A 112,058-nucleotide genomic window follows, 5' to 3' on the forward strand; every position below is an offset into this window, starting at 1 on the left:
TTCCACGCCGCGCAAGTGCCTCGGCTACCGAACGCCCGCTGAGGTGTTTCAAAGCGAGCTGATGGAGTTACAGAACCGGCTGGAGTAAAACGACATATCAGGAACTGCACTTCACCGTGAGCTCACATCTTGGGGGCCGACGATGGCGCCCTGCGAGACCCGTTTCCGGATCCCGCACAGCCGTGATGGCTGTCAGATGTCCTGGCCCTTCAGAACGCGCAACCGCTGGATCAGGCTCGACGTGTCCCAGCGACCGCCGCCCAGCGATTGCACATCGCCGTAGAACTGGTCCACCAGCGCCGCAACCGGCAGGCTGACGCCCATGTCCTTGGCCTGTGCCAAAGCAATCCCTAGATCCTTGCGCATCCAGTCCACCGCGAAGCCGAAGTCGAACGCTCCGTCGACCATGGTGTCCGCGCGGTTGGCCAACTGCCACGAGCCACCGGCGCCTTGCGCCACCAGCTTGGCGACTTTCTTGGCATCCAGACCGGCCTCGCTCGCCATGAACAGCCCCTCCGAGATGCCCTGGACGATCCCGGCGATGCAGACCTGGTTGACCATCTTTGTCAGTTGACCGGCGCCGACCTCGCCAAACAGTTCGGTGGCTTTCGCGTAGGCCGACATCACGACCTGCGCGCGGTCGAAATCCGATTGGCTGCCGCCGCACATGATCGCCAGTTGGCCGCCTTCGGCACCAGCCTGGCCACCCGACACCGGCGCGTCGACAAAGCCGATGCCCTTGTCCGCGCCAACGGCTGCCAGTTCGCGGGCGACGGCGGCCGACGCCGTGGTGTGATCCACGAACAGGCTGCCTTCGCGCATCCCCGCATAGGCGCCGTCGTCGCCCAGAACCACCGATCTGAGATCGTCGTCGTTGCCCACGCAACAGAACACGATTTCGGCTTCCGCGGCGGCAGCCCGGGGTGTGTCGGCAGCGGTGCCTCCGTACTGCTCTGCCCAGGCTGCGGCCTTGGCGGCGGTGCGGTTATAGACGGTGACCTGATGGCCTGCTTGCTGAAGATGTCCGGCCATGGGAAACCCCATGACTCCAAGACCTAGAAACGCGACGCGTGACATGCTGGTTCTCCTTGCCTGACTGATCCCTGACATCGCGCCAGCCCATGGAAAGGTCAAAATGTTTTTTCCGGGTGAGACCGGGATACATCTTTTTCAAGGGAAATCGTACGGGGTCCAAGTCGGCGGTTTACAGCCCTACGAATCCACTTCACTAACGGGGGAATACCGCCTGTTGACCAAGGAATTGTCATGCGCCGACTTGTTGTGAACACCTTGACAATGGCCATTGTGGCCGTCCCTGCCCTTGCGTTCGACAGTGTCACGGTGACCGTCAGCGGAATTGCCGACGAGGACAAGCGCGAGGCCATCGAAGAGCGGCTCAAGTCGGTGGCATTGACCTCGCAGGCGCTGGAACAGGAAGAAAGCGACGCCGCGGTGATTTTCGGCAGCGCGCGGTCGGATTACTCCCGCATGGTCAGTGTCATGTACGGCGAAGGCTACTTTGGGCCTTCGGTGTCGGTGAAGATCGACGGACGCGAAGCGGCGGATATCGATCCTTTCACGCTGCCCCAGTCCATCGATAATGTGACCATCGCGGTCGAGGCCGGTCCGCAGTTCACCTTCGGCAAGACCAAGGTCGGACCCCGCCCTTCCACCGCAACCGCCAATCCGATCGTCGAGGGCTTTGTGCCGGGGGCTGTCGCTCAGGCCGATCTGGTGGTGTCTGCCGCCCGGGCCGGGGTTCAGGAATGGAAGGTGGATGGCCACGCCAAGGCCACCGTCAAGGATCAGACGATCATCGCCAATCACCCCAAGCGCCAGTTGAATGCCGAGGTCGTTCTGGCCCCCGGCCCGCTTCTTCACTTCGGCACGCTGAGCATCACCGGCGAACGGAACGTCAGCAACAAGCGCGTGCGCCAGATCATGGGCTTTCCAGAGGGCGAAGTTTACAACCCGGACGAATTGCGCGACGCGGTCAACCGTGTCCGCCGCACCGGCACCTTCAGCACGGTGTCGGTCCGCGAGGCCGAAACGCCCAATCCCGATGGCACGCTGGACTACCAGATGACGCTGATCGAGGAAAAACCACGCAGGTTCGGGCTGTTGGCCGAATACGATACACTTGATGGGTTCACGGTCGGCGGCTACTGGATCCACCGCAATCTGTTCGGCGGGGCCGAACGTCTGCGGATCGATGCCGAGGCGGCCAATATCGGCAGTGACAAGCTCAGCGACGCGGGGGGGATCGACTACACCGCGTCGTTCCGCCTGACACGGCCCGGCTCTTTCGGTCACGACAACGACGCCTTCGCCTTTGCGACCTATGAAGACACCAACGATCCGGATTACTCCGAAAAAGCCTTCAGCTTCGGCGTCGGTGTCACGCGTTATTTCAACGAAGATCTCTTTGGCCAGGTTGCCGGCGGTCTGCGCTATTCGCATTCGGTGGATGTGTTCGGGGATCGCGAATTCTACCACGCGATCCTGCCCGCGCGCCTTGAATGGGACAAACGCGATGATCCCGGCGATGCGACAAGGGGCTTCTATCTGGATACGCTGGCCACACCGTACCTGGGCCTGAGTGACAGCCAAAGCGGCATGGTCGCTTCGCTTGACGCGCGCACCTACCATGGCTTCGGAGAATCCAATTCGTTCGTCATGGCCGGGCGGCTGTTGCTAGGCACGGTCGTTGGCTCGGACCTGGATCAGACGCCGCCGGATTTCCTGTTCTTCTCGGGCGGCGCCGATACGGTGCGCGGTCAGAAATACAAAAGCCTCGGGGTCGATGTGGGCGCCAGCGAACAATCGGGTGGCCGCAGCTTCGTGGGTCTCTCGGCCGAGGCGCGCGTCAAGGTCACCGCGTCCATCGGCGTTGTGGGCTTCATCGACTATGGCTTTGTCGGACCGGACAGCTACCCCACCGACGCCGGGGACAGCCAGTCGGGTGTGGGCATCGGCGTGCGCTATGCCACGCCGATCGGTCCGTTGCGGGTCGATCTGGCCACGCCCTATACTGGTCAGGTGAAGGAATTCTCTTCGGTCGCTCTTTATATCGGCGTGGGACAGGCATTCTGATGACAACTCGGCGCATACTTCCCCCGATCATTCTGGCAGCCGTAGCGTCCACCGCGCCCATGGCGCTGGCACAGGACGACGGCACCAACGACGATGCCAGCTTTCTGGAAAACCTGATCCAGAACGCGCTTGGCGGCGAAGGCCGCACGGTGCAGGTGCGCGGGCTTGAGGGGCTGCTCAGTTCCGAAGCCCGCATCGGCCTGATCGAGATGTCCGACGATGACGGCGTGTTCCTGACCGTGCGCGACATCGTGCTGGACTGGCGCCGCCTGGCGCTGGTGCGGCGGCGGCTTGAAGTCAACGCGCTGACCATCGGCACCGTCGATTTCGTGCGTCCGCCCCTGCCTGGCCCCGAACAGCCGCCCGAACTGGCCGCCGATCCCGATGCCCAGCCCGAGCCGTTCGCTCTGCCCGAGCTGCCGGTGTCGGTCGATGTGAAACAACTGTCGGTCGGCGGTGTGCGCATCGGCGAGCCGGTGCTGGGCCAGCAGGTCGATCTGTCGGTCACCGGCAATGCCCGGTTGCAGGAAGGCGAAGGCGCGCTTGAACTGGCGATCTTCCGGATCGACGGGCAAGAGGCCTCGATCCGCGTCGCCGGCGGTTTCGAGAACGAATCCCGGCGTCTCTATGTCGATCTCGACGTGTCCGAGGCTGACGACGGTCTGATCACCACGCTGGCCGGTATTCCCGGCACGCCGCCGTTGGAACTGACGCTGAAGGGCGATGCCCCGATCAGCGACTTTCAGGCGGTACTGGAATTGCGCACCGATGACATCGTGCGCCTGGCCGGCGACATCGGTCTGCGCGAAGTTGCAGGCGACAGCCCCACGCCCGACCGGCTGATCACGGCGGATGTGGGCGGTGATGTCGCCGACTTGTTCCTGCCCGAATATCGCGACTTCTTTGGCGATGAGATCACGCTGAAACTCTCCGCCCGTCAGGGCGAAGCCGTCGGGCTGGATATCGAGGATCTGGACCTGAACACGCGCGGCCTGCGCCTGACCGGCGAGGTTGACCTGTCGCCCGAATACCTGCCGGTGACCGCCGATCTGAAGGCCAATCTGGGCACCGAGATCGGCCTGCCGGTGGTGCTGCCCCTGCCCGGCCCGCCGGTTCTGGTCGACAACGCCGATCTTGAGATCACCTATGACGAGGCCGCTGGCGATACCTTTTCGCTGGATCTGGTCGGCACTGGCTTCATGCAGGCGCAGGGCTATCTGCTGGATCGCGTGGCGCTGCAGGCCGCGGGCCAGTTGACGAAATCCGCGCCGACCACAGTGGACGAGGTGCAGGCGCGGGTTGACGCGGAAGTGTCGGGGTTCTCGACCACCGATCATGCGCTGTGGCAGGCGACGGGCGATGACTTCACCCTCGGCGCGCTGATCGACTGGGATATCGACGGGCTTCTGACGCTGCGCGACTTCCTTGTCTCCGCCGGCGACATCACCGCGCAGGGTCAGGCCGATGTGGCCGGTCTGTCGGAAAGCCGCCCGCAAATTTCGGCACAGCTCGACGCCGCGGTCGGCGATCTGGACCGGTTCTCGGCCCTTGTGGGCGAGGATCTGTCCGGTGCCATCGACACCGGGCTGACGGCCGAGTTCAACACCGTGACCGGCGAAGGCACTGTCACGCTGGACGGCCAGACCCGCGATATCGTTGTGGGCACCTATGACAGCAACGATCTGCTGGCCGGACTGGTGGATCTGAAGGTGGAGGCCGCGCGCGGTGCCGACGGCATCTCGCTGGACAACCTGTCGATCAGCGGCGAGCGTCTGGATCTGGCCGGCACCGCCCATATCGCGCCGGATTTCTGGCCGCAGCATGTGAAATTGACCGGCCGGGTCGGCTCGGGCAACGGCGTTCCGGTGGACCTGCCGGTGCCGGGGCAGGAAATCTCGCTGGGCCGGGCCGATCTGGATGTCAGCTATGACGCGGACACCGGTGACCAGTATGCCGTGACCCTCGCGGTCGAGGACTTCGCCCAGGCCGGTGTCATGGAATTGCAGGATCTGTCCCTGACCGCCGATGGCGCCCTGTCGCGCGACGGCAGCACGGTGACCGGCGCGACCTCGGATCTGGTGGCGGCCCTGAAGGGGGTCAGCGCGCAGGATCCCGAAATCTCGAAAGTTCTGGCCGACGGCGCGGATCTGAAAGCCAAGGTCGACTGGGTCGCCGACGGCGGCCTGCTGAACCTGTCGGGCTTCGCGTTGCGCTCGGGCGAGGTCAATGCCACGGCCGAGGTCAAGGTCACCGATCTGGCCGGCGAGGCGATGACGGTGGACAGCACCTTCGATCTGGTCTCGGGCCCGCTCAGCCGCTTCGCGGCCCTGTCGGGGCAGGACCTGACCGGCAGCGTCTCTGCACGCGGCACCGCGGCCTATGCGCTGGACACCGGGTTCTTCAACGTCGACGCCAATGCGCGCGCGCAGAACCTGGGCATCGGACAGCCGCAGGTCGACCAACTGGTTGCCGGTGAAACCACCCTGATTGCCCGCGCCCGCCGCGACGAGGACGGGCTGGTACTGGACACGGTCAAGCTGGACGCGGCGCAACTGAACCTGAATGCCGACGGCAACATGGTGAACGATATCACCACCATCAACCTGACCGCCGGATTGAAGGACGTGGGTGTTCTGACGCCCAGCTTCAACGGTCCGCTCAACATCGTGGCCACCGCAACCGGGGCTGGCGGCGGCTGGGGCGTGGACGGCAAGATGGATGGTCCGGGCGGATCGACCGCGACGGTCACGGGCGATGTGATCCGCGCCGATGGCACCATGGATCTGGAAGCCGTGGGTGCGATCCCGCTGGGGCTGGCCAACGTGTTCCTGCTGCCGCGCACCATCGACGGGCTGGCCCGCTTTGACCTGAAGGTCCAAGGCCAACCCGGACTGGATGCGGTCAACGGGACCGTCACGGTGGCCGGCGCACGTCTGACCGATCCGGCCACGCGCCTGACGCTGAACGACATTGCCGTCCAGCTTGGTCTGGCCAACAGCACCGCCAATCTGGATGTGGGCACCAACCTGTCGTCGGGGGGCCGCATCACGGTGACCGGGCCCATCGGGCTGGGCGATGGCCTGCCCGCCGAGATCACCGCGCGGCTCAGCCAGATCCATCTGGAAGATCCGACGCTGTATGATCTCAACCTGAACGGCGAGATCGACGTCAACGGTCCGCTGGCCGGGGGCGCGGCGATCAGCGGCGTGATCAATGTCGGGCGCAGCGTGCTGCGCATTCCGGGCGGTCTGAGCGGCGCCGGGTCGATCCCGGACATCCAGCACGTCGGCGAAGGCGCCAAGTCGCTGCAAACCCGCATCCGGGCCGGTCTGGTCGAGGAAGAGGACGACGGCAATGGCGGCGGTGGCGTCGCCTACCCGCTCGATATCCGCATCTCGGCGCCGAACCAGATCTTCGTGCGCGGGCGCGGTATCGATGCCGAAGTGGGCGGAGAGATTCAGATCGGCGGCACCACTGCGTCGGTCGAACCCAACGGCAGCCTGAAACTGATCCGCGGGCGCATGTCGCTTCTGGCCCAGCAACTGGATTTTGAAGCGGTCGATATCTCGCTGCAAGGCGATCTCGACCCAGACATCCGCATGATCGCAACTTCGGACAACGGCGACATCAACGCCAAGATCCAGATCGTGGGGCCGGCTTCGGATCCCGAACTGTCCTTCACCTCCGAGCCGGAACTGCCCGAGGACGAGGTGCTGGCGCAACTGTTCTTCGGCAAGCCGGTGCAGGACCTGACACCGCTGGAACTGGCCCAGCTGATCGGCGCCATCAATACGCTGACAGGTGGCAGCGGCGGCGTCTTTGGCCGCATTCGCGATGGCATCGGGGTCGATGATCTGAACGTGTCGACGGACGAAGAAGGCAGGACCGAGGTGACGGCGGGCAAGTACCTTACCGACAAGATCTACACCGACGTCACCGTCGGCTCAGATGGCAATACCGAGCTGGAGTTGAACTATGAAATCAACGACAAGCTGACGGCCCGCGGCGGCTTTGACCGCAAGGGCAACACCGCCCTGGGCTTCCGCTTCGAGCTTGACTACTAAGGTCACCCCCTTCGGGGCTATCCCATCAAAAAGCCCTCCGGCGCGTTGTGCGCCGGAGGGCTTTTTCCTGTCGCGGTGTGGGGCGTCTCAGCCCAGGGCGTAGCCCGCGCCGCGCACCGTGCGCACCGGATCGCCGCCGCCGAACTGGCACAGCGCCTTACGCAGGCGGCCGATGTGTACATCCACCGTGCGGGTGTCGACATAGATATCCCGCCCCCAGACACGATCCAGAAGCTGTTCGCGGCTCCAGACCCGGCCAGGTTTTTCCATGAAGGTGGATAGCAGGCGAAATTCGGTCGGTCCCAGCTTCAGCGGATGGCCATCGCGAAACACCTTGTGGCTTTCCGCGTCCAGCGTGATGTCCTCGAACTCCAGCACCTCGCCAACGGTCGCGGGCCGGGTGCGCCGCAGTTGCGAACGGACGCGCGCCATCAACTCGATCACCGAATAGGGTTTGACCACATAGTCATCGGCCCCGGTTTCCAGACCGCGCACGCGATCCACCTCTTCGGACCGCGCCGACAGCATGATGATCGGCACGCCTCGGGTTTCGGGCCGGGTCTTGAGCTGGCGGCAGACCTCGATGCCCGAGACATTGGGCAGCATCCAGTCCAGCACGATCAGATCCGGCGCCTGCTCTTTCACCAGCATCAGCGCCTCTTCCCCGTTCTCGGCCCGTGCCACGGCATAGCCTTCGGATTCGAGATTGTAGGCGAGGATTTCCCGCTGCGCCGGTTCGTCCTCGACGATCAGCACCATGGGTTTGACAGAGGCAACCACCTATCCCTCCGTCGGCGTAGTGATAAAGGCGGTGTGATCGGCCTTGGGGCGCACCTCTGTCGGCACTTCGCCGGACACAAGATAGATGACCTGATCGGCGATCGAGGTCACATGGTCACCCATGCGTTCGATGTTCTTGGCGATGAAATGCAGATGCATGCAGCCGGTGATGTGGCGCGGATCTTCCATCATGTAAGTCAGGAACTGGCGGAACATGGCATTGTACATCTGATCCACGTCGCCGTCGCGCACGCGCACGTCCTGCGCCAGATCCACATCACGATGGATATAGCTGTCCAGCGCATCCTTCAGCATCAGTTCCACCGCCTGTGCCATGCGCCGCAGGTCCGAGGTCGCGCCCTCGATCGGCGTCATCTGCGCCAGCACCGAGGTCCGCTTGGCGATGTTCTTGGCATAGTCGCCCATGCGTTCCAGATTGCCGCTGATCTTCATCACGGTCAGCACCGTGCGCAGATCGCCCGCCGCCGGGGCGCGCAGGGCGATCAGCCGGGCCGCTTCGGTGTTGATGCGCTGTTCCAACTCGTCAATCTGCAGGTCCTGCCGGCGCACCGCGGCGGCCAGCTCCTCGTCGCGATTTTCCAGCGAGGTGGCGGCGTCCAGGATGGCGGTTTCCACCAGTCCGCCCATTTTCATGATATGGGCCTGAACGGCTTCGAGTTCCCGGTCATAGACCGAGCTGATATGTTCTTCGATCACGACAGTTGTCCTTATCCGATACGGCCGGTGATGTAGCTTTCGGTGCGCGGGTCTTTCGGGTTGGTGAAAATGTCCCCTGTCTTGCCGAATTCCACAAGTTCGCCCAAGTGGAAAAACGCGGTGCGCTGGCTGACACGCGCGGCCTGTTGCATCGAGTGGGTAACGATGATCACCGAGAAATTGGTGCGCAACTCTTCGATCAGTTCCTCCACCTGTGCGGTGGCAATCGGGTCCAGTGCCGAGCAGGGTTCGTCCATCAACAGAACCTCGGGCTCGGTCGCCACGGCGCGCGCGATGCACAGGCGCTGCTGCTGGCCGCCCGACAGGCCGGTGCCCGGCGCATGCAGACGATCCTTGACCTCGTCCCAGATGGCGCCTCGTCGCAGGGATCTCTCGACCACCATGTCCAGATCGGCCTTGCTGTCCACCAGGCCGTGGATGCGCGGGCCATAGGCGATGTTGTCATAGATCGACTTGGGGAACGGGTTGGGTTTCTGAAACACCATGCCGACCTTGGCGCGCAGTTGCACCGGGTCGACCTTGCGGTCGTAGATGTTCTCGCCATCCAGCGACAGCTTGCCCTCGACCCGGCAGATGTCGATGGTGTCGTTCATCCGGTTCAGGCAGCGCAGGAAGGTGGATTTGCCACAGCCCGACGGGCCGATGAAGGCAGTGACCGTGTTGGATTCGATCCGCACGTTCACATCCTTGATCGCGTGATTGTCGCCGTAATAGACCTGCACGTTCTCGCAGTCGAACTTGATCGCTTTCGTGTCCACGTCGCGCTCCACAATTCTCATGTCGTTCATTTGTCGGTACTCCAATTACCAGCGGCGTTCAAACCGGCGGCGCAGGATGATGGCCAATGTGTTCATGAGCACGAGGAACACCAGCAGCACGATGATGGCGCCAGACGCGCGTTCAAAGAAGGCGGGGTCGGACCTTTGGGTCCAGTTGTACACCTGGACCGGCAGGGCCGTGGCGGGATCGAACAGACCTTCGGGCGGGGCCGCGGGATATTCGCGCACGAAAGCCACCATGCCGATCAGCAGCAGCGGCGCGGTTTCGCCCAGGGCCTGCGCCAGCCCGATGATGGCGCCGGTCAGGATGCCCGGCATCGCCAGCGGCAGGATGTGGTGAAACACCGTCTGCATTTTCGAGGCACCCAGGCCAAGGGCGGCATCGGCAATCGACGGCGGCACCGATTTCAGTGCGGCGCGGGTCGAGATGATGATCGTCGGCAGGGTCATCAGCGTCAGCACCAGTCCGCCCACGATGGGCGCCGATTGCGGCAGATGTGCGAAGTTGATGAAGATCGCCAGCCCGAGGATGCCGAAGACGATGGACGGCACGGCAGCCAGGTTCGAGATGTTGACCTCGATGATGTCGGTCAGCCAGTTCTGTGGCGCGAATTCTTCAAGATAGATCGACGACGCCACGCCGATGGGCAAGGCCAGGCACAGCACCACCATCATCATGTAGAGCGAGCCGAGGATCGCAACGCCCAGCCCCGCCGCTTCGGGCCGCTGGTCCGAGGCATCCGGCGCGGTCAGGAAGGCCCAGTTGAAGCGGGTTTCCATCATGCCTTCGGCCACCATGGCGTCGGCCAGATCCAGCTGCTGAACCGAAATGTTGTTGTCCATTTCGGCAGATTCGTGGGTGACGCGGCCCTTGAAATAGCCGTCGATGCGGCCATTGGCGAGAAACTCGAAGCTTTGGGTGGTGCCGATCAGCTCGGGGTTGGCGCGCACGAAGCGCAGAAGCTGTCCCGGCGCCTCTTTCGAGATCATCGCGCCGACCATCTTGTCGGTCAGCCCTTCAATGTCGCTTCCCAGTTCGGTGGCGACGGTCTGGGTGGCCTGCTTGATCAGCGGTGCCACGGCAAAGGTGGTCAATTTGGCCATATCTGCCGGATCGCGGTTGCCGTTCTTGTCCAGCTTGTCGGCGCGCAATTCCACATCCATGACCACATAGGTCTGGCGGAAGGCCGGCATCCCCTGGCTGAGGATCGAACTTAGCAGCACGATCAGCGCCATCAGCCCCAGAAGCACGGCGCTGAGACCGTAGAAGCGAAAGCGTTTCTCGGCGGCATTGCGGCGGCGGGTGCGGGCGCTGACCTCATACAGCGAGGTCGTCTTGCGCGCCGGAGATGCGGGCGCTGCGGTCACATCGGTCATTCGTACTGTTCCCGATAGGTGCGGACGATAATGAGCGCGAGCACGTTCAGCCCGAGCGTGATGACGAAAAGCGTGATCCCCAGGGCAAAGGCCACCAGCGTTTCGGGCGAAGCGAAATCGGTATCCCCGGTCAACTGGCTGACGATCTTTACGGTGACCGTGGTCATGGCCTCGAACGGGTTCAGCGACAGCCGGGCGGCGGCCCCTGCCCCCATCACCACGATCATGGTCTCTCCGATGGCGCGCGAGGCTGCCAGCAGGATCGCCCCGACGATGCCCGGCAGGGCCGCCGGAATCACCACCTTCTTGATGGTTTCCGACTTGGTGGCGCCCAGCCCGAACGAGCCGTCGCGCATCGCCTGCGGCACCGCGTTGATGATGTCGTCGGACAGCGATGATACGAAGGGGATCAACATGATGCCCATGACAAGCCCGGCGGTGGCCACCGACGAGGCGCTTTCGCCCAGTCCCATCGGGATCGCGAAAACATCGCGCAGGATCGGGCCGACGGTGATCAGGGCAAACAGTCCGTAGACGATGGTCGGGATGCCGGCCAGAACCTCCAGCAGCGGCTTGGCCACGGCGCGCAGTTTCGGTCCGGCGTATTCCGCCAGGTAGATGGCCGCGAACAAGCCCACGGGTACTGCCACCATCAGCGCGATGAACGAGACATAGAGCGTGCCCCAGAGCAGCGGCAGCATCCCCAGATCGCTGTCACCGCGAAAATTCGGGGCCCAGTTGGTACCGAAGAAGAACCGTGTCCAGGGGTACTGACCAAAGAAATTGCGGGCCTCGAACAGCATCGACAACACCAGGCCGATGGTGGTCAGGATGGCGATGGAAGAAGCCAGGATCAGGATGACGCGGATCATCTTTTCGACCCCGTCGCGGGCGCGGTAGCCGCGCTCGATCCGGGCATGGGTCACATAGAAGGCAGCGCAGGCGCCGGCCAGGGTCAGCACCGACAGCGCGATGTTGTTGCCATCCGCGACGCCCATCAGCGCGCGGCCCAGGGCGGCGACGACCATGACGAACAGCCCGGCCAGAAAGGTCGCAAGCCCGACGTTCCAGCCATGATAGGGCAGCAGCGAATGCATCACCCGGTTGCTGCCACCTGAGACGGAAACCGCCTTTCGGTGACCCATGATGTATCCCAGCACCGACAGGGTGACGAGGATCAGAAAAAGCCAGGTTCCGGGCATTCATTCCACCAAAACTGTCAGGATCAACAAGGGGAGCGGCGCTGGCGCGAACCGATCCCCCCGGTGTTCGGGTTTGCGTCCGGTTACGAGCCGGTTGCGATGGTCTCTTCCGCAGCGATGGCGGTCTGGGTGTCGGCCAGGTCCGGATCGGACACCAGACCGTATTCCGCCAGCGGGCCATCGGGGCCGGCCACGTCGTCCATCAGGAAGAATTCGGCATATTCCATCAGGCCGGGGATCGTGCCGATGTGCTGTTTCTTCACGTAGAAATACAGCGGGCGCGACACCGGGTAGTCGCCCGAGGCGATGGATTCGGTCGAGGGGACGACGCCGGACATGGTGGCAACCTGCAGCTTGGCGGTGTTGTTCTCGTAGAACGACAGGCCGAACACGCCGATGCCTTCGGGGTTCGAATCGATGCGCGCCAGCGTCTCGGTGTAGTCGCCGTCGATATCGACCGACACGCCGTCGGTGCGGATCGCGATGCAGGATTTCTCGGCGGCTTTCTTGTCGCCGCCGGCGGCCGCCTTGAACGCCTCGAAGTCGCCGGTTTCCTCGCAGCCCGCCAGGATCACCTTGTCTTCAAAGACTTCGCGGGTCCCGTGCTTGGTGCCGGGAATGAAGGCCGCGATCTTCTGGGCCGGCAGATCCGGGTTCACCTCGTTCCACATGGTGTAGGGGTTGGCGACGACCGCGCCGTCAACCACGATCTCGGCAGACAGCGCCTTGTACCAGTCTTCAGGGGTGAACGCGAAGGCATTGCCGTCGATGGCCGAGGCAAAGACAATGCCGTCATAGCCGAAACGGATTTCCATGATCTCGGTCACACCGGCATCGGCGCAGGCCTTGACTTCGTTTTCACGGATCTTGCGCGACGAATTGGCGATGTCGATGGTGTTGTCGCCGATGCCTTCGCAGAATTTCTTCAGACCGGCCGAGGAGCCGCCCGATTCCACGACCGGGGTCGGGAAGTCGAAGTTTTCACCAAAGGCTTCTGCCACGATCGAGGCATAGGGCAGAACGGTGGACGACCCGGCAACCTGGATCTGGTCACGGGCGGCTGCGGCAGTGGCGGAAACGGCAGCGATCGCCAGCGCCGAGGCGGTCAGTTTCACGAAGGTCATGGATTGCTCCTGATTGAATATTCGCCAGGCGACCCTTCCACAAGGATCTCCCTGACGCGGGGCGTATGCCATCCGGGTCGAGCTTTTGTGACGGTTCGGTAACTGTTTTATGACAAACGCCGGGGCTTATCCGTGACCTTGGGTCATTTGCCCCGAACCGGCAGGCTGATCCGAAACCGGCTGCCCTTGCCCGGGGTGCTGTCGATCTTCAGGTGACCGCGATGGCGGTTCATGATGTGCTTGACGATGGCCAGCCCCAACCCGGTGCCGCCCGCCGATTGCGCCCGGTGATCGTCGGCGCGGTAGAACCGCTCGGTCAACCGGTGCAGGTGGATGGTGTCGATCCCCGGCCCCTCGTCGGCCACGGTCACAGCCACCGCGGCAGAGCCGAGATTCGGATCGCGGGCCACCAGTTCGTACTGGATATGAATCACCCCGCCCGCGCCGCCGTACTTGATGGCGTTCTCGATCAGGTTGGTGAACACCTGCCGCAACTGGTCCGCATCGCCGCGCACCTGTGGCAGGTCTGGTGCCGCACCGATATCGAAGACCACCCCGGCGGCTTCGGCCAGGGGGCGCAGGCTCAGGCAAACCGAATCCACAATGTCCGGCAGAGACTGCAACTCGGTGGGCCGCACCCGTTCCTCGGATTCGACCCGCGACAGCGACAGCAGGTCGTCCACCAGCCGGTTCATGCGCTCCGCCTCGCGCGCCATGATTTCCAGAAACCGGTCGCGTGCGGCCGCATCGTCCCGGGCCGGACCGCGCAGGGTTTCGATGAACCCCACAAGGGCGGTCAGCGGCGTGCGCAATTCATGGCTGACATTGGCAACGAAGTCGCGGCGCATCTGGCTGGCGGTTTCGATCGAGGTCACGTCCTCAAGGCTGGTCAGCACTGCCGACACCGGGGTGCTTTCGATCGGCGTGCAGGTGACGCGATAGACCGTTTCGGTGGCCAGATCCTTGTGCACGAAGCGCGCGTGATGTGGGCGGGCCTCCTGAAACGTGCCGGCGATGGCGTCGGTCACATCCGGATGCCGCAGCACCGTCAGAAAGTGCCGCCCGACCATGTTGCGTCCCAGCAGCTTTTCGGCGCGCGGGTTCAGGGCGACGATGCGTTCGTCCTGCCCCACAAGGATCAGCGGCAGCGGCACGCCGTTGAGCAGCGCCGATACATCGGTCACCGCAAGGTTGCCGGCCTGTATGGGCCGAAACGTCTCTGCATCCTGCGGGGATCGCGCCATGGCCGTCTCCTGCGTGGTGTTGCCTGCCGTCAGGGGCGGGTCACTGGGCCAGCGGGTCCAGCCCGTCGCGGAAGCGGCGCATGTTGGCTTGATAGCCTTCGGCCGAGCGGGTCAGTCCGGCAATGGCGTCCTCCGTCAGGTCGCGCACGACCTTGGCCGGCACCCCCATTACCAGCGATCCGTCGGGAATCTCCTTGCCCTCGGTCACCAGTGCCCCGGCGCCGATCAGGCAGTTGCGCCCGATTTTCGCACCATTCAGCACCGTGGCGCCCATGCCGATCAGGCTGTTGTCGCCGATGGTGCAGCCATGCAGCATCGCCTTGTGGCCCACCGTGCAATTGCGCCCGATGGTCAGGGGATAGCCCATGTCGGTGTGCAGCACGCAGTTTTCCTGGATGTTGCTGCCCGGTCCGACGTGGATCAACTCGTTGTCGCCGCGCAGGGTGCAGCCGAACCAGACCGAACTGCCGCTGTCCAGCCGCACCTTTCCGATCACATTGGCCGTCGGGGCGACCCAGACATCGCCATCCTCGGGCAGCACCGGGGTTTCACCGTTCAATGCATACAGGGTCATAGCCGCTCCTCGAATTCCGTGTTGAGCCCGCGCACGAAGGCTGTCAGGCCAGGCCGCCGGATGCGCTTCAGCCGTTCGGCCGTCACGATGGCCTGCACTTCGGCTTCGGCGATGTCGATATCCTCGTTCACCAGCACATAGTCGTATTCGGCCCAATGGCTGATTTCGTCACGCGACCGCTTCATGCGGCCCGCGATCACCTCGTCACTGTCCTGACCGCGGCTGTTCAACCGGCGCTCCAGCTCGGCGATGGAGGGCGGCAGCACGAAGATCGACACCACGTCCTCGGCCCGCAGCGAATTGCGCACCTGCTGTCCGCCCTGCCAGTCGATGTCGAGAAGGATGTCCCGGCCCGTTTCCAGCGCGGCCACAACCGGCGATTTCGGGGTGCCATAGAAATTTCCGAACACCTCGGCATGTTCCAGAAGCTCGCCCTCGGCCACCATGCCGCGGAACTGGTCGTGGCTGTGGAAGAAATATTCCCGCCCGTGTGCCTCGCCCGGACGTGGGGCGCGGGTGGTGGCCGAGACCGAAAAGCCGATCTCGGGATCCCAGGCGCGCAGGCGCTTTGCCAGGGTGGATTTCCCCGCGCCCGAAGGCGATGACAGGATGATCAGCAAACCGCGACGCTGGGACATGGGAACCCTTCTGGCTGGACAAGTCGTGCGGCAAATGACGCGGAATAGCCTGTGGGGTCAAGCCCGCGCAAGCGCCCTGCACGTCCCGGTGCCGGGTGACACAGGCAAACGGAGTTGGCCCCCGCGCCGGACGGTAATCCCAATAAATTAACCAGCGCGTCAAATTGAACAACACATTGAGTGAAATCTGTGTCAAATATCCCCCGCCCCCGGCAGGAAATCGACCTCGCAGCGGGGTGGGCAAAACGAGTCTGCAAGGTCAGGGGACTGTGATATGCATGGGGAAAGCGACTTCGGCACAAACATGACAAATGTCGTGCCGTTTGGAATAGGCACCGCTGACATGAAACATCCGGCGCTGGCACAGATCGAAGCCTATTGGGAAGCCCTTCGCGGTGATCGTCTGACCCCGTTGCGGTCCGAGGTTGACCCGCGCGGCATTGATCGCGCGCTGGAACATGCCTTCATCCTTGAGCGTATTGCCCCCGGCGTGGCCCGGTTCCGGCTGGCCGGGATGCATCTGAACGATCTGATGGGCATGGAAGTGCGCGGCATGCCCGTCACCGCCTTCATCGCCCCGAAAGCCCGCGACCAGATCAGCGATGCGCTGGAGCATGTGTTCGAAGCCCCGGCCCGCGCCCGTATCCGGCTGACCGGCAGCGCCCCTGTCGGCGCCTCGAAGGCCGAGGCCGAGATGGTGCTTCTGCCCCTGCGCAGTGATCTGGGCGACATCAGTCGTGCGCTGGGATGTCTGGTGTCACAGAGGATTACCGGAAAACCGCCACATCGGTTCGGCATCGCCTCGGTCGACCTGGAGCGTCTGTCGGACAGCGATGTTGAGGTGCCGGAATACCGCCAGGCTGCCAGCGACGAACCAGCCCCGGCGATGCAGGAACGTCAGGCGCCCTTCGCATCACCGCACCCCGCGAAAAACGACGCGGCAAAGGACACGGCGGGCGACGGACCGGACGGCGCCCGGCATCTGCGGCTTGTGCACAATCGGGACGATTGATCCGATCTGACCACGCCCGACACCGAAAAAAGGCGGACCCGAGGGGCCCGCCTTTCTTGTGTCACGATGGCTAAGGGTCAGAGCGCGGCAGCCGCTCCGGACCCGCCAGAGGTCGAGAGTTCTTCGGCCACAAGGAACGCCAGTTCCAGCGATTGCGAGGCATTCAGGCGCGGATCGCAAGCGGTGTGATAGCGCGAGGACAGGTCATCCTCGGTCACGTCGCGCACGCCGCCGGTGCATTCGGTCACGTCCTTGCCGGTCATTTCGAAATGCACGCCGCCGGGATGGGTGCCCTCGGCCTTGTGGATGGCGAAGAATTCGCGCACTTCGCGCAGCACGCTGTCGAAGGGCCGGGTCTTGTAACCGGTCGCCGACTTGATGGTGTTGCCGTGCATCGGGTCGCACGACCAGACCACGTTGGCGCCTTCCTCCTGCACGGTCTTGATCAGTCGCGGCAGATGCTCGCCCACGCTGCCCGCGCCGAAGCGGGCGATCAGGGTCAGACGTCCGGCTTCGTTATTGGGGTTCAGCTTCTCCATCAGCACCTTGAGATCTTCAACGGTGGTGGTGGGCCCGCATTTCAGACCGATGGGGTTTTGTACGCCGCGGCAGAATTCCACATGCGCGCCATCGGGCTGACGGGTGCGGTCGCCGATCCACAGCAGATGTCCCGAACCCGCCACCGGCTTGCCGGAGGTGGAATCGATCCGGCACAAGGCTTCTTCGTATTCCAGCAGCAGCGCTTCATGGCTGGTGTAGAAATCCACCGTGTGCAGGGTCGGCGCCACTTCCGATGACACGCCGGCGGCGTTGATGAAGTCCAGCGCATCCGAGATGCCGTTGGCCATCTCGCTGTAGCGGTCGATCTCGGCCTTGTCGGTGAAACCCAGCGTCCAGGCGTGCACCTGGTGCATGTCCGCATAGCCGCCCTGGCTGAAGGCGCGCAGCAGGTTCAGCGAGGCCGCGGCCTGGGTGTAGGCCTGCAACATCCGCCGCGGATCGGGAATGCGTGCTTCCGGGGTGAAGTCGATGTCGTTGATGATGTCGCCACGGTAGGATGGCAGTTCCACACCACCGATGGTTTCCGTCGCCGCCGAGCGCGGCTTGGCGAACTGCCCGGCCATACGGCCGATCTTGACCACCGGCACCTTGGCGCCCCAGGTCAGCACCATCGCCATCTGCAGCATCACCTTGAAGGTGTCACGGATCGAATCCGCGCTGAACTCGCCAAAGCTTTCGGCGCAGTCGCCGCCCTGCAACAGGAAGGCCTCGCCGCGTGCGACCTTGGCCAGTTCGGACTTCAGCGTGCGCACTTCGCCGGCAAAGACCAGCGGCGGATAGCTTGAAAGCTGGCTTTCAACGGCTGCAAGCGCATCTGCGTCGGTATAATCCGGCATCTGCACCCGGGGCTTCGTTCTCCAGTCTGATTTCATCCATGAGTTGGTCATGGGAGCCTCCGCTATATCTGGCCCGCGTTGTTTGAGCCGGCCTTGCCTATAGCCGCTCACATTGGAAATGAAAACATGCTTGCAGCGACTGATTGCGGCTGTCACGGGGCGCCGGGGCGGAATATTCAAGCTTCCTCTGGACCCGGCCTTCCAAACCGGGCTTCTATACGACACCACGACCGCCCAGGACCGCCCGATGACATCAGCCCTACCGCCCACCGAGACGCGGCGCTTCGTCTTTGTTCTTTTGCCGAAATTCAGTCTGCTGGCTTTTGCCGCGGCGATCGAAGCCCTGCGTCTGGCCAATCGGACGGCGGGGCGTGCGGTGTTCTCCTGGTCGCTTGTCGGCGAGGATGCGCAGACCGCCACCTGTTCGGCGGGCACCAGCTTTTCCCTGGATGGCGGGTTGGAGGAGTTGCGGCGGGAAGATGTCATCCTGCTCTGCGGCGGGCTGGACATCCAGGAGGCCACCACCAAACGCCTGCTGAACTGGTTGCGGCGCGAGTCGCGACGTGGATGCACCGTGGCCGGCCTGTGTACCGGCGCCCACGCCATGGCCAAGGCTGGCTTGCTGGACGGGCGCAAGGCCACGATCCACTGGGAAAACCACGACAGTTTCGCCGAGGATTTTCTGGACGTGGATCTGACCAAGTCGGTCTTCGTGATGGATGGCAACCGCTACACCTGTGCCGGGGGCACTGCCGCCATCGACCTGATGCTAAAGCTGGTGGCCAACACCGCCGGCAACGATATTGCATCGAACGTGGCGGACATGCTGATCTATTCCTCGATCCGCACCGATCAGGACACCCAGCGGTTGTCGATCCCGACCCGGATCGGCGTGCGTCATCCCAAGCTGGCGGCGGTGATACAGGAGATGGAGCAGAACATCGAGGAACCGATCAGCCCGTCGATCCTGGCCCGTGACGTGGGCCTGTCGACGCGGCAGCTGGAACGGCTGTTCCGGCGGTATCTGAACCGCTCGCCCAAGCGGTACTACATGGAGTTGCGGCTTCAGAAGGCGCGCAACCTGCTGATGCAGACCGACATGAGTGTCATCAATGTGGCGCTGGCCTGCGGATTCACCTCGCCCTCGCATTTTTCCAAATGCTACCGCGCGCAATATGAGACAACGCCCTACCGCGAACGCGGGGCACAGGCGGCGCAGGAAGACTGATCCGCCTCCGGCGGGAGTATTTGTGACAAGAAAAAGCGGAGATCACCGCGCAGGGGTTACGCGGTAGGCGGTGCCGTCGTTTTCCGACAGGAACCAGAGGCTGCCGTCCGGCGCTTCGCGAATGTCGCGGACTCGGCCAGTCTGCGGCGCCGATAGGCGTTCGGCCTCGGTCTGCGTCTCGCCGTCGATACGGCTGATCATGTCGAATTTCAGCGAGCCCGCGAAGATGTCGCCACGCCATTGCGGCCAGAGCTTGCCGGAATAGATCACCAGCCCGGACGGCGCGATGGAGGGATCCCAGTAGTGGGCGGGCTGCGCCATCCCCGGTTTCGCGGTGCCTTCGCCGATCTTTGCGCCCGAGTAGTGGCGGCCATAGGCGATCACCGGCCAGCCATAGTTGGCGCCCTTGCGAATGCGGTTCAGCTCATCCCCGCCGCGGGCGCCATGTTCGGTGATCCAAAGCTGGCCGCGCGCATCCAGGGCCGCGCCCTGCGGGTTGCGATGGCCATAGGACCAGATTTCAGGCCGGGCGCCGGGGGTGGCGGTGAATGGATTGTCCGCCGGGGCCTGCCCGTCGCGGGTCAGGCGCAGGACGGTGCCGTTGTGGCGCGACAGATCCTGTGCGGCGGCGCGGTCGCCGCGATCGCCAATGGTCATGAAAAGGGTGCCATCGGGGGCCTCGACCAGACGCGCGCCGAAATGGCGGCCGCCGGAGCTTCCCTTCGCGATCTGGAACAGCTGCTGCACTTCTGTCAGGCGCGTGCCGTCCTTCGTCAGACGCCCACGTCCCAGGGCCGTGCCACTGCCGCCCGGCTGGGGCTTGGCATAGGTGAAGAAGACCTCGCGTCGGGTGGCGAAATCGCGCGGCACGAGGATGTCCAGAAGGCCGCCCTGCCCCGGGGTCGCGATCTTTGGAAGGCCCGTCACCGACGTCGCGCGGCCCTCGCGAACGTGCAACAAGCGCCCGTCGCGTTCGGTGATCAGCAGGCCGCCTCCGGGCAGGAACCCAAGCGCCCAGGGCGTGTCGAGACCAGTGACCATCGGTGTGATCGTCAGGCGACCGGCGGAACTGTCCACCGTTTGGGCGGTCGCAGAGAGGGACAACCCGAGACCCAAAGTCACTATGGCGAGAAGGCGGAAGGAATGTCGAAGCGCGATCATACCCGGAATCTAGCCCCCCTGGCGGTGCATGACCGCAAACATTCCCGTGAGGACCCAACGGAAGCTTCCGTTGCGGAGACTTCCCATTTCCGCAAGGTCGGACTAGCGTCTGAGTCGTAGGCTTCACGTTCGAAGACTCCAACACGGGAGAAAAACATGAAAAAACTGCTGACGGCCACCGCCGTAACGGCATTGACTGCCGGGTCCGCTTTTGCAGCCGGCGAAGAAATCAAGATCGGTGTTCTTCTGGGCTTCTCGGGTCCGCTGGAATCGCTTGCCGGGCCGATGGCCGGTGGCGCGGAACTGGCGATTGCCGAAGTGAGCGAGAGCGGCATGCTGATGGATGGCGCCAAGGTCACGCCGGTGCGCGGCGATTCCACCTGCGTGGACGCGGCTGCGGCCACGGCGGCTGGCGAACGGCTGATCACCTCGGATGGGGTGGCTGCGATCATGGGCGCGATGTGTTCGGGCGCGACCGGCGCAGTGCTCAGCAACGTGGCCATGCCCAATGGCACGGTGATGATCTCGCCCTCCGCGTCTTCGCCCGGCCTGAGTGCCGCAGAGGACAACGGATTGTTCTTCCGCACCGCGCCCTCCGATGCCCGCCAGGGTGTGGTGATGGCCGACATCATCACTGAACGCGGCATTTCGGAAGTCGCCGTGACCTATACCAACAACGACTATGGCAAGGGGCTGGCCGACAGCTTTGCCCAGGCCTTTGAAGCCGCAGGCGGCACCGTGACCATCGTCGCACCGCATGACGACGGCAAGCCGGACTATTCGGCCGAGGTTGCCACGCTGGCCTCCGCCGGCGGTGAAGCGCTGGTCGTGGCCGGCTATGTGGACGAGGGCGGATCGGGCATGATCCAGGCCTCGCTCGACACCGGTGCCTTTGACCTCTTCGTGCTGCCCGACGGCATGGTCAGCGACAAGCTGGAAGAGAACTTCGGCGATGCCATCGAAGGATCCTTCGGCCAGGCGCCGGGATCGAACTCGGACGGCGGCGCGCTTTACGAAGAGATGGCGACAGCCGCCGGTGTCGACGGTGCCTCGGTTTATTCCAAGGAAGCCTATGATGCGGCGGCCTTGATCTTGTTGTCCATGCAGGCCGCGGGCTCGACCGCGGGCGCGGACTTCAAGTCCAAGATCATGGAAGTTGCCAACGCTCCGGGCGAGCCGATCCTGCCGGGTGAACTGGCCAAGGGTCTGGAAATCCTGAAGAATGGCGGCGACATCGACTATGTCGGCGCCTCTGCCGTGGAACTGATCGAACCGGGCGAAGCCGCTGGCGTCTACCGTGAAATCGAGATCAAGGACGGCAAGGTCACGGAGGTCGGCTTCCGCTGAGGGAAATTTGGCATGGCGTCCGACGCGACGCCATGCCATACGCCGCCCCCAAAGAGCTAGAACCAACAAGGGCGCGCCATGATAGCAGTCGAAAATCTGCACAGGCATTTCGGAGGGTTTCGGGCCGTTGACGGCGCGTCCCTGCGTATCCAGGACAAGTCGATCACCGGATTGATCGGGCCAAACGGCGCCGGTAAATCCACGCTTTTCAATGTGATCGCCGGTGTTCTTCCACCGACGTCGGGCCGTGTGACCATGGCGGGCGAGGATATCACCGGCCTGCCGCCGCACGAATTGTTTCACAAGGGGGTGCTGCGCACCTTCCAGATCGCGCATGAGTTCAGTTCGATGACCGTGCGTGAAAACCTGATGGTGGTGCCCGGCGCCCAAGCCGGTGAGACCCTTTGGAACGCCTGGTTCCGGCGCGCCGCAATCGCGCAGGAAGAAGCCACGCTGCGCAAGCAGGCCGACGAGGTGCTGGAGTTCCTGACCATCGACCATCTGGCCGAGGAAAAGGCCGGCAACCTGTCGGGCGGGCAGAAAAAGCTGCTGGAGCTGGGCCGCACCATGATGGTGGATGCGCGCATCGTCTTTCTGGACGAAGTTGGCGCCGGGGTGAACCGCACCCTGCTGAACACCATCGGCGACGCCATCATTCGCCTGAACAAGGAACGCGGCTATACCTTCTGCGTGATCGAGCACGACATGGACTTCATCGGCCGCCTTTGCGACCCGGTGATCTGCATGGCCGAGGGCAAGGTGCTGGCCGAGGGGACGCTGGATGAGATCAAGGCCAACGAACAGGTTATCGAGGCCTATCTGGGCACCGGCCTGAAGAACAAGGTTCAGGCGGAGGCCAGCACATGAGCACACCTTTCCTGAATGCCGACAGCATGACCGGCGGCTATGGGGCCGCCGATATTCTGCATGGGTGCACGTTGTCCGTGGACAAGGGCCAGATCGCGGTGATCGTCGGGCCCAACGGCGCGGGCAAGTCGACTGCCATGAAGGCCGTGTTCGGGATGCTGAACCTGCGCGAGGGCAAGGTAACCCTTGGTGGACAGGATATCACCCATCTCAGCCCGCAGCAGCGGGTGCATCTAGGCATGGGGTTCGTGCCGCAGACCCACAACATCTTCACGTCGATGACGGTGCAGGAAAACCTGGAAATGGGGGCGTTCATCCGCACCGATGATTTCCGCGGCACCATGGACCAGGTGTTCGAACTGTTTCCGATCCTGCACGAAAAACGCAATCAGGCCGCCGGGGAATTGTCCGGCGGGCAGCGTCAGCAGGTGGCGGTCGGTCGCGCGCTGATGACCAAACCCACCGTACTGATGCTGGACGAACCCACGGCCGGGGTCAGCCCGATCGTGATGGATGAATTGTTCGACCGGATCATCGAAGTGGCGCGCACCGGCATTTCGATCCTGATGGTCGAACAGAACGCGCGCCAGGCGCTGGAGATTGCCGACAAGGGCTATGTTCTGGTGCAGGGGCGCAACCGCTACACCGATACCGGGGCCGCCTTGCTGGCTGACCCGGATGTCCGCAAGAGCTTTCTGGGCGGATGACCGGCATGGGAGTTGTCATTGCAGCAGGCGCGCTTGCGGGCACGCCATCGGTGTCGGGGGCGGAGTTTCCGCCTGTCGGCACCCGCATGACCTGCACCTTCACCGAGGCCTGCATCGACCGCCGCCCTTGTTTCGACAGCCGGGCGCAGGTTGCGATTCAGGTGGTGGACGACGCGCTGGCCCTGCTGGATCTGGGCGAAGGTCAGCTGCGGCCGGCCCGCATCCTGCGCGAAGGTGTCTGGACCAGCTATCAAACCGAACCGGATCGCGACCACGGGTTGCGCACCCAGATCCTGGACATGGCCGAAGACGGGCGTGCATCGCTGGTCGTCTCCAGCCCCGGCGAGGCCGTGGGTATGCTGAGCCGCACCGGCACCTGCATCCGCCTGCCCGCGTCAGAGGAGACCACCCCATGACAGTCTTTCCTTTCCGCCCTGCCCTTGTCGCTGCAAGCCTTGCCCTGGCTCCCGGTCTGGCCGCCGCACAAAGCGTCGAGGTCGAATGTGTCTTTACCCTGGAGTGCTATGAGGCCGAGGCCTGCAACGAGGCCAACTTCAACCTGCGCGTCGGCAAGGGCGACAGCCCAACCGAAGCCGTGGTGCGCACGCCGGCGGAAACCTTTTCGGGCAATGTCGAGGGGCATGACAGCACCTCGCTGGTCTGGACCACCCGGACCGCCACCACCGCCCAGATCCTCAGTTGGGGCGCAGACGGCAGCGCCCGCTATACCCTGCATCTGACAGACGGCCCGGCCGTGGTCTCTTATCACGGGCATTGCGAGGCAAAATGACCGACTTCCTCAACGCCTTTATCGTTCTGGCCAACTTCGTGCTGGTGCCGGGCATCGCCTATGGCAGCCAGCTGGCGCTTGGAGCGCTTGGCGTGACGCTGATCTTCGCGATACTGCGGTTCACCAATATCGCCCATGGTGACACCATGGCTTTCGGGGCGATGATCACCATCTTCGTGACCTGGGCGCTCCAGGCTGCCGGGGTGTCGATCGATCCGCTGCCGACGGCCTTGCTGGCCCTGCCCGTGGGCATTGCCGCCACCGCCGTGCTGGTGCTTGCCACCGATCGGTTTGTTTACCAGTTCTACCGCAAGCAAAAGGTGGAACCGGTGATGCTGCTGATCGTATCGGTCGGCGTGATGTTCGTGATGAACGGGCTGGTGCGCTTCATCATCGGCCCCGACGATCAGCGTTTCACCGATGGCGAACGCTTCATCATCTCGTCCCGCACCTTCAAGGAAATGACCGGCCTGGCCGAAGGGCTGGCGATCAAGACCACGCAGGGCATCACCGTGGTCACGGCGATCCTGACCGTGGCGGCGCTGTTCTGGTTCCTGAACCGCACCCGCATGGGCAAATCCATGCGCGCCTATTCCGACAATGAGGATCTGGCGCTGCTGTCCGGCATCAACCCCGAACGGGTGGTGGCGGTAACCTGGGTGATCGTGGCGGCGCTGGCGACCATCGCGGGCGTGCTTTACGGCCTTGATAAAAGCTTCAAGCCCTTCACCTATTTCCACCTGCTGCTGCCGGTCTTCGCCGCGGCCATCGTCGGTGGTCTGGGCAATCCGCTGGGCGCGATCGCCGGCGGCTTCGTCATCGCCTTTTCCGAGGTGACGCTGACCTATGCCTTCAAGCGGGTGATCGGATACCTGGTGCCGGAAGGGATGGAGCCCTCGGGTCTCGTCCAGCTTCTGGCCACCGATTACAAATTCGCGGTCAGCTTCGCGATCCTTGTGATCGTGCTGTTGTTCAAGCCCACGGGGCTGTTTGCGGGGAAAAACACATGAGCCAGACAATGCGTGGCACGCTCCTGTTCCTGCTGGTGGCAGGCCTCATCCTGGCCACCGGGTTTTTGCAAAGCTGGAACTCGGCCCTTCTGATCCTGAACATGGGGCTGATTTCGGCGATCATGGCGCTGGGGGTGAACCTGCAATGGGGGTTCGCCGGTCTCTTCAACGTCGGCATCATGGGCTTTGTTGCCCTGGGCGGTCTGGCCGTGGTGCTGACCTCGATGCCACCTGTGAGTGCTGCCTGGGCGGCGGGCGGGGCGCGGATGCTGCTGGCGCTGGCCGTGGGCGCGGGGGCCATCGTCGCGGCCATCTTCGCTTGGAAGACCGTCACGCCCGGCCGCAAGCGGGCGCTGGTCATGACGGCGGTTCTGGTCGTTGGCTACATCGTGTACCGGCAGTTGTTCGATCCGGCCCGCGCCGCGATCGAGGCAGTGAACCCGACCCTTGAAGGTTACCTTGGCGGCGCCGGTCTGCCGGTGGTGTTCTCCTGGCCCGTGGGCATGGCGCTGGCGGCCGGGGCGGCCTGGCTGATCGGCAAGACGGCGCTGGGGCTGCGCTCTGACTATCTCGCCATTGCCACGCTGGGGATCTCGGAAATCATCATCGCTGTGATGAAGAACGAGGACTGGCTGAGCCGCGGCGTCAAGAACGTCAATGGCCTGCCCCGCCCGATGCCCTATGAAGTCGATCTGCAAAACGATCCCGGCTTTGTCGAGGCCGCCACGGGCTATGGTCTGGATCCGGTGACCGCCTCGACCCTGTACGTCAAGGCGGGCTACAGCCTGTATTTCACCGTCGTCCTGATCCTGCTGCTGGTGCTGGCGCAATTGGCCCTGCGGTCGCCCTGGGGCCGGATGATGCGCGCCATCCGCGACAACGAGGTGGCGGCGGCGGCCATGGGCAAGAACATCAAGAAGCGGCACCTGCAGATCTTCGTTCTGGGTTCGGCGGTTTGCGGTCTGGCGGGGGCGATGATGACCACGCTGGACGGCCAGTTGACCCCGGCCACCTATCAGCCGCTGCGCTATACCTTCCTGATCTGGGTGATGGTGATCATCGGCGGCTCGGGCAACAATTTCGGCGCAGTTCTGGGCGGGTTCCTTGTCTGGTTCCTGTGGGTGCAGGTCGAGCCGCTGGGACAGGTGTTCCTGCAGGTGGTCACCAGCCCGCTGACCGATGGCAGCCCGCTGAAAGAGCATCTGCTTGATGGCGCGGCCTACATGCGGCTTCTGACCATGGGGCTGCTGCTGCTGGTGGTGCTGCGGTTCAGCCCGCGCGGGTTGCTGCCGGAACGCTGAGCCTGCCCCGGCCATCTGCAGGCCTGCCTTTGCCTTTGCCTTGCCGGGCGGTGGGGTGCTGGGACGCTATTTGGTCACGCGCCCGGTGCCCAGCAACGCCCGGTCAAGGCATTGCGCGTAGACCCATGCCGTCTCCTCGACCCCCAGCCGGTTGCAGAGGCGCTTTGATGACGCGTTATCGGCGCGTACCCCGGTGATGAACCCGCGCGCGCCCTCGACTTCCCACATGTGGCATAGGGCCATCGCCCCCAGCAGCAAGGCGATCTTCTGGCCGCGCCGGTCTGGCCGTGTGGCCAACATCCCCCAGAACACGTCCCCCGCGTGCAGCGCGTCGGGATGATGCAGGCCGAAAGCCGAAGCCGTGGCCACCGGCGCGCCCGTCGGGTCCAGTGCGGCCAGCGTCAAGCCGCGCCGTGCTACCCCGCGCATCACGCTGCCCGGAACCGGCATGAGACCGCAGTCTTGGCAAAGTGCCGCGACATCCGCCACCACCTTCGTGTCGCTTGCCCGGTCCAGCCGGCACAGGCTCAGATCGGCAGGCATCTCGTGCTTGGCCAGTACGGCACGGCTGGCCGCATAGGCCCTCTTGCCACCGCGGAAATGCTCGTGACGGTCGGTGCCGAAACCCAGGGCTTGCACCTGGGAAAACAACGCATCGCACTCCGTCTTGGGTAAGTAGTAGCACACCCCGGCGCCCTGCAACCGTGCCAGGCTGATCAGCAATTCGGCCGTGTCCGCGACAGGCTTACTTAACGCCACCAGTCGGCCATAGCTTGCAAAGCGGGGATCCGATGACAACAGACGCCAAAGATCGGCACTGCGCCGCATCAAACCGACCTGCGCGGGGGTGCCGAAGTATTCCTCTTCATAGACCATGCGTCATCCCCTCCCCGTCGCGCCGTGGTCCCAGACTAGGCCAAAGCCGCGCCAAAACGAAAGGGCCGGCATTGTGTGAAATGCCGGCCCCTCCGCAAACCCATTTCGTGTTGATCAGAGCTTTTTCACGGTCCGTTCCCAACGTCCGTAAACATAGAACAGGAACGCCAGGGCACTGGAGCCTGCCATCAGGTACAGTCCGGTAAATCCGGCCAGACCCATGAGCGTGGGCCGGGTAAACAGGCTCCACCACACGGTCAGGAAGGTCATGCAGGCAAAGCCCGTGAACAGCAGCAGCACCGACCAGCGATTGCGGCGATAGAGCAGCCAGGCACCGGCAAGGCCGCTCCAGACCGTGACGGCCCAAAGCACGCTCAGCCACAGGGGCAAATCGCGAACGAATTGCAGCAACTCGGCGCTGTAGAAGTTGAGATAAGCCGCGATCCCAAGCTTGACCGCGACATAGTCGAGGACGGCAAGACCATAGAAAATCAGGGCCGCGATGGCGACAGGCCAATGGTGCCAGGGGGCTTTGCTGTTGGTCATAGAACACTCCACGAAGACTTGCGCGAGGTTCCCCCGCACAGGCGTCAAAGTCCAGCCCTTTGCCCGCGTCATGGCGCCTCTTGTGCGCCCGTTTCTGTCTCAATGGTGAGATGGACCTGTCCGCGACGCATTGCAATTCGATACCGTCAACCGTCGGCCCCAGGGGGAAGTGGTACATGGACAACAGATTGCACGTCTTGGTGGTGCAGGTCCGTTTCCAGACCCGCCAGTCTGCAACTTCAAGAAGATTGTCCCGGACCGTACTGGCCAGCCAGACAGAAGGCCGCCCCCCGATCCGCGACACCGCTTGCCAAGCAACACCGACATTGGCGGCATGATGGAACCGGCAGCCGATGCGCGAGACCGCGCTTTGTCTTGAATTCAACCGAAGTCATCCCGGTGCTTGGGCATTGGCAATCGGCAGCGCGAACGTCAGGCTAGCGCCGGTCTGCGACGGATTGATGCCCAGCGTTCCACCGTGGCGAACAGCAATAGACAATGCGATTGCCAGTCCCAAGCCGCTGCCGTTCGAAGGCTCGATCTGCGAAAAGCGGTCAAAGACGGATTGTGCCGCTTCCGGCGACAGGCCACGACCATCGTCCTCAACCTTGACGGTTGCCAATGCGCCTTCACGCCCTGTCTGGACGGCAATCCGGGAAAGGCTGACCCCGCCGTGTTTCTGGGCGTTGTCGATCAGGTTCTTCAATGCTTCCGACACAAAGAACCGGTCGGCACAAACCGGAAGCGGCGTGCCGGCCGGTTTCAATTCGAACTCGAGACCCGAACCGAGAATCGCCGGCGCCAGATCCGCGCAGGTCTGTTCAACAAGGGCGCCGAGGTCGAAATTTTCCAAGGCATCTTCCCCATCGCCGTTCTGCAACCGGTCCAGCGAGAGGAGCTGTTCGGTCACCCGCGCCGCGGAATGCGCAGCAAGCACAAGCTCATCCAGCCGTTGCCGCCGCTCGTCATCACTCATCGCATCGCGGGCGGCCTCGGCCATCGACTGCACTGCGGCGGTCGGGTTTCGCAACTGATGCGCTGCATTGGAAATGAAGACCTGGTGTTCCGAGATGTTTGCCTCGACCTTCTGAAACAATCGGTTCAGCGTCTCCACGATTCCACGGGTTTCGTCAGGAACAGCGCGCTTGATCGTGCTGAGATCGTTTGGAGAGCGGGCGGCAATGGCATCCTCAAGATCGACCAGAGGCCGCAACCCGACCCTGACCCCGAACCAGACCACAAGCGCAAGCGTCGCCAGAAGCGCGACAATCAGCGCAACGGCCCGCAGTGCCAGTTGGTAGGCAAAAGCATTGCGATCGGCAATGCGCTGCCAGACCGTCACTGTGGCATCACCTTCAAGATTGCCTATTGTCTGGCGCTCGCTCAGACGAAGGACGCGAACGGGCTCGCCGCGATAGGTCGCCGCAAAGAAGACCGGGCGATAGTTGTTCCCGTCCACGGACCCGCCGGTTGGCGGATAGGCGTACCCCGCGACGTAGATTCCGTCCGGGCCAGTGGCGTGATAGAAGACCTCTCCGCCCGAAACATCCGTGATCAGATCCCGGGTCGAGGGCAGCAACGCGTCGCCCTGGGAGATCGCTACATCGCGGGAAATCGCAAGGCCGGTCGACAGCAGCGTCCGGTCGAACAGTTCCGAGGCAGTGTCATGGGCTACCGTGTAGCGCCAAAACACCAGCAGCACGGCCATGAGCACGAGCGGCGTCAGGATCAGCGCAAAAAGCCGTTGCCGCAAGGAGAGCGTGCCGCGCATCAGCCTTCAACGTCAAGCATGTAGCCCAACCCGCGCGCGGTCTTGATGGACACGCCGTGCCCGGCCAGCCGACGGCGCAGGCGGGAAACATGCGGTTCGATTGCCCGGTCGTCCACGTCGGCGCCAACCCCGTAGACATGGTCTGTCAAATGCGCCTTCGAAACCAGACGGCCACGGCGCTCCAGCAGGCATTCGAATGTCGCCAGTTCCCGGCGCGGGATCTCCAGGACCTCGCTATCTGCCATCACTTGCCGGGCCGTGCGGTCAAACTCCAACCCGCCAATGCTTTCACGGGCGCCATAGTCCAGGTTCCGGCGTCGCGACAGGGCGCGGATCCGGGCCTCCAGTTCGTCCATTTCGAACGGTTTCACCAGGTAGTCGTCAGCGCCCAGGTCAAGCCCGGCCACCCGGTCGGAGGTTTCGGTGCGGGCGGTCAGCAGGATCACCGGAACCCCTTCGCCCCGCGCGCGCAGGCCCCTGAGAACCTCCAGCCCACTCCGGCCCGGCAAATTGATGTCAAGCACGACAAGGTCGGCCCCTTGTTGTGCCAGAAATGTGTCTGCGTCGTTTCCATTGTGGATCACGTCCGCGGAATGGCCGCGGTCGCGCAGCCGGTAGGCGATGGCATTCGCCAACGCCTCGTTGTCTTCCACGATCACGATACGCATTTTCCCTCCCACAAGCTTCGCGCAAGCTTGGCCCCTCATTTTGACCCCATTGAAGCGGGAATCAAATCCCGAATCTCTAATGAGCCCGGTGGTGAGAGGAACACCACCGCGGTTGACTGGTCACATCGGAGGACACCAATGACCCAATTTGCTTTCACTCGCCGCGTCGTTCTTGGAATGGTTGCAGCCGCTGCACTCTCCGCTCCGGCTGCCGCCGAAGTGGACTTTTCCGGCAAGACCATCGAATGGGTCATCCCCTTCTCGGAAACCGGCGGATCGGCCAAATGGGCGAATTTCTTCGGCCCGCTCCTCTCCGAGGCGCTGCCGGGCAACCCGACCGTTGTGGTGAAATTCATGCCCGGCGCAGGGTCCACCAAGGGCGCCAACTGGTTTCAGAACGAAAAGCACAAGGACGGAACGCTGCTCTTTGGCACGTCCGGTTCAACCCAGTTTCCCTACCTGCTGAACGATCCGCGCGTGCGTTATGAATACAAGGACTGGATCCCGGTCATGGCCTCGGGCACGGGCGGCGTGGCCTACCTGAATCCGGAAGATGGCGCCAATTTCGATGGATCCGCAAACGCCCTGAAGGACACCAACTTCATCTTCGGATCGCAGGGGGCGACACGCCTGGATATCGTGCCGCTGCTGGCCTGGAAGATGCTTGGCATGAACGTCGAACCTGTGTTCGGCATCAAGGGGCGCGGCGACGGCCGGCTGATGTTCGAACGTGGCGAAGCCAACATCGACTACCAGACCTCGTCAAGCTATATCGGCGGATCGATGGCGATGGTCAACGATGGCAAGGCCGTCCCGATGATGACCTGGGGCGCGCTGGATGCAGATGGCAATATCGTCCGCGACCCGACTTTCCCGGACATCGCCACTTTCAAGGAAGTCTGTGAGGCGACCGACGGATGCGAAACGTCCGGCGAGACATGGGACGCCTGGAAGGCCTTCTTCATCTCGGGCTTCCCCGTCCAGAAGCTTGCCTTCCTGCCCGGTGACACGCCGCAGGATGTCGTTGACACGTACACCGCCGCCTTCAACGAGGTCATCGCGCGCGCCGACTTCGCCGAAATCTCGGCCAAGCGGGTCGGCGAATACCCCGTCTTCGTGGGCCCTGATGCACAAAAGGCGTTGGAAACCGCGATTTCGGTATCCGACGATGCGAAGGCCTACATCGTCAACTGGCTCGCCGAAGACTACGGCGTGACGCTCAAGTAAGACCCTCTGCTGCGCGACGCCGGCCGGACCTGTCCGACCGGCGTCGGCTTCCCCATTTCCATTCCACATACAGAAAGCGGCTCCATGGAGATTTTCGCGAACGCCCTACCTGCGCTCGGTGAAGCGTGGGGGCTCATCCTGCAACCCATGGTCCTGGGCTATCTTGTGCTTGGTGTCGTCATGGGCCTTGCGGTTGGCGTATTCCCCGGTCTTGGTGGCATTGCCGGGCTCTCGCTGCTGCTGCCTTTCATGTTCGGCATGGACCCCATCCTGGGGCTGGCGCTGATGATTGGAATGGTGGCCGTTGTTCCCACCTCCGACACCTTTGCCTCGGTGCTCATGGGAATCCCGGGCTCTTCAGCCTCACAAGCCACGGTGCTTGACGGATTCCCGATGGCCAAGAACGGCCAGGCCGCCCGTGCGCTGTCGGCCGCTTTCGCATCCTCGCTGTTCGGTGGCCTCGTCGGGGCGGCGTTCCTGACGGTCTTCATTCTGGTTGCGCGGCCCATCGTGCTTGAGTTCGGTCTGCCGGAAATGCTGATGGTCACCATCCTTGGCCTGTCCATGGTCGCGGTGCTTGCAGGGCGTTTCGCGCTCAAGGGGCTTGCGGCCGCAGGGCTTGGCCTGATGATCGGCACAATCGGCGAGGCTGACGCCGGTGGCAGCCTGCGCATGGCAAGCTACGACATTCCGTATCTGACGGACGGCCTGAAGCTTGTGATCGTCGGCCTGGGCATCTTTGCCATCCCCGAAATCGTTTCCTTGCTGCGTCAGGACCGTTCCATCGCCAAGGGTGCGGAACTGGGCGGGGGCTGGCTGGACGGTGTGCGCGACTGGTTCGCCAACATCTGGCTCTCGGTCCGCTGTTCCATCATCGGTGTCGTCGTCGGCATCATCCCCGGTCTCGGAGGGTCCGTGGTCGACTGGATCGCCTATGGCCACTCCGTCCAGACCACGAAAGACAAATCCAATTTCGGCAAGGGCGAAGTGCGCGGCGTGATCGGGCCGGAAAGCTCGAACAACGCCAAGGAAGGCGGCGGTCTTGTTCCGACGCTGCTTTTCGGCATTCCCGGATCCGGGTCCATGGCGATCTTCATTGGCGCCGTCGCCCTGCTTGGATCGGGCGAGATCGAGGTTGGTCCGGCGATGCTCAAGGACAACCTTGACATCACCTATTCCATCGTCTGGCTGCTGGCTCTGGCAAATGTGGTGGGGACGATCCTCTGCATCGCGCTTTCGGGTGGGATCGCCCGGATGACGACAATCCGCTTCACCTACCTCGCGCCGTTCCTGTTCATGCTGATCAGCTTCGCGGCATTCCAGTCCGGTCAGAATTTCGAGGATTTGCTCGCCCTGTTCGTCATTGGTCTGATCGGGATTTTCCTGCGCCGGTTCGACTGGTCGCGCCCGGCCTTCCTGATCGGCTTCGTGCTGTCGAACCCGGTGGAACAGTTTACCAACCAGGCGTTCCAGATCGCATCCTTCCGGTTCCGTAAAAGCTTTGAAGAGGGCATCGACTATATCTTCAGCCCGATCGTGATCATCCTGATCATCATCACCGTGGTGTCGGTCGTTCTGGGCCTGCGTCAGGCGAAAAACATCATGGCGGAAGGCGATGTTCAGTCTGGAACCAAGCGAGCTCCGATGGTCTTCCTTCTGATCATTGCAGGCTACCTGCTGGTGGCGTTGATCAACGCCAACATGATCCCGGACTACAACATGACCGACAAGATCATCCCGATGGTCATCGGATCCTTCGCGCTGGGTTGCTGCCTGATCCTGTTGGTCCAGATGATCCGCCGCCCGGAAAGAGACGCCATCTTTGCGGATAAGGAAGTGGCCGGAGAAGATGCGGACGCACCCTATGGCCTGTGGTCCACGCTGGCCTGGTTTGGTTCGCTGATCGTCGGCACCTTCTTCGTTGGCTTCATCATCGCGCTGCTTGGGTTCCTGATCACCTTTTTGCGGGTCCGCGCGGGTGCCGGTTGGGGCAAGACCCTGATCCTGACCGCCTGTGGCATTGCCTTCATGTGCCTGATGGCCGGCGTCCTGAACCGCGATTTCCCGCCGGGGCTGTTGCAGCACTATGTCCCGCTTCCCTGGCCGCTGGGAGGGGAGTGACCCATGACCCAGACAGGTATACCCTATATCTTCATGCGTGGTGGCACGTCCCGTGGACCCTACTTCCGCCGCGAGGATCTTCCCGAAGATCGCGAGATGCTCGCAAAGGTGCTGATTGCTGCGGTCGGTTCGGGTCATGCGCTCAACATCGACGGAATCGGGGGCGGTGCGGCGGTGACCACCAAGGTCGCCATGCTGTCGCAATCCAAGGATGACTGGGCCGATATCGACTATTTCTTTGCTCAGGTGTCGGTCGAGGATCAGATGGTCGATTTCAAACCCACCTGCGGCAATATCCTCTCGGGGGTAGGTCCGGCCGCCATCGAGATGGGACTTGTCGATCCGGCCGAGGACGTGACCGAGATCCGCATTCGCGCAACCAACACGGGCGCGCGCGTGGTGGCAAGGGTGCGCACGCCGGGTGGGCGCCTCTCCTATGAAGGCGATACCGAGATTGCGGGCGTGCCCGGTGTCTCCTCCCCTGTGCAACTGACCTTCATGGGCGTCGTCGGCTCGGCGACCGGGGCCTTTCTGCCGACCGGAAACCTGCGCGACGCATTTGACGGTCTCACGGTGACTTGCATGGATGTCGCCATGCCCGTGGTCCTGGCCCGTGCGGCCGATTTCGGGCTGACGGGATACGAGAGCGCCGAGGAGCTTGACGAAAACCGCGCGTTCTTTGACCGGATGGAGGCAATCCGGCGGAAGGCCGGCTCTGCGATGGGCATGGGCGACGTGTCGCAATCCGTCACGCCGAAATTCGCCATTCTGGCCCCGGCCCGTAAAGGCGGCACCATTGCAGCCCGGTATTTCATGCCCTGGAAGACCCACCCGACCATGGCGGTGACCGGGGCGCAATGTATCGCCTCAAGCGCGCTGACGCCCGGTACCGTGGCTGACGGGATGCTGGACCGCCCCACCGACGGCCCTGCAGATGTGGTCATCGAACATCCTTCCGGCACGATCGAGGTACTGGTCGATTTTTCAAGCGACGGCGGGTTCACCCTGAACGCGGCCGGTCTTGTCCGGACCGCCCGCAAGCTGGCCGACGGCCAGGTCTATGTTCCCCGCGCGGTCTGGGCGGGACCGGAGGTTGACGCATGAACACCCGGAATATCCTCTTTGCCTTCAATGGCTTGTCCAGTGCCGAGACCGCGTTGCGCTATTCCGCTCACACTACCAGGGCCAAAGGCGCGCATATGACCGCCCTTGTCGCCCATTCCGGCCATGAAACAGACGACAGCCATGCCGCCTGGATGCCGGCAAAAGCGTGCGAGATCATTGCGGCGGCCAAGGCCGAGATCATTGACGACATTCGTGGGAAGTTCGATGTGCTGTCTGGCGACCTCGGGCTGGACGATCGGCTGCACTATACCGATGTCACCGGCGCGCTTTCGTCGCTGCATTGAAGGGCAAGGGATCGATGAAAGTTCATATTCTCGACGATTGGTTCGATACGCTGCGGGCCCTGCCCTGTTTCCGCAAACTGGATGGCCATGATGTCACCGTCTGGACAGATCATGTCGAGGATATCGACACCTTGGCTTCAAGGCTGTCCGGGGCCGAGGCTTTGGTGCTGTTTCGCGAGCGTACCAAGATCACCCGCGCGCTGTTGGAGCGCCTGCCCCATCTGCGGCTGATCAGCCAGCGCAGCGTCTACCCGCACGTGGATGTCCCGGCCTGCACCGACAACAACGTGCTGCTCTGTTCCAACATGCATGCGGGCACACCCTCTTATGCAGCTGCTGAGTTGACCTGGGCCTTGATCCTGGCGGCGATGCGTCAAATCCCGGCACAGGTGGCTTCGGTCAAGGCCGGGACATGGCAGATGGGCGTGGGGAAGACGCTGCGCGGGCGGCGGATCGGGCTCTATGGTTACGGTCGTATCGCGCGGGCGGTGGCAGGATATGCGCGGGCCTTCGGGATGGATGTTGTCTGGTGGTCTTCGGACGCGGGGCGTGCCAGGGCGCGCGCCGATGGCGAGATGATTGCAGACAGCCGCGAGGCCTTTTTTGGGTCCTGCGACGTGGTCTCGGTGCATGTCCGGCTGAAGCCCGAAACACGGGGGATCCTCACGGCTGCGGATTTCGCGGCAATGCGTTCCGATGCGGTCTTCGTCAACAGCTCGCGCGCCGGGCTGATCGCACCGGGTGCGCTGAAGGCGGCGCTCGACAAGGGGCGCCCGGGCACGGCTGCGATCGATGTGTTCGACAGCGAACCGCTGACCGATCCCAAGGATCCGCTCCTTGCCCATCCCCGCCTGATTGCGACGCCGCATATCGGCTTTGTGACCGAGGACGAATTCGATCTGCAGTTTGCCGACATCTTCGACCAGATCAACGCCTATGCTGAAAAAACGCCGATCCACATGGTCAACCCCGAGGTCTGGGATGCTCAGCGCGGCTGATCCAGACCCTCGGCAATTCGCACCGCATGTCGGAATGCAACCACGGCCGGCCTGTCGGCCTGCCCGATGCGGGTCAGCAGCCCGACCGGCCGTACGATCCCCGGCGCCGGCAAATGACGAATGACGATGCGATCCACGTATCCTTCGGTCATGGCCGATTGCGGAAGGATGCCGATCCCGCTCCCGGCCGAGACCAGTTCCAGCATCGTGCTGGTGCGCTGGACCTCATAGGTCCAGAAGTGGCCCAACCGTGCCCGTGCCATGGCGTCGTCAATGAGCATCCGGTTGCCGGTACCCCGCGCCGGCACGATCAGCGACTGGTGCGCAAGATCCTTCCAGCCGATCTTTTCGGCTTCCCCCAGGATGTGTCCCGCCGGAAGGGCCAGCACCATCGGTTCGTCGAACAGCGGCTCGAAGGCGGAACCCGGCTCTCCGACCGGAACCGAGCAGATCCCGAAATCCGCGTCCCCCTGCGCAACCGCCTGGGCGACTTCGGTGGCGGCCATGTCGAGAAACCGGATCCGGGCGGCATTCCCCGCGTCCCGAAAACAGCGCAGTGCTTTGGGCAACAATCTCTCAACGACCGTGGGAATGATGGCGACGGTCACGACCGCATTGCGCTGGTATTCCAGCACCACGCTTTCATCGCGCAACGCCAGCGTGGTCTCGCGCGCGTCGTCGAGGATGGCTTGCGCCCGCGCCTTCAGCCGCTTGGCCGCCAGCGTCGGTTTGACCGCCCGGGTTGTCCTTTCGAACAACTCGGACCCGAGCGCTGTCTCAAGCTTCTGGATCCGTCGCGTGATGGCCGACTGGGACAGGCCAAGGTCGGTGCTCGCGGTATGGAAAGAGCCGCTCTCCAGAACCGCGAGAAAAGCCTCCAGATCGCCAAAATCGAAATTGATGTGCATAACGCAATAATCAACCGAAAACCGTCATTGGTCAAATTAAAACGCGCCTGCTAGGCAGATCGCAGCAAGGGAAAAGACCATGACCAGCCAATATGACATCGCGGTGATCGGCGGCGGCAACGCAGCGCTTTGCGCCGCCATGACAGCGGCAGAGGCCGGCGCGCGGGTGCTGATCCTTGAAACCGCGCCCAAGGCCTACCGGGGCGGCAACTCGCGCCACACGCGCAACTTCCGCTGCATGCATTCCGGACCCCTCGGGCCCTTGGTGGAGGACTACAGCGAGGAAGAGTATTTCGCCGATCTGCTCAAGGTGACCGGGGGCAAGACCGATGAACACCTCGCGCGCCTCGCCATCCAAACGTCCCAGGAATGCCTTCCATGGATGGAGGCGCACGGAGTGCGGTTCCAGCCGTCGCTTTCCGGCACGCTGTCCCTGGCGCGCACCAATGCCTTCTTCATGGGCGGCGGAAAAGGCCTTGTGAATGCCTACTACCGCACCGCGGAAGGCCTCGGCGTCGACGTGATCTACGAGGCCCATGTCACCCATCTGGAACTTAAAGGGGACCGGGTCACACGCGTCGAATACACCCATGACGGGCAGGATCACCGGATCGAGCCCAAGGCGGTGATCGTGGCATCTGGCGGGTTCCAGGCTGACACCGATTGGCTCACCCGGGCATGGGGCAAACCGGCCAAAAATTTCCTGATCCGCGGGACGCCCTACAACCGGGGCGTCGTATTGGCAGACCTGCTGGCCCAGGGGGTAAGCCAGGTCGGTGATCCGACCCAGTGCCACGCCGTCGCCATCGACGGCCGGGCGCCGAAATTCGACGGCGGCATCGTCACCCGGATTGACTGCGTGCCCTTCTCCATCGTCGTCAACAAGCACGCCGAACGGTTCTATGACGAGGGCGAGGATGTCTGGCCGAAGCGCTATGCGATCTGGGGTCGGTTGGTCGCCAATCAGCCCGACCAGGTGGGATATGTGATCATCGACGCGAAGTCGCTGGAACTCTTCATGCCTTCGGTGTTTCCGCCGCTCAAGGCGGACACGCTGGAAGACCTGGCCGTCCAGATGGGCCTGCCGCCGGACAAGCTGCGTGCGACGGTCGAGGACTTCAACAGCGCCTGCGGCGATACCTCGTCTTTCCATCCGACGGAGTTGGACGGCGTGGCGACGCACGGCATTGCGCCGCCGAAAACCAACTGGGCCCGTCCGATCACCGAGCCACCCTTCTATGGTTATTCGCTGCGGACCGGCGTGACCTTCACCTATCTCGGGCTGAAGGTCGACGAAAATGCCCAGTGCTCTACTGCCAATGGCCCGATCCGAAATCTTTGGGCGGCTGGAGAGACAATGGCCGGTTCGATCCTGGGCCAAGGCTATCTTGCAGGATTCGGCATGACCATCGGAACCGTCTTCGGACGCATCGCAGGACGGGAAGCTTCGAACCATGTCGCTTGATCTTATTCAGGAAGCCCGCCGCCAGGCGGAAATCTGCAACGCGTGTCGCTATTGCGAGGGCTATTGCTCGGTTTTCCCGGCGTTGCATCAGGAGCGTTTCTTTTCCGACGGGAACCTTACCCAGCTCGCCAATCTCTGCCACAATTGCCGCGGCTGCTATTACGCCTGCCAATACACCGCGCCGCACGAATTTGACCTGAACCTCCCCAAGGCCCTGGCCGAGGTCCGTCGGGAAAGCTGGGAAAACCATGCCTGGCCCGCCCCGGTCGCGCGCGTGTTCCAGGCCAACGGCACATTGATTGCCGCCGCTTGCGTTCTTGGCTTTGCGCTGCTGTTCCTGGCGATGCGGGCGATCGGCTCGGCCGGGGGCGACGGCTTCTACGCCGCGCTCTCGCACAATGCGATGGTGGCCATCTTTGCCCCGGCCTTCCTGTTTCCGCTGGTTAGCCTTGTCCTGAGCCTGCGCCGCTACTGGAACACGGTCGGCGGCGAACCTGTCCGCCTGTCGCATGTGACCGCTGCAGTCGGCATGGTCGCAAAGATGAAAGACCTTGCCGCTGGACATGGCGACGGCTGCAATTTCGAGGAAGAGGACCGTTTCTCTCAGTCTCGACGCTATGCCCACCAGTTGGTGATGTACGGATTCCTGCTCTGTTTCGCGGCCACGAGTGCGGGCACTGCCCTGCACTATGTCTTCGACCTGCCTGCACCCTACGGCATCTTTTCACTGCCGAAGCTCCTTGGGATTCCCGGTGGCCTGATGCTGGCCTGGGGCACCGCCTGGATGGCAAGGCTCAAGCTTGCGGCCGACCGCGATGTAGGGGACCCATCCGCATGGGGTGGAGAGATGGGTTTCGTCCTGCTGCTGTTCGTGGTCGCGGTCAGCGGGCTTGCGCTCTACGTCCTGGGCGGTACCGGAATGATGCCACTCCTGCTTGCCCTTCACCTTGGTGCTGTGCTGACCTTCTTCCTGCTGACGCCTTTTACCAAGATGGCCCACGGCTTCTATCGCCTCGCCGCTCTGGTCCGGGATGCACAGCGGGTGCAGGCGCGTGGCGCAACTGCCCCGACGCGGGCCCAGCAGGCCAGCGCGCGGTCATGACGAGGGTGGAACCGGATCGCGGCCGAGTGGTGCGTGCTGCAACGTGCGGCGGTCCAAGTTGAAGGTTGGGGGGGCGCGCCTTCGCCCGCTGGTGGCGACGCTCGCGATTGCGGGCCTGGGCGTCACTGTCTTTTCCCTGGCCGGCCTGCCGCTGCCCTTCCTGCTTGGTCCGATGTTCGCGTGCCTTGGCTTCGCCCTGCTCGGCGCCCGGTTGCAGGGGCCCGGTGTCATCGGCACCATGTTCCGGACAGTGCTGGGGGTCGCCGCCGGATCGGCGATTTCACCCGATGTCGTGTCTCAGGTTCCGGACATGTTGCGGTCGCTTGCGCTGGTTCCGTTCTTCGTCGGAATCATCGCGCTGACCGCCTACCCATTGCTGCATTCCGTCTTCGGCTACGACCGGGTGACGAGCTACTACGGCGCCATGCCCGGCGGCTTTCAGGATATGGTGGTCTACGGTGAAGAGGCCGGGGCCAACATGCGGGTGCTTTCACTTATTCACGCGACGCGGGTTCTGCTGCTGGTAAGTCTTGCGCCGTTTGCGCTCAGCCAGATCTGGGGCGTGGACCTGTCCGCCCTCCCCGGCGTGCCGGCCAGTGACATCCCGGCCCGGGAAATTGCCTTGATGGTCGCTGCGGGACTTGGTGGTTGGCTGATCGCAAAACGCCTCGGCATCTTCGGTGCCTCGATCATCGGCCCGCTTGTTGTTACGGCGTGCCTGTCTCTTCTGGGGCTCATCACGCATCGCCCGCCAGCCGAGATGGTCTGGGCGGCGCAGTTCTTCATCGGGCTTGGTGTGGGCGCGCGCTATGCGGGTGTGTCGCTACTGGAACTGCGCCATACGCTCCTTGCCGCTGTCACAAACGGTTTGCTTCTGGCCGCCGTCAGCGGCGTCTTCATCGCTGGCGTCGCAATACTTGGCATCGCCCCGGGACTGGATGCCTTTCTGGCATTCCTGCCGGGCGGCCAGGGCGAAATGGTCGTGCTGTCAATCATCGCCGGTGCCGACCTGACCTATGTCGTCCTCCACCATGTCTTCCGCCTCGTGCTTGTGATCACCTGCGCGCCGGTCGCGATCAAGCTGTTTCGGCAACCATAGAACCCTCTGGCCCGATCCTTCGGCGTCTCTTCCACGATCCACAGCGGCGCCCCGCAAGGGCCTGCATCACCGGCAAAGCGTGGTGCCGCGATGCAGCATCCGACTCGGCGTGCGGACCCCCGAAATTTCGAACAATGCGCGCCAATAGTCGATCAAACCGAAGATTGCGAGCTTTCGAGAAATCCCACGACACAAGGAATGTAGGCGTCTGGAGGCGATAACTTCAAAGGATTTGCCAATAGGGAAAGATACCTTTGGTACCCGAGGCCGGACTCGAACCGGCACGCCTTGCGGCGGGGGATTTTGAATCCCCTGCGTCTACCATTCCGCCACTCGGGCCCGGACCGCGTAAGGGGTGCGGTCTGTGCCTCCCCGGTCTGGCAGGTTCAAGCGCGATGCTCAACCGGCCAGGGCCGTGGAAAATGGTCGGGACGGCAAGATTCGAACTTGCGACCTACGGTACCCAAAACCGTCGCGCTACCAGGCTGCGCTACGCCCCGACACCGGCAGTGCTTATCGCCGGTTGTCAGAAATGAAAAGACCAAATCACGGGCAAGGCCAGGCCGCCGTGGCAGGATCGAAGGCGGGATGGCGCATCTCGGTTCCGGGGGCCAGCCCAAGGACGCCGCTCAGACCGCCGTTGATTTCAAGCACGGCAAAAATGTCGTCGCCGCCGGGAATACCGGTTTCATCCAGCGGGATGGCGTTTTGGTGGATGCGGCGTACCCGGCCATCGTCCCCCACAAAGATCATGTCCAGCGGGATCAGGGTGTTGCGCATCCAGAAAGACACTCGCTGGGGGTGTTCATAGACAAACAGCATCCCGGCCGACCGCGGCAGGGATTCGCGATGCATCAGCCCTGTTGCGCGTTCCTGACGGTCGTCGGCAACCTCGACGGAAAAGCTGGCTTGCCCCCAGGGTCCGCGCAGGTCGACCCGGTCCGGCGCGCAGCCCGGATCGGCCAGAGCCGGGGCCGCAGCAACACTGGCCAGAAGCAGGCCAAGCAGCAGGCGCATCGGCTTCATTCCTCGCCGGGTTGCAGGGCGAATTCCCACGAAGTGACCAGAACCGCCATCAGCCCCCGCCGGCCTTCGACCACGCGCACGCAAACCGCCTCGCCCGGTTGCAGATCGGCCAGACCGGATCGGCGCAGAACCTCGATATGAATGAAAATGTCGCCGGCCTTGCCGAAGGCATTGGCAAAGCCGAATCCCTTGGACTTGTCGAACCATTTCACGCGCGCCGGTTCCAGTGGTCCGGCCTCGGCATCGTCGAATTCCTCGGCATGGAAGGTGCCATGCGCCTCGATCTCGGTGGTCAGCGGCGGATCGATCCGCAGAACCTCCACCGCCTGCCGCCCGCGCGGCGTTTCATGCACGGCGATTTCGACCACGGCCCCGTCGGCAACAGAGCTTTGCCCGAAGTTCCGCAGCACATTTGCATGCAACAGGATGTCGGCCCCACCCGCATCCGCGACGACAAAACCAAACCCCTTGGCCGGGTCAAACCACTTGACCTGGCCAATCAGGATTTCGGTTTCGTCTTCGGAACTCATATCACTAAATGGCATACTGTTCTTTTTCTATCAGATTGGGCCAGGCTATTGTTTTTAGTCTATAAAGCTGCGTCGTCCAATAACCTATCCCGGTACGTGTTCAAGGTGAACAGTCTAGGGGCTTAACCGATTGACCGTCCAACTGCTTCCCTCCTTCTCGCGCCGCCATTGAAAGCGGTTGTGCAATCTGAACTCTCCATCGGCCCAGAACTCGATCTCGACAGGGGTGATCCTGTAGCCGCCCCAATGGGGCGGACGTTCGGGATGTGGGCCAAGCTTCAACCCCAGACGCGCCACGTCGGCCATCAGGCTGGCCCGACTTTTCAGCGGCTGCGACTGTTGCGACGCCCAGGCGCCGATCCGGCTTTGCAGCGCGCGCGAGGCGAAATAGGCATCCGACTGTTCCGGCGACACCTGTTCCACCGGTCCCCGAACGCGGATCTGCCGCTTCAGCGTCTTCCAGTGAATGACAAAGGCCGCCTTGCCCGTCGCCGCAATCTCCTGGCCCTTGGCGCTGTGATAATTGGTGTAGAAGACAAAGCCGTTGTCTTCGATCCCGCGCATCAGCACCACCCGGACGTTGGGCAGGCCCTCGGCATCGACCGTCGCCAAGGCCGCGGCATCGGGATCGGCGACCTCGTGCTTGCGGGCCTCATCCAGCCACTGACGCGAAATCGCGAACGGATCCTCACCGGAAAAAATGCCGGACCTTTCACTCATCGGCTGCCCCCCCCACGGAACATACACGAAACCTTTCGCCGAAACTTCGACGATACTAGCACACTTGCCTAGGCAATACCTTGCCGCTTCACAGCCTTGAAGCCCCGCCTTTGATCGCCTAAACGACCTTAACCTCTATCGTGCGCGGAGAATAAAGAATGTCAACTAAACTCATGCAAGGAAAGCGTGGCCTGATCATGGGTCTGGCCAATGACAAATCGATTGCATGGGGTATCGCCAAGACCTGTGCCGAGCACGGGGCGGAGCTGGCGTTCTCCTATCAGGGCGGTCCGCTGAAGAAACGGGTCGAGCCGCTGGCGGCTGAGCTTGGCTCGGATCTGGTGCTGGAATGCGACGTGGCCGACCCGGCCTCGCTGGATGCGCTGTTCGCGACGCTGGAAGAGAAATGGGGCAAGCTGGACTTCGTGGTCCACGCCATCGGCTTTTCGGACAAGAGCGAGCTTCGGGGCCGCTATGTCGACACCAGCCCGCAGAACTTCCAGACCACGATGGATATCTCGGTCTACTCCTTCACCGCCGTGTGCCAGCGGGCTGAAAAGCTGATGACCGATGGCGGATCCTGCCTGACCATGACCTATTACGGCGCCGAAAAGGTCATGCCGCATTACAACGTCATGGGCGTGGCCAAGGCGGCGCTTGAAGCCTCGGTGCGCTACCTGGCCGAGGATCTGGGCAAGGACGGCATTCGCGTCAACGCGATCTCGGCCGGCACCATCAAGACCCTTGCTGCCAGCGGGATCGGCGATTTCCGCTACATCATGAAGTGGAACGAATACAACGCGCCGCTGCGCCGGACCGTGACCCAGGAGGAGGTCGGGAAATCGGCGCTGTACCTGCTGTCCGACCTGGGCTCGGCCACCACTGGCGAGGTGCTTCATGTAGACGCGGGCTATCACGTGGTCGGCATGAAGGCCGTTGACGCGCCGGATATCACCAAGGGATGACGCTGGTCGCCTTCCTGACCGTTGCCACGCTGCATTTGCTGGCGGCCATCAGTCCGGGGCCGGCCTTCGTGATGTGCCTGCGGGTCTCGGTCGCCGAAGGGTTCCGCCCGGCGGTGGCCCTGTCGCTGGGCATGGGTCTGGGCGCGACCCTCTGGGCCTTCGCGGCACTGGCCGGACTGGCGGTGCTGTTCGAGGTTCTGCCCATGGCCCTGACCGTCCTGCGCTTTGCCGGGGCGGCCTTCCTGATCTGGCTGGCGGTGATGATGTGGACCCACGCCCGCACGCCCCTGCCGCAGGCCACGCGCGACGTTCCGGTGCGCGGAAGTGCCTCGGCCTTCCGGCTGGGGATCATGACGCAACTGGCCAATCCCAAGCCCGCCGTCTTCTTCGGCGCGGTTTTTGTCGGGCTGGTGCCGGGGGATACCGCGCTGTGGGTCAAGGCCCTGCTGTTGGCGGTGGTCTTCCTGAACGAGGCGCTGTGGTACATCGCGGTGTCGCGCCTGATGTCTGGGCGCCCGGCCCAGACGATTTATCGCAAGGCCAAGGCCCATCTGGACCGCCTGTTCGGCGGACTGATGGCGGCGCTGGCCGTGAAACTCGCAGCCGGGTAGGAACCCCGGACAAGGGAGGTCGAAGATGACGGATCGTCTGCCACATGAGAAAGGGTTCCACATCAGCTGGGACCAGATCCACCGCGACAGCCGGGCTTTGGCCTGGCGGCTGGACAAGCGCGGCCCCGGCCCGGACGGCGGCTGGAAGGCCATCGTGGCGATCACCCGCGGCGGCATGGCCCCGGCGATGATCATCGCGCGGGAACTGGATATCCGCACCGTGGATACGATTTCGATCAAGAGCTACGACAACCAGACCCAAAGCGACACGCAGGTGCTGAACACCCCCGATGCCGACCTGATGGGCGACGGCACCGGTATTCTGGTCATCGATGACCTGGTGGACAGCGGCAAGACGCTGGAGGTCGTGCGCGCCATGTACCCCAAGGCGCATTTCGCTACCGTCTATGCCAAACCCAAGGGCGAGCCGATGGTGGACACCTTCATCACCGGGGTCAGCCAGGACACCTGGATCTTCTTTCCGTGGGACATGGCCCTGCAATATGTCGAGCCGTATCGCGGCACCTGACGCCGCCCCCACCCGCGCGGGATTGCACGGCGCCGCGACTTGGTTGCTGGCCCCCCAGAAAGGGCCTACACCCGGCTGAACACTAGAGACAGGGCAGATCTCATGGCTAAAAAAGGCAAGGCCTCGCAACTCGTGGTCTGGGTGCTGATGGCGATGCTAATCGTCGGGCTTGCAGGCTTCGGCGTGGGCAACTTCGGCGGCACCATCACCAATGTGGCGACGGTTGGCGAAACCGAGGTGGACATCGACACCTATGGCCGTGCATTGCAGCGCGACATGCAGGCGTTGGAGGCCGCCACGGGACAGACCGCCTCGATGGCCGACCTTCAGGCACAGGGCCGCGACGTGGCTGTGCTGCAAGGGCTTCTTGGCACCGCCGCGCTGGATGAGGCCACCCGGTTGGCCGGCCTGTCCGTGGGTGACGCGCGCGTCGGCGCCCAGATCCAGGACATCGCGGCGTTTCAGGGGCTCGACGGCAAGTTTGACCGCGAAGCCTATGAATTTGCTCTGGATCGCAACCAGATGTCGGTGGAGCAGTTCGAGGATTCGGTGCGCCAGGACCTGTCCCGCAACTTGTTTCAGGCGGCACTGGTCTCGGGTCTTGCGCCGCAGCCTGCCTATGCCGACGCGATCTATCGCTTTATTGCCGAACGCCGGACACTCAGCCTGATCCGCCTGACAGAGGACGATCTGGACGCCCCGGTGCCTGCCCCCGATGCAGCCGCGATCCAGGCGCATTACGAGGCCAACATCGACGCCTACACCCTGCCCGAGCGCAAGGCGATCACCTATGCTTGGCTGACCCCCGAGATGCTGGCCGAAACCATCGAGATCGACGAGGCCGAGCTGCGGGCCGCCTATGACGCCCGCGCCGAGGAGTTCAACATCCCCGAGCGTCGTCTGGTGGAACGTCTGGCCTTCTCCGACGACGCCGCCGCACAGAAAGCCATGGCCGCGATCGATGCCGGCACCGCCGATTTCGACAGTTTTCTGGCCGAGCGCGATCTGACCGTGGATGACGTGGATCTGGGCGCCGTCTCCCGTGACGATCTGGGTGCGGCTGCCGAAGGGGTGTTCGCCCTCTCGGAAGCCGGTGTCGTCGGCCCCCTGCCCACCAACCTTGGTCCGGCGCTGTTCCGCGTCTCGGCCATCCTGTCGCCGCAGAACACGACCTTCGACGAAGCCCGCGACATGCTTGCAACCGAATTGCAGGTCGAAGCCGCGCTCAGCCAGTTGGACAACGAACTGGAGCCGCTGGAAGATCTGCTGGCGGGTGGTGCCACGCTGGAAGAACTGGCGTCGGAAACCGCGATGGACCTGGGCACAGTGGAATGGTTCGGACCCGCATCGGAGGGGATCGCCGCCTATGCGACCTTCAACGAGTTGGCCGCGCAGGCGACCCCCGACGACTTCCCCGAAGTGCGGCAGTTGGACGACGGCGCGCTGTTCGCGATCCGCGTCGACGAGATCATACCGCCGACGGTACAGCCACTGGACGAGGTGATCGACGCGGCCACATTGGCGGCCCGCGATGCCGCCGTGCGCGATGCCCTGCGCGCCCGTGAAACCGAGTTGGAAGAGGCCTTGGCCTCGGGCCTGTCTGCCACCGATCTGGGGCTGGAGCCGGTGGTGGTGGACAACATCACCCGCACCTCGGTCCCCGAAGGGGTTCCGCTGGAAGCCTCAGAACGCATCTTCACGCTGGAAGAAGGCGAGATCGAGGTGATCGAGGATGGTGCCGCACTGGTCCTGATCCGCATCGACGAGATCCTGCCGCCCTCGGCGGATGATCCCAATGCCGCCATGCTGCGCCAGGCCCTGGGCCAGCAAGCCAGCGAACAGATGGCACAGGACGTTCTGAACGAGATCGCGCGGGCCATGGAAACCCGTGTCGGGATCACCATCAACCAGGCCGCCCTGAACGCGGTGCATGCGCAACTGCCATGAGCCTGACCCCGTCTTTCGAGGCTTTCGCCGAAGGCCATGCTGCCGGGCACAACCAGCTGGTCTATACCCGGCTGGCCGCCGATCTGGATACGCCGGTGTCGCTGATGCTGAAGCTGGGCGACGCGGGCACAGACACCTTCATGCTGGAATCCGTCACCGGCGGCGAGGTTCGGGGACGCTATTCGATCATCGGTCTGAAGCCCGACCTGATCTGGGAATGCCGCGGCACCCAAGCCCGGCTGAACCGCGCCGCCCGCTATGACCGCGACGGCTTCGTGCCCGAGACGGCCGCGCCGCTTGAGTCCCTGCGCGCGCTGATTGCCGAAAGCCGGATCGAGATGCCCGACGATCTTCCGGCCTCGGCCGCCGGGCTGTTCGGCTATCTGGGCTATGACATGATCCGGCTGGTAGAACACCTGCCGGGCGTCAATCCCGACCCTTTGGGCTTGCCCGACGCGATGCTGATGCGGCCCTCGGTCGTTGTGGTGCTGGATGGCGTGAAGGGCGAGGTCACGGTGGTCTCGCCGGTCTGGACCCGTGACGGGCTGTCGGCCCGCGCCGCCTATGCCCAGGCCGCCGAACGCGTCATGGACGCGGTGCGCGACCTGTCCCGCCCGGTCGCTGGCGAAAGCCGCAACCTGGGGGCATCCGTCCCCAGCGCCGAGCCGGTGTCGAATTTCACCAAGGACGGCTATCTGGCCGCGGTCGAGAAGGCCAAGGATTACATCCGCGCGGGCGATATCTTCCAGGTGGTCCCGGCTCAGCGCTGGACCCAGAAATTCGACCTGCCGCCCTTCGCGCTGTATCGGTCCTTGCGGCGCACCAACCCGTCGCCGTTCATGTTCTTCTTCAACTTCGGCGGCTTCCAGGTGATCGGCGCCAGCCCCGAGATCCTGGTGCGGGTCTTCGGGCGCGAGGTCACCATCCGCCCCATCGCCGGCACCCGCCCGCGCGGCGCCACGCCCGCCGAGGACAAGGCACTGGAGCGCGATCTTCTGTCGGATCCCAAGGAGTTGGCCGAGCACCTGATGCTGCTGGACCTGGGCCGCAACGACACCGGACGGGTCTCGAAGATCGGCACCGTGCGGCCGACCGAGGAATTCATCATCGAACGCTACAGCCACGTCATGCACATCGTGTCGAACGTGGTGGGCGAGTTGAGCGAAGATCATGACGCCCTGTCGGCGCTGCTGGCCGGGCTGCCGGCGGGCACCGTGTCGGGCGCGCCCAAGGTCCGCGCGATGGAGATCATCGACGAGCTGGAACCGGAAAAGCGCGGCATCTATGGCGGCGGCGTCGGTTACTTCGCGGCCAATGGCGATATGGACATGTGCATCGCCCTGCGCACCGCCGTTCTGAAGGATCAGAACCTGTACATCCAGGCCGGTGGCGGCGTGGTCTACGACAGCGATCCCGAGGCCGAATGGCAGGAAACCGTCAACAAGTCCAAGGCCATCCGCATGGCGGCCGAGGATGCCGCGCGGTTCGACGGCTCCAACAGCTAGACTAACGCGTCAGCCAGGACAGGGGCACCGGGGTCATCCCGGCGCCCTCTTCCGCCAGCCAGTCGCCAACGGCTTGCAAGACGGCGGGATCCTCGCCCAGCAGCACCGCCACCCGGCCATCACGTTGGGCGCGCAGGCGCAGGGCTTGCAGGGTCTCGGGCGTCACCGCGTCTGCGTCGGTGAACCGGCGATAAAGCGGCACCAGCGTGGACGGATAATTCGGAACCGAGGCTTGCGTGGTGCCATCAAGGCGGACCTGTTCCAGCCCCGCGGGGGGTCCGATTGCATCGCTTTGCGCGACGCTCATCACCCAGTCCGGCAAATCCGACGCGGTACCTTGCACAATGAACGCCACCAGCGGACCATCGGGCCGCCGCCAGATCGGGGCCGGCGCAGGAAGGTCCACAATCGGTGGGGTTGCCAGGGACACACGGCGCATTTGCGACAGGCCCGATGTGGGAACCTCCGCGACCGAAGAGGCGACCATCACCGCCCTGACAGGGTCCGGTGCCTGCGCGATCACCGCAAGCTGAGACAGCCCGCGCGCAGGCAGCCCCTTTTGGGGTGTGACGACGTCAAGTGATGGGGATGCATGGGGCCTGGGTTCCAGAACCGGGCCGGCGGGCTGTATCAGGTCGGGCCGGGACGGTTCGGCAACATCCAGGGTGACCGGTGCCGGGTCCGCAGGGGGAAATGCGGCGGGCAGCGCCTCGGTAATGGCCCCGACGCCATCTTCCAAGACGCGCGGGTCTTGGGGGCGTTCCGGCACCTGATCAGAAAGTGTCACGGCCTGGACGACCGATCCGACAGGCACCGCAACCTCGGCCAGCGGCCCCCGTTCCACGGCGATCGCAGGCGTGCCAGTCACAGCCACAGACAGCACATCCAGCGGAGGCTCAAGTTCCCCGAAGGCCACGGCAACGGGATCGGACGGTTCAATGGCCGCGACAGGATCATCGCCGCGCTGCGATTCCAGCACCAGGGCGGCCGTGAACAGGATGATCCCGCCCACGATGACGCCCCAGAAAGCTCCTGTCAGAAATCCGCGTCCCACGCCTGCCCGTGCTCCGATCCTGCTTTGTCCCCACTGGTAGCGCCTTGTTCCCCCCTTGACCACCCGCGCCTTAACTGGGCAGATGTGCCAACCTTTGAAGGACCGGGGACATGCTGCTTCTCATCGATAACTACGACAGTTTCACCTATAACCTCGTTCATTATCTGGGCGAACTGGGTGCCGATGTGACAGTGCATCGCAACGACAAGATCACGGTCGAGGATGCCCTGGCCCTGAACCCGTCGTCCATCGTGCTGTCGCCCGGCCCCTGCGACCCGGCGCAGGCAGGCATCTGTCTGGATCTGACCCGTGCCGCCGCCAAGGCCGGGGTGCCTTTGTTGGGGGTCTGCCTTGGTCATCAGACCATTGGCGAGGCGTTCGGCGGCAAGGTCGTGCGCTGCCACGAGATCGTGCACGGCAAGGCCGGCACCATCCTGCACGCGGGCAAGGGCGTGTTCGCCGGCCTGCCCTCGCCGCTGTCCGGCACCCGCTATCATTCGCTGATCGTCGACCGCGACAGCCTGCCCGAGTGTCTGGAAGTCACCGCATGGCTTGAGGATGGCACCATCATGGGGGTGCGCCACCGCGATCTGCCGGTCGAAGGCGTGCAGTTCCATCCCGAGAGCATCCGCTCCGAGCATGGGCACGCCATGCTGAAAACCTTTCTCGACAGTGCCAAGGTACCCGTATGAGTGACATTCTGAGACCGCTGATCGGCCAAGCGGCCGATCGCCCGCTGACCGCTGACGAGGCTCTGGCCGCCTTCGAGACCCTGTTCGACGGCACCGCCACGCCCAGCCAGATCGGCGGCTTCCTGATGGCGCTGCGCACACGCGGCGAAACCGTGGACGAAATCGCCGCTGCCGCCGCGGTGATGCGCGCCCGCTGCGCCAAGGTGGCCGCACCCGAGGGGGCAATGGACATCGTCGGCACCGGCGGCGATGGCATGGGCACGCTGAATATTTCCACCGCGACGGCTTTCGTCGTGGCGGGTGCCGGTGTGGCGGTGGCCAAGCACGGCAACCGCAACCTCAGTTCAAAGTCCGGCGCGGCGGATGCGTTGGGCCAGTTGGGCATCAACGTGATGATCGACGCGCAAGCCACGGAAAAGGCTCTGGAACAGGTTGGTATCTGCTTCATGATGGCGCCCATGCATCACCCGGCGATCAAGCACGTCATGCCCACCCGGCAGGAACTTGGCACCCGCACGGTATTCAATCTGCTCGGCCCGCTGACCAATCCCGCAGGCGTCAAACGGCAGTTGACCGGCGCCTTTTCCCGCGACTGGATCCGGCCGATGGCGGAAACGCTGGCAGCGCTTGGATCAGAGCGCGCCTGGCTGGTGCACGGCAGCGACGGCACCGACGAGTTGTCGATCTGCGGCGAAAGCTATGTTGCCGCGCTGGAAGACGGCCGCATCGAAGATCGAACGGTGCACCCCGAAGACGCCGGCCTGCCCGTGCATCCGTTCGAGTCGATCCTCGGCGGTTCGCCCGAGGAAAACGGCGTGGCGTTCCGGGCGTTGCTGGACGGCGCGCCGGGGGCCTACCGCGATGCGGTCTGCCTGAATGCCGCCGCGGCCCTGGTCATCGCCGAAAAGGCCGCCGACCTGAAAGACGGCGCACGGCTGGCTCAAGAGAGTATCGACAGCGGCAAGGCCCTGAAGAAAATACAGGATCTGGCGCGCGTCACCACGGAGCTTGCCGCATGACCACCACCATTCTGGACAAGATCAAGGCCTACAAGCTGGAACATGTGGCCGCCTGCAAGCGCGACCTGTCGATGGCCGAGCAGGAGGCCCGCGCCCGCGCCGCCAACCCCACGCGCGGCTTCGCCAAGGCGCTGACAGAGGCACAGAACAACGGCTATGGCCTGATTGCCGAGATCAAGAAAGCCAGCCCCTCCAAAGGGTTGATCCGCGCCGACTTTGATCCTCCCGCGCTGGCCCGCGCCTATGAGGCCGGCGGCGCAACCTGCCTGTCGGTGCTGACCGACGGCCCGTCCTTTCAAGGCGCCGACGGGTTCCTGACCGCCGCCCGCGATGCGGTCTCCCTGCCCGCGCTGCGCAAGGACTTCATGTATGATCCCTATCAGGTCGCCGAAGCCCGGGGTCTGGGCGCCGATTGTATCCTGATCATCATGGCCAGTGTCACCGACGCCCAGGCCGCAGAACTGGAAAACGCGGCATTTGGCTGGGGCATGGATGTGCTGATCGAAGTCCATGATGCCGAGGAACTGGAGCGCGCGCTGGCGCTGAAATCTCCGCTGATCGGCATCAACAACCGCAATCTCAAGACCTTCGAAACCTCGCTGGGTACCACCCGCGATCTGGCGCCACGCGTGCCGCGTGACCGGTTGGTCATCGGGGAATCGGGTCTGTTCACGCAGGCGGATCTGGCATCCATGGCCGAGGTCGGCGTGCGCACCTTCCTGATCGGCGAAAGCCTGATGCGGCAGGACGATGTCACCGCCGCCACGCGCGCGCTGTTGTCGGACCCGGTGAGCGCATGAGCGGGCTGACCCATTTCGATGCGCAGGGACAGGCGCATATGGTGGATGTTTCTGAAAAGCCGGTCACGTCGCGCACAGCCGTGGCGTCCGGTTGCGTGAAGATGACGCCGGAAACCCTTGCAATAATTACGGAAGGCCGAGCGAAAAAGGGCGATGTTCTGTCGGTGGCGCGGCTGGCTGGAATCATGGGCGCGAAAAAAACCGCCGAGTTGATCCCTCTGTGCCATCCACTGCCCATCACCAAGGTCGCTGTTGAACTGACCCCGGACGACAGCCTGCCCGGCGTGCGGATCGAGGCCACCGTCAAGACCTCGGGCCAGACAGGGGTGGAGATGGAAGCGCTGACGGCGGTCTCTACCGCCGCGCTAACCCTGTATGACATGGTCAAGGCGGTCGAGAAATCCATGGAAATCCGCGATATCCGGCTTGAAATGAAGGACGGCGGCAAGTCCGGACGCTACGAGGCGGGCTGAACATGATCTCTGTTTCCGAGGCGCTGACCGGCATCTTCGATCTGCTGACCCCCTTGCCGGCGGAAACCGTGTCGCTGCGCGCGGCTTCGGGCCGGGTTCTGGCCGAAGACGCCGTGGCCGGGCGGGACCAGCCGCCCTTCGATGCCGCGGTGATGGATGGCTACGCCGTGGCGGAGGCAGGATCGCTCGTCGGGAAAACGCTGCGCGTGGTGGGCGAAGCCGCCGCCGGGCACGCGCTGGACCTTCGGATCGGTCCGGGCGAAGCCGCGCGGATCTTCACCGGGGCCCCCATGCCGCCCGGCGCCTGCCGCGTCATCATGCAGGAAGACACGCGCGCCGAAGGTGGAACCGTCGCGATTGTTGAAGACGACCCGGAAAACATCTTCGTCCGTCCGTTGGGCAGCGATTTCCGGTCCGGGGATCACCTGAAGGCCGGGCGCCGCCTGACGCCGATGGACGTGGTGCTGCTGGCCGCGATGAACCTGGCCGAGGTGCGCGTGACCCGCCCCCCCACCGTCGCGATCCTGTCGACCGGGGATGAGCTGGTCCTGCCCGGCGACACGCCGCGCGCCGATCAGATCATCGCGTCGAACGGCTTTGGGCTGGCCGCGCTGGCCGAACAGGCCGGGGCCGAGGCGCGGCTTCTGCCGGTGGTGCGGGATCGGATGGAGGCGCTGGAGGCGGCGTTTGACCTTTGTTCCGGCGCCGACCTGATCGTCACCAGCGGCGGTGCCTCGGTCGGCGATCATGACCTGCTGGGGCGGGACCTTTCGGCCCTCGGGCTGACCCGGAACTTCTATAAGGTCGCCATGCGGCCGGGCAAGCCGCTGATGGCTGGCAAGTTGCGCGGCACACCAATGATCGGACTGCCGGGTAATCCGGTGTCCTCAATGGTTTGCGGGATGATTTTCATGCAGCCTGCACTTCATGCGCTGGCCGGACTGCCGCCGCAACCTTCACGGAGGGATCGCTTGCAGTTGGCCGTCGATCTGCCCGAAAACGGCGGACGCGAACACTACATGCGGTCACGGCTTGGCCCCGAGGGCGTCACGCCCTTCACCAGCCAGGACAGCAGCCTGCAAAAGGTCATGTCCGAAGCCGACGCGCTGATCGTGCGCCCGCCGCATGATCCGGCCCGCAAAGCCGGGGAATATATCGAGACCGTTCCGCTGCGCCCGTGATTGACACAAAACGTGAACACCTGTAGAACGTATCTCAGAAAGAAACGTTTCCTCAAGGCGTTAGGCGGAGCAGCCCCATGTTGACCCAGAAACAGCTGGATCTTCTGCAATTCATACACACGCGATTGCAGCGGGAGGGCGTTCCGCCCTCCTTCGACGAGATGAAAGAGGCGCTGGATCTGCGCTCGAAATCCGGGATCCATCGGTTGATCACCGCGCTGGAAGAACGTGGGTTCATCCGGCGACTGGCCCATAAGGCGCGCGCGATCGAGATCGTGAAACTGCCTGAAAGCCTGGAGAACAAATCGTTCCGGCCCAAGGTCATCGACGGCGACAGGCCGGACGGGCCACGACCGCGCGGTTCCGTATCGGTCGAGGGCGGCGCGGGGAACCTCGTGCCACTGCTCGGCAAGGTGGCGGCCGGGGGGCCGATCCACGCGATTTCCGAAGCCAGGGCGGAAATCACCGTGCCGCCCAACCTGCTGGCCGGAAATGGACCGCATTATGCGCTGGAGGTTGACGGGGATTCGATGATCGAGGCCGGCATCAATCCCGGCGATGTGGTTATCATCCGCGAAGGCACCATGGCCGAGAACGGCGATATCGTCGTGGCGGCGTTCCAGGATCACGACGAATACGTGGTGACGCTGAAAAAGTTCTTCCTGCGCGACAGCCGGGTGGCGCTGAAAGCCGCCAATCCGCGCTATGAGGATCGCATCCTGCCACGCGATCAGGTCGAGGTGCAGGGCCGCCTTGTCGGCTTGATCCGCAGCTACTGACCGGGCGGCGCGTTCAGCGCCAGCCGCACGGATTCGACAATTCTCAAGGCCTGCGCCGGATCCTTCTGACCGGCACGGGTCCACAGGCGGTTGCCAGCCCGCACCTTGGCGGCTTCGACGCGCCAGGCGTCTTGCTGTCCCCAGATGGCCAGCGCGCCGCTTTTTCGCAGTGCATCGGGATCGAGGATCAGGCACGGGCCGGAAATCTCCCGTGTCGGGGTGACAAGCATCTGCGCGCTCGCACACGCGGCCGAGCGCCCTGAGGCCCATCGCATCTGGGCGCTGTTCACCGGCACGACCATCGCCTTGCCGTCCAGGTCCGCCTGCGCACGGTCATAGGCTGCGATCCGATCCCGATCCTGACCATCGTTTTCCAACCACGCCAAGGCAGCATATCCGTCGCCGCGCGGCTTGTTGAGCGCGCGTCCCGCTTGCGTCATCACCCCCACCAATCCCCCGGTTTCGGCGATCAGCAGAAAGGGCCTTTCGACCCGGCTCCACACCCCGAAGGCCAGCGCGATCACCGCCAGACCCAGCACCGCCGACCAAGTGCGCCACAGCATCAGCCACAAGGCCCCAAGGGCAAAAACGGGCAGGAACATCGCGGGCGGGCTGGGCACGAACTTCAGGGCGTTCTGCAGACCCGCCACATGCCCGGCCACCGTCAGTATCCAGGTGATGCCCTGCCCCATGATCCACAATGCGGGCTGGGCCATCCCCACCAGCCCCAGCACCCCGGCCAGCACTGCCGCCGGCGCCACGACACTGCCCATCACCGGCACCGCCAGCAAGTTTGCGATCAACCCGTACGAGGCAATCTGGTTGAAATGCGCCGCCGCAAAGGGCGCAGTCGCCAGCCCGGCCACGGCGGAAGACAGCACCAGCGTGCCCACCACCCGCAAGGGCCGCCAGACCCGCGGAAGATCGACCGCGCGCAGCCACCCGAAGGTCCAGACCAGCGCGGTCGTGGCGGCAAAGGACATCTGGAACCCCGGCCCCATCAGGGCCTCTGGCCTGAGCACCAGCACAAGTGTTGCCGCCAGCGCCACGGCGCGCAGGGTGATGGCCCGCCTGTCCGCCAGCACGGCGGCCAGCATCACCGCCACCATGATGAAGGCCCGCTGGGTCGACACAGACCCCCCCGACAGGGCCAGGTATCCGGCGGCGGCCAGCAGCGCACAAATCGCCGCGATCTTCTTGCCGGGCCATCGCAGGGCCAGCGGCGGGACCAGCGCGATTGCCGCCCGCACCGCGCCAAAAACCACGCCGGTCAACAACCCCACGTGCAGCCCCGAGATCGCCAGAAGATGCGCCAGGTTGCTGTTGCGCATGGCATCCATCGTCTCGCGCGACAGGGCGGAACGGTCGCCGGTCACGATGGCGGCGGCCATGGCCCCGGCCTGTCCGGGGATGCGCGCCTGCAGGCGCGCCGACAGGGAAAGCCGCACCTGCCCCAGCCAGACCGCCGGGCTGCGGGCATCGGGCCGCGCGACGACCAGAACCGGGTTGCGGGTATAGCCCACCGCGCCGATCTGCTGAAACCACGCGTGGCGGCGGAAGTCGAAGCCCCCCGGCTCGACCGGTGCCGAGGGCGGGCCGAGGTGGCCGGTGGTCATCACCCGCAATCCCGTCACCGACTCAACATCATGCGGCAGCCCGTGCAGCGAAATGCGCACCCGCGCCGGTGTGCGATGGCGGGACAGATCGCCCAGCGTGACCTGATCCAGCGTCAGTCGCAACTTGTCACTGATCGACCGATCGATCTGTACGATACGTCCCTGGATCGGGCCGTAGAAGCGGTATTCCAGCACCGGTGCGGCCACCAGATGGGCGCGGGTGCCCGCCCAGCCGAAGGCCAAGAGGATCAACGCAAGGGCCGCCCAGAGCGGCCCGCTTGTTTCCGACCCGCGCCACGACAGAACCGCCGCCAGCAACCCAAGCCCGCAGGCAATGCCCAAGATCGGACCTGACGGTTCCTGTGGCACGGCGAAATACACGCCGATGCCCACGGCCATCGCCACCGGCACCCAAAGGAACAGATGCCCGCGTTGCGCCGCGATCTGGTTGGCGATCGGATTGCCTGTCACTGGCCGGTCCGCCCGGGCATGGTCTTGCACCTCCGTTGCTCCGCAACTGTTTCCGGTCGTGGTTGCCATGCGGTTAACGGCGCTTCGGCGCGTGCGGGTTTACCCCCCTTGGCATCCGCTTTAAGGGACATCTCAGCAGCCAAGGAGCCCCAGATGACCGCCCCGCATGTCGTGACCCGTTTCGCCCCGTCCCCCACTGGCTATCTGCACATCGGCGGGGCCAGAACCGCGCTGTTCAACTGGCTGTACGCGCGCGCCCGTGGTGGCCAGTTCCTGCTGCGGATCGAGGATACCGACCGCGCCCGATCGACCCCCGAGGCGACGCAGGCCATTCTGGACGGCATGTCATGGCTGAAGCTGGATCATGACGGCGAGGTCATCAGCCAGGCCGCGCGCGGCGACCGCCATGCCGAGGTTGCCCATGCGATGCTGGCCTCTGGCCATGCCTACAAGTGCTTCTCGCCGCAGGAAGAGATCGCCGCCTTCCGGGATGCCGCCCGTGCCGAGGGCAAATCGACCCTGTTCCGCTCGCCGTGGCGCGACGCCGACCCGGCCACCTTCCCGGACGCGCCCTATGTGGTCCGCCTGAAGGCTCCGCGCGACGGAGAGACGGTGATCGACGATCAGGTGCAGGGCAAGGTCACCTTCCGCAATTCCGAGCTGGACGACATGATCTGCCTGCGTTCGGACGGAACGCCGACCTACATGCTGGCCGTGGTGGTGGACGATCACGACATGGGCGTCACCCATGTGATCCGGGGCGACGACCACCTGGCCAATGCGGCGCGTCAGACACTGGTTTATCAGGCCATGGGCTGGCCGCTGCCGGTCTGGGCACATATTCCGCTGATCCACGGCCCTGACGGCAAGAAACTGTCCAAGCGTCACGGCGCGCTTGGCGTCGATGAATACCAGAAGATGGGCTATCCCGTCGAAGGCATGCGCAACTATCTGTCACGGCTGGGCTGGAGCCACGGCGACGACGAGGTTTTCACCACGGCACAGGCGCTGGAGTGGTTCGATCTGGATGGAATCGGCAAATCCCCGGCCCGGTTCGACTTCAAGAAGCTGGAAAACATCTGCGGTCACCAGATGGCCATGACAGACGATGCTGCACTGTTGCATGAAATTGAGGCATATTTGAATGTGACCGGGGCAGATCGCCTCACGCCCACTCAGGTCGAGGGTCTGGGGGCTGCGCTCTATTGCCTCAAGGATCGCGCGAAGACCATACCGCAACTTCTTGAAAAAGCGCATTTCGTACTGGCGGAGCGGCCCCTGGAACTTGACGCGAAATCGGCCAAGACGCTCGATCCGGTATCCATTGGTATACTGAAAGAATTGACGCCGCATCTGCAAAATGCTAGTTGGTCGCGCAATGCGCTGGAGGAAACTGTAACAGCGTTTGCAGAGGCAGGGGACATCAAGATGGGCAAGATCGCACAGCCTTTGCGGGCCGCGCTTTCTGGTCGCGCTGTATCCCCAAGCGTTTTTGACATGATGCTGGTCATCGGGCGGGACGAGACTCTGGCCCGGCTGGCAGATGTGACTGGCTAAGGCCGATTTCCGGCCTTGGTCACCGACAGACACGAGCGATACGACTAGCGCGTGCCGCGCGTCATACAAAGGGACAATCATGGCTGACACGACTAAGACCGCGACCCTGAGTTTCGGCGACACCACACTGGAGTTGCCGCTTCACTCGCCCTCCATCGGGCCGGATGCCGTTGACATTAGCTCGCTCTACGGTCAGGGCCACGTCTTCACCTACGATCCGGGGTTCACCTCGACTGCGGCCTGCCGTTCGACCATCACCTATATTGACGGCGAAGAAGGCGTGCTGCTGCACCGGGGCTATCCGATCGACCAACTTGCGGCCAAGTCGCACTACCTGGAAGTCTGCTACCTGCTGCTGTACGGCGAATTGCCCACGGGCACCCAGCTGGAAGACTTCGAACGTCGTGTCACCCAGCACACCATGCTGCACGAGCAGATGCGCAACTTCTTCTCGGGCTTCCGCCGCGACGCGCATCCGATGGCCATCATGGTGGGGATCGTTGGCGCAATGTCGGCCTTCTACCATGACAGCACCGATATTGCCGATCCGTGGCAGCGCGAGGTCGCCTCGATCCGCCTGATCGCCAAGATGCCGACCATCGCTGCCTGGGCGTTCAAGTATCACGTGGGCCAGCCCTTCGTATATCCGCGCAACGATCTGGACTATGCCTCGAACTTCCTGCGCATGTGCTTTGCCGTGCCTGCCCAGGAATATGAAGTGAACCCGATCCTGAGCCGCGCCATGGACCGGATCTTTACCCTGCACGCCGATCACGAGCAGAACGCCTCGACCTCGACCGTGCGTCTGGCCTCTTCCTCGGGCGCCAACCCGTTCGCCTGCATCGCGGCCGGCATCGCCTGCCTCTGGGGTCCGGCCCATGGCGGCGCCAACCAGGCCTGCCTGGAGATGCTGAAGGAAATCGGCACCCCGGATCGCATTCCGGAATACATCGCCCGCGCCAAGGACAAGAACGATCCGTTCCGTCTGATGGGCTTTGGTCACCGCGTGTACAAGAACTTCGACCCGCGCGCCAAAGTAATGAAGCAATCGGCCGACGAGGTGCTGGATCTGCTGGGCATCGAGGACAACCCGACCCTGCAGGTGGCCAAGGAGCTGGAAGCGGCCGCCCTCGCTGATCCGTACTTCGCCGAAAAGAAGTTGTTCCCGAACGTGGACTTCTATTCCGGCATCATCCTTGAGGCCATGGGCTTCCCGACCTCGATGTTCACCCCGATCTTCGCACTTTCGCGCACCGTGGGCTGGATCTCGCAGTGGAAAGAAATGCTGGGCGATCCCGAGCAGCGCATTGGCCGTCCGCGTCAGCTTTACATGGGTGCTACCGAGCGTGACTACATCGACGTGGAAAACCGCTGATCCAGCGGCCCCGCGACCAACAGGAAAGCCCCGGCATCGGCCGGGGCTTTTTCGTTTCCGGGGCTCAGCCCGCGTCGGGCCTGATCCCGGTGGGCGCCCCGTCGATTGTCTGGCGGTTCTTGCGCTCTTGATAGGCCTGGGTGCCGTCCGGGCCAAGTGCAACGAAATGCGCGACCAGCTGGTCGTCCGCGCGATCTTCGACAAAGTCCATCAGCGGCACCCCCATCCCGCACGAGCTTTGCACCAGATCGATCCGCAGATCGAAGACCTGCCGGGCGCCCGCCACGTCCGGGAAATGGCCATAGGCCCAGTCCCAATCCGCATCGAAATCATGGATCGCGCGCGCCTGTCCATAGACCCGCAGGATCAGCGGCTTGCCGTCGAAGGCGCACCACATCAGCGTCATCCGGTTGGTATCGCGCAGGTGGCCTGCGGTTTCATTGCCGCTGCCGGTCAGGTTCAGCCACAACAGCCGGTTGTCATCCAGCACCCGCAGGCTGTCCATGCCCTTGGGCGAGACGTTCACCCGCCCCTCGCGCGCGGCGGTGCCCACGAAAAAGATGTGCTGCCGGGCGATGAATGTCCGGAATGCTTCGGTCAGGCGGGGAAACTGCTTTGCCATCTTGGGGCCTTTCACACTTGTTCAGCACCAGCCCTACCGCATTCGCCGCAGGCACAGAACCCTTGCCGCCTTGCCGCCGCGTCCTGCTTTGTCTAGGTAGACCGCGATTCCACGACATTCCTGAAAGGCGCGCCCATGATCCCCCGCTATTCCCGTCCCGAGATGGTCGCCATCTGGTCCCCGGAAACCAAGTTCCGGATCTGGTACGAGATCGAGGCCCACGCCTGCGACGCCCAGGCCGAACTGGGGGTGATCCCGAAGGAAAACGCCGAGGCCGTCTGGAAAGCCAAGGACGTGGAATTCAACGTCGAGCGCATCGACGAGATCGAGGCCGTCACCAAACATGACGTCATCGCCTTCCTGACCCATCTGGCCGAGATCATCGGCAATGATGAAGCCCGCTTCGTGCATCAGGGCATGACCAGTTCCGACGTGCTGGACACCTGTTTCAACGTGCAGCTGGTCCGCGCCGCCGACATCCTGATCGCCGACATGGAAAAACTGCTGGCCGCCCTGAAGCGCCGCGCGATGGAACACAAGATGACCATCCGCATCGGCCGCAGCCATGGCATTCATGCCGAGCCGACCACCATGGGCCTGACCTTCGCGCGCTTCTACGCCGAGATGGATCGCAACCTGAACCGCCTGAAGAAAGCGCGGATGGAGATCGCCACCGGTGCCGTCTCCGGCGCGGTCGGCACCTTCGCCAACATCGACCCGGCGGTCGAGGAACATGTCTGTGCCAAGCTGGGGCTTGAGGTCGAACCGATCTCGACCCAGGTGATCCCGCGCGACCGTCACGCCGCCTTCTTCGCCGCCCTTGGCGTGGTCGCCAGTTCCATCGAGAACGTCGCCACCGAAATCCGCCACATGCAGCGCACCGAGGTTCTGGAAGCTGAAGAGTTCTTTTCGAAAGGTCAGAAGGGCTCCTCGGCGATGCCGCACAAGCGCAACCCGGTGCTGACCGAGAACCTGACCGGCTTAGCCCGTCTGGTACGCATGGCGGTGGTTCCGGCGATGGAGAACGTGGCGCTCTGGCACGAGCGCGACATTTCGCACAGCTCGGTGGAACGCAACATCGGCCCCGACACCACCATCACGCTGGATTTCGCATTGGCGCGCCTGACCATGGTGATCGACAAGCTGGTGATCTATCCCGACAACATGATCGCCAACATGAACAAGTTCCGCGGTCTGGTGCATTCGCAGCGCGTGCTGCTGGCCCTGACCCAGAAAGGTGTCAGCCGCGAAGACAGCTATCGTCTGGTTCAGCGCAACGCCATGAAGGTCTGGGAACAAGGCGCTGATTTCATGGAAGAACTGAAGGGCGATCCGGATGTGACCGCGGTGATGTCCGTGGCCGAGATCGAAGACAAGTTCGACCTTGGCTATCACACCAAGCACGTCGATACGATCTTCAGCCGCGTCTTCGGTTAGGCGAAAATTTTGAAGCCAGCGCCCTTCGTGCTACATTCTCCGTCGTACAACGAAGGGAGTCGATCATGAAGATCAAGACAGCAATCGTGGCCTTGGCGCTGGCCACCCTGCCCGGGCTTGCCGTGGCGGACTATTGCCAGCACGGCAAGGAACAGCGGGCGTCCTCCTGTGCCCAGGGCTCGACGTGGGATTCCGCGACGCAACGCTGCACCCCCGGCACCACAAGCTGATAATCTGCCGCAAGTAACGGCAGATTAAACCTGTTGAGACTAGGCTCGGCCCACCTGCAGAACGCGGAGGGTCCATGTCTCAACCTGTTGTTTCCCAGTCACCTGTTTCCAGCCCTGCTGGCGCTCCGCCGATACCGGCCCGCCGGCCCCGGCAAGTCCTGACCAAACGGCAGAAGGCCGCCGTTATCGTCCGGCTGCTTCTGAAACAGGGCGCGAAATTCTCGCTCGACGATCTGCCCGAGGCGCTGCAGATCGAACTGACCCATGAAATGGGCGCCCTACGCAGCATCGACAAGGACACCCTCGATGCGGTGGTCGCGGAATTTATCCAGGATGTGAACGACGTCGGAGCGGCCTTTCCGGGCGGAATCGAAAACGCGCTTGAGTTGCTCAACGGCGCGCTCAGCCCCGATGCCCTGCGCCGTCTTCGGTTGCAAACCGGTGTCGTAGTTCAGGGCGATCCCTGGAAGATGATCGAAGGGCTGGAGGTGCCGCAACTGGCCGAGATCCTGCAAAAGGAAAGCATCGAAACCTCGGCCGTGGTGCTGGCCAAGCTGCCGGTGCCGACCTCTGCCGCGATCCTTGGCCATCTGCCCGGGGAATTGGCGCGGCGGATCACCTATGCAGTCTCCACCACAGGGGCGGTCGATCCTGAAACCGTGCGCACCATCGGCCATGCGATCGCGACCGAGATCGCCACGGCAGAACTGAAAGCCTTCGAGGAAGAACCTGTCAGCCGGGTTGGCGCCATGCTGAACTTCTCGCGTGCCGAAACCCGCGACCGGGTGCTGGACGGGCTGGTGGAGGAGGATGAGAGCTTTGCCACGCAGGTTCGCAAGGCCATCTTCACCTTCAACGACATCGAGACCCGGATCACTCCGCGCGACGTTCCCAAGATCACCCGCGCCGTGGATCAGCAACAACTGGTGATCGCCATTGCCGCCGCGCTGGCGTCCGAGAAAGAACAGGCGTCGGCCGAATTCATCCTCAACTCAATCTCCAAACGCATGTCGGAACAGATCCGCGAGGATGCCGAGGATCTGGGCCGGGTCAAACCCGAAGACGGGGAAACCGCCATGGCTGCGGTGGTCGGCGCCATCCGCGATATGGAGCAGGCTGGGGAACTGACCCTCATCGCCCCCGAGGGATAGGCGCCGCCCCGTTGCCCAGCCTTGCCGACCCGCGTATAGCATCGGCAACGGCTGGGATCGGAACGGGAACACCATGGGGAAGAACCGCAAGGATGACGCGCCCAACCCTTTGCATCGCTGGGCTATTCTGGCGCTGGTACGCGCACCGCTGCTGCTGCCCTACGGCCTGCGCGGGCCGGTGGTGGGCTGGCTGATGTCACGCATCGCGGCCCCCATCGCGCGCTATGATCAACGGGTCATCGACAACCTGAACTACGTTCTGCCGGATATGGACCCGGCTGAGGTCAAGCGCCTGTCGCGGGCGGTCCCGGCCAACACCGGACGCATGTTGATCGAGATTGCCTCGGGGACAAAATTTACCGACCGGATCTCCAAGATCGAGATGCAGGGTCCCGGCCTGCCCGCGTTGGACCAGGCCCGCGCCGAGGGCCGGCCGATCATCGTGGTCTCGGGCCATTTCGGCAATTTCGACGCCGCCCGCGCCGCATTGGCGCAACGCGGCCACCAGATCGGCGCGCTCTATCGTCCGGTGGACGATCCGGTGCTGGACACCGAATTTCACACCGTGCTCAGCCGCATCGCCGCCCCGGTCTTTCCGCGCGGCCGCAAGGGTCTGGGCGCGATGTTGCGATTCCTGCGCAAGGGCAACACCGTGGCCATTCTGTTGGATCAGTTCGTCCATGAAGGCGCCGAAGTGAATTTCTTCGGCAAGCCCGCCCCGACCTCAACCTCTGCGGCCGAGATGGCGTTGAAGTACGGCGCGCTGCTGATCCCTGTCTATGGCATCCGCACAAAGGACGGGTTTGACATCATTGCCGAGGCACCAATCCCGCCCAGTGATGCAATCACCATGACCCAAGCCATCAACGACAGTCTGGAGGCGCGGGTGCGCGCGCATATGGATCAATGGTTGTGGATTCACCGGCGCTGGAAGCCCGAGCTTCAGCGCACGCGGGCCGCCGCGAAAACCGGCCCCGGGCCGTCAGCCTGAAGCAAGACCGCGCCTTCGTCATCACCCGGATAGGGTGCCTCCAGCCGGGCCGGCGCGGTGCCCTCCCATTCGGCCAGCGGCGTCCATTGGGTCACGATGTTGACATAGTCCATCACGCGCCCCGTGTTTTCGCCGCCCCGGATCGTGACGCGGGCATGGGGGGTGAAGCGCACCAGGACCACGCGCACGGCGCCCGGTCCCTTGCCATGCGGCGCCATCGACACTTCCAGCCGATCCCCGGTGCGGGACACCGACAGTTCGGCCTGCTTGGCCAGGGTCTTGTGGGCGTCGATCGCAGCCATGGTCTCGACCGGCTTGAACCCGGCAATATCGGTCTGCCCGCCGATGATCATCTGCGGTGTATAGATCATCGACCGGCCCGCATGATGCGCGTAAGCCTTCTGTCGCTTGGTGAATTTCGGCGAGGCGAACTTGTCCGGCCAGCCGATATAGTCCCAGTAATCCACATGCAGGGCCAACGGCAGCACGTCCTCGCGCGTGGACAATTCCATCAGCAGGGCGTCGGCGGGCGGACAGGAGGAACATCCCTGCGAGGTGAACAGTTCCACCACCACCGGGCCGGGTTGAGGCTGCGCCGCCACCGGGCTGAGCCATCCCGAAATCACCACCAGCAAAACCGCCAACCGCATCATCATGTCCCGTTTCGTCCCCACACTGTAAGGGTGCACATTAGGCCAGCCCTTGCTTGTGAGCCAATCACCGTTTCGCGAGAGAAAAAGCGTCGCACTCAGGCGGGGTTGCACATTGTGTGCATTGGTATACAAAGCGCGCGAGACCCCGCGCAACGCCGCTCCGACTCGTCGGGGCGGACCGCGATCAGCAAGAGCCCGTCAGATATTGGGAGGCCAGATTCCATGACCGTCATCGTCGGCAAAGACACAGCCAAGACGCGTAAGACCCTTACCGTCGGCGACAAATCCATCGCATATTACTCGATCCCCGCCGCGCAAGACGCAGGCCTCGGGGATTTTTCCAAGCTTCCCGCCGCGCTGAAAGTGGTGCTTGAGAACATGCTGCGTTTCGAAGACGACGGTTTCACCGTCTCTGTCGACGACATCAAGGCTTTCGCCGAATGGGGCGCCAAAGGTGGCAAGAACCCCCGCGAAATCGCCTATCGCCCGGCCCGCGTTCTGATGCAGGACTTCACCGGCGTTCCGGCCGTGGTTGACCTGGCCGCCATGCGCGACGGCATCGTTGCCCTGGGTGGCGACGCCAACAAGATCAACCCGCTGAACCCGGTCGATCTGGTCATCGACCACTCGGTCATGATCGACGAATTCGGCAATCCGCGCGCCTTCCAGATGAACGTGGACCGCGAGTACGAGCGGAACATGGAGCGTTATACCTTCCTGAAATGGGGTCAGAGCGCCTTCAACAACTTCCGCGTTGTGCCGCCGGGAACCGGCATCTGCCACCAGGTGAACCTGGAATACCTGGCCCAGACCGTCTGGACCGACGAAGACCAGAACGGCGAAACCGTCGCCTACCCCGACACGCTGGTCGGCACCGACAGCCACACCACAATGGTCAACGGCCTGGCCGTTCTGGGCTGGGGTGTCGGCGGGATCGAGGCCGAGGCGGCGATGCTGGGCCAGCCGATCTCGATGCTGATCCCCGAAGTCGTCGGCTTCAAGCTGACCGGAAGCATGATGGAAGGCACCACCGGCACCGACCTGGTTCTCAAGGTCGTCGAACTGCTGCGCGCCAAGGGCGTTGTCGGCAAGTTCGTCGAATTCTACGGTGACGGCCTGGATCGTCTGCCGCTGGCCGACCGCGCCACGATCGCCAACATGGCGCCGGAATACGGCGCAACCTGTGGCTTCTTCCCGATCGACGACGAAACCCTGCGCTACCTGCGCAACACCGGCCGCGACGAAGATCGCGTGGCGCTGGTTGAAGCCTATGCCAAGGAAAACGGCTTCTGGCGCGACGCCGATTATGCCCCGATCTACACCGACACGCTGGAACTTGACATGGGCACCATCGTGCCCGCGATCTCGGGCCCGAAACGCCCGCAGGACTACGTGGCCCTCGACGCCGCTGCTCAGACCTTTGGCGAATACATTACCGGTCAGCGTCCCGGCTGGAAGGCCGACGACGAGGACAAGAAGGAGTGGACCGACGAAGGCGGCGCAATCGCACCGCGCAACATCCCCGGCGACAAAGGCAAGCACAAGCGCGCCAAGGTCAAGGGCGAGGACTACACCATCCACGATGGCACAATCGTCATCGCTTCGATCACGTCCTGTACCAACACCTCCAACCCCTATGTCATGATCGGGGCGGGCCTCGTTGCTCGCAAGGCGCGTGAACTGGGCCTGAACCGCAAGCCCTGGGTCAAGACCTCGCTGGCGCCGGGTTCGCAGGTCGTGTCGGCCTATCTCGAGGCCGCCGGCCTTCAGGAAGATCTCGATGCGATCGGCTTCAACCTTGTCGGATATGGCTGCACCACCTGCATCGGCAACTCCGGTCCGATCCAGGCCGAGTTGTCCGAAGCGATCAACGAATGCGACATCATCGCGACCTCCGTTCTGTCGGGCAACCGGAACTTCGAAGGCCGGATCAGCCCCGATGTGCGCGCCAACTATCTGGCCTCGCCGCCGCTGGTCGTCGCCTATGCCCTGGCCGGGGACATGAACATCGACCTGACCACCCAGCCGCTGGGTCAGGACAAGAACGGCAACGACGTCTACCTGAAAGACATCTGGCCGACCTCGAAGGAAGTCGCCGATCTGGTCGAAGAAACCGTGACGCGTGACGCTTTCCAGTCGAAATACGCCGATGTGTTCAAGGGCGACGAGAAGTGGCAGGGCGTCGAAACCACCGACAGCCTGACCTACGACTGGCCTGCGACCTCGACCTACGTCCAGAACCCGCCGTACTTCCAGGGCATGGGCATGGAGCCGGGTGTGATCTCGAACATCGAGAACGCCAAGGTTCTGGCGATCCTGGGCGACATGATCACCACCGACCACATCTCGCCCGCCGGGTCGTTCAAGGACACCACCCCGGCCGGGAAATACCTGATCGACCGTCAGGTGCCGGTACGCGAGTTCAACTCCTACGGCTCGCGCCGCGGCAACCACGAGATCATGATGCGCGGCACCTTCGCCAACATCCGCATCAAGAACGAAATGCTGGACGGCGTCGAGGGCGGCTACACCAAGGGCCCCGATGGCGAACAGACCTCGATCTTCGACGCCTCGATGGCCCATCAGGAAGCCGGCACCCCGCTGGTGATCTTCGGGGGCGAACAGTACGGCGCGGGCTCGTCGCGTGACTGGGCGGCCAAGGGCACGGCTCTGCTGGGCGTCAAGGCCGTGATCGCGGAAAGCTTCGAGCGTATCCACCGCTCCAACCTGGTGGGCATGGGCGTCATCCCGTTCGAGTTCACCGGCGGTGATACCCGCAAGACGCTGGGCCTGAAGGGTGATGAAACCGTGTCGATCTCGGGTCTGGACACGATCCAGCCGCTGCAGGACGTGCCCTGCACGATCACTTACGCGGATGGCACCACGAAGGTCATCACGCTGAAGTGCCGGATCGATACCGCGGTCGAGATCGAATACATCGAGAACGGCGGTGTTCTGCACTACGTGCTGCGCAACCTCGCCAAGTCGGCCTAAGACACGAAGGGCGGTCCGGAGCTGAAACTCCGGGCCGCCTACGCAGCGCAGTAGATACTGAAATGTCGATCAGGCACCGTTCCACTGGACGGTGCCTTTTCCGTTTGGGGCATTGTCAGTCGGCAAGGCGGGCGGGAATCCCGCCCGGCGATCATGATCGCGCGCAAACACGCTGGTCATTTGCCAGCGGCCCACCCGATTTAAGGAATTGTGTCATGTCGCGCGGCACCCTGACCCGCAGCGTGCCCGGTCCGAGACGGATGTCACGGACCTGTTGGAAGGGGAGCGCGCGCGGCTGCGACGCGCGGTTTGACCAGGCTCAGTTCGCCGCCTGCTCCATCGCGGGTCGGATGGTGCTTTCCAGCGCGCGTTCGGTCACCGGACCGGCAAAACGGGTCACGATACGGCCGTCGCCGTCGATGACAAAGGTCTCCGGCACGCCATACAGGCCCCACTCCAGCCCCATGCGGCCCGACCCGTCAGCCCCGACCGTGGTATAGGGATCGCCCAATTCGGCCAGAAACCCCAACCCCTTGGCATCGGTATCCTTGTAGTTCACCCCGTGAATCACCACGCCCTCGGCGGCCAGCGCTTCAAGGATCGGATGCTCCACCCGGCAGGGCGCGCACCAGCTGGCCCAGAAGTTCACCAGTTTCACGCCGGGCTCCTGCAGCATCTCGGCGGTAAACACCGGCTTGTCGCCCAGTTGCGTGACCTGCACCACAGGCGCGGCCTTGCCGGCCAGCGCTGTCGGCAGGGCATCGGGGTTTTCCCGCTGCATGCCGAAGAAGAACAAGGCGGCAAGTCCGGCGAACACCACCGGCGGCACCACCATCAGGGGAGACATCCTAGCCATTGGTTTTCCTTTGCCGATCTTCCACTTGCCGAAGGGCGTCGCGCAGCCGGGCATTCCGGCGCAGGCTCAGCACCACCAATCCGACCAAAAGGCCCAGCGATACCGCGTAGGCCGAAATGACCTCGGCGGCGTATTTTCCCAGTTCGGGCATCATGCCATCCGCTCCCGGTTCAGCAGGGCTTTCAGGCGACGGGCGCGAATCTCGGTCCGGGTGCGCAGCAGCACCAGCGCCAGGAACATCAGGACAAACCCGGCGATGCAGACCAGAAGCGGCAGATAGAAGACGTCGGCCACGTTCTCTTCCTTGTCCAGCGACAGCGAGGCCCCCTGGTGCAGCCCCTGGTTCCAGAACAGCACCGCATAGCGCGACAGGATGGCAAAGACCGACCCCACAAGGCACAGGACCGAGGTCAGATCGGCCGCCGTGTCGCCATTCTCGACCGCTTCCCACATGGCAATATAGCCCATGTAGAACAGCGCCAGGATCAGAAAGGATGTCAGGCGCGGGTCCCAGGCCCACCAGGTGCCCCACATGGGCTGTCCCCAGATCGCCCCGGTGATCAGCGCGATCACGGTAAAGGTCAGCCCCACCGGTGCCGCGGCGCGCGCCGCCAGGGCGCTGACATGGTGACGTCGGATGATCCAGACCAGCGACGCCACCAGCATCATCAACCAGGCGTTGATCGCCATCAGGGCCGCCGGCACATGCAGGTAGATGATCTTGACGGTTGAACCTTGCCGGTAATCCTCGGGCGTGAAGAAAAAGCCCCAGATCAGCCCGACGACCAGACATGCCAAGGAAAGCCCGGCAACCCAGGGCAACAGCCGTGACGACAGCTGCATGAACCTTTTCGGATTCGCGAATTCCCAGAACGACATGTCAAAAACCGGTGCTACAGAGTACGGGTCTGTTCTATGCAAGCCCTCTTGTTAGCGCAAATTGATGCGCAGGGCTGCGGCTGCGGCAAAGGGCATCAATGCCAGCGTTCCGGCGCTGATCCCGGCCAAAAGCACCAGTGGCGTGCCCACATCAAGGCCCGCGGCCCCCTGCGTGGCAACTTGCGCGCCGAAGATCAGTGTCGGCACGTAAAGCGGCAGGACCAGAAGTGACAGCAGCAGGCCGCCCCGTTTCAGCCCGACGGTCAGGGCTGCCCCGAAGGCACCAATCAGGCTCAGCGCCGGGGTGCCCACCGCCAACGAGATCACCAGCCAGCCAAAGCCCGCGGGCGGCAGGTTCAGCAGAACCCCCAGCCCCGGCGCCAGAAGGGTCAGCGGCAGACCGGTGGTCAGCCAGTGCGCCAGCGCCTTGACCACGGAGACGCCTTCCAGGGGGACCGGCGCCGTGGCCAGCAGATCCAGCGAGCCGTCTTCGAAGTCCAGCGCGAAAATGCGGTCCAGCGACAGCAGGCACGACAGCAGCGCGCCGATCCACAGGATGCCCGGCGCGATCCGCGCCAGCACATCGGCCTCTGGTCCCACGCCGAAGGGCACCAGCACCGACAGAACAAGGAAAAACGCCAGCCCAAGGCCAAACCCGCCCCCGGCCCGCACCGCCAGCACGAGGTCACGACGCAGCAGCGCGATCATTCGAAAGCCTCCTCGAAGCCGCCGGCCGACATCCGGCCAATGGCGCGATAGGGCGACAGGTCCAGCACCAGCCCGTCCAAGCCCAAATCTATGTGGGTGGCCATGATGGCGGCGCCGCCTGCGGCGCAATGGGCCTGAACCGAGGCCGCGAACATCTTCACGCTGGCCGCATCCAGCGAGACCGTCGGCTCGTCCAGCATCCAGATCGGCCGTCCCGTCACCATCAGCCGCGCCAGACCCAGACGCCGCCGTTGACCGGCGGACAGGTTCTGCGCCTGCCGCTCGACCAGACCTTCGAGATCGAAGGCCGCCAGTGCCGGGGCAATGTCGCCCTGCCCGAACACCCGTGCCCAGAATTCCAGGTTCTCGACCACCGTCAGGGTGGCCTTTACCCCGTCGGAATGGCCGGTATAGGCGACCAGATCCGGTGCCATCTCGATCTGGCCCTCGACCGGCGGCTGCAAGCCCGCCAGGGTGCGCAGCAAGGTCGTCTTGCCGATTCCGTTCGGCCCGCGCAGCACCAGCGCCTGTCCCGCCTCAAGATCCAGATCGACGCCTTCCAGCACCGGGACCCCGCCACGCGCCACGCAAACCCCGCGCACGCTCAGCATGACCAAAGATCCTGTTTCGGTATGGACCATCCGTAGACACAGCTTCCTGTCACGTCACTGGCCTCGCTGCCAGACCGACCCGCCGCCCTTCGGACAGAAGAACGTTGTAGCTGCGGCAGGCTTGCGGGCTGGCCATTGGTTCCAGACCGATCCCTGCCCCTTCAAGGGCCTCGCGAAAGGCGGTGGGCAGATAGGTCATCTCGCTTCCGGTGCCGATGAACAGCACATCCAGATCGCAGGCCGCGGCCATCAGCGGGTCCAATTCGTCATACCCTTGCCAGATCGCCGGGTCATGGTCGGGCAACAGCAGCAGACCCCCAGTCAGCACCTTGCCACCAACCCGGAAAAAGCCGGGGCCATAACCTTCGACGGGCATTCCATCGCGAAAGCGGATTTCATTCAGACGCATGCTCTCACCTCCAGATCGGCAGCCCGGACAGGGCCGATGCCCCGATCACCGAAAAGGCCACCCCGCGATACAGTCGCTCGTGCTCGGGTCGGAATATCCAGCCGCCCAGCATGTTGCCCAGCACCGATGGCACGGTCAGGATCACCCCCAAACCCAGCGGTACCAGCGCCAGAATCCCTTTCACCCACAACGCCACGAGCAGCAGCACATCATAGAGAAACAGGTAAACCATGATCGAGGCGCGGACCATCGACGCCGGATGCGGTGCGGCCAGATACAGCAGGATCACCGGCGGCCCCGGCATACCGGTCAGTCCGCCCAGAAACCCGGCCATCCCGCCGGTGGCGGTTACCAGGCGCGGCCCCACGGGTCCGCGATAACGCAGCCCGCTCAGCAGGCAGGCCAGCATGACCAGCGCAAGTCCCGAGACCACCCAGGCAAAGACATCGGCCCGCACCTGCACCAGAACCCACAGTCCCAGCGGCAAGGTGATCACCGTCGCCCCCAGCATCAGCGTGATATCGCGCCGATTGGCGATCCGCGCCGCACGCGGCAGGTTGGGCATGGGTCCGAATATTTCCATCACCATCAACGCCATGATCGCCCAAAGCGGATCAAGAAACCGGGCTGCAACCGGCATGAACACCAATGCCGTGCCAAACCCGGAAAACCCGCGAACGATTCCCCCAACGAAGGAAGCCGCGATCAACCATCCCAAGCCCGGCAAGGCCAGAACCTGGGAGATCAGATCAGGCATCGATATCGGCGAACTGCGTCCCGGCCTTGGCGTCCGGCTTGGACCAGTCGCGTTTCACACCCAGCTTCAGCAACACCGCCGAGGCCACGAAAATCGACGAATAGGTGCCGATCACTACGCCCCAGATCATCGCAAAGACAAATCCCCGGATCACATCCCCGCCCAGCACGAACAACGAAATCAGCGCCAGAAGCGTGGTGACCGAGGTCATCACCGTCCGGCTCAGGGTCTCGTTGATCGACAGGTTCAGAACGTCCTTCAACTCTGTCTGCTTGAAGCGGATCAGGTTCTCGCGCACCCGGTCGAAGACCACCACGGTGTCGTTCAGCGAATAGCCGACGATGGTCAGAAGTGCCGCAATGATCGCCAGGTCGAACTTGATCTGCAGCACCGAGAAGATGCCGATGGTAACGATCACATCGTGGATCAGCGCGGCCACGGCGCCAACCGAGAACTGCCATTCAAAGCGCAACCAGATGTAGAACAGCACCGCACCGATGGCCAGAACCACAGCCAGGACCGCAGATTGCACCAGCTCGCCGGACACTTTCGGGCCGACCGATTCGACCGACGGGAAGGTGATGGACGGGTCCAACTCCTGCAAGGCGGCCTCGACCGCCAGCACGGTTTCGGCGGCGACGCTGGCATCGCCATCGCCCTGCGCCTCGATCCGGATCTGGGCCACATGTTCGTCTTCGCCGAATCCGGCGTCAAAGACCTCGGTGATCGACACATCGCCCAGTCCCAGCGGCGCAATGGCATCCCGATAGGCGGCCACGTCGATGGGCTGGCTGCTTTCGGTGCGGATCGTGGTGCCGCCCCGGAAGTCGATGCCATAGTTCAGCCCGATCACCGCGAAGGCGACGAGGGACGCCAGAACGGCCAGCACCGACAGGCCGAAGGTGATCTTCCAGGTGCGGAAGAAATCCCAGTTGGTCTCGGCGGGTACAAGTCTCAGGCGCATCTCAGACCTCCAGAGCTTTGGGGCGACGGCGTTCGAACCAGATCACGATCATCAGACGGGTCACGAAGATCGCCGTGAAGACCGAGGTCAGGATGCCCAGCCCAAGCGTCACGGAAAAGCCGCGCACCGGGCCCGAGCCCATGACGAACAGGATGGCTGCCGTGATGAATGTGGTGACATTGGCGTCCAGAATGGCCGACAGGGCCTTTTCATAGCCCAGTTCGATGGCGCGGGCCGGGCCCTTGGCGCGTTTCAATTCTTCCTTGATCCGCTCGAACACCAGCACGTTGGCATCCACCGCCATGCCGATGGTCAGCACGATCCCGGCAATGCCCGGCAGGGTCAGTGTGGCGCCGATCAGCGACAGCAGGCCGAAGATCAACCCGACGTTGATGATGAGCGCAACGTTGGCGATCAACCCGAACAGGCCATAGCTGAGCGCCATGAACACCAGCACCCCGGCAAAGGCCACAAGGCTGGCCACCTTGCCCGCGTCGATGCTGTCCTGTCCCAGTTCGGGACCGATGGTGCGCTCTTCCAGAAAGGTCATGCCTGCGGGCAGCGCACCGGCGCGCAGAAGCACCGCCAGTTCCGTGGACCCCTCGACCGAGAAGTTGCCGGTGATGATGCCGGACCCGCCGGGAATATGGCTCTGGATCACCGGGGCCGAAATGACCTCGCCGTCCAGGATGATGCCGAAGGGGCTGCCGATGTTCTCGGCGGTATATTCACCAAACTTGCGCGCGCCTTGCGGGTTGAACCGGAAGTTCACCGCCGGGCGCCCGTTCTGGTCAAAGGCAGGCTGCGCGTCGGTCAGCTCCTCGCCCGAGACGACCACCGCGTCCTCGACGATGTAATAGGTGCCCTGCTCGTCCAGCGAGGGCATCAGCACGTTGCCGGCACCGGGACGGCTTTCGGGATCGGTGGTGCGGCCCACGACCGACTGGAAGGTCAGCCGCGCGGTGGTGCCGATCAACCCCTTCAATTCCTCGGCCGAACCAATACCCGGCACCTGGATCAGGATCCGATCCTCGCCCTGGCGCTGGATGGTCGGCTCCCGCGTGCCAACTTCGTCGACACGGCGGCGGATGATTTCAAGGCTTTGCTGAACGGTGCGCGCGTCGGTGGCTGCGCGCTCCGCCTCCGACAGACGGATCACGACATCGCTGCCCTCGGCGGAAACTTCGATGTCTGACGCCCCGACACCGGTCAGCGACACGATGGGCCGGGACAGATCGCGCGCGACCGACACGGCCCGGTCGATGCCGGCAGGTTCGCCGATGCGCACCCGCAACTCGTCCGGGGCGCTGTCCTGACGGCGGATGGTGCCGACGGTTGCACGCTCGGCCCGCAATGCGTTGCGCACCTCGGGCCACATGCCGTCCAGACGGTCGGCATAGACATCCTCGACATGGACCTCGGCCAGCAGATGCGCACCGCCGCGCAGATCAAGCCCCAGATTGACAATCCCCGAGGGCAGGAACGACGGCCAGAAACCGGCGTCCGCTTCCTGCTCGGGCGTTGCCACCCCACCCTGCGCCTCGATGGCCGCCAGCGCGTCATTGTGAACTTCCACCCGTCCGTAGAACAGGTTGGGAAGCGCCAGAATCAACCCGGCGGCCACCACCGCCCAGATGACCACCCGCTTCCAGAGGCTAATCTGTAACATGAACGCGCTCCGCGGCCCCCGGGGGGCTCAGCTTCAGTTGTTGGCCGGTTCGGTCTTGCTCAGAACCTGGGCGATGGTGCTCTGGATGACGCGCACTTTCACGCCTTCGGCCAGTTCGACCTCAAGCTCGCCGTCGTCCTTGACCTTGACGACCTTGCCAATGATGCCGCCCTGGGTGACGACCAGGTCGCCCCGGCGCAGCGCCTGAACCATCTTCTGATGCTCTTTCACTTTCTTCTGCTGCGGACGGATCAGCAGGAAGTACATGATGGCAAAGATCAGGATCAGGGGGACAAAGCTGGAAATGGCGCCCATCGGCCCGCCCGCCTGCGCGAAAGCGGGCGTAGCGGCGATGGCGACCAGAGCGGCCGTGGCAAAACGTGCGGACATGGGATCTCCTAGATGTGAGCAGGCCGGCACCCGGCCCCGGAATTAGCGCGCAACCTAGGCACAGCCCGCGCCATTGGCAAGGCGATCCCGACCTGCCGTTGCGGTGGGGTCAGTTGGCCGCGCCCTGCCCCCGACAGCGGTGCCCTCCCGCCCGTCGTCAGCGCCCCGAGGGCGCGCTTTCTCCCGTTGGGCGCGGGCGCAGTGCGTCCTGCGGCCGCGCTGCGCCCGCGCCCCTGACTTCTTTTTGGCAAAAATACTCACGGCGCGACCTCGCAACCGCGCAACGGGCTGCAGCTGAGCGGGCAGTCCACAAACCACCCTTGGCCCGCCCGTCGATCTCGTCCATAAGGCCCCCGGACCTCGCCAGACGGAAAGACCCATGCACGATATCCGCTTCATCCGCGACACCCCCGATGCCTTCGACGCCGCCATGGAACGCCGCGGCCTGTCCGGCGTTTCCGCCCAGGTTCTGGCGCTCGACAGCGCGCGGCGCGAGAAGATCACCGCCTCGGAAACCGCCCAGGCCGAGCGCAACGCCGCCTCCAAACAGGTTGGCGCCGCCAAGGCGCGCGGGGATGAGGACGAATTTTCCCGCCTCCGCGACCTGGTCGCCGCCAAGAAAACCGAGATCGCGGACCTGGATGCCGCCGCAAAGGCCGCGGACGAAGACCTGCGTGACCTGCTGATGTCCCTGCCCAACATCCTGAACGCCGAAGTCCCCGACGGCGCCGACGAGGCCGAGAACGTCGAGTTGCGCCGCTGGGGCACCCCGCGTGCGCTGGATTTCGCCCCGAAAGAGCATTTCGATCTGGACGGCGTGAAACCCGGCATGGATTTTGAAACCGCCGCCAAGCTGTCAGGCGCGCGCTTTGTCGTGCTGTCCGGCGCCGTGGCGCGGATCCATCGTGCGCTGGCGCAATTCATGGTCAACACCCATGTGGATGACAACGGGCTGACCGAAACCTGGACCCCGGTGCTGGTGCGCGAAGAGATGCTCTATGGCACCGGCCAGCTTCCGAAGTTCGGCGAGGACAGCTACCAGACCCGCGAAGGCTGGTGGCTGGTGCCCACCGCCGAGGTGACGCTGACCAATATCGTCAACGGTTTGATCGTCGAAGACGCCTCACTGCCGCGCCGCTACGTCGCCCACACCCAGTGCTTCCGCTCAGAAGCCGGATCAGCGGGCCGCGACACCGCCGGCATGCTGCGCCAGCACCAGTTCGAGAAGGTCGAGATGGTGTCGATCACCCGGCCCGAGACTTCCGCCGACGAACACGACCGCATGACCCGCTGTGCCGAGGATATTCTGGAACGGCTGGGCCTGCCCTATCGTACCGTGGTGCTGTGCTCGGGCGACACCGGGTTCGGCGCGGTGCGCACCCATGACATCGAGGTCTGGCTGCCGGGCCAGGGCAGCTATCGCGAGATCTCGTCGGTGTCCAATTGCGGTGCCTTCCAGGCGCGCCGCATGAACGCCCGCTTCCGTCCCGAAGGCGGCGGCAAGCCCGAGTTCGTACACACGCTGAATGGCTCTGGGCTGGCCGTAGGCCGCACATTGATCGCGGTTCTGGAAAACGGTCAGCAAGCCGATGGCAGTGTCGATCTGCCCGCATGCCTGCATCCCTATCTGGGCGGCAAGACCCGGCTGGCCGCCGACGGCACGCTGGTCTGACCCAAGAAAAGGGCGGCCCCGAAAGGCCGCCCAGATTTCAGTCCACCCGCTTGGGGCCCAGATGCTTGCGCAGCTTCGAGGGCCCCTTTTTCTTCTTGTCCTTGTAGGGGTTCTTGTCCGCCTGGCTGCGCAGCACCAGCCGGATCGGCGTGCCGGGCATGTCAAAGTCGGCGCGCAACCCGTTGACAAGATAGCGTTTGTAGCTTTCGGGCACCTTGTCGGGATGCGAACACATCACCACGAACCCCGGCGGGCGGGTCTTGGCCTGGGTCATGTAGCGCATCTTGATCCGGCGGCCGCCCGGCGCGGGAGGCGGATGCGCCTCCAGCATTCCACTCAGCCACAGGTTCAGCTTGGCGGTCGGGATCCGGCGGTTCCAGACGTCATGCGCGCGGAACACCGCCTCCTGCAACCGCTCCATCCCCCGCCCGGTCAGGGCCGAGACGGTGACCAGCGGTGCGCCGGACAATTGCGGCAGCAGGCGGTTGAACGCCTCTTTCAATTCGGCCAGCCGCGCCTGCCGGTCTTCGACCGCATCCCATTTGTTGACAGCGATCACCACGGCCCGGCCTTCGCGTTCGGCCAGATCGGCGATGCGCAGATCCTGCTGTTCGAAGGGAATATCCGCATCCAGCAGCACGATCACGACTTCCGCGAATTTCACCGCCCGCAGCCCGTCGGACACTGACAGTTTCTCGACCTTGTCCTGGATCTTGGCGCGCTTGCGCATCCCGGCGGTGTCGAACATCCGCACCGGGGTGCCCTTCCAGGTCATCGGCACGGAAATCGAATCGCGGGTGATCCCGGCCTCGGGTCCGGTCAGCAGGCGATCCTCGCCCAGCAGCCGGTTGATCAGCGTCGACTTTCCGGCATTGGGACGGCCCACCACGGCGATCTGCATGGGCTTGCCCTTGTCCAGATCGGCAACCCCGTGCTCATCAACAGCAACTTCGGTCTCGGGGGCGGTGCGTTCCGCAAGTTCTTCGAACTCCTCCGAGATCGGGCGCAGAATCGACATCAGCTCGCTCATGCCCTCGCCGTGTTCGGCGGACACCCGCAGCGGCTCTCCCAATCCCAGCGAATAGGCTTCGATGACGCCACCGTCGGCGGCAGAGCCTTCGGCCTTGTTGGCCGCCAGGATCACGCGGCGGCCGCGGCGGCGCAGGATATCTGCGAACACTTCGTCCGACGGCGTGATGCCGGTGCGCGCGTCGACCATGAACAGGCAGACATCGGCCATGTCGACGGCGCGTTCGGTCAGGCGGCGCATGCGGCCTTGCAGGCTGTCGTCGGTGACTTCCTCCAGACCGGCGGTGTCGATCACGGTAAAGCGCAGGTCGGCCAGGCGGCCCTCGCCTTCGCGCAGGTCACGGGTCACACCGGGCTGATCATCGACCAACGCCAGCTTCCGGCCGACAAGCCGGTTGAACAGGGTGGATTTGCCCACATTGGGGCGGCCCACGATGGCTAGGGTGAACATCTGCGACTCCGCTGACTGCGCTCAGGCGCGCAGCCTTACACCCTTCGCGCGTCAACGAAAAGCGTGTAGCTGTCCATCGGTGGTGACAACATACAGAGTCCGGCCCGCCACGATCGGGTTGACCGCCGCCGGCGCGCCCAGATCAATGGTGCGCAGAAGTTGTCCCGAAGCCGGATCAACCTCGCGCAGCAAGCCGTCGCTGGACACAATGATCAGACGCCCGCCGGCCAGAACCGGGCCGTAATGGGCAAAGACCCCGCGCCGCTTCTTCACCTTGTCCTTGGTGAACAGCGGCAGCGTCGCTGACCAGATCTTGTTGCCGTCTGCCGCGTTGATCCGGATCAGTTCGGCCTGATCGGACAGGAAGTAGATCGAATTGCCTTCGGGCCACACCGCACTGACCGCGCCATCCTGTGCGGTCCAGATGCGTTCGCCCGAAGCAGCATCCAGCGCCGCAAGACGGCCATTGTTGGTGCCTACATACAGGCGATTGCCCACAACGACCGGTGACGCGCTGATGTCGCTGACGGCCGTATAGGCGCGCCCCGGGCGCTGCCCCGACACGGTGGTGGACCACAGCCGCACCCCGCCCTGCCGCAGCACCGAGATCACGTCATTGGAGCCGAAGGGGAAGATCACCGACCGGCTGGTCACCGCCGGGGTCGCCCCGAAGTTCACGACCGAGCCCGATTCCTGCGCCAGCACCTGCCACAGAACCCGGCCGTTCCTGATGTCGATGGCCCAGGCCTGGCTGTCGCGGGTGGTCAAATAGACGATCCCGCCCGAGACCACGGGCGCGCCATTTGGGACCGAGCCCAGCCGTTGTTCCCAGATCGGGGTGCCGCTGGTCGCGTCGATGACCTGAAGGCGCCCGTAGGGCGAATTCACATAAAGCCGCCCGTCGGCATAGGTGACACCGCCGCCCGCGGCCTCGCCCGGACGTTCGCCTTCCGGTGTCAGGTCGCGCTGCCACAGCACCGCGCCGCTGGGCGCGGTGGCCTGCAATTGGGCAAAGGCGGTCAGGGTAAAAACCCGGCCCCCGCCCACCACCGGATCGGCGGTCATCCGCGCGCGGCGCGTGCTGGCCGACCCGATCTTGGTGCGCCAGACCTGGGTCAGCGGCGATCCCAGCGCGGGCTGCGTGATCTGATGCGTGTTGGAGCCGTTGACCGTCGGCCAGTCTGCGTTGGCGCGTGCGCCGGGCAAGCCGGTGGCGCGGCTTTCGCCGGTCACCGTATAGGGGGCGTTCGGGATGACCTTGGGCAGCGGCGCCGGTTCCTGCTGGTTGGCAAGGCTGCCGTCGCTGACGGATTCGGCATAGGCGCTTTGCGCTTCATCCACGTCGCGCAGGTCGAAGCGGTCGCCGGGCAACAGTTCTTCATCCGGACCACAGGCGGTCACACCGGCCAGCACACAGGCCAGCAGGGCAAGCGAGCGCCCGCGCGGGCGTCTCGAAACACTCGTTTCGGTCCGAATCAAGATCACGAATCTCCGTCGGCGGGGCCCAGCACGATCAGGATCTGTTCGATCCGCTGCCGTTGGGCAAAGCCGGTGCCGGCATCATCGGACACCTGTTGTAGCAGATCGCGGGCAAGATCGGTTTCACCGCGCTCCATCTGCAGCAAGGCAATCTGTTCCTGCGCCAGCAGACGCAGCGGCGCGCCGGGGGCGGTCAGCGGTTCCAGCAGGGCAATCCGGTCGGCGGTCATCAGCGGATAGTCGGTCAGTCCCGCCAGTTTCAGCGCGGCCAGATCGCGATAGATCTGCGGCTGCTCCGGCGTGTCGATCACCGACTTCAGGAAGGCACCGGCCCGTTGGGCATCCACCTGCGCGGCTTCAGAGGCCGCCAGCAGCGCCACCAGCGACTTGGCGTCGCCTTCGACATCGATGCTTTCCAGCGCAGTCAGGCGCGACAGCGCCGTGTCCCGCTCCAGCGCGCTGAAGATCGAGTCGCCCAAAGCTTCGGCTGCCGCCTGTTCACGGGCCTTTTGCCATTCCACGTAGCTGGCGCCGGCCACGATCAGAACCACAGCAAGGATCGGAATCCAGCCGTATTTGCGGGCCAATGCGAAAAGACGGTCGCGACGGACCTCTTCCGTGACCTCTTCGATAAAGCTGTCTGCCTGGCTCAATTTCCTGCCTCCACAAGCGGATGGATCGGGTTCTACGTGTCGTTGACCGCTTTGCCAAGGTCAAGGGGTCATGGCCACACCTCTTTCCTTGGAATTCTGCGTGCTACATACCTTGAAGACAGGGGCAACTCGCCCTAATCTAAACTGGTCGGTTCAGCAGCCATGCTGCGCCCTGATTGTCCTGTATATGAACACGAAATAGGTTGTACGATGAGGTTTCTTTCCATTCTGACGGCGATTGTGGTCGGTATCGCCCTGTACGCCATCGTGTTCGAGCGAGACCGGGTTCTGGCCATTGCCGGGAAGCCGCCCGAGGACGCACAGGCCGCAGGGATGCCCGAAGCGGCACCCGAGGCCCCGACCTCGATTGCCGGTGACATGACGCAAGCCGAACTGGTTTCGGTGGTGGTTCTGGACAGTGTTGCCGATCTGGTCGAGACCTCGGTGGTGCTGCGCGGCCAGACCCAGGCCGACCGCGAGATCGAAGTGAAATCGCAAATCAGCGGGCTGGTGATCTCGCCCCCCCTTCAGAAGGGCACCTTTGTCGAAGCGGGCACCGTGTTGTGCGAGATCGATCCCGGCACGCGGCCTGCACAACTGGCCGAGGCCGAAGCCCGTCTGGCCGAAGCACAAATCTCCAACACCGCCGCGTCGAAGCTGGCCGAAGGCGGCTTTGCTTCGGAAACCCGCGCCGTGGGTGCCAAGGCGACCCTGCAATCCGCGCAGGCCGCCGTCGAGGCAGCGAACACCGAGATCGACCGTCTGAAAATCACCGCGCCTTTCGCTGGCCTGCTGGAAAGCGACACCGCCGAACTGGGCAGCCTGATGCAGGCCGGGGCCCATTGCGCGACGGTGATCCAGCTCAACCCGATCAAGATCGTGGCCTATCTGCCCGAAACCATGGTCGATGCCGTCAAGCTGGACGCGATGGCGCAGGCGCGCCTGTCCACGGGCCGCGAGGTCACGGGGCGTGTCACCTTCATCGCCCGCTCTGCAGATCCGCAGACCCGCACCTTCCGGGTCGAGGTTTCGGTGGAAAACGATGACCTGAGCATTCGCGACGGGTTGACCGCCAATATCGCCATCGCCGCGGACGGCGTGAAGGCGCATCTGATCCCCGCCTCGGCCCTGACCCTGAACGATCACGGTACCATGGGCGTGCGCGTGGTCGGTGACGATGACGTGGTGCAATTCTACCCGGTGCGCATTGAACGCGACACGCTGGAGGGCGTCATCATCACCGGCGTTCCTGACACGGCCGCGATCATCACCGTGGGCCAGGAATACGTGACCGAGGGCGTGCGCGTGAAAATCGGCAAGCGTGGGAGCAACGCATGACCGGTATCGTCGACTGGGCTGCCGCCCGCGCCCGGATGGTGATGGCCTTCATCGTCCTGTCGCTTGCCGTAGGGGGCTTTGCCTATTCCAAACTGCCCAAGGAAGGCGAGCCGGACATCGAAATTCCGGCCATTTTCGTCTCGGTGCCGTTCAGCGGGATTTCCGCCGAGGACAGCGAAAAACTGCTGGTCAAGACCATGGAAACCGAACTGTCCGATCTGGACGGCCTGAAATCCATGACCTCGACCGCCTCTGAAGGCTATGCCGGTGTCGGGCTGGAGTTCGAGTTCGGCTGGGACAAGTCCAAGACCCTGGCCGACGTGCGCGCCTCCATGAACACGGCCGAGGGCAAGTTCCCCGAGGGGGCGGACAAGTATTCGATCAACGAGATCAACTTCTCGGAATTTCCGATCATCATCGTCAGCCTGACCGGCAATGTGCCCGAGCGTCAGTTGCTGCACCTGTCCAAGGATCTTCAGGATCGTCTAGAAGGGCTGGAAGCCATCCTCGAGGCGCCGCTGGCCGGGCATCGCGACGAGATGCTGGAAGTCATCATCGATCCGGTGCGCCTGGAAGCCTATAACATCACCGCCGCCGATCTGGTCAACGCGGTGGTTAACAACAACCAACTGATCGCCGCGGGCGAACTGGAAATGGAAAGCGGTGCGTTTTCGGTCAAGATCCCCTCGTCCTTCGACGAGAGCCGCGACGTGTTCAACCTGCCGGTCAAGACCAACGGCGACCGGGTGGTAACGCTGAACGACGTGGCCGACATCCGCCTGACCTTTGAAGACCGTGCCGGCACCGCCCGGTTCAACGGCGAGCAGACGGTGGCGTTGCAGGTGGTCAAGCGCAAGGGCTTCAACCTGATCGACACCGCTGAACTGGTCCGCGCCGAGGTCTCCGCCGAGGTCGAGACCTGGCCGCCCGAATTGCAGAACGCGGTGTCGGTCACCACGTCGAACGACCAGTCCACCACAGTGGATTCCATGGTCAAGCAGCTGGAAGGTTCGGTCCTGACCGCCATCGCGCTGGTGATGATCGTGGTGCTGGCCTCGCTGGGTGCGCGTCCGGCGCTGCTGGTGGGCTTTGCCATCCCGACCTCGTTCCTGCTGTGTTTCGCACTGCTGGCGGTGATGGGGATCTCGATCTCGAACATCGTGATGTTCGGCCTGATCCTGGCCGTGGGGATGCTGGTGGACGGGGCCATCGTGGTGGTGGAATACGCCGACCGGCGCATTTCCGAAGGCACCGGCCCGATGCACGCCTATGTGGAAGCCGCCAAGCGCATGTTCTGGCCGGTTGTGTCCTCGACCGCGACGACTTTGTGCGCCTTCCTGCCGATGCTGTTCTGGCCCGGCGTTCCGGGCGAATTCATGGGCATGTTGCCGGTAACGCTGATTTTCGTGCTGTCGGCCTCGCTGGTGGTGGCGCTGGTCTACCTTCCGGTCATGGGCGGCGTGTCGGGACGTCTGGCGCGCTCCTATGGCCACATTTCAGACGGGCTGCGCCGCTGGCCGCTGCTGCTGCGGATCGTGCTTGTGCCGGTGGGCCTGTACCTGGCCTTTATGGGCGCGATGCAGCTTCTGAACCCCGCCTATCTGCTGGGGGACGGGGCACCGTCGGGGATCATGGGTGTGCTGCCCGGATTGATCCTGTTCTCGGTGGGCACCTCCTTTGCCTCTATTGCCATGGCCGCCGTCAAACCATCGCGGAGCGAGCGCAAGATCCGCGCCGGCTATCGCCGCACGCCGTTTGGCCGGTTCATCACCTTCATCGCCGGCAATCCGATCATGCCGGTGGTCACCATCGTCGGTGTCGGCTTCATCGTCATGTCGGTGTTTTCCTACTTCGGCGAGAACAACAACGGCGTCGAGTTCTTCGTGGAAAGCGAGCCCGAGCAGGCGATCATCTATGTCAAGGCGCGGGGCAACCTGTCGCTGCACGAGCGCGACGCGCTGGTCAACGAGGTCGAACAGGTGGTGCTGGCCACCGATGGTGTCGACAGCGCCTTTGCCTTTGCCGGTGACGGCGGGCTGAACCAGAACACCGGCGGCGGCGAAGCGCCCAATGACACCGTGGGTCAGGTCCAGATCGAGATCACTCCGTGGAACGACCGCCCCCGTGTTGCGGCAGAAGGCGGCTGGTTCAAACAGCTGTTCCTGCGCGAAGAGGTCGATCCCTATTACGACGGCGACGCGGTGTTGGCGCGTCTTCAGGCCCAGTTGGACCAGATCCCCGGCATCCAGACCGAAGTTCTGGACCTGTCGCGCGGTCCGTCCTCGGGCAAACCGGTGCATCTGCGCGTCACCGGCACGGATTGGGCGCCGATGGAGCAATCCATCGAAACCGTCCGCACCAAGTTGCAATCGATGGAAGGCATCACCGCCATCGAGGATACGCTGCCCCTGCCCGGCATCGACTGGCAGATCGACGTGGACGTGGAAAAGGCCGGACGTTTCGGGGCCGATGTGGCCACCGTCGGCACCATGGTGCAACTGGTGACACGCGGCGTGCTGCTGGACACCATGCGCGTCGACAGCTCGGACGAGGAAATCGACATCCGCGTGCGCCTGCCTGAACAGGACCGCGTGCTGTCCACGCTGGACACCCTGCGCGTGCGCACCGTCGATGGGCTGGTGCCGCTGGCCAATTTCATCACCATCACCCCGGTCAAGAAACTTGCCGAGATCAATCGCGTCGACCAGAAGCGATACTATGACATCAAGGCCGATGTGCTGCCGGGGCTGACCAATGACGCGGGCCAGCCAATCACCGCCAACGAACGCATCGCGGCGCTGACCGAGTGGCTGCAGAACGACCGTCCGCTGCCCGCGGGCGTGGATTGGGAATGGACCGGCGATCAGGAGGATCAGGCCGAAAGCCAGGCCTTCCTGGGCAATGCCTTCGCCGGGGCGCTGGGGCTGATGTTCATCATCCTGCTGGCGCAGTTCAACAGCTTCTACAACTCGGTTCTGGTGCTGCTGGCGGTGATCCTGTCCACCACCGGCGTGCTGATCGGGATGCTGGTGATGAACCAGCCGTTCTCGATCATCATGACCGGCACCGGGATTGTCGCGCTGGCCGGGATCGTGGTGAACAACAACATCGTTCTGATCGACACCTATCAGGAATACAGCCGCTACATGCCGCGGATCGAGGCGATCATCCGCACCGCCGAAACCCGCATTCGCCCGGTGCTGCTGACCACGCTGACCACCATGGCGGGCCTGACACCGATGATGTTCGGCCTGTCGCTGGACTTCCTTGGCGGCGGCTCGACACTCGACAGCCCTACGGCGCTGTGGTGGAAGCAGCTGGCCACGGCGGTGGTCTTTGGCCTTGGCGTCGCGACCATGCTGACGCTGGTGGTCACCCCGGCCCTGCTGGCGCTGCGGGTGTGGTTCTGGACCTATGTCAACGCCCTGTTCCGGATGCTGGCGCGGGTAACCGGCGGACGCGGGTCACGCGCTGCCGAGGATTGGATGCTGCGCCGCAAGGCCGCCAAGATGAAATCCTCGGAGATCATCTGGGACGTGGCCGGGCGGGACCAGGCCACGCGGATCGAGCCGCACGGATCGCCCCCATTGCGCGCGGCGGAATAGACACAAAAAAGGGCGGCCTTGCGGGGCCGCCCTCCTTCATCCGGGGAATGATGCGCGGTTCAAACTTCGACGATGCCGCCATAGCTGGCCATCGCGTGATCTTTCCCTCGCCAATCGACGCCCTTGTCTTCAAGGCTCGGCCGGAAAATAAACCAGACACGGTCGGGATGGGCCAGGGTGCTGTCGTGCACCGGTTCGACATCGATCACCGTGCCTCCGAAGGCGCTGGGACTGGCCTTGGTTTCATGCAGATAGATCCGCCCGTCGATCAGTGACCGGGCGTCGTCGAGGGACATGTCCCATTTTCCCGAGCGCCAGGTACCGTCCGTCTTGTCCAGAATTTCGACGTTTTTTAGTCCGGGGCCGTTGTCCGACCGCTTGCAGATGAAATGCGCAACCTTCATGTCTGTTTGTCTCCTTGTTCGGTGTCCACCTGCGCCTGCCACATGGCCGCGTATTGCCCCTGCCGGGCCAGCAACTCGGCGTGCGAGCCGCGCTCGACCACCAGCCCTTGCTTCAGAACCACGATCTCCTTGGCCTCGACAACCGTGGACAGGCGGTGCGCGATGGTGATGACCGTGCGGCCCTCGCCAATGGCGCGCAGGCTGTCCTGAATGTCGCGTTCGGTTGCGGTGTCCAGCGCGCTGGTGGCTTCGTCCAGCAGCACGATGGGCGGATTCTTCAGCAGGGTGCGGGCAATGCCGACGCGCTGTTTCTCGCCGCCTGACAGTTTCAGCCCGCGTTCGCCGACCTGGGTGTCATAGCCGTCGGGCAGGTCCGCGATGAAGGCGTGCAGATGTGCGGCGCGGGCGGCGGCATGGACCTCCTCGCGGGTGGCCTCGGGGCGGCCGTAGGCGATGTTGTAGTAAAGCGTGTCGTTGAACAGCACCGTGTCCTGCGGCACGATCCCGATGGCGGCGTGCAGGCTGTCCTGCGTGACGCTGCGCAGATCCTGCCCGTCGATGCGGATCGCCCCGCCCGACACGTCATAAAAGCGGAACAACAGCCGCCCGATGGTGGATTTTCCCGCCCCCGAAGGCCCGACGATGGCCAGCGTTTCGCCGGGCTGGATACTGAAGCTGACACCCTTCAGGATCGGTCGTTCGGGGTCATAGCCGAAGGCCACGTTGTCAAAGCTGACCGCCCCTTCGGTCACTTTCAGGGGCCGCGCATCGGGGGCATCCGATATTTCCGCGGGCTGGTCCAGCAGGCCAAACAGTTCGCCCATGTCCACGAGGCTTTGCCGGATTTCGCGGTACACCATGCCCAGCATGTTCAGCGGCATGGTGATCTGGATCATATAAGCGTTGACCATGACGAAATCGCCCACGGTCAGCGTGCCCTTCTGCACCCCCAGGGCCGCCATCACCATCACCGCGATCAGACCGGCCGAGATGATCAGCGACTGCCCGAAGTTCAGGAAGGCCAGCGAATAGGAGGTGCGGATCGCCGCGTCCTCATAGCCCGCCATGGCGCTGTCGTAACGCTCGGCCTCGCGGTTCTCGGCGCCGAAATACTTGACGGTCTCGAAGTTCAGCAGGCTGTCGATGGCCTTCTGGTTGGCGTCGGTGTCCTGACGGTTCATCTCGCGCCGGATCGTCACTCGCCATTCGGTGACCTTGAAGGTGAAGGCCACGTAGGCGACGATCGTGACGCCCACGACCACCAGGTACCAGATCGAGAACAGCGTCGCCAGAACGACGCCCACCAGCGCCAGTTCCAGCACCAGCGGGCCGATGGAAAACAGGATGAAGCGCAGCAGGAAGGAAACACCCTTGACGCCGCGCTCCATGATCCGGCTCAGCCCGCCGGTCTTGCGCGTGATATGATAGCGCAGCGACATGGCGTGGATGTGCTGGAAGGTCTGCAATGCCACGGCCCGCAGGGCGCGTTGGCCGACGCGGGCAAATACCGCATCGCGCAACTGCTGGAACCCGACGGTCAGGATGCGCGCCACCCCGTAAGCCACGGTCAGCCCCACGGCCCCCAGCGCCAGCATCCGCGGCCCGTCGCCGCCATCGCCCGCCAGGGCATCCACGGCTTCCTTGTAAAAGAACGGCGTGCCCACCGCGACCAGCTTGGCCACGATCAGGGCGGTCAGGGCCAGCACCACGCGGATGCGGATTTCGGGCGCATCCTTCGGCCAAAGGTATGGTGCCACGCGTGCGATCACCGCCGGATCGGTGGCCGTGGGTCCCTCGGCGGCGCCGTCAGGTGATTTCGACAGACCCGCGGGGCTGGAATATGCATCGGATCTCATGGGGGCTCCGCCAGTGACTACCTCAGAGACCTAGGGTCTCGGGCCGGGAATGTCACGGCTGGCCGGAGGTCGCGGGCAAATCAAAGACCTGGCCGGGGTAGATCAGGTTAGGGTCGCGGATCTGGTCGCGATTGGCTTCGAACACCTGCACATAACGAGTGCCCGCGCCATAGAGATCCTGCGCGATGGCCCACAGCGTGGCGCCGGGCTGCACCGTGACGATCCGGGCGCCAGATCCATTCAGCGCCTGCTGTACGATGCCCGGGGCTTCACGGCGGAAGGGCACGTCGGCCTGCCCCAGAACGGCCCCCGACGGGTCGAGGCTTTCGACGCGCAGATCGTAAAGCCCCGGCGCGACGTCAGAGATAACCAGCGACCAAAGCCCGTCTTCGGTGACGGTGCCGGTGCCGCGCAGGGTGCCGTTCAGACGCACCCGCACCGGGCCGGAAGCGCCCGCGCGGCCCTTCAGCACCACGGTGTCATCGGTGCCATAGTCGATGGTGTCGATGCGCAGCGCCGTCGCCGCATCAAGCCGTGGCACATCCAGCGCCGCAATGCCCTCGCGGCTGGACAGCAACACGCGCGGGGCGGCTTTGGGCGGGGCTGGGGCACGCTCGGTGGCGGGTGGGGGCGTTGTTTCGGCTGGGGACGACTCCCCTACTGCCCCGAAGGTCGCCTGCGCCTGCGGGGAAGTTTCCGGGCTTGTCTCGGGCTGTGCGTTTTCGTTCACGGCTTGCGGCACCACGTCCGGCGCGCTCCCGACCTCTGGCACCGCATCTCCGTTCGGCAAGGACGCCAGATCCATCGGTTGATCGATGCGAACCCGCGGGTCGGTCTGCCCTGTCTGCACCGAAAGATCCTCTGCCGGTCGTTGGGCCAGCGTGCCGGCCAGCGTCGTACCAGCGTCAAGGCTGTGCTGGGCAGGCGCGATCAGGACCGTGTCCACCGAGGCCAGCATGTCACCCTCGGCGGTTTCAGCCATCAGCCACATGACGCGCGGCTCATCCCCGGCCTCCAGCGCCACGAAGACCACGAAACTGCCGCTGGCATCGGCGCGGGTTTCGGCCATGGTCTGACCGTCCAGCACAACCGCCACGCGGGCGTTGGGACGGGCTTGCCCGGCCACCACCGTGGTGCCATCAGGCTCGACCCGTACCAGATCGAAACTGGGTTCGCCCTGCGATAGGGTTCTGGCGGGATCATTCGGCACCGCGTCCACGCCCGATTGTGGCGGGATCGCGGCCACCTCCGTTTCCGGTGCCTCCAGCTGCGGGAACACACCACTGACCAGCAATCCGCCCGCGCCAAGCCCCACAGCTGCCGCCAGCCACAACGGCCAGCGGTGCCGGGTCTGCTCTGCGGGGCGGTGGTCCATGGGGCGGGGTCCTGTTGCGATCAGCCACGGTCAGGGCGAAATTTCGCCCTGTATCCTGTAGTTTACCACAGGTCACACCCGAAGGCCGCAAATTCGCTCAGGCCGGAGGACGGCTGTGGTGCCGATACCTCAGGCTGTCGAGGGAATAGAGGGTCAGGCCACTCCAGATCAGCGCGAAGGCAATCATGTGCCAGACCGTGAACGGCTCTCCAAAAATCAGCACCGCGATGAGGAACTGCAGCGTCGGGTTAAGATACTGCACCAGCCCGACTGTCGGCAGCGACACCCGCCGTGCGGCATAGGAAAACAGCAGCAAGGGCAGCCCGGTCAGCGGGCCGGACAGGATGAGCAGAAGCGAGACACCGAGATCCGTGCCGAAAACCCCGCCCGTCCGCCCGGTTAGCCCGGTCCAGTCCCACAGATGCACGCCAATCAGCCACAGCAGCGCGAAAGGCGCCAGCACCAGCACCTCGGCCGCGACCGAGGCCCCGGCCCCGCCCGGCACCATCCGCTTCAAGGCGCCATAGAAGGCGAAGGTCACGGCCAGCATCAACGCGATCCTCGGCACGATGCCCAGACCGGCGGTCAGGATCGTGACCGCCAGCGCCGCCAGCGCCACTGCCACCCATTGTACCGGGCGCAACCGGTCGCCGAACACCAACCGGCCCAGGATGACCGTGACCAGCGGGAAGATGTAATAGCCCAGGCTGGCCTGAAGCGCCTTGCCCACCTGCACCGAATAGATGAACCCCAACCAGTTGCTGCCGATCAGCAATGACGCCAGCACCGTCAGCAGGAACAGTCGCGGGGTCGCGAGACAGGCCAGGATCTGCCGCGCCCGGCCCTGCAGCGCCAGCACCCCGGCCAGCGCCAATAGCGACCACAGCGTACGATGCGCCAGCACCTCCAGCGGCGGCACATCGGCCAGCAGCTTGTAGAACAGGCTGGACAGCCCCCAGATGGTGCTGGCCGCAATCATCGCCGCGAGGCCCTGCAATTGTGGCGAGCGTGCCATTCTGGCGTCCTTGTCCGAGGGTCTGGTCCGCGCCGGGGCGGCAAGCCTCTGCTATCGGAAATCCTCGGGCTTTAGTCCATGGCGCGAGAGCTTGTCGTAGAAAGTTTTTCGCGGCAGGCGCAGATCCTTGGCCGCTTCGGACGCATTGCCGCGCGCCCGCGTCAGGGCATCAACCAGAAAAGACCGCTCCACCCGCGCCATGCGCTCGGCCAGCCCCTCGCCCTCGGCCTCGTCCTGATCGGTCAGACCAAGGGCAAATCGCATCGCCGCGTTCATCAGCGCGCGGGCATTGCCGGGCCAGTCCTGCGCCATCAGGCGGGCGATATGGTCCGGCGTGATCGGCGGCTCGTCCAGCGCGGCCTGTTCGCAGGCATTGGCGACATAATGGCGAAACAGCACACTGATATCCTCGGGCCGGTCCCGCAACGCCGGGATGCGCACCTGCACCGCGCCCAGCTTCAGCGCCAGATCCGGATCGAACCGGCCCTGTGCGGCCTCGGCGGCAAGATCGCGATAGGTGCCGGCCAGCACGCGGGCACGCCCGGATTCCTCCAGCTTCTCGCGCAGGAAATATTGCGACTCGGGCGGCAGGGCGGCGACCTCATCCAGAAACAGGCTGCCCTGCCCGGCTTCGGTCAGAGCCGCCAACAACCTGTCCGGACCCAGCCCCGCCGAGGCGCGCTTTTCGAACGGATGGCGCGCGCGCGGCGACAGCAGGTGGGTCACCTCGGCCACCTTGGGCGTGCCGGTGCCCGGATCGCCGGTCACCAGAACATCCACCGGCTTGGCCGCCACATGGCGCACGGCATTGCGCAGCGCCTCGGCCTGCTTCGAAATGCCGAAGATCATCCGCGTGGCCGCGTCGCCCTCGGTCGCGCGTGCCTTCAGGGCGCGGTTTTCCAGCACCAGTGCCCGCAGCCGCAAGGCGCGTTCCAGCACGGCGATCAGGGTCTTGGGCGCACAGGGTTTTTCCAGAAAGTCGAAGGCCCCTTCCGACATCGCCCGCACCGCCATGGGAATGTCGCCCTCGCCGGTCAGCAGGATCACCGGCAGATCCTTGTCCTGCTTCTGGGCATAGTCCAGCAGGTGAAACCCGTCGCGCCCCGGCATCCGGATATCGGACAGGATCACCCCGTCAAAGCCACGGCTGATGTGATCCTTGGCGACCACGAAACTGCCCGCGCTGATGGCCGAGTAGCCGCCCAGTTCCAGGGTCTGGGCCAGCGCCTCGCGCACCTGGGCATCGTCTTCGACCAGCAACACGCGTCGGCTCATGCGGCGCTCCTTTCTGCCACGCGCGGCAGGCGCACCGTGAAGATGGCGCCGCCTTGGGGATGGTTTTCCCCCTCGATATCACCCCCGAAGCTTTGCACCAGCCCATAAGAGATCGACAGCCCCAGCCCCATGGAATCCTGTGCCACCGATTTGGTGGAATAGAAGGGATCGAAAATCTTTTCGGGCTGGTCCAGACCCGGCCCGGTGTCGCGGACCGACACCACGACCTGGGCATCGCCCTCGGGCGCGACGGTGATTTCCAGCCGTTTGAAGGGCTGGCCGTCCATGGCGTCGGCGGCGTTGGACACCAGGTTCATCACCACCTGCTGAAGCCGCACGCTGCCCGCCCGCACCACGAAGGTCTGTTCGGGCGGCTGCCAAAGCACCTCGACCCCGGCGCGGGTCAGGCGCGCGGCGCTGATTTCCAGCGCGGCATCCACCACTGCCACCGGATCGACATTGCTGAGCGGCGCATCCTCCTGCCGGGCGAAGGCGCGCAGGTTCTTGATGATCCGGCCCATGCGGCGCGACAGTTCCGAGATCTTGCCAAGGTTGGCGGCGGCCACTTCGGTCTTGCCCATCTCGATGAACTGGGTGCCGTTTTCGGCAAAGGTCTGGATCGCCATCAGCGGCTGGTTCAACTCATGACTGATGCCCGCCGACATTTCCCCCAGCGCCGACAGTTTGCCCGCCTGCACCAGACTGGCCTGCGTGCGGCGCAATTCCTCTTCGACCTTGATGCGATCGTCGACCTCGCTGCGCAGGGCCTTGTTGGCCCGCGACAGTTCCACGGTGCGTTCGGCAACGCGGCGCTCCAGCATCTCTTGCGCGGCGGCCTGATCCGACAGCCGCTTGTTGATGCGGCGACGCCGGTTCAGCAGGAACAGGCCAACGGCGAAAGCGGTGACATACAGACCGACCGCCAGTGTGGCCTGCAGGATCGCCAGCCGTCGCGCCGGGGCGGCATTGGCCAGACCCTCGGCCAGAAAACCGATCACCGGCAGATCCTTGGAAATATGTATCGCTGTTTCAGGGATATAGGGGCCAGAGTTGATGTTCCAGACCTCGAACTCTCCGACCATGCGGCTGCGGTATTCCGGAAAGGGTTTCAGATGGGCGGGATCATAGCTGGCCGACAGTGCCCTGGGCAGCGGCACCGCCATGTCGCGGGTCAGCACCAACTCGCTGCGCGACGACAGGAAGACAACGCCCAATTCGTCGCGGAACATGACGACCGGGGCATCGCCGCGCCACTCGGCCTCGGTGCTTTCGATGTCGGCCACCACCACCACGACACCCAGCGGCGGCCCGCCCACCCCGTGCACCGGGGCCGCGACCGAAAAGGTGCGGCGGCTTTCGCCCGGCAGGACCGAATGGTAAGTGCCAAGGGCCCCGTTCATGGCGCGGTGAAAATAGCTCTGCTCGACGTGATTGATCCGCGCGGCCACTTGCGGGTGGGCGGCGGACTGGATGCGGCCCAGTTGATCCAGCAGGATGATGTTGTAGACTCCGGTCTTGTCGGCCACCGACAGCAGCAGCGCCCCGGCGTCGGCGGCCAGCTCGGACGAGGCCGCATCCCCGGCCCGCAGTCGTGCCGCCAGCGTCGGGTGATCCGCGGCCAGAACCGCCAGTTCCTGAAACCGGTGCAATTGCCCGATGAAGCGATCCGAGGCCAGCGCCAGATCCGCCTCGCCCCGTTCCGCGACCCCGCGCAGGGCCGCCTCATAGGACACCCACCAGACGCTCAGCCCCGTGGCCGCGCCGCCCAGCAGCAACAGCACGAAGATCACGATGCGCATCAGAGACTTCGGTTTCATGAACCGCCCCAAGTGTGGTTCCCGAAGGGAAGCAGGACTTGCGCCGCACCGCAAGGCCCCGCAAACAGGATCACAGTCAGACCGGAGGCCCGATGCGCAGCTTTTCCCAATCTCCCCGCGATCCCGATTTCGTGCAGAACCCCTATGCGTTCTATGACCGGGCCCGCGCCACCGGACCGGCGATCTGGTGGGAAGACTACAAGATGCCGGCGTTGTTGAGCCACGAAAGCGTCATGGCGGCGCTGAAGCACCCGGATCTGGCGCGGGTGCCGCCGGATGGCCTGCCGGGCTTTGCGCCACATCTGGACGATTTCGCGGCGGTCGAACGGCACTCGCTGCTCAGCCTCGAAGGCCCGGCCCATGCCCGCCTGCGCAAACTGGTGCTGCGTGCCTTCACCACCGGGCGCATCCGGGGCATGGCGCCCGAGATCACCACCCTGTGTCATGATCTGATCGACCGCTTCCCGGACCAGCCCTTTGACCTGATGGCGGCCTATTGCAGCCAGGTGCCGGTGATCGTGATTGCGCGCCTGCTGGGAGTCGATCCGGCCCATCGCGGCCAGCTTCTGGACTGGTCACATGCGATGGTGGCCATGTACCAGGCCCGTGTCGACCGCGCGGCCGAGGATGCGGCCAACACCGCCACGGCAGAGTTTTCAGCCTGGCTGCAACAGGTGCTGGCCGAGAAATCCGCGCAGCCCGATGGCGGGTTGCTGAGCGCGCTTTGCGCTGCGCAGGACGCCGATCACCTGAGCGCCGACGAGATCGTCGCCCTGTCCATCCTGCTGCTGAACGCCGGGCATGAGGCCACGGTCAGCGCCCTTGGCAATGCGGTGACTACGCTGTTGGCCACCGGCCAGCCGGACGTCTGGACCCGGCCCGAAACCTCGGAAGGCATGGTCGAGGAATGCCTGCGCATCGATCCGCCGTTGCACATCTTCACCCGCTATGCACTGCGCCCGGTCGAGATCGGGGGCGCGACGCTGGCACCGGGGGATGAGGTTGCCTGCGTGCTGGGCGCGGCCAATCGCGACCCGGCGGCCTATGACGCCCCGGCCAAGTTCCGCCCCGGCCGGAAAGGGCCGCTTCTGACCAGCTTTGGCGCCGGGGTGCATTTCTGCCTTGGGGCGCCGCTGGCCCGGCTGGAAATGCGCATCGCATTGGAGGTGCTGTTTGACCGCTGTCCCGGCCTGACCCTGACCGCGCCGCCGCACTACGCCGACAGCTATCACTTCCATGGCTACCCGTCGCTGCTGGTCTCGGTCTGAACCGGCCAGACGGGCAAAGCCGTGGTGTCCTTGATCCGCTCCATCGACAGCAAGGCGGTGACGTTGAAAATTTTCACCTCGGCGATCAGCGCCTGGTAGAACACGTCATAGGCGCGGGCATTGGCGACCTGCACCTTGAGGATATAGTCGATGTCCCCGGCCAGCCGATGCGCCTCCAGCACCTCGGGCCGGGCGCGCAGGGTGGCCAGGAACTTCTGCTGCCAGACGGCCTCGTGTTCCGAGGTGCGGATCAGCACGAAGAAGCAGGCCTCAAGCCCCAGCGCTTCGGGATCCAGGATGGCGGTGGTCTTTCCGATCACCCCGGCCTCGCGCATCTTGCGGATGCGGTTCCACACCGGCGTCTTGGAAGAGCCCACCCGGCGGGCGATTTCATCCAGGGTGCGTGAGGCATCCTCCTGCAGTTCCGCAAGAATTTTCCGATCAAGCTCATCCAGACGGACCGACATTCTGCACACCTTCATTTTCTGAACCAATGGTCCCCAAATCACTGAATCAAAGGACACACGTTCTTATTACCCGCGATATCTATCTTAATCCAAGAACATTATTCTATATTGCACTGCAGAAACCATGAAGTTGGACGCCAGATGCCTCGTTGCCCGATCCCAATGCCAGCCCAGACAGGCCGCGCCATGCGCGGTTGGGCTGTACGGTCGTGCCGATGTTGCCAAGCCCGTCCCGACTATTGCACAGGCCGCCGCGCCAGACAGTCAAAGATCTCTCAGAAGGACATGATCCAATGAGCCGCAAGTTCACCCCCAAGGTCATCACCGCCAACGATCTGCGCGACGGCGACGTGGTCTATCTGACCGCAGACGACCGCTGGAGCCGCGACCACGCCGAGGCCGAGCTGATCGAGGACGAGGCCCATGCCGAGATCCGCCTGATCGACGCCTCGCGTCAGGGCGACATCATCGTCGGCGCCTATCTGGCCGACGCCCGTTCCGGTGCCAATGGTCCCGAGCCGGTGCACTTCCGCGAAGTGTTCCGCGCCAAGGGCCCGTCCAACTATCGCCACGGCAAGCAGGCTTTCGAAGCCCGCGCCTGAGCCCCCGTCCAGGAGAGTCCCAGATGTATACCTACAACGAGTTCGACGAAGCCTTCGTACGCTCCCGGGTGGCCCAGTTCCGTGGACAGGTGGAACGCCGTCTTGACGGTTCGCTGACCGAGGAAGAATTCCGCCCTCTGCGCCTGATGAATGGCCTGTACCTGCAACTGCACGCCTACATGCTGCGGGTTGCCATTCCCTATGGCACGCTGGACAGCGCCAAGCTGCGCCAGTTGGCTTATCTGGCCGATACTTATGACAAGGGCTATGGCCATTTCACCACCCGCCAGAACATCCAGTACAACTGGCCCAAACTGGACGACGTGCCGGACATGCTCGACGCGCTGGCCGACGTGGGAATGCACGCCATCCAGACCAGCGGCAACACCATCCGCAATGTGACCTCGGATCATTTCGCCGGTGCCGCCGCTGACGAGATCGCTGATCCGCGCCCGGTGGCCGAACTGCTGCGGCAATGGTCCACCGATCACCCGGAATTCCAGTTCCTGCCGCGCAAGTTCAAGATCGCCATCACCGGCAGCCCCACCGACCGCGCCGTCACCAAGGCCCATGACATCGGGCTGCGCATGGTGCGCAACGACGCCGGGGAAGCGGGCTTCGAAGTGATCGTCGGTGGCGGTCTGGGCCGCACCCCGATGGTCGGCAAGGTGATCCGGGATTTCCTGCCGCAAGCCGACCTGCTGCCCTATTGCGAGGCCATCGTCAGCGTCTACAACCTGCTGGGTCGTCGCGACAACAAGTACAAGGCGCGCATCAAGATCACCGTGCACGAAAACGGCCTGGACAAGATCCGCGATCTGGTCGAGGCACGCTTCGCCGAGATCCGCCCGGCCTTCTCGGGCATCGATCAGGAACATCTGGCGGCCATTGAGGCGCAATTCGCGGCCCCCGCGTTCAAGCAGGCCGATACCGAGGCCTTCGACAAGGCCTATGACACCGACCCGGTGTTCCGGTCCTGGGTCGACACCAACCTGACCGCGCACAAGGCCGAGGGTTACGCTATCGTCACCGTGTCGCTGAAAGCCCACGGCGAAACGCCGGGCGATGCGACCTCGGCCCAGATGCGCCTGCTGGCCGATCTGGCGGCCAAATACGCCCATGACGAGCTGCGCATCAGCCACGAGCAGAACGTGGTGCTGCCGCACGTGCACAAGTCCGACCTGCCCGCCCTGCACGCCGCCCTGCGCGGTGCCGGTCTGGGCACCGCCAACGTCGGGCTGGCGTCGGACATCATCGCCTGCCCCGGCATGGACTATTGCGCGCTGGCCACCGCCCGCTCGATCCCCGTGGCGCAGAAGATCGCCGAACGTGTGGACGCGCTGAAGATCGAACACGAAGTGGGCGCGCTGAAGATCAAGATCTCGGGCTGCATCAATGCCTGCGGCCATCACCACGTGGGCCATATCGGCATCCTTGGTCTGGATCGCGCCGGTGTCGAGAACTACCAGATCACGCTGGGCGGCGATGGCACCGAGACCGCCGCCATCGGCACCCGCACCGGCCCCGGTTTCGCCTATGACGAGATCGTCCCGGCCATCGAGCGCCTGCTGCTGGCCTATCTGGAAGAGCGCCTCTCGGCCGAAGAAACCTTTCTGGAAACCTATCGCCGCGTTGGCATGGCGCCCTTCAAGACCGCGCTGTACGGCGAGGAACAGGGGAGCCGGGCGCGTGCCGCTTGAAGCCCCCCTCGCCCCGGTGGCAGAGCGCGTCGCGCATCTGAACCGCCGCTACAAGCACCACTCGGCCACTGCCGTACTGGAGCGCGCGCTCTCCGACCCACAGGTCGGAAGCGTGGCCATGGTCTCCAGCTTCGGTGCGGAATCGGTGGCGCTGCTGCATCTGGTGGCGGTGATCGACCGCACCACGCCGGTGTTGTTCATCGACACGATGATGCTGTTTCCCGAAACGCTGGACTACCAGCGTGACGTGGCCGAAAAGCTGGGCCTGACCGATCTGCGCATCATCCGCGCGCGGGCGGTCGACCTGGCCACCCATGATCGCGACAACACCCTGCACACGCGCGATACCGACGCCTGCTGCGACCTGCGCAAGACCCAGCCGCTGGAAAACGCGCTGGACGGGTTCGATGCCTGGATCACCGGACGCAAGCGCTTCCAGTCCGGCACCCGCGCGGCGCTGGACTTTTTCGAGGCTGACGGCGACACGCGGCTGAAGATCAATCCGCTGGCCCATTGGGCGCCGCAGGATGTGCAGGACTACATGATCAACAACCGCCTGCCCCGGCATCCGCTGGTGGCGCGGGGTTATCCCTCGATCGGCTGTGCGCCCTGCACCAGCCCGGTCAAGCCCGGCGAAGATCCCCGTTCGGGACGCTGGCGCGGAGAGCAAAAGGAAGAATGCGGGATCCATATCGTGGACGGCAAGATCGTCCGGGGCCCCCTGAAGCAAGGAAACGTCGCATGCGCGTGATTGTCACCGATACCGGCTTTGCCGGCGAAGACTGGACCCATGGCTTTGTTGCCGCCGCCGATCTGGAAGACCGGCATTCCGCGGCCTCGCTGGCCGTGGACCTGTCCAGCGATGCCAACCCCGAAGACCTGCGTGCGCATCTGGCCACCATCGACCTGATCCGCGTGGATTTCCCCAGCTTCGCCGATGGCCGGGGCTTCACCCTGGCCCGGCGCCTGCGCACCATGGGATTTGCGGGACGGCTGCGCGCCAAGGGCCATGTGCTGGCCGATCAATACGCCATGGCGCGCCGGTCGGGCTTTGACGAGGTCGAGATCGACGAAACCCTGGCCAAACGCCAGCCGGCAGATCAATGGGCTTTCCGCGCCGACTGGACCGCCCACGACTATCAGTCGCGCCTGCGCGCCTGATCTGCCCTAGGAAACACATCGCAAAACGGTTATGGGAGAGCCGGGCCAACGCCCGGCTTCAACAGTAATGAATGAACAGATCAAAGTGACCGACGCAACACCGATCAAAACCCTGCCCGACGCCCAGACCGTTCTGGATGTGGAGCACTACACCGACCGTCTGTTCCGCTTTCGCGTGACCCGGCCGCAGACCCTGCGCTTCCGCTCGGGCGAATTCGTGATGATCGGCCTGATGGGCGATCCCGATCCCAAGACCGGCCGCCAGAAGCCGCTGCTGCGCGCCTACTCCATCGCCTCGCCGTCCTGGGACGACGAGTTGGAGTTCTATTCGATCAAGGTGCAGGACGGGCCGCTGACCTCGAAGCTGCAGCACATCCAGCCCGGCGATCAGATCATTCTGCGGCCAAAGCCCGTGGGCACGCTGGTGCATGACGCCCTGCTGCCCGGCAAGCGGTTGTGGTTCTTCTCGACCGGCACCGGCTTTGCGCCCTTCGCTTCGCTGCTGCGCGACCCGCAGACCTATGAGGACTATGATCAGATCATCGTCACCCATACCTGCCGCGAAGTGGCTGAGCTGACCTATTCCAAGAACCTTATCCAGAATCTGCACGAAGACGAGATGATGCAGGAACTGCTGGGCGACGGTCTGAAAAAGCTGGTCTACTATCCGACCACAACCCGCGAAGACAGCCCCAAGATGGGCCGGATCACCGATCTGCTTGAGAACGGCACGCTGTTCAGGGATCTCGGCATTGACGGTCTCTCGGCAGAGACCGACCGGGCCATGGTCTGCGGCTCGATGGGGCTGAACCTGGACATCAAGCGCATTCTTGAAGGTCACGGCCTGCGCGAAGGTGCCAATTCCGAACCCGCCGAATACGTGGTCGAAAAGGCTTTCGTCGGCTGATCCACACCGCATTTGATTCCATCAGGGGCGTCCCGTCGGGGCGCCCTTTTGCTGTGCCCGCTGCCGGTGTGGACGATTCGCGTGCCCCGCGAACGCCGGGTCATGGCACCTGCATTCCGCCCTTGTCGGGCTTTCCCGGCACAGCCACGCCAGAAAGCGGCCGAAGCCCGTGTTTCTCAAGGGGTTCGGGCGAAAATGGTCCTTGCGTCATTGGGGCTTGGGACGTAATCTGCGGCCTCGCATTTGAGCTGTTGAAGGAACGACAAAATAGCCCGCAGACCCCACAACGCCCCGCCGCAACGTGACACTGGCCCCCGCGTAAACGACCGCATCCGAGCGGCCGAGATACGACTGATTGGAGCCGAAGGTGAGAATGTGGGCCTGACCACGCCCACGCGCGGGATGGAACTGGCCGCCCGTGCCGGTCTGGATCTGGTCGAGATCTCCCCCAATGCCACGCCGCCGGTCTGCAAGATCATGGATTTCGGCAAGTTCAAGTATGAACAGCAGAAACGTGAGAGCGAAGCGCGCAAGAAGCAGAAGGTGATCGAGGTCAAGGAAGTCAAATTCCGTCCCAACACCGACACGCATGACTATGAAGTCAAGATGCGCAACGTCTACAAGTTCCTGGAGAACGGCGACAAGGTGAAGATCACCCTGCGCTTCCGGGGCCGCGAGATGGCGCACCAGAACCTTGGTCGCGAACTGCTGCATCGCGTGGCCGAAGACGTCAAGGAACTGGGCAAGGTCGAAAACATGCCCAAGATGGAAGGCCGCCAGATGGTCATGATGATCGGGCCGCTGCCCAAGTGATCCTTGCGCCCTGACCAGACAGGAAAGCCCGGCAATTGCCGGGCTTTTTCATTTCAGAGACGATGTCGCCGGCGTCAGAGCGCGATGATCTTGACCGCGGTTCCCTTGGCCGTCAGCGCGATCTTCTCGTCGCATAGCAGCATCGCATCCTTGCCGAAGACCTCGTTGCGCCAACCGCGCAGGGCACCCACGTCCCGCTCGCCCGCGGCGATCAGATCCAGGTCCGAAGTCGTTGCGATCATTTTCTGGGCCACCCCCGCTTCCTCGGACTTGGCCTTCAGCAGCACCCGAAGAAGATCGGCCACCGCAGGGTTGACCAAGAGTTTCTCGCGCGAACGGTCGGGTTTGGGCGCATCTTCCGGGGCCATCGCGACCCCCTTTTTCACCGCCGCCATGATCCCTTCGGAAATCGGCCCCTTGCGGGCGTCGCGCAGCAGCAGCCGAAGTTTCGACAGATCGCCGGGCGACTGCGGTTTGGCCGAGGCCAGTTCCACAAGCGCGTCATCCTTGAACACCCGGTTGCGCGGCACGTTGTTGGACTGCGCATAGCTTTCGCGGAATTCGGCCAGCGTCTGCACGACGGCCATGAACCGGCCCGACGTGGTGCGCGTCTTGACCCGCCGCCAGGCCTCGGACGGCTGAATTTCATAGGTTTCGGGCTGGGTCAGCGTGGTGATCTCTTCGGTCACCCAGGCCTCGCGTCCCTTCTTCTTCAGTTGCGCCGCAAGTTCCTCGTAGATCACCCGCAGATGGGTCACATCGGCCAGGGCATAGGTCTTCTGCGCATCCGACAGGGGCCGGCGGCTCCAATCCGTGAAGCGTGAGGACTTGTCCACGGATTCGCGCGCGATCTTCTTGACCAGCGTCTCATAGCCCACCTGCTCTCCAAAGCCGCAGACCATGGCCGCGACCTGGGTGTCAAACAGAGGATCGGGAAACACCTTGCCATCGAACCAGAAGATCTCCAGATCCTGCCGCGCGGCGTGGAACACCTTGACCACCGAAGTGTCGCGGAACAGATCGTACAGCGGCTCCAGCGACAGTTCCTTCGACAACGGATCCACCAGAACCGCGTTCTCGTCGCCCTCGCCCGGATAGGCCAGTTGCACAAGGCACAGCTGGGAATAGTAGGTCCGTTCGCGAAGGAACTCGGTGTCGATCGTGACATATGGATGTTGCGCGGCTTCCTTGCAGAAGTCGGACAACTCTTGCGTCGTCAGAAGTGTTCTCATTACTGGCAGTCTGGTCCCTGGTTACAGGCCCGCCAGCATAGTGTGACATTGGTCAATGGCAATGCGTCACGCTTGCGCCGGTAACCTTTGGCCGTTCAGGCGTTGGCGGCCGACAGCAGGATCGGGGTGCGGTCGCCGGTGGCATAGCGGCGCAAGACCGCCGGGTAGAGTTGATGCTCCAGCGGCAGCACGCGGGCGGCCAGCGTGTCGGGCGTGTCGCCGGGCAACACCGGCAGCCGCGCCTGCCCCAGGATCGGGCCACCGTCCAGTTCTGCCGTGACCTCGTGCACGGAACAGCCGTGCTCGGCATCGCCCGCATCCAGCGCGCGGGCGTGGGTGTGCAGGCCCTTGTACTTGGGCAGCAGCGAGGGGTGGATATTCAGCATCCGCCCGGACCAGTGCCCGACGAAATAAGGCGTCAGCACGCGCATGAAGCCGGCCAGACAGACCAGATCGGCCCCGGCGGCCTCGATCGCGGCCGTCACTTCAGCCTCGAAGCCCTCGCGGTCGGTGCCATAGGGCTTATGATCCACCACCGCCGTGGTGATCCCCAGATCGGCCGCCTTCTGCAAGCCGCCCGCATCGGGGCGGTTGGACAGCACCAGCACGGGCCGCGCCGGGTGATCGCCGGTCATCGACCGGACCAACGACACCATGTTGGAGCCGCCGCCCGAAATCAGGATGGCAACCTTTCGCGTCACGCCAGGGTTCCGGTATACCGCACGCCCGCACCCGGCACGACCTGGCCCAGCCGGTAAACGGTTTCGCCTGCCTCGGACAGCACCGCCTGCAGGGTGTCTGCCTGATCCTTGTCCACCACCAGCACCATGCCGATCCCGGCATTGAAGGTCTTCAGGATCTCTGCGATCTCGATCCGTCCTTCGGCCGCGAGCCATGCGAAGATGTCCGGCAAGGTCCAGGCCGACAGATCGACTTCGGCCCCCAGTCCGTCGGGCAGAACCCGCGGCAGGTTCTCGGTCAGGCCGCCGCCGGTGATATGGGCCAGCCCGTGCACGCCGCCCGAATGGATCGCGGCCAGTGCCGGCTGCACGTACAGGCGTGTGGGCGCCAGCAGCGCCTCGCCCAGCGACTGTTCCGGGTCAAACGGCGCGGGATCGTCCCAGCCCAGTCCCGCACGTTCCACGATGGCACGTACCAGAGAATAACCGTTGGAATGCACCCCGTCCGAGGCCAGCCCCAGCAGAACGTCGCCTTCGACCACACCCTCGGGCAGGCTCTGGCCGCGCTCCATGGCGCCGACGGCAAACCCTGCAAGATCGAAATCGCCCGCCGCATACATGCCCGGCATCTCGGCGGTCTCGCCGCCGATCAGTGCCGCGCCCGCGCCCTTGCAGCCCGCCGCGATGCCTTCGATGATCGTGGCCGCCGCATCGGTGTCCAGCTTGCCTGAGGCGAAATAGTCCAGGAAGAACAGTGGCTCGGCGCCCTGGCACACCAGGTCGTTGACGCACATCGCCACAAGATCGATGCCGATGGTGTCGACCATGCCGGTGTCGATGGCGATCCGCAGCTTGGTGCCCACGCCATCGGTGGCAGCCACCAGCACCGGGTCGGAATAGCCCGCAGCCTTGAGGTCGAACAGCGCGCCGAAACCGCCCAGCCCGGCCATCACGCCGGGTCGGTTGGTGGCCTTGGCGGCGGGCTTGATCCGCTCTACCAGCGCGTTTCCGGCGTCAATATCCACACCAGCCTGCGCATAGGTCAGGGCATCTTTGCCAGCGCTCATATCCGTGATCCTTTCAAGGCGTTTTCTGCGCCTGCCCGTACCGCAACGGGACCGAAAAGGAAAGCCACAGACCGCCCCTGCGCATCGCTTGACGCGGCATCGCCATCTGGTAGGGATAGCCACGCCATTGGGGGCCTGTAGCTCAATTGGTTAGAGCAGAGCGCTCATAACGCTTTGGTTGCGGGTTCAAGTCCTGCCGGGCCTACCAAACATGACTTATATTCCCTTCTTTTCAGCTAGTTAGTAGATTTCTTGGCGAACCTTGCGGGGTGGTTCGTCACATTCTGTTCTGATTTTGTCCCTTCCATCTTTGCGAAAGCAGAGTCTGAAAGGGCTATTCGGCCAAATGTTGCGCAGTACCTTTCAGCCTCGGACAAGGTTACGTGTCCGCTGACTGACATGATCTCAAAGGACGTTCCGCCTGCCTCTGCAATCCGTCGGCAGATGGCCTTTCGCAGGCCGTGAGAGGAACACGTGTGAAGACCAGCTTTGTCGCACCACTTGCGCATCGAGGACCCCAAGCCCTTGGTGGTTCGTGGTCGTCCTTGCCTGGTCTCCAAGAATGTGAACTTGTTTGCTACGGTTGAAAGAGCGGATGCCAGATCAGGGTGGATCGGGATATTCACTTCGATGCCGCTAGGGTTTTTTCTTGTTTTCTGGCGGCGGTACACGATGCGGCCATCGCGGATATTCGAGATGCCCATCTGAACCGCATCAACCTTGGCCGCCCCTGTATAGAGCATGAGGGTCATTGCCAGGTGTGCGGGTGTTCCAAGCTTGTGCACATCGTAGAACCGGGCGATCTCTGCTTCGTTCCAAGTGTGATATCCGGTGCTTGCGCTTTGGAAATGGCCTACCCCCTTCACGGGGTTGTCAGCCCGCCATTCAAGCTTGACTGCCAGATCCATCAACTGTGAAAGCCGCTTCAATGTCTTGTTGGCTTGCTGGGGTGTGTCTGCCAGATCGGCCTTGATCTCTAGGACATGGCGAACGCGCATATGCGACACGCGCTTGTGTCCGTGGTGCTTGCGCAGAGGCTCAATGACGCTGCGGTAGTCGGCCCGGGTCGACTCCTGAATGTTGGGAAAGTGAAGCCTGTAGAACCGCGCTACCAGATCGTCGAAAGTTCCCGGCCTCGTGCGATCTTTTCCCGCTCCGAGCTTGGAGTTATGGCGCGCGACGGCTTCGTCATATTTTTTCTTGAACTCATCTGAGCCGAATTGCGTCCCGAGTTCTGCGGAAACCCCTTTGTGTCGATAGCGCCAGCGTTTTTTGCCGTGCCTGTCGAAATAGGAACTTGTGAAGGGAAACTTGGTGTTTTTCTGTTTCACGGCGAATCCCAATCATTCTCGGAAGAATCGAATTTGCCCGATGGCATTGCAATGATTGAAATGGTTCCATCCGGCTTTATATCCACGCGCCATGCTTCAACACCCGCCGCTTGCATTGCCTTCGCGTAGCGGGTGAGTTCAGCTTGCTTGATTGGCGCGCGGTTGTTGTCCATGTCAGTCAGCAACGCTGCCAATGCTGGCCAGCCGCGAGTTGACGTGACTCACATCAAATGCGAAGGGCTTGCCGTGGATAGGCTTCAATCCCTTGTCTTCGCAGAACTTCCAAAAGGCTGGCGTCGCACCGTCATACCCCAGATCGCGGGCCAGGTCGTTGGCTTCCCAGATGCGGTCCATGCGTCAAACCCCTTTTGAGCTAGAGAACCGCACCGTTGACGGGCGAGTGCGTGAGGCGCTTCGGATGCGGGCATCAAGGTCCGCGATGGCTGCGGCCATCTCGGCGTCAGAGCGGTATTCAACGCGCTCATCGCCCATCTGGAGGCTGCGCACGCCCTTCGCGCGGGCCTTGATCAGCGCGTCACGAAGGGCGTCCAGTTCGGTTGCAGAGACGGCCATCAGCCCACCTTGTGCCAGCCGCGGTAGTCGATCCAGCCCGCGCCGAAGTCGAGGCGCACCTTGATCTGAACACCGTCCACCTCGAAGCCCTGCCGGGTTTCGATCTGCGGCCCCGGTGCCCCTTCCAGGTAGGCGTATTCCAGCCCGTCGATCACTGCCGGGTCGGCGGCGACGTACCAGGCGGCGGGATCGGTGAGGCGCGGCTCAACGATCAGGGTCAGGTTGGCGAAGGGGTTGGCGTCGGCCGTCTTGGTCGCGGCGATCTCGGTCAGAACCTGTTCGGCGGTGGTTTCCAGGTCCGGCGGAACCACCACGAAGCGCGGCGTCACGTCGATCAACTCGCCCGCAAGGCCGGTCTGCTTGCGCATGGCCAGCCGCGCGGCGCTGAGGCTTGCCAGGCTGGGCGCTGCTGCCGCGCTCACGTTGCCATGGTTGGCATCGAAGACCGGATCGCCGTCGCTCATGTCCGGGTTTGCGATCAGCCTGGCCACCAGCTGCTGCGCTTCGAAGGCGTAAACGGATGTGCCCATCTTGGCCGGGATCTGCGTGAAAGCGCCCAGGTCGTCATTGATCAGCGCCTGGCGCGAGATGCCGAAGATCTTGCCGAAGGTTTCGACGATGTAGGCCTCGGCAGATTCCTCGATGGTGCCGTGCTTGAACTCGCCCCCTTCGGAGACCTTCTCAAGCTGCGGCGCCTCACCGAGCTGGATGGCCCGCTTGGCCCGGAAGTCGCGCGCGGTGGTCTGCCGTGCCAGCTGGCGCGCGCCCGAGGGTGCCGCCATATAGGCGCGGCGCAATTCCCGGCCCACGGCATCGCCCGTGATCAGGGAAAAGTCAGAGGTGCTGTGCAAGGCGCGGGTGATCACCGTCGATGCCGACATGCCGCCGACAGAGATACCAGACCGGCGCAGGCAGTCGCGGGCAATGTCCACGGTTGACGTGTTGGCATACTGCCGGGCTTCCGGCGACAGATCGTGATCGGGGTGCGAGCGGGCATAGAGCGCCTCGCCATAGCGGCGCGCGATCACGTCCGGGGCGGTATTGTCGGTGCCGATTTCAATGCGCGTGGTGCGTGTGGTGGTCTCTGCCGTGCGCTGCTGCATGGCCTCAAAGGCATCGCGCCGGGCATCTTCGGGGGATGCCTCTGCATCGATCTGGGCATCGGCCCAGCTGCGGGCCAGCCCTGCCGTGGTGGCGATGGTGCGGATCTCCGCGTTCACCTGCGCGCGGGTCAGTACATCGCCCTGGTCCTGTTGCTCGGTGATTTGTTCTTGCTGGCTCATAGGGCCGTCTCCATTTCTGAAATGCGCACCGGGATCGGCGGGCATGGGAACAACGGACACCTCAAGCAGTGTCCACTTCTTGGCGGTGCGGGTTCGGTTCTTGCCCTCGCGTCCGTCCAGCCACTCGGAAACCGTGTATCCGACGGACAGGCCGCGCAGCGTGCCGTCTGAAATGTCCGTCATGACCTGTTGTGCTGCCGCGCTGCTGCGGAACCTCAGCAGGACCCAAAGCCCTTCGGGGCGGATCTCTGCCTTCTCGACAACGCCCAGCTGGTCGCTTGTGGTGCCGCTGCGGTGGCCGTCCAGGACCGGCCCGCCTATCAGGCGGGAAATGTCCGCGCCGGTCAGGTCCAGCCGCTCGATGAAGCCGGGGCGAACGGTGTCAGCCCCTGTTGATACAATGGCCTCGATGGTGCGGGCATCCGGGTCAAAGCTGGTTGGTCGCGGCGCGGCCGCACGAAGATGAATGGTCATTTCGTTGCCCCTTAGGCTTGGCGTATCTGGTCGCGTTCGATCTCGGCATTCAGCTCGTCAATGTCCCGCCCGCGTGCGGCGACAACTTCTTCACGGCTTTTCAAACCGGCGTTGATGGCGGCGATATCGGCTTCGGCCTCGTTGCGCGGATCGACCCACTGCCAGCCCGGCGGCACGAAGCGCACGTCGCGATAGTCGCTGAGTGAGACCGGGTCCGCAGGGATCGCCCCGGCAAGCGCCTGAATGTCGATCCAGCGCCGCCACAGCGGACGCAGGAACTGGCCTTCGATCAGGTTGCGTTGCAGCATTTCGGCGCGACGGCGGAACTCTAACAGCCCGACGCGAGCGGAGCTGTAGTTCGCTTCGCCCAGGTCGCCGGTCAGCGCCTCGAAGGTCAGGCCAGCCCCGGCGGCAATTTCGCGATCCTGGGCGCGAAGGAACTCAACGGCCTGTGACAGCCCCTGCCCCGGCTGGCTGAAAGTGACCTCTGCGCCCATCGGCAGAACGCGCATCGCGCCCGGCTCAAGCGAGACATTCAAGGCGGATCCGGTCTCGGTGCCCTCGAAGCCGCCGAAGCTGCCTTCCGGATCCTTGATGTAGCCTGTTGTGAGTGCGGAGACCTTCTCGCGCATCAACATGGCGTCGCTGGCCTCGTCCCGGTCGCGAAGCTTCAGAAGCACGGGCGAAAGCCATGAGATGCCCCGCACCTGCCCCGGAAACAGCGGGTCGAAGATGTGCAGCATGTCGGATGCCGGAATGCGCTTGGCTTCGCCATAGGCGGCAAACGGGGTGCCGGGGGCTTCCGGCAGAACGTGATAGGCGGCGATCTGGTCGCTAGCATCAAACTCGACACCGGCCACGATCCGCGCCCCGTTGCCAAGGTCTCGCGACAAGGACGGGTCAACCTGATCTGCCGGGACCTGCTTCAGGCGGGTTTCGCCGTCAGCATCGACAATGATCCGGAAAAAGGCTTCACCGTCGCGGACCAGCGCCCGACACATCGGAAGCAGGGCAGGCCCGACCAGTTCTTCAAAGGCTTCGCCCAGGCGTCTACGGGTGTCTTCGTCCGGATGGCGCGAGCGGACCTGGTAGCCTTTGCCGACCATGTTTGTGCAGTGCACTTCAACGATCCGGTTGCCGAATGGTGTGTTGATGTAGGCGGCGGCGGCGCGCGATTGTGCGGCCCCACGGGCGGCGAGCGTCTGCTGGGCTGGGGAGGCAAGGAAGGAACCTCCTTCCCAGCGACGCCCGCCGCCCCCCGCCTCAACGCCACGCCGAAACAGCTTTGAAGCAACTCTTTTCGACGCGCGGAGGATCTGGCGAGTATGGGTGCGAGGACTCAGGCTCATTCGTCTTCATCCCCGTTTGCTTTGGAAATTTCAGAAGCCCGAACGAAAACAGCCATAAACGACGACGCCAGATCGACCCAAAAATGAACGGGGCAATCCGGATGGCTGGTGGAAACTTCTTCGAAATACTCCATCGAAGCTTGATTAGAATCCGAAATCCAGGTGCGAAGCGTTCCATCGTCGTCTCGCGTTGCGTGCAGCACCGCATGAAAGTTATTCGCTGTCCGTTCTTCTTGTAGAACTTGGGTGGAAAATGCGCCGTAGGCTGATTTACAGGCAGCCAGGGCAAGCTCGTGATCGCCCTTAGTGCGCTTCAAAACGTCCGCGTACACCCCGATAATGGCGACTTCATCGATGCGAAATCGGGTCCAGCCCTTCGTTCTCTTGATCCCGAAGTAGTCCCGCCTCAGCCAATCTCGCAGCGTGTTTCGAGGAACACCCGCAATATCCGCGACCTGGCTCAGAATGAAAGTATCGTTTGGCGTCATAGCTGTGCCTTTCGTTTGCACTGAAAGTGATGCCATAACGTCATATTGTCAAGTGTGATGTAACATCGTCACTTTCATCACAACTCTGGAAACCCATCTTCCCCCGTCACGGCCCGCCAGATCGACGCGATGGATTGTGTTCCGAGGTCTCGCTCAACGTATTTTGCGGCTTCGGCCTTGTCGGTCAGCTGCGGCCCGAAGTGATCCCACGCCAGGCAGGTTTGGGCGGCGATGCCTTGCAGGCTTGTAGCCGTCAGGGAGGCTACTTTTGCTTCCGCAGCCCAGCCCTGCTGTTCAACGGCCAGGCATTCGGGTGTGTCGAAGTTCCCATTTCCGGGCAGAACGATGAGTCGCAGAAGCTCCTTGCGGGATGCGACCCACTGCCGGAAATGGGGCACGACGGGATCTTCGGCGTGTCGGGGCATCATGCTTCCGGGGCTTGCCGCCATTTCCGCGAAGGCTTGTTCCCTGCCCGCGCGCAGGCCGTCCAGGTAGGCCGCGCTTTGGGTGTTCGTGGCTACTGTCAGCGCGCTTGCCGGTGCCGCCAGCGGCGCAGCTGCGGCGGCGGCAAGGAAGGTGCGGCGAGGCAAGGCGGGGGTGTTCGCACAAGTGCGGTCTTTGGGCATTGTCTGGATTTCCTAACTTGATATGATAGAAAATATATCGGACACAGCAGGACCCAATGTCAATAGAATTTCTATCAGTTAGGCAGGTCAAAGCCGCGAGAGCTCTATTGGCTTGGTCGCAGCACGACATGGCCAAAGCCTCCGGTGTGTCCTATCCAACGATAGCCCGACTGGAAAAAAGTGACGGAAACCTCGGTGGTCGAGAGTCTACCATTGCCGCGATCCGCTCCGCCCTTGAAGCCGCTGGCGTCGAGTTCATCGCGGAAAACGGCGGTGGTGCCGGTGTCCGCCTGAAAAAGGGTGTGACGGGCTGAATTGTCCGCAACTGTCCGAAAGACACTTTAAGACAGTCCTGGACAGTCTCAAACTGTCCGGCACGACAGGGACAGGGACAAACACAGGGAAATGACAGGGACAGCGCGACCAGCCGGACAGTGCTGGGGATAACGCCTCCATCATCGCCCCATCCACTTTGACGTAAGCACCGGCCCCTTGGGCTTTGCCATCGCCTCAACCTGCGCCAGTTCCGCGCGGCGCTGATCGGGGTTGATGTTGACCAGGTGGCGCACCGCGAAGGCATAGACGGCGCAGTCAAGGGCTTCGGCCCGCTTGCCCGGTATCCTTTCAAAGCTGCGCACCGGCTGGCCCCGTGAATAGCGGATCACCGCGCGTTCGGATGCGACCTGCTCGAACCAGACCGGCGGCAAGCTTTCGGAAAACCGCACATGCCCTGCCCTGGGCAATCTGGCGAATAGTTGCGCCTTCACCGTGTCCACGCCCACGATCCACAGCCGCGCCCCTGTCTTGGTCTTCGATCCGGCCCGCTCGATCACCGGGCGATTGCCTGCCGCGCCCTTGATAGCACAGATCTTGCGGCGGGTACGGGACCGGCAGAAGGCCGTGACCGCGTGCATGGTCGTGCCGTCGCCCGCATCGACGGCGGTCGCGTCGATCCGCATCTTGCCGCCCAAGGCATGGGGGAAGCGTTCGGCCAGAAGCGAGTCCAGCTCGCGCCAGGTCTCGTCAGCATCCCACGCCCCCCAGATCACCCTGTGACCAAGGATCAGCATCGATCCGGTTTCGGTCCAGCCGATATAGGTCAGTTCCAGCCGGTCATGTTGCACGTCACAGCCCACCGTCAGCGCCAGCACCTCGGCAGGCACTTCATCCAGGTCGAAGGGTTCGGCGCGCGCGGCAAGGCTTTCGTCGTCCAACTCGTCACCTTCCGCACGCCAGCCCTGGGCAAGGATCGTGTTCACGAAGGTTTGCAAGGTGGTCGGATCGTCCTTGGAAGCGACGAACTCGGTTGCCAGCTTGCCCCATGAGGCATTGGCATGAAGGCTGATCAGGGCGTTCATGCGAAAGCCCGCGTGACCTTCGATCTCGGGCCGCGTGGCGCGCCAATGACCGGCGGCGACCATATCGGGCTTGTGCCGTTCGGCAATCTCGGCCGCGCAATGCGGGCAGCACCAGAAGGCCGCGCCGGGTTCGCCTTCGGGCCAGCTGATCTGCCCCCATTGGATCTCGGTGAAGGTGCCGCAATCCGGACACGGCACCTCAAAGATCCGCTGATCCGATTGTGCATAGGCGCGCAACACATGGCTGGTGTCTTCCAGCACGGGCGTTGACCCAAGGATGATCTTGCGGTCCGGAAAGCTCAGCGTGCGCTTTTCGGCCAGCATCAGGGGCGACCCTTCGGGCGTCGGCGCCATCCCGTCGACCTCATCCATCAGCAGGAAGCGCACATTGTGCCGGCGCAGGTTCCGGGGTGCCTTGGCCGCAACCACCTTCAGCGATCCACCGGAAAACCGCCGCGACAGAAGCGTGTTGCGCCCGGCCTCGTCCAGATCGCCGCTCAGCGCCCGTGCCACAGCCGGTGAAGCCGCGAAGATCGGTTCAATGTCGGACACCACGTAGTCGCGGCAATCGCTCTCGGCAGGCAGCAGGCAGAGAATGGGCGCGGGATCGTTGGCAACGAAGCTGGCCACGGCAGAGCTGAGAAGCGTGGTAAAGCCGACTCGCACCGGCTTGACCAGGGTCACGCGCTCCATCAGCGGATCTCCGATGGCGTCGGCGATCTCGCGCTGGAAGGGCCAGAGGCGCACCGGGCCAGGCTGGCTGGAAACACCTTCGGGCAATTGCACCTCGCGCTCGATCCAGTCCGACAGGCGCAGGCGCGGCGGTGGCAACAGGGCCCTGAGTGCCTGGGCGCGGATCTCAGCTATCTGCGTCATGGGCCAGACCTTCCAGCGTGCTGCGGATCTCGCGATCGATCTTCTCAAGCTCGGCGGCGGTCAGGTCCGGGATCTCGCCACGAAGGCGGGCGGGCACGGCCAGAACACCGGCCCGGATCTTGCGCAGAACCTCGGCCCATTCCCGCACAACCTCGTCAGCCTTGACCAGCTCGGCGCGTGCAACGCCGTTCTTGAGCGCCTGGGCGTCGGCCTGTTCCTTCGCCAGCCGCGCCCTCTCTGCCGTCAGGTTGGCGGCTTGATCTTCGGTGCCCCATTGTGCCGCCATGGCCCTCAGGTGGCGGACATAGCCGCCCACGGTGGCGCACAGGTCGTAGGCATCATGGCTCAGGTGAACTGCGATGCCCTTGGCCTTCAGCTCGCTCAGCGCGCCAGAGGAAATGTCCAGAAGCGTGCACAAATCCTTGCCGCCAATGCGGTGCACCGCGTCACCTTCAAGGGGCAGTTCGGAAAGGATTCTCATGGCAAATCATACCCCTTTGCAAAATTTGCACCGCCAGAAATGCCGGGGTGCGAATTACCCCCGCAGGGGGGCCTGCCGGAAGGACCCGTGAGGCTGGCAGGCGTCTCGAATGTGCTGAGATAGTGACCTTGCGCTTGCCGCTTGCGCATTGCCCGGCGCTTCAGGCTTTCGACAACCTCGGCCAGCTTGCGTGCGTGTGTCTCGTTGTTCGTGTCGTCTCGCATATCTCTACAGTTCCTACTGTTGCTCTGTACCTGCTCAATGGTGAGACCCGGAGCAGAAGGCATAGGGCGACCAGTCCCAGCCATTGAGGCTGAGCTGGTCCCGTGCCTCCAGCGTGAAGACCTGCTCAACGGAGCCGACCCATCGCTTTCAGGCGCACCCGGTCTCGACGATCCACGCCGGGTGCTCAGTCGCTACTTGCGGCGTCTGGATTGACACCGGGGGACGCGCTTCGACCTTTCGGGCTGCGCTTGGCGTGTGTCCCCGTCCCGTGGTACGCCTTTTGGTGGTGGCGCGCGCCACCGTCTGTTGTCCGTCCGCGCGCCAACAGCGCGAT

The 112,058-nt window shown here is 63.9% G+C and carries 106 protein-coding genes and 3 tRNA genes (1 of these 109 running past the window's edge); 49 read left to right on the forward strand and 60 right to left on the reverse strand.

The genetic code is table 11. The features are described from left to right. Positions 1-192 precede the first annotated feature (192 nt). Complete coding sequence (locus tag ACP15K_RS02015; RefSeq protein WP_424989664.1) at positions 193-1,077, reverse strand: NAD(P)-dependent oxidoreductase; 885 nt, start codon at positions 1,075-1,077, stop codon at positions 193-195. A gap of 189 nt (positions 1,078-1,266) precedes the next feature. Here ACP15K_RS02015 and ACP15K_RS02020 point away from each other — a divergent pair, with 189 nt between their 5' ends. Both ACP15K_RS02020 and ACP15K_RS02025 read left to right on the forward strand, forming a co-directional pair. Beyond that, on the forward strand, positions 1,267-3,093 hold the full coding sequence (locus ACP15K_RS02020; RefSeq protein WP_193142066.1) for an autotransporter assembly complex protein TamA: 1,827 nt from the start codon (positions 1,267-1,269) through the stop codon (positions 3,091-3,093). Then, positions 3,093-7,157 (forward strand): translocation/assembly module TamB domain-containing protein, encoded by a 4,065-nt coding sequence (locus ACP15K_RS02025; RefSeq protein ID WP_193142074.1) that lies wholly within the window; start codon positions 3,093-3,095, stop codon positions 7,155-7,157. The genes ACP15K_RS02020 and ACP15K_RS02025 overlap by 1 nt, the downstream gene beginning before the upstream one ends. An 87-nt stretch (positions 7,158-7,244) precedes the next feature. Here the strand turns inward: ACP15K_RS02025 and phoB are convergent, their stop codons facing one another. The 9 genes from phoB to gmk all read right to left on the reverse strand — a co-directional run bounded on the left by phoB (position 7,245) and on the right by gmk (position 15,613). Beyond that, complete coding sequence (phoB, locus tag ACP15K_RS02030; protein ID WP_193142324.1) at positions 7,245-7,916, reverse strand: phosphate regulon transcriptional regulator PhoB; 672 nt, start codon at positions 7,914-7,916, stop codon at positions 7,245-7,247. Positions 7,917-7,937: 21 nt separating this feature from the next. Further along, a complete protein-coding gene (phoU, locus tag ACP15K_RS02035) occupies positions 7,938-8,654 on the reverse strand; it encodes a phosphate signaling complex protein PhoU (RefSeq protein ID WP_193142076.1) in 717 nt (238 codons plus the stop codon). A gap of 11 nt (positions 8,655-8,665) precedes the next feature. Then, a complete protein-coding gene (gene pstB, locus ACP15K_RS02040; RefSeq protein ID WP_424989665.1) occupies positions 8,666-9,463 on the reverse strand; it encodes a phosphate ABC transporter ATP-binding protein PstB in 798 nt (265 codons plus the stop codon). Positions 9,464-9,478: 15 nt separating this feature from the next. Next, positions 9,479-10,831 carry a phosphate ABC transporter permease PstA gene (gene pstA / locus ACP15K_RS02045; RefSeq protein WP_193142080.1) on the reverse strand — a complete coding sequence of 451 codons (1,353 nt, stop codon included), beginning with the start codon at positions 10,829-10,831 and terminating at the stop codon, positions 9,479-9,481. Then, the gene (gene pstC / locus ACP15K_RS02050) at positions 10,828-12,033 is read right to left on the reverse strand and encodes a phosphate ABC transporter permease subunit PstC (protein ID WP_193142082.1); all 1,206 of its coding nucleotides are present in this window, start codon (positions 12,031-12,033) and stop codon (positions 10,828-10,830) included. The genes pstA and pstC overlap by 4 nt, the downstream gene beginning before the upstream one ends. Positions 12,034-12,116: 83 nt before the next feature. After that, complete coding sequence (locus ACP15K_RS02055; RefSeq protein WP_424989666.1) at positions 12,117-13,157, reverse strand: PstS family phosphate ABC transporter substrate-binding protein; 1,041 nt, start codon at positions 13,155-13,157, stop codon at positions 12,117-12,119. 143 nt (positions 13,158-13,300) lie between these two features. Next, entirely contained in the window at positions 13,301-14,401 is a 1,101-nt protein-coding gene (locus tag ACP15K_RS02060) for a sensor histidine kinase (RefSeq protein ID WP_424989667.1), read from the reverse strand. A 40-nt stretch (positions 14,402-14,441) separates the two neighbouring features. Next, a complete protein-coding gene (locus ACP15K_RS02065; protein ID WP_424989668.1) occupies positions 14,442-14,975 on the reverse strand; it encodes a gamma carbonic anhydrase family protein in 534 nt (177 codons plus the stop codon). Continuing rightward, a complete protein-coding gene (gmk, locus tag ACP15K_RS02070; protein WP_193142088.1) occupies positions 14,972-15,613 on the reverse strand; it encodes a guanylate kinase in 642 nt (213 codons plus the stop codon). Before gmk ends, ACP15K_RS02065 begins: the two co-directional genes overlap by 4 nt. A 316-nt stretch (positions 15,614-15,929) precedes the next feature. On the opposite strand from gmk, the gene ACP15K_RS02075 reads away from it, so the two are divergent. After that, a complete protein-coding gene (locus tag ACP15K_RS02075; protein ID WP_424989669.1) occupies positions 15,930-16,625 on the forward strand; it encodes a PAS domain-containing protein in 696 nt (231 codons plus the stop codon). Positions 16,626-16,702: 77 nt separating this feature from the next. Here ACP15K_RS02075 and ACP15K_RS02080 read toward each other — a convergent pair whose 3' ends face one another. After that, positions 16,703-18,073, reverse strand: a complete 1,371-nt coding sequence (locus tag ACP15K_RS02080; RefSeq protein WP_193142089.1) for a class II 3-deoxy-7-phosphoheptulonate synthase — start codon at positions 18,071-18,073, stop codon at positions 16,703-16,705. 196 nt (positions 18,074-18,269) lie between these two features. Between ACP15K_RS02080 and ACP15K_RS02085 the strand changes: the two genes are divergently transcribed. After that, on the forward strand, positions 18,270-19,250 hold the full coding sequence (locus ACP15K_RS02085) for a GlxA family transcriptional regulator (protein ID WP_424989670.1): 981 nt from the start codon (positions 18,270-18,272) through the stop codon (positions 19,248-19,250). A gap of 42 nt (positions 19,251-19,292) precedes the next feature. On the opposite strand, the gene ACP15K_RS02090 is transcribed toward ACP15K_RS02085, so the two are convergent. Further along, on the reverse strand, positions 19,293-20,411 hold the full coding sequence (locus ACP15K_RS02090; RefSeq protein ID WP_424989671.1) for a PQQ-dependent sugar dehydrogenase: 1,119 nt from the start codon (positions 20,409-20,411) through the stop codon (positions 19,293-19,295). A 156-nt stretch (positions 20,412-20,567) separates the two neighbouring features. On the opposite strand from ACP15K_RS02090, the gene ACP15K_RS02095 reads away from it, so the two are divergent. From ACP15K_RS02095 to ACP15K_RS02125, 7 genes are all read left to right on the forward strand, one after another. Further along, positions 20,568-21,758: an ABC transporter substrate-binding protein gene (locus ACP15K_RS02095; protein ID WP_193142092.1), complete on the forward strand. Its 1,191-nt coding sequence runs from the start codon at positions 20,568-20,570 to the stop codon at positions 21,756-21,758. A gap of 78 nt (positions 21,759-21,836) precedes the next feature. Then, positions 21,837-22,625: an ABC transporter ATP-binding protein gene (locus tag ACP15K_RS02100; protein WP_424989672.1), complete on the forward strand. Its 789-nt coding sequence runs from the start codon at positions 21,837-21,839 to the stop codon at positions 22,623-22,625. Next, on the forward strand, positions 22,622-23,332 hold the full coding sequence (locus ACP15K_RS02105; RefSeq protein WP_193142097.1) for an ABC transporter ATP-binding protein: 711 nt from the start codon (positions 22,622-22,624) through the stop codon (positions 23,330-23,332). Before ACP15K_RS02100 ends, ACP15K_RS02105 begins: the two co-directional genes overlap by 4 nt. A gap of 5 nt (positions 23,333-23,337) precedes the next feature. Further along, the gene (locus ACP15K_RS02110; RefSeq protein WP_193142099.1) at positions 23,338-23,748 is read left to right on the forward strand and encodes a hypothetical protein; all 411 of its coding nucleotides are present in this window, start codon (positions 23,338-23,340) and stop codon (positions 23,746-23,748) included. Beyond that, positions 23,745-24,122, forward strand: a complete 378-nt coding sequence (locus tag ACP15K_RS02115) for a hypothetical protein (protein WP_193142101.1) — start codon at positions 23,745-23,747, stop codon at positions 24,120-24,122. The genes ACP15K_RS02110 and ACP15K_RS02115 overlap by 4 nt, the downstream gene beginning before the upstream one ends. Beyond that, complete coding sequence (locus tag ACP15K_RS02120; RefSeq protein ID WP_193142103.1) at positions 24,119-25,132, forward strand: branched-chain amino acid ABC transporter permease; 1,014 nt, start codon at positions 24,119-24,121, stop codon at positions 25,130-25,132. Before ACP15K_RS02115 ends, ACP15K_RS02120 begins: the two co-directional genes overlap by 4 nt. Then, a complete protein-coding gene (locus ACP15K_RS02125) occupies positions 25,129-26,433 on the forward strand; it encodes a branched-chain amino acid ABC transporter permease (protein ID WP_424989673.1) in 1,305 nt (434 codons plus the stop codon). The genes ACP15K_RS02120 and ACP15K_RS02125 overlap by 4 nt, the downstream gene beginning before the upstream one ends. Before the next feature lie 66 nt (positions 26,434-26,499). Here the strand turns inward: ACP15K_RS02125 and ACP15K_RS02130 are convergent, their stop codons facing one another. The 4 genes from ACP15K_RS02130 to ACP15K_RS02145 form a co-directional block, all read right to left on the reverse strand. Continuing rightward, positions 26,500-27,309, reverse strand: a complete 810-nt coding sequence (locus tag ACP15K_RS02130; RefSeq protein WP_424989674.1) for a hypothetical protein — start codon at positions 27,307-27,309, stop codon at positions 26,500-26,502. Between the two features lie 114 nt (positions 27,310-27,423). Continuing rightward, on the reverse strand, positions 27,424-27,855 hold the full coding sequence (locus ACP15K_RS02135) for a hypothetical protein (RefSeq protein ID WP_193142108.1): 432 nt from the start codon (positions 27,853-27,855) through the stop codon (positions 27,424-27,426). A 391-nt stretch (positions 27,856-28,246) separates the two neighbouring features. Then, entirely contained in the window at positions 28,247-29,626 is a 1,380-nt protein-coding gene (locus tag ACP15K_RS02140; protein ID WP_424989675.1) for a sensor histidine kinase, read from the reverse strand. Continuing rightward, a complete protein-coding gene (locus ACP15K_RS02145) occupies positions 29,626-30,294 on the reverse strand; it encodes a response regulator transcription factor (RefSeq protein WP_424989676.1) in 669 nt (222 codons plus the stop codon). The genes ACP15K_RS02140 and ACP15K_RS02145 overlap by 1 nt, the downstream gene beginning before the upstream one ends. Positions 30,295-30,432: 138 nt before the next feature. On the opposite strand from ACP15K_RS02145, the gene ACP15K_RS02150 reads away from it, so the two are divergent. The 5 genes from ACP15K_RS02150 to ACP15K_RS02170 all read left to right on the forward strand — a co-directional run bounded on the left by ACP15K_RS02150 (position 30,433) and on the right by ACP15K_RS02170 (position 36,049). Then, positions 30,433-31,521: a tricarboxylate transporter gene (locus ACP15K_RS02150; RefSeq protein WP_424989677.1), complete on the forward strand. Its 1,089-nt coding sequence runs from the start codon at positions 30,433-30,435 to the stop codon at positions 31,519-31,521. An 84-nt stretch (positions 31,522-31,605) separates the two neighbouring features. Continuing rightward, positions 31,606-33,642, forward strand: a complete 2,037-nt coding sequence (locus ACP15K_RS02155; RefSeq protein ID WP_424989678.1) for a tripartite tricarboxylate transporter permease — start codon at positions 31,606-31,608, stop codon at positions 33,640-33,642. A gap of 3 nt (positions 33,643-33,645) precedes the next feature. Continuing rightward, complete coding sequence (locus tag ACP15K_RS02160; protein ID WP_193142116.1) at positions 33,646-34,746, forward strand: 4-oxalomesaconate tautomerase; 1,101 nt, start codon at positions 33,646-33,648, stop codon at positions 34,744-34,746. Further along, positions 34,743-35,051 (forward strand): hypothetical protein, encoded by a 309-nt coding sequence (locus ACP15K_RS02165; RefSeq protein WP_193142118.1) that lies wholly within the window; start codon positions 34,743-34,745, stop codon positions 35,049-35,051. The genes ACP15K_RS02160 and ACP15K_RS02165 overlap by 4 nt, the downstream gene beginning before the upstream one ends. A 14-nt stretch (positions 35,052-35,065) precedes the next feature. Beyond that, a complete protein-coding gene (locus ACP15K_RS02170; RefSeq protein WP_424989679.1) occupies positions 35,066-36,049 on the forward strand; it encodes a D-2-hydroxyacid dehydrogenase family protein in 984 nt (327 codons plus the stop codon). On the opposite strand, the gene ACP15K_RS02175 is transcribed toward ACP15K_RS02170, so the two are convergent. Further along, complete coding sequence (locus ACP15K_RS02175; RefSeq protein WP_424989680.1) at positions 36,037-36,957, reverse strand: LysR family transcriptional regulator; 921 nt, start codon at positions 36,955-36,957, stop codon at positions 36,037-36,039. The two genes, ACP15K_RS02170 and ACP15K_RS02175, sit on opposite strands and share 13 nt — an antisense overlap. A gap of 79 nt (positions 36,958-37,036) precedes the next feature. Here ACP15K_RS02175 and tcuA point away from each other — a divergent pair, with 79 nt between their 5' ends. The 3 genes from tcuA (at position 37,037) to ACP15K_RS02190 (ending at position 40,623) form a co-directional block, all read left to right on the forward strand. Beyond that, positions 37,037-38,422, forward strand: a complete 1,386-nt coding sequence (tcuA, locus tag ACP15K_RS02180; RefSeq protein ID WP_424989681.1) for an FAD-dependent tricarballylate dehydrogenase TcuA — start codon at positions 37,037-37,039, stop codon at positions 38,420-38,422. After that, positions 38,412-39,524 carry a tricarballylate utilization 4Fe-4S protein TcuB gene (gene tcuB, locus ACP15K_RS02185; protein WP_193142130.1) on the forward strand — a complete coding sequence of 371 codons (1,113 nt, stop codon included), beginning with the start codon at positions 38,412-38,414 and terminating at the stop codon, positions 39,522-39,524. The genes tcuA and tcuB overlap by 11 nt, the downstream gene beginning before the upstream one ends. Before the next feature lie 91 nt (positions 39,525-39,615). Beyond that, positions 39,616-40,623, forward strand: a complete 1,008-nt coding sequence (locus tag ACP15K_RS02190; protein ID WP_424989682.1) for an AbrB family transcriptional regulator — start codon at positions 39,616-39,618, stop codon at positions 40,621-40,623. A gap of 255 nt (positions 40,624-40,878) precedes the next feature. Here the strand turns inward: ACP15K_RS02190 and ACP15K_RS02195 are convergent. From ACP15K_RS02195 to pdxH, 5 genes are all read right to left on the reverse strand, one after another. Further along, positions 40,879-40,962, reverse strand: a tRNA-Leu gene (locus ACP15K_RS02195). A gap of 84 nt (positions 40,963-41,046) precedes the next feature. Next, positions 41,047-41,123: transfer RNA gene (locus tag ACP15K_RS02200), tRNA-Pro, on the reverse strand. Between the two features lie 46 nt (positions 41,124-41,169). After that, on the reverse strand, positions 41,170-41,640 hold the full coding sequence (locus ACP15K_RS02205; protein ID WP_193142132.1) for a DUF192 domain-containing protein: 471 nt from the start codon (positions 41,638-41,640) through the stop codon (positions 41,170-41,172). Positions 41,641-41,645: 5 nt separating this feature from the next. Next, positions 41,646-42,194 (reverse strand): cold-shock protein, encoded by a 549-nt coding sequence (locus ACP15K_RS02210; protein WP_193142133.1) that lies wholly within the window; start codon positions 42,192-42,194, stop codon positions 41,646-41,648. A 99-nt stretch (positions 42,195-42,293) separates the two neighbouring features. Further along, on the reverse strand, positions 42,294-42,899 hold the full coding sequence (gene pdxH / locus ACP15K_RS02215; protein ID WP_424989683.1) for a pyridoxamine 5'-phosphate oxidase: 606 nt from the start codon (positions 42,897-42,899) through the stop codon (positions 42,294-42,296). Between the two features lie 158 nt (positions 42,900-43,057). Between pdxH and fabI the strand changes: the two genes are divergently transcribed. From fabI to trpE, 5 genes are all read left to right on the forward strand, one after another. Continuing rightward, positions 43,058-43,864, forward strand: coding sequence for an enoyl-ACP reductase FabI (gene fabI, locus ACP15K_RS02220; RefSeq protein ID WP_193142135.1), 807 nt, complete (start codon positions 43,058-43,060; stop codon positions 43,862-43,864). Beyond that, positions 43,861-44,475, forward strand: coding sequence for a LysE family translocator (locus ACP15K_RS02225; protein WP_424989684.1), 615 nt, complete (start codon positions 43,861-43,863; stop codon positions 44,473-44,475). Before fabI ends, ACP15K_RS02225 begins: the two co-directional genes overlap by 4 nt. A 25-nt stretch (positions 44,476-44,500) precedes the next feature. Next, positions 44,501-45,004, forward strand: coding sequence for a xanthine phosphoribosyltransferase (gene gpt, locus ACP15K_RS02230; protein WP_424989685.1), 504 nt, complete (start codon positions 44,501-44,503; stop codon positions 45,002-45,004). Positions 45,005-45,106: 102 nt separating this feature from the next. Beyond that, on the forward strand, positions 45,107-46,951 hold the full coding sequence (locus ACP15K_RS02235) for a peptidylprolyl isomerase (RefSeq protein WP_193142138.1): 1,845 nt from the start codon (positions 45,107-45,109) through the stop codon (positions 46,949-46,951). Continuing rightward, the gene (trpE, locus tag ACP15K_RS02240) at positions 46,948-48,456 is read left to right on the forward strand and encodes an anthranilate synthase component I (protein ID WP_193142139.1); all 1,509 of its coding nucleotides are present in this window, start codon (positions 46,948-46,950) and stop codon (positions 48,454-48,456) included. The genes ACP15K_RS02235 and trpE overlap by 4 nt, the downstream gene beginning before the upstream one ends. Before the next feature lies 1 nt (position 48,457). Here the strand turns inward: trpE and ACP15K_RS02245 are convergent, their stop codons facing one another. Beyond that, on the reverse strand, positions 48,458-49,510 hold the full coding sequence (locus ACP15K_RS02245; protein ID WP_424989686.1) for a hypothetical protein: 1,053 nt from the start codon (positions 49,508-49,510) through the stop codon (positions 48,458-48,460). A gap of 110 nt (positions 49,511-49,620) precedes the next feature. On the opposite strand from ACP15K_RS02245, the gene ACP15K_RS02250 reads away from it, so the two are divergent. The 6 genes from ACP15K_RS02250 (at position 49,621) to lexA (ending at position 54,454) form a co-directional block, all read left to right on the forward strand. After that, positions 49,621-50,202: an aminodeoxychorismate/anthranilate synthase component II gene (locus tag ACP15K_RS02250; protein ID WP_424989687.1), complete on the forward strand. Its 582-nt coding sequence runs from the start codon at positions 49,621-49,623 to the stop codon at positions 50,200-50,202. Then, on the forward strand, positions 50,199-51,221 hold the full coding sequence (gene trpD / locus ACP15K_RS02255; RefSeq protein ID WP_424989688.1) for an anthranilate phosphoribosyltransferase: 1,023 nt from the start codon (positions 50,199-50,201) through the stop codon (positions 51,219-51,221). Before ACP15K_RS02250 ends, trpD begins: the two co-directional genes overlap by 4 nt. Further along, positions 51,218-52,021, forward strand: a complete 804-nt coding sequence (trpC, locus tag ACP15K_RS02260; protein WP_424989689.1) for an indole-3-glycerol phosphate synthase TrpC — start codon at positions 51,218-51,220, stop codon at positions 52,019-52,021. The genes trpD and trpC overlap by 4 nt, the downstream gene beginning before the upstream one ends. Further along, complete coding sequence (moaC, locus tag ACP15K_RS02265) at positions 52,018-52,494, forward strand: cyclic pyranopterin monophosphate synthase MoaC (protein WP_193142144.1); 477 nt, start codon at positions 52,018-52,020, stop codon at positions 52,492-52,494. The genes trpC and moaC overlap by 4 nt, the downstream gene beginning before the upstream one ends. A gap of 2 nt (positions 52,495-52,496) precedes the next feature. Beyond that, a complete protein-coding gene (gene glp / locus ACP15K_RS02270; protein ID WP_424989690.1) occupies positions 52,497-53,675 on the forward strand; it encodes a gephyrin-like molybdotransferase Glp in 1,179 nt (392 codons plus the stop codon). Between the two features lie 77 nt (positions 53,676-53,752). After that, positions 53,753-54,454 carry a transcriptional repressor LexA gene (lexA, locus tag ACP15K_RS02275; RefSeq protein WP_424989691.1) on the forward strand — a complete coding sequence of 234 codons (702 nt, stop codon included), beginning with the start codon at positions 53,753-53,755 and terminating at the stop codon, positions 54,452-54,454. Here lexA and ACP15K_RS02280 read toward each other — a convergent pair. Further along, positions 54,448-56,541 (reverse strand): ComEC/Rec2 family competence protein, encoded by a 2,094-nt coding sequence (locus ACP15K_RS02280; RefSeq protein WP_424989692.1) that lies wholly within the window; start codon positions 56,539-56,541, stop codon positions 54,448-54,450. The genes lexA and ACP15K_RS02280 overlap by 7 nt on opposite strands. Positions 56,542-56,694: 153 nt before the next feature. On the opposite strand from ACP15K_RS02280, the gene gltX reads away from it, so the two are divergent. Together gltX and gltA are read left to right on the forward strand one after the other, a co-directional pair. Further along, positions 56,695-58,098 (forward strand): glutamate--tRNA ligase, encoded by a 1,404-nt coding sequence (gltX, locus tag ACP15K_RS02285; protein ID WP_193142148.1) that lies wholly within the window; start codon positions 56,695-56,697, stop codon positions 58,096-58,098. Between the two features lie 79 nt (positions 58,099-58,177). Continuing rightward, positions 58,178-59,473 carry a citrate synthase gene (gene gltA, locus ACP15K_RS02290; protein ID WP_193142149.1) on the forward strand — a complete coding sequence of 432 codons (1,296 nt, stop codon included), beginning with the start codon at positions 58,178-58,180 and terminating at the stop codon, positions 59,471-59,473. Positions 59,474-59,537: 64 nt separating this feature from the next. On the opposite strand, the gene ACP15K_RS02295 is transcribed toward gltA, so the two are convergent. After that, the gene (locus ACP15K_RS02295) at positions 59,538-60,095 is read right to left on the reverse strand and encodes a pyridoxamine 5'-phosphate oxidase family protein (RefSeq protein WP_193142150.1); all 558 of its coding nucleotides are present in this window, start codon (positions 60,093-60,095) and stop codon (positions 59,538-59,540) included. 135 nt (positions 60,096-60,230) lie between these two features. Between ACP15K_RS02295 and purB the strand changes: the two genes are divergently transcribed. From purB to ACP15K_RS02315, 4 genes are all read left to right on the forward strand, one after another. Then, entirely contained in the window at positions 60,231-61,532 is a 1,302-nt protein-coding gene (gene purB / locus ACP15K_RS02300) for an adenylosuccinate lyase (RefSeq protein ID WP_424989693.1), read from the forward strand. Between the two features lie 65 nt (positions 61,533-61,597). After that, positions 61,598-61,762: a hypothetical protein gene (locus ACP15K_RS02305; protein ID WP_424989694.1), complete on the forward strand. Its 165-nt coding sequence runs from the start codon at positions 61,598-61,600 to the stop codon at positions 61,760-61,762. 74 nt (positions 61,763-61,836) lie between these two features. Continuing rightward, complete coding sequence (locus ACP15K_RS02310; protein WP_193142153.1) at positions 61,837-62,913, forward strand: flagellar motor switch protein FliG; 1,077 nt, start codon at positions 61,837-61,839, stop codon at positions 62,911-62,913. Between the two features lie 73 nt (positions 62,914-62,986). Further along, positions 62,987-63,904 (forward strand): lysophospholipid acyltransferase family protein, encoded by a 918-nt coding sequence (locus ACP15K_RS02315; RefSeq protein WP_193142154.1) that lies wholly within the window; start codon positions 62,987-62,989, stop codon positions 63,902-63,904. On the opposite strand, the gene ACP15K_RS02320 is transcribed toward ACP15K_RS02315, so the two are convergent. Continuing rightward, a complete protein-coding gene (locus tag ACP15K_RS02320) occupies positions 63,856-64,560 on the reverse strand; it encodes a DUF1223 domain-containing protein (RefSeq protein WP_424989695.1) in 705 nt (234 codons plus the stop codon). The two genes, ACP15K_RS02315 and ACP15K_RS02320, sit on opposite strands and share 49 nt — an antisense overlap. A 219-nt stretch (positions 64,561-64,779) precedes the next feature. Here ACP15K_RS02320 and acnA point away from each other — a divergent pair, with 219 nt between their 5' ends. Next, positions 64,780-67,551 carry an aconitate hydratase AcnA gene (acnA, locus tag ACP15K_RS02325; RefSeq protein ID WP_424989696.1) on the forward strand — a complete coding sequence of 924 codons (2,772 nt, stop codon included), beginning with the start codon at positions 64,780-64,782 and terminating at the stop codon, positions 67,549-67,551. Positions 67,552-67,870: 319 nt separating this feature from the next. Here the strand turns inward: acnA and ACP15K_RS02330 are convergent, their stop codons facing one another. From ACP15K_RS02330 to yajC, 10 genes are read right to left on the reverse strand one after another with little or no spacing between them, the layout of a single operon-like run. Then, entirely contained in the window at positions 67,871-68,407 is a 537-nt protein-coding gene (locus tag ACP15K_RS02330; RefSeq protein ID WP_193142157.1) for a DsbE family thiol:disulfide interchange protein, read from the reverse strand. Continuing rightward, positions 68,400-68,561, reverse strand: coding sequence for a heme exporter protein CcmD (gene ccmD, locus ACP15K_RS02335; protein ID WP_193142158.1), 162 nt, complete (start codon positions 68,559-68,561; stop codon positions 68,400-68,402). Before ccmD ends, ACP15K_RS02330 begins: the two co-directional genes overlap by 8 nt. Further along, on the reverse strand, positions 68,558-69,286 hold the full coding sequence (locus ACP15K_RS02340; RefSeq protein ID WP_193142159.1) for a heme ABC transporter permease: 729 nt from the start codon (positions 69,284-69,286) through the stop codon (positions 68,558-68,560). The genes ccmD and ACP15K_RS02340 overlap by 4 nt, the downstream gene beginning before the upstream one ends. A gap of 51 nt (positions 69,287-69,337) precedes the next feature. After that, entirely contained in the window at positions 69,338-69,994 is a 657-nt protein-coding gene (gene ccmB / locus ACP15K_RS02345; RefSeq protein ID WP_193142160.1) for a heme exporter protein CcmB, read from the reverse strand. Beyond that, the gene (gene ccmA / locus ACP15K_RS02350; protein ID WP_394355471.1) at positions 69,991-70,605 is read right to left on the reverse strand and encodes a heme ABC exporter ATP-binding protein CcmA; all 615 of its coding nucleotides are present in this window, start codon (positions 70,603-70,605) and stop codon (positions 69,991-69,993) included. Before ccmA ends, ccmB begins: the two co-directional genes overlap by 4 nt. Before the next feature lie 49 nt (positions 70,606-70,654). Continuing rightward, the gene (locus ACP15K_RS02355) at positions 70,655-71,014 is read right to left on the reverse strand and encodes an Mth938-like domain-containing protein (protein ID WP_424989697.1); all 360 of its coding nucleotides are present in this window, start codon (positions 71,012-71,014) and stop codon (positions 70,655-70,657) included. Between the two features lie 4 nt (positions 71,015-71,018). Then, on the reverse strand, positions 71,019-71,771 hold the full coding sequence (locus ACP15K_RS02360) for a sulfite exporter TauE/SafE family protein (protein WP_424989698.1): 753 nt from the start codon (positions 71,769-71,771) through the stop codon (positions 71,019-71,021). Continuing rightward, positions 71,764-72,735 carry a protein translocase subunit SecF gene (gene secF / locus ACP15K_RS02365; protein WP_193142164.1) on the reverse strand — a complete coding sequence of 324 codons (972 nt, stop codon included), beginning with the start codon at positions 72,733-72,735 and terminating at the stop codon, positions 71,764-71,766. The genes ACP15K_RS02360 and secF overlap by 8 nt, the downstream gene beginning before the upstream one ends. Position 72,736: 1 nt before the next feature. Beyond that, a complete protein-coding gene (gene secD, locus ACP15K_RS02370) occupies positions 72,737-74,404 on the reverse strand; it encodes a protein translocase subunit SecD (RefSeq protein ID WP_424989699.1) in 1,668 nt (555 codons plus the stop codon). Positions 74,405-74,437: 33 nt separating this feature from the next. Then, entirely contained in the window at positions 74,438-74,719 is a 282-nt protein-coding gene (gene yajC / locus ACP15K_RS02375; RefSeq protein ID WP_193142326.1) for a preprotein translocase subunit YajC, read from the reverse strand. Between the two features lie 454 nt (positions 74,720-75,173). On the opposite strand from yajC, the gene serS reads away from it, so the two are divergent. After that, positions 75,174-76,466 carry a serine--tRNA ligase gene (serS, locus tag ACP15K_RS02380; protein WP_424989700.1) on the forward strand — a complete coding sequence of 431 codons (1,293 nt, stop codon included), beginning with the start codon at positions 75,174-75,176 and terminating at the stop codon, positions 76,464-76,466. Positions 76,467-76,503: 37 nt separating this feature from the next. On the opposite strand, the gene der is transcribed toward serS, so the two are convergent. Genes der through ACP15K_RS02395 form a run of 3 tightly spaced genes read right to left on the reverse strand, consistent with a single transcriptional unit; the run spans position 76,504 to position 80,078 of the window. Then, a complete protein-coding gene (der, locus tag ACP15K_RS02385; RefSeq protein ID WP_424989701.1) occupies positions 76,504-77,946 on the reverse strand; it encodes a ribosome biogenesis GTPase Der in 1,443 nt (480 codons plus the stop codon). A 51-nt stretch (positions 77,947-77,997) separates the two neighbouring features. Further along, the gene (locus tag ACP15K_RS02390) at positions 77,998-79,425 is read right to left on the reverse strand and encodes a PQQ-binding-like beta-propeller repeat protein (RefSeq protein WP_424989702.1); all 1,428 of its coding nucleotides are present in this window, start codon (positions 79,423-79,425) and stop codon (positions 77,998-78,000) included. A 2-nt stretch (positions 79,426-79,427) separates the two neighbouring features. Beyond that, the gene (locus ACP15K_RS02395) at positions 79,428-80,078 is read right to left on the reverse strand and encodes a hypothetical protein (RefSeq protein WP_193142169.1); all 651 of its coding nucleotides are present in this window, start codon (positions 80,076-80,078) and stop codon (positions 79,428-79,430) included. A gap of 210 nt (positions 80,079-80,288) precedes the next feature. Here ACP15K_RS02395 and ACP15K_RS02400 point away from each other — a divergent pair, with 210 nt between their 5' ends. Then, entirely contained in the window at positions 80,289-81,416 is a 1,128-nt protein-coding gene (locus tag ACP15K_RS02400; RefSeq protein WP_424989703.1) for an efflux RND transporter periplasmic adaptor subunit, read from the forward strand. Further along, positions 81,413-85,021 (forward strand): efflux RND transporter permease subunit, encoded by a 3,609-nt coding sequence (locus ACP15K_RS02405; protein WP_193142171.1) that lies wholly within the window; start codon positions 81,413-81,415, stop codon positions 85,019-85,021. The genes ACP15K_RS02400 and ACP15K_RS02405 overlap by 4 nt, the downstream gene beginning before the upstream one ends. A 59-nt stretch (positions 85,022-85,080) precedes the next feature. Here ACP15K_RS02405 and ACP15K_RS02410 read toward each other — a convergent pair whose 3' ends face one another. The 6 genes from ACP15K_RS02410 to ACP15K_RS02435 all read right to left on the reverse strand — a co-directional run bounded on the left by ACP15K_RS02410 (position 85,081) and on the right by ACP15K_RS02435 (position 92,763). Next, a complete protein-coding gene (locus tag ACP15K_RS02410; RefSeq protein ID WP_193142172.1) occupies positions 85,081-85,425 on the reverse strand; it encodes a hypothetical protein in 345 nt (114 codons plus the stop codon). Then, a complete protein-coding gene (locus tag ACP15K_RS02415; protein WP_193142173.1) occupies positions 85,422-87,281 on the reverse strand; it encodes an ABCB family ABC transporter ATP-binding protein/permease in 1,860 nt (619 codons plus the stop codon). Before ACP15K_RS02415 ends, ACP15K_RS02410 begins: the two co-directional genes overlap by 4 nt. A 52-nt stretch (positions 87,282-87,333) precedes the next feature. Continuing rightward, the gene (locus ACP15K_RS02420) at positions 87,334-88,656 is read right to left on the reverse strand and encodes a LysM peptidoglycan-binding domain-containing protein (protein WP_193142174.1); all 1,323 of its coding nucleotides are present in this window, start codon (positions 88,654-88,656) and stop codon (positions 87,334-87,336) included. A gap of 97 nt (positions 88,657-88,753) precedes the next feature. Next, positions 88,754-89,671: an EamA family transporter RarD gene (rarD, locus tag ACP15K_RS02425; RefSeq protein ID WP_424989704.1), complete on the reverse strand. Its 918-nt coding sequence runs from the start codon at positions 89,669-89,671 to the stop codon at positions 88,754-88,756. 51 nt (positions 89,672-89,722) lie between these two features. Further along, on the reverse strand, positions 89,723-90,946 hold the full coding sequence (locus ACP15K_RS02430) for a sigma-54-dependent transcriptional regulator (RefSeq protein ID WP_193142175.1): 1,224 nt from the start codon (positions 90,944-90,946) through the stop codon (positions 89,723-89,725). After that, a complete protein-coding gene (locus ACP15K_RS02435) occupies positions 90,943-92,763 on the reverse strand; it encodes a sensor histidine kinase (RefSeq protein ID WP_424989705.1) in 1,821 nt (606 codons plus the stop codon). The genes ACP15K_RS02430 and ACP15K_RS02435 overlap by 4 nt, the downstream gene beginning before the upstream one ends. Before the next feature lie 92 nt (positions 92,764-92,855). On the opposite strand from ACP15K_RS02435, the gene ACP15K_RS02440 reads away from it, so the two are divergent. Continuing rightward, on the forward strand, positions 92,856-94,031 hold the full coding sequence (locus ACP15K_RS02440; RefSeq protein ID WP_424989706.1) for a cytochrome P450: 1,176 nt from the start codon (positions 92,856-92,858) through the stop codon (positions 94,029-94,031). On the opposite strand, the gene ACP15K_RS02445 is transcribed toward ACP15K_RS02440, so the two are convergent. Then, positions 94,004-94,498: an Lrp/AsnC family transcriptional regulator gene (locus ACP15K_RS02445; protein ID WP_193142177.1), complete on the reverse strand. Its 495-nt coding sequence runs from the start codon at positions 94,496-94,498 to the stop codon at positions 94,004-94,006. The genes ACP15K_RS02440 and ACP15K_RS02445 overlap by 28 nt on opposite strands. Before the next feature lie 293 nt (positions 94,499-94,791). Here ACP15K_RS02445 and ACP15K_RS02450 point away from each other — a divergent pair, with 293 nt between their 5' ends. The 6 genes from ACP15K_RS02450 (at position 94,792) to infC (ending at position 99,681) form a co-directional block, all read left to right on the forward strand. Next, positions 94,792-95,100, forward strand: coding sequence for a DUF2849 domain-containing protein (locus ACP15K_RS02450; protein ID WP_193142178.1), 309 nt, complete (start codon positions 94,792-94,794; stop codon positions 95,098-95,100). Positions 95,101-95,123: 23 nt separating this feature from the next. Continuing rightward, positions 95,124-96,800 carry a nitrite/sulfite reductase gene (locus tag ACP15K_RS02455; protein ID WP_424989707.1) on the forward strand — a complete coding sequence of 559 codons (1,677 nt, stop codon included), beginning with the start codon at positions 95,124-95,126 and terminating at the stop codon, positions 96,798-96,800. Continuing rightward, positions 96,790-97,551 (forward strand): phosphoadenylyl-sulfate reductase, encoded by a 762-nt coding sequence (locus ACP15K_RS02460; RefSeq protein ID WP_193142338.1) that lies wholly within the window; start codon positions 96,790-96,792, stop codon positions 97,549-97,551. The genes ACP15K_RS02455 and ACP15K_RS02460 overlap by 11 nt, the downstream gene beginning before the upstream one ends. Next, positions 97,542-97,961 carry a DUF934 domain-containing protein gene (locus ACP15K_RS02465; RefSeq protein ID WP_193142180.1) on the forward strand — a complete coding sequence of 140 codons (420 nt, stop codon included), beginning with the start codon at positions 97,542-97,544 and terminating at the stop codon, positions 97,959-97,961. The genes ACP15K_RS02460 and ACP15K_RS02465 overlap by 10 nt, the downstream gene beginning before the upstream one ends. A gap of 67 nt (positions 97,962-98,028) precedes the next feature. Further along, the gene (locus tag ACP15K_RS02470) at positions 98,029-98,868 is read left to right on the forward strand and encodes a ferredoxin--NADP reductase (protein ID WP_424989708.1); all 840 of its coding nucleotides are present in this window, start codon (positions 98,029-98,031) and stop codon (positions 98,866-98,868) included. Positions 98,869-99,135: 267 nt separating this feature from the next. After that, complete coding sequence (gene infC / locus ACP15K_RS02475) at positions 99,136-99,681, forward strand: translation initiation factor IF-3 (protein ID WP_193142329.1); 546 nt, start codon at positions 99,136-99,138, stop codon at positions 99,679-99,681. Between the two features lie 74 nt (positions 99,682-99,755). On the opposite strand, the gene rnd is transcribed toward infC, so the two are convergent. From rnd to purM, 3 genes are all read right to left on the reverse strand, one after another. Beyond that, entirely contained in the window at positions 99,756-100,913 is a 1,158-nt protein-coding gene (gene rnd, locus ACP15K_RS02480; protein ID WP_193142182.1) for a ribonuclease D, read from the reverse strand. Positions 100,914-101,008: 95 nt separating this feature from the next. Further along, positions 101,009-101,614 (reverse strand): phosphoribosylglycinamide formyltransferase, encoded by a 606-nt coding sequence (gene purN / locus ACP15K_RS02485; RefSeq protein WP_424989709.1) that lies wholly within the window; start codon positions 101,612-101,614, stop codon positions 101,009-101,011. Next, positions 101,611-102,660, reverse strand: coding sequence for a phosphoribosylformylglycinamidine cyclo-ligase (gene purM, locus ACP15K_RS02490; protein ID WP_193142184.1), 1,050 nt, complete (start codon positions 102,658-102,660; stop codon positions 101,611-101,613). The genes purN and purM overlap by 4 nt, the downstream gene beginning before the upstream one ends. A gap of 131 nt (positions 102,661-102,791) precedes the next feature. On the opposite strand from purM, the gene ACP15K_RS02495 reads away from it, so the two are divergent. After that, positions 102,792-102,868: transfer RNA gene (locus ACP15K_RS02495), tRNA-Ile, on the forward strand. Between the two features lie 28 nt (positions 102,869-102,896). Here the strand turns inward: ACP15K_RS02495 and ACP15K_RS02500 are convergent. From ACP15K_RS02500 to ACP15K_RS02535, 8 genes are all read right to left on the reverse strand, one after another. Continuing rightward, positions 102,897-103,991, reverse strand: a complete 1,095-nt coding sequence (locus tag ACP15K_RS02500; protein ID WP_424989710.1) for a tyrosine-type recombinase/integrase — start codon at positions 103,989-103,991, stop codon at positions 102,897-102,899. Further along, the gene (locus ACP15K_RS02505) at positions 103,988-104,164 is read right to left on the reverse strand and encodes a hypothetical protein (RefSeq protein WP_424989711.1); all 177 of its coding nucleotides are present in this window, start codon (positions 104,162-104,164) and stop codon (positions 103,988-103,990) included. The genes ACP15K_RS02500 and ACP15K_RS02505 overlap by 4 nt, the downstream gene beginning before the upstream one ends. A 1-nt stretch (position 104,165) precedes the next feature. After that, positions 104,166-104,345: a hypothetical protein gene (locus ACP15K_RS02510; protein WP_424989712.1), complete on the reverse strand. Its 180-nt coding sequence runs from the start codon at positions 104,343-104,345 to the stop codon at positions 104,166-104,168. A gap of 3 nt (positions 104,346-104,348) precedes the next feature. Next, a complete protein-coding gene (locus tag ACP15K_RS02515) occupies positions 104,349-104,564 on the reverse strand; it encodes a phage head-tail joining protein (RefSeq protein ID WP_424989713.1) in 216 nt (71 codons plus the stop codon). Continuing rightward, positions 104,564-106,321, reverse strand: a complete 1,758-nt coding sequence (locus ACP15K_RS02520; protein WP_424989714.1) for a prohead protease/major capsid protein fusion protein — start codon at positions 106,319-106,321, stop codon at positions 104,564-104,566. The genes ACP15K_RS02515 and ACP15K_RS02520 overlap by 1 nt, the downstream gene beginning before the upstream one ends. An 11-nt stretch (positions 106,322-106,332) precedes the next feature. Then, entirely contained in the window at positions 106,333-107,670 is a 1,338-nt protein-coding gene (locus tag ACP15K_RS02525; RefSeq protein WP_424989715.1) for a phage portal protein, read from the reverse strand. Continuing rightward, positions 107,667-108,158 carry a MerR family transcriptional regulator gene (locus ACP15K_RS02530; RefSeq protein ID WP_424989716.1) on the reverse strand — a complete coding sequence of 164 codons (492 nt, stop codon included), beginning with the start codon at positions 108,156-108,158 and terminating at the stop codon, positions 107,667-107,669. The genes ACP15K_RS02525 and ACP15K_RS02530 overlap by 4 nt, the downstream gene beginning before the upstream one ends. A gap of 77 nt (positions 108,159-108,235) precedes the next feature. Further along, positions 108,236-108,784, reverse strand: a complete 549-nt coding sequence (locus ACP15K_RS02535) for a hypothetical protein (RefSeq protein WP_424989717.1) — start codon at positions 108,782-108,784, stop codon at positions 108,236-108,238. Between the two features lie 56 nt (positions 108,785-108,840). On the opposite strand from ACP15K_RS02535, the gene ACP15K_RS02540 reads away from it, so the two are divergent. Continuing rightward, positions 108,841-109,098 (forward strand): helix-turn-helix domain-containing protein, encoded by a 258-nt coding sequence (locus ACP15K_RS02540; protein ID WP_424989718.1) that lies wholly within the window; start codon positions 108,841-108,843, stop codon positions 109,096-109,098. A 141-nt stretch (positions 109,099-109,239) separates the two neighbouring features. Here ACP15K_RS02540 and ACP15K_RS02545 read toward each other — a convergent pair whose 3' ends face one another. The 3 genes from ACP15K_RS02545 to ACP15K_RS02555 form a co-directional block, all read right to left on the reverse strand. Further along, positions 109,240-111,018 (reverse strand): phage terminase large subunit family protein, encoded by a 1,779-nt coding sequence (locus ACP15K_RS02545; protein ID WP_424989719.1) that lies wholly within the window; start codon positions 111,016-111,018, stop codon positions 109,240-109,242. Next, positions 111,002-111,499, reverse strand: a complete 498-nt coding sequence (locus ACP15K_RS02550) for a DNA packaging protein (protein WP_424989720.1) — start codon at positions 111,497-111,499, stop codon at positions 111,002-111,004. Before ACP15K_RS02550 ends, ACP15K_RS02545 begins: the two co-directional genes overlap by 17 nt. 558 nt (positions 111,500-112,057) lie before the next feature. Continuing rightward, a protein-coding gene (locus tag ACP15K_RS02555) for a hypothetical protein (RefSeq protein WP_424989721.1) crosses the window boundary here: on the reverse strand, position 112,058 shows a 1-nt sliver of it. Its footprint extends 242 nt past the window's final position; a 1-nt sliver of its 243-nt coding sequence is all that appears in the window; its start codon lies off the right edge, out of view — the gene reads right to left on this strand; the stop codon is cut by the window's right edge — 1 of its three bases falls inside, at position 112,058.

It is taken from the genome of Fluviibacterium sp. S390, from assembly GCF_049800695.1.
GTDB lineage: Bacteria > Pseudomonadota > Alphaproteobacteria > Rhodobacterales > Rhodobacteraceae > Meridianimarinicoccus.

What these genes read in the sequence shown, in the direction of transcription:
- secD (WP_424989699.1), bottom strand. Translation starts at nt 74,404, where the DNA reads ATGTTACAGATTAGCCTCTGGAAGCGGGTGGTCATCTGGGCGGTGGTG.
- ACP15K_RS02340 (WP_193142159.1), bottom strand. Translation starts at nt 69,286, where the DNA reads ATGTCGTTCTGGGAATTCGCGAATCCGAAAAGGTTCATGCAGCTGTCG.
- ACP15K_RS02120 (WP_193142103.1), top strand. Translation starts at nt 24,119, where the DNA reads ATGACCGACTTCCTCAACGCCTTTATCGTTCTGGCCAACTTCGTGCTG.
- ACP15K_RS02160 (WP_193142116.1), top strand. Translation starts at nt 33,646, where the DNA reads ATGACCCAGACAGGTATACCCTATATCTTCATGCGTGGTGGCACGTCC.
- ACP15K_RS02405 (WP_193142171.1), top strand. Translation starts at nt 81,413, where the DNA reads ATGACCGGTATCGTCGACTGGGCTGCCGCCCGCGCCCGGATGGTGATG.
- ACP15K_RS02330 (WP_193142157.1), bottom strand. Translation starts at nt 68,407, where the DNA reads ATGGCTAGGATGTCTCCCCTGATGGTGGTGCCGCCGGTGGTGTTCGCC.
- acnA (WP_424989696.1), top strand. Translation starts at nt 64,780, where the DNA reads ATGACCGTCATCGTCGGCAAAGACACAGCCAAGACGCGTAAGACCCTT.
- ccmA (WP_394355471.1), bottom strand. Translation starts at nt 70,605, where the DNA reads ATGCTGAGCGTGCGCGGGGTTTGCGTGGCGCGTGGCGGGGTCCCGGTG.
- ACP15K_RS02305 (WP_424989694.1), top strand. Translation starts at nt 61,598, where the DNA reads ATGAAGATCAAGACAGCAATCGTGGCCTTGGCGCTGGCCACCCTGCCC.
- ACP15K_RS02510 (WP_424989712.1), bottom strand. Translation starts at nt 104,345, where the DNA reads ATGGACCGCATCTGGGAAGCCAACGACCTGGCCCGCGATCTGGGGTAT.
- ACP15K_RS02080 (WP_193142089.1), bottom strand. Translation starts at nt 18,073, where the DNA reads ATGACCAACTCATGGATGAAATCAGACTGGAGAACGAAGCCCCGGGTG.
- ACP15K_RS02150 (WP_424989677.1), top strand. Translation starts at nt 30,433, where the DNA reads ATGACCCAATTTGCTTTCACTCGCCGCGTCGTTCTTGGAATGGTTGCA.
- gmk (WP_193142088.1), bottom strand. Translation starts at nt 15,613, where the DNA reads ATGTCCCAGCGTCGCGGTTTGCTGATCATCCTGTCATCGCCTTCGGGC.
- ACP15K_RS02135 (WP_193142108.1), bottom strand. Translation starts at nt 27,855, where the DNA reads ATGACCAACAGCAAAGCCCCCTGGCACCATTGGCCTGTCGCCATCGCG.
- gpt (WP_424989685.1), top strand. Translation starts at nt 44,501, where the DNA reads ATGACGGATCGTCTGCCACATGAGAAAGGGTTCCACATCAGCTGGGAC.
- ACP15K_RS02105 (WP_193142097.1), top strand. Translation starts at nt 22,622, where the DNA reads ATGAGCACACCTTTCCTGAATGCCGACAGCATGACCGGCGGCTATGGG.
- ACP15K_RS02235 (WP_193142138.1), top strand. Translation starts at nt 45,107, where the DNA reads ATGGCTAAAAAAGGCAAGGCCTCGCAACTCGTGGTCTGGGTGCTGATG.
- ACP15K_RS02550 (WP_424989720.1), bottom strand. Translation starts at nt 111,499, where the DNA reads ATGAGAATCCTTTCCGAACTGCCCCTTGAAGGTGACGCGGTGCACCGC.
- ccmB (WP_193142160.1), bottom strand. Translation starts at nt 69,994, where the DNA reads ATGATCGCGCTGCTGCGTCGTGACCTCGTGCTGGCGGTGCGGGCCGGG.
- ACP15K_RS02440 (WP_424989706.1), top strand. Translation starts at nt 92,856, where the DNA reads ATGCGCAGCTTTTCCCAATCTCCCCGCGATCCCGATTTCGTGCAGAAC.
- yajC (WP_193142326.1), bottom strand. Translation starts at nt 74,719, where the DNA reads ATGGGCGCCATTTCCAGCTTTGTCCCCCTGATCCTGATCTTTGCCATC.
- ACP15K_RS02525 (WP_424989715.1), bottom strand. Translation starts at nt 107,670, where the DNA reads ATGAGCCTGAGTCCTCGCACCCATACTCGCCAGATCCTCCGCGCGTCG.
- ccmD (WP_193142158.1), bottom strand. Translation starts at nt 68,561, where the DNA reads ATGATGCCCGAACTGGGAAAATACGCCGCCGAGGTCATTTCGGCCTAC.
- ACP15K_RS02095 (WP_193142092.1), top strand. Translation starts at nt 20,568, where the DNA reads ATGAAAAAACTGCTGACGGCCACCGCCGTAACGGCATTGACTGCCGGG.
- purB (WP_424989693.1), top strand. Translation starts at nt 60,231, where the DNA reads ATGATCCCCCGCTATTCCCGTCCCGAGATGGTCGCCATCTGGTCCCCG.
- ACP15K_RS02115 (WP_193142101.1), top strand. Translation starts at nt 23,745, where the DNA reads ATGACAGTCTTTCCTTTCCGCCCTGCCCTTGTCGCTGCAAGCCTTGCC.
- ACP15K_RS02470 (WP_424989708.1), top strand. Translation starts at nt 98,029, where the DNA reads ATGAATGAACAGATCAAAGTGACCGACGCAACACCGATCAAAACCCTG.
- tcuB (WP_193142130.1), top strand. Translation starts at nt 38,412, where the DNA reads ATGTCGCTTGATCTTATTCAGGAAGCCCGCCGCCAGGCGGAAATCTGC.
- ACP15K_RS02505 (WP_424989711.1), bottom strand. Translation starts at nt 104,164, where the DNA reads ATGGACAACAACCGCGCGCCAATCAAGCAAGCTGAACTCACCCGCTAC.
- ACP15K_RS02125 (WP_424989673.1), top strand. Translation starts at nt 25,129, where the DNA reads ATGAGCCAGACAATGCGTGGCACGCTCCTGTTCCTGCTGGTGGCAGGC.
- pdxH (WP_424989683.1), bottom strand. Translation starts at nt 42,899, where the DNA reads ATGAGTGAAAGGTCCGGCATTTTTTCCGGTGAGGATCCGTTCGCGATT.
- ACP15K_RS02110 (WP_193142099.1), top strand. Translation starts at nt 23,338, where the DNA reads ATGGGAGTTGTCATTGCAGCAGGCGCGCTTGCGGGCACGCCATCGGTG.
- secF (WP_193142164.1), bottom strand. Translation starts at nt 72,735, where the DNA reads ATGCGCCTGAGACTTGTACCCGCCGAGACCAACTGGGATTTCTTCCGC.
- ACP15K_RS02225 (WP_424989684.1), top strand. Translation starts at nt 43,861, where the DNA reads ATGACGCTGGTCGCCTTCCTGACCGTTGCCACGCTGCATTTGCTGGCG.
- ACP15K_RS02025 (WP_193142074.1), top strand. Translation starts at nt 3,093, where the DNA reads ATGACAACTCGGCGCATACTTCCCCCGATCATTCTGGCAGCCGTAGCG.
- ACP15K_RS02535 (WP_424989717.1), bottom strand. Translation starts at nt 108,784, where the DNA reads ATGCCCAAAGACCGCACTTGTGCGAACACCCCCGCCTTGCCTCGCCGC.
- trpD (WP_424989688.1), top strand. Translation starts at nt 50,199, where the DNA reads ATGAGTGACATTCTGAGACCGCTGATCGGCCAAGCGGCCGATCGCCCG.
- ACP15K_RS02450 (WP_193142178.1), top strand. Translation starts at nt 94,792, where the DNA reads ATGAGCCGCAAGTTCACCCCCAAGGTCATCACCGCCAACGATCTGCGC.
- der (WP_424989701.1), bottom strand. Translation starts at nt 77,946, where the DNA reads ATGTTCACCCTAGCCATCGTGGGCCGCCCCAATGTGGGCAAATCCACC.
- ACP15K_RS02085 (WP_424989670.1), top strand. Translation starts at nt 18,270, where the DNA reads ATGACATCAGCCCTACCGCCCACCGAGACGCGGCGCTTCGTCTTTGTT.
- ACP15K_RS02400 (WP_424989703.1), top strand. Translation starts at nt 80,289, where the DNA reads ATGAGGTTTCTTTCCATTCTGACGGCGATTGTGGTCGGTATCGCCCTG.
- ACP15K_RS02170 (WP_424989679.1), top strand. Translation starts at nt 35,066, where the DNA reads ATGAAAGTTCATATTCTCGACGATTGGTTCGATACGCTGCGGGCCCTG.
- ACP15K_RS02020 (WP_193142066.1), top strand. Translation starts at nt 1,267, where the DNA reads ATGCGCCGACTTGTTGTGAACACCTTGACAATGGCCATTGTGGCCGTC.
- ACP15K_RS02130 (WP_424989674.1), bottom strand. Translation starts at nt 27,309, where the DNA reads ATGGTCTATGAAGAGGAATACTTCGGCACCCCCGCGCAGGTCGGTTTG.
- ACP15K_RS02165 (WP_193142118.1), top strand. Translation starts at nt 34,743, where the DNA reads ATGAACACCCGGAATATCCTCTTTGCCTTCAATGGCTTGTCCAGTGCC.
- lexA (WP_424989691.1), top strand. Translation starts at nt 53,753, where the DNA reads ATGTTGACCCAGAAACAGCTGGATCTTCTGCAATTCATACACACGCGA.
- ACP15K_RS02310 (WP_193142153.1), top strand. Translation starts at nt 61,837, where the DNA reads ATGTCTCAACCTGTTGTTTCCCAGTCACCTGTTTCCAGCCCTGCTGGC.
- gltX (WP_193142148.1), top strand. Translation starts at nt 56,695, where the DNA reads ATGACCGCCCCGCATGTCGTGACCCGTTTCGCCCCGTCCCCCACTGGC.
- purM (WP_193142184.1), bottom strand. Translation starts at nt 102,660, where the DNA reads ATGAGCGCTGGCAAAGATGCCCTGACCTATGCGCAGGCTGGTGTGGAT.
- ACP15K_RS02175 (WP_424989680.1), bottom strand. Translation starts at nt 36,957, where the DNA reads ATGCACATCAATTTCGATTTTGGCGATCTGGAGGCTTTTCTCGCGGTT.
- ACP15K_RS02295 (WP_193142150.1), bottom strand. Translation starts at nt 60,095, where the DNA reads ATGGCAAAGCAGTTTCCCCGCCTGACCGAAGCATTCCGGACATTCATC.
- ACP15K_RS02435 (WP_424989705.1), bottom strand. Translation starts at nt 92,763, where the DNA reads ATGAAACCGAAGTCTCTGATGCGCATCGTGATCTTCGTGCTGTTGCTG.
- ACP15K_RS02320 (WP_424989695.1), bottom strand. Translation starts at nt 64,560, where the DNA reads ATGATGATGCGGTTGGCGGTTTTGCTGGTGGTGATTTCGGGATGGCTC.
- ACP15K_RS02420 (WP_193142174.1), bottom strand. Translation starts at nt 88,656, where the DNA reads ATGGACCACCGCCCCGCAGAGCAGACCCGGCACCGCTGGCCGTTGTGG.
- pstC (WP_193142082.1), bottom strand. Translation starts at nt 12,033, where the DNA reads ATGCCCGGAACCTGGCTTTTTCTGATCCTCGTCACCCTGTCGGTGCTG.
- ACP15K_RS02155 (WP_424989678.1), top strand. Translation starts at nt 31,606, where the DNA reads ATGGAGATTTTCGCGAACGCCCTACCTGCGCTCGGTGAAGCGTGGGGG.
- ACP15K_RS02145 (WP_424989676.1), bottom strand. Translation starts at nt 30,294, where the DNA reads ATGCGTATCGTGATCGTGGAAGACAACGAGGCGTTGGCGAATGCCATC.
- moaC (WP_193142144.1), top strand. Translation starts at nt 52,018, where the DNA reads ATGAGCGGGCTGACCCATTTCGATGCGCAGGGACAGGCGCATATGGTG.
- trpE (WP_193142139.1), top strand. Translation starts at nt 46,948, where the DNA reads ATGAGCCTGACCCCGTCTTTCGAGGCTTTCGCCGAAGGCCATGCTGCC.
- pstB (WP_424989665.1), bottom strand. Translation starts at nt 9,463, where the DNA reads ATGAACGACATGAGAATTGTGGAGCGCGACGTGGACACGAAAGCGATC.
- ACP15K_RS02430 (WP_193142175.1), bottom strand. Translation starts at nt 90,946, where the DNA reads ATGAGCCGACGCGTGTTGCTGGTCGAAGACGATGCCCAGGTGCGCGAG.
- trpC (WP_424989689.1), top strand. Translation starts at nt 51,218, where the DNA reads ATGACCACCACCATTCTGGACAAGATCAAGGCCTACAAGCTGGAACAT.
- rnd (WP_193142182.1), bottom strand. Translation starts at nt 100,913, where the DNA reads ATGAGAACACTTCTGACGACGCAAGAGTTGTCCGACTTCTGCAAGGAA.
- rarD (WP_424989704.1), bottom strand. Translation starts at nt 89,671, where the DNA reads ATGGCACGCTCGCCACAATTGCAGGGCCTCGCGGCGATGATTGCGGCC.
- ACP15K_RS02530 (WP_424989716.1), bottom strand. Translation starts at nt 108,158, where the DNA reads ATGACGCCAAACGATACTTTCATTCTGAGCCAGGTCGCGGATATTGCG.
- ACP15K_RS02410 (WP_193142172.1), bottom strand. Translation starts at nt 85,425, where the DNA reads ATGAAGGTTGCGCATTTCATCTGCAAGCGGTCGGACAACGGCCCCGGA.
- ACP15K_RS02250 (WP_424989687.1), top strand. Translation starts at nt 49,621, where the DNA reads ATGCTGCTTCTCATCGATAACTACGACAGTTTCACCTATAACCTCGTT.
- phoB (WP_193142324.1), bottom strand. Translation starts at nt 7,916, where the DNA reads ATGGTGCTGATCGTCGAGGACGAACCGGCGCAGCGGGAAATCCTCGCC.
- ACP15K_RS02210 (WP_193142133.1), bottom strand. Translation starts at nt 42,194, where the DNA reads ATGCCATTTAGTGATATGAGTTCCGAAGACGAAACCGAAATCCTGATT.
- ACP15K_RS02055 (WP_424989666.1), bottom strand. Translation starts at nt 13,157, where the DNA reads ATGACCTTCGTGAAACTGACCGCCTCGGCGCTGGCGATCGCTGCCGTT.
- ACP15K_RS02520 (WP_424989714.1), bottom strand. Translation starts at nt 106,321, where the DNA reads ATGACCATTCATCTTCGTGCGGCCGCGCCGCGACCAACCAGCTTTGAC.
- ACP15K_RS02140 (WP_424989675.1), bottom strand. Translation starts at nt 29,626, where the DNA reads ATGCGCGGCACGCTCTCCTTGCGGCAACGGCTTTTTGCGCTGATCCTG.
- pstA (WP_193142080.1), bottom strand. Translation starts at nt 10,831, where the DNA reads ATGACCGATGTGACCGCAGCGCCCGCATCTCCGGCGCGCAAGACGACC.
- ACP15K_RS02415 (WP_193142173.1), bottom strand. Translation starts at nt 87,281, where the DNA reads ATGAGATCCGATGCATATTCCAGCCCCGCGGGTCTGTCGAAATCACCT.
- ACP15K_RS02540 (WP_424989718.1), top strand. Translation starts at nt 108,841, where the DNA reads ATGTCAATAGAATTTCTATCAGTTAGGCAGGTCAAAGCCGCGAGAGCT.
- ACP15K_RS02205 (WP_193142132.1), bottom strand. Translation starts at nt 41,640, where the DNA reads ATGCGCCTGCTGCTTGGCCTGCTTCTGGCCAGTGTTGCTGCGGCCCCG.
- ACP15K_RS02015 (WP_424989664.1), bottom strand. Translation starts at nt 1,077, where the DNA reads ATGTCACGCGTCGCGTTTCTAGGTCTTGGAGTCATGGGGTTTCCCATG.
- ACP15K_RS02545 (WP_424989719.1), bottom strand. Translation starts at nt 111,018, where the DNA reads ATGACGCAGATAGCTGAGATCCGCGCCCAGGCACTCAGGGCCCTGTTG.
- ACP15K_RS02455 (WP_424989707.1), top strand. Translation starts at nt 95,124, where the DNA reads ATGTATACCTACAACGAGTTCGACGAAGCCTTCGTACGCTCCCGGGTG.
- ACP15K_RS02465 (WP_193142180.1), top strand. Translation starts at nt 97,542, where the DNA reads ATGCGCGTGATTGTCACCGATACCGGCTTTGCCGGCGAAGACTGGACC.
- tcuA (WP_424989681.1), top strand. Translation starts at nt 37,037, where the DNA reads ATGACCAGCCAATATGACATCGCGGTGATCGGCGGCGGCAACGCAGCG.
- ACP15K_RS02060 (WP_424989667.1), bottom strand. Translation starts at nt 14,401, where the DNA reads ATGGCGCGATCCCCGCAGGATGCAGAGACGTTTCGGCCCATACAGGCC.
- ACP15K_RS02445 (WP_193142177.1), bottom strand. Translation starts at nt 94,498, where the DNA reads ATGTCGGTCCGTCTGGATGAGCTTGATCGGAAAATTCTTGCGGAACTG.
- ACP15K_RS02065 (WP_424989668.1), bottom strand. Translation starts at nt 14,975, where the DNA reads ATGACCCTGTATGCATTGAACGGTGAAACCCCGGTGCTGCCCGAGGAT.
- ACP15K_RS02515 (WP_424989713.1), bottom strand. Translation starts at nt 104,564, where the DNA reads ATGGCCGTCTCTGCAACCGAACTGGACGCCCTTCGTGACGCGCTGATC.
- ACP15K_RS02355 (WP_424989697.1), bottom strand. Translation starts at nt 71,014, where the DNA reads ATGCGTCTGAATGAAATCCGCTTTCGCGATGGAATGCCCGTCGAAGGT.
- ACP15K_RS02360 (WP_424989698.1), bottom strand. Translation starts at nt 71,771, where the DNA reads ATGCCTGATCTGATCTCCCAGGTTCTGGCCTTGCCGGGCTTGGGATGG.
- fabI (WP_193142135.1), top strand. Translation starts at nt 43,058, where the DNA reads ATGTCAACTAAACTCATGCAAGGAAAGCGTGGCCTGATCATGGGTCTG.
- ACP15K_RS02315 (WP_193142154.1), top strand. Translation starts at nt 62,987, where the DNA reads ATGGGGAAGAACCGCAAGGATGACGCGCCCAACCCTTTGCATCGCTGG.
- ACP15K_RS02090 (WP_424989671.1), bottom strand. Translation starts at nt 20,411, where the DNA reads ATGATCGCGCTTCGACATTCCTTCCGCCTTCTCGCCATAGTGACTTTG.
- gltA (WP_193142149.1), top strand. Translation starts at nt 58,178, where the DNA reads ATGGCTGACACGACTAAGACCGCGACCCTGAGTTTCGGCGACACCACA.
- ACP15K_RS02100 (WP_424989672.1), top strand. Translation starts at nt 21,837, where the DNA reads ATGATAGCAGTCGAAAATCTGCACAGGCATTTCGGAGGGTTTCGGGCC.
- glp (WP_424989690.1), top strand. Translation starts at nt 52,497, where the DNA reads ATGATCTCTGTTTCCGAGGCGCTGACCGGCATCTTCGATCTGCTGACC.
- serS (WP_424989700.1), top strand. Translation starts at nt 75,174, where the DNA reads ATGCACGATATCCGCTTCATCCGCGACACCCCCGATGCCTTCGACGCC.